This is a genomic window from Polaribacter sp., assembly GCF_036480315.1.
GTDB lineage: Bacteria > Bacteroidota > Bacteroidia > Flavobacteriales > Flavobacteriaceae > Polaribacter.
On sequence record NZ_JAZGGG010000060.1, the window covers coordinates 1 to 85,427 of the forward strand.

General features: G+C 29.1%; 71 protein-coding genes, 1 other RNA gene and 3 pseudogenes. 34 read left to right on the plus strand and 41 right to left on the minus strand.

The window, feature by feature from the left end; translation table 11 throughout:
• Positions 1-216: 216 nt before the first annotated feature.
• Complete coding sequence (locus V3V28_RS12595; protein ID WP_331365366.1) at positions 217-663, plus strand: hypothetical protein; 447 nt, start codon at positions 217-219, stop codon at positions 661-663.
• Between the two features lie 34 nt (positions 664-697).
• Here V3V28_RS12595 and V3V28_RS12600 read toward each other — a convergent pair whose 3' ends face one another.
• Genes V3V28_RS12600 through V3V28_RS12610 form a run of 3 tightly spaced genes read right to left on the minus strand, consistent with a single transcriptional unit; the run spans position 698 to position 2,601 of the window.
• Positions 698-1,054: a TfoX/Sxy family protein gene (locus V3V28_RS12600; protein WP_331365367.1), complete on the minus strand. Its 357-nt coding sequence runs from the start codon at positions 1,052-1,054 to the stop codon at positions 698-700.
• 1 nt (position 1,055) lies between these two features.
• On the minus strand, positions 1,056-1,577 hold the full coding sequence (locus V3V28_RS12605; protein ID WP_331365368.1) for a DUF4136 domain-containing protein: 522 nt from the start codon (positions 1,575-1,577) through the stop codon (positions 1,056-1,058).
• 4 nt (positions 1,578-1,581) lie between these two features.
• Positions 1,582-2,601: a M20/M25/M40 family metallo-hydrolase gene (locus V3V28_RS12610; protein ID WP_331365369.1), complete on the minus strand. Its 1,020-nt coding sequence runs from the start codon at positions 2,599-2,601 to the stop codon at positions 1,582-1,584.
• 170 nt (positions 2,602-2,771) lie between these two features.
• On the opposite strand from V3V28_RS12610, the gene kdsA reads away from it, so the two are divergent.
• Together kdsA and V3V28_RS12620 are read left to right on the plus strand one after the other, a co-directional pair.
• The gene (gene kdsA / locus V3V28_RS12615; RefSeq protein ID WP_331365370.1) at positions 2,772-3,590 is read left to right on the plus strand and encodes a 3-deoxy-8-phosphooctulonate synthase; all 819 of its coding nucleotides are present in this window, start codon (positions 2,772-2,774) and stop codon (positions 3,588-3,590) included.
• A 224-nt stretch (positions 3,591-3,814) separates the two neighbouring features.
• Positions 3,815-4,768 (plus strand): transglutaminase domain-containing protein, encoded by a 954-nt coding sequence (locus V3V28_RS12620; protein ID WP_331365371.1) that lies wholly within the window; start codon positions 3,815-3,817, stop codon positions 4,766-4,768.
• On the opposite strand, the gene V3V28_RS12625 is transcribed toward V3V28_RS12620, so the two are convergent.
• Complete coding sequence (locus V3V28_RS12625; protein ID WP_331365372.1) at positions 4,769-5,140, minus strand: DUF1801 domain-containing protein; 372 nt, start codon at positions 5,138-5,140, stop codon at positions 4,769-4,771.
• A 107-nt stretch (positions 5,141-5,247) separates the two neighbouring features.
• Between V3V28_RS12625 and V3V28_RS12630 the strand changes: the two genes are divergently transcribed.
• From V3V28_RS12630 to V3V28_RS12655, 6 genes are all read left to right on the plus strand, one after another.
• A complete protein-coding gene (locus tag V3V28_RS12630) occupies positions 5,248-5,856 on the plus strand; it encodes a hypothetical protein (protein ID WP_331365373.1) in 609 nt (202 codons plus the stop codon).
• Positions 5,857-5,885: 29 nt separating this feature from the next.
• On the plus strand, positions 5,886-6,182 hold the full coding sequence (locus tag V3V28_RS12635; RefSeq protein WP_331365374.1) for a winged helix-turn-helix domain-containing protein: 297 nt from the start codon (positions 5,886-5,888) through the stop codon (positions 6,180-6,182).
• A 97-nt stretch (positions 6,183-6,279) separates the two neighbouring features.
• Positions 6,280-6,714 (plus strand): Coq4 family protein, encoded by a 435-nt coding sequence (locus V3V28_RS12640; protein WP_331365375.1) that lies wholly within the window; start codon positions 6,280-6,282, stop codon positions 6,712-6,714.
• Positions 6,715-6,727: 13 nt separating this feature from the next.
• Positions 6,728-8,125 carry a DUF4153 domain-containing protein gene (locus V3V28_RS12645; RefSeq protein WP_331365376.1) on the plus strand — a complete coding sequence of 466 codons (1,398 nt, stop codon included), beginning with the start codon at positions 6,728-6,730 and terminating at the stop codon, positions 8,123-8,125.
• Positions 8,122-8,523: a hypothetical protein gene (locus V3V28_RS12650; RefSeq protein ID WP_331365377.1), complete on the plus strand. Its 402-nt coding sequence runs from the start codon at positions 8,122-8,124 to the stop codon at positions 8,521-8,523. Before V3V28_RS12645 ends, V3V28_RS12650 begins: the two co-directional genes overlap by 4 nt.
• A 136-nt stretch (positions 8,524-8,659) precedes the next feature.
• Positions 8,660-9,040, plus strand: coding sequence for a ribosomal maturation YjgA family protein (locus tag V3V28_RS12655; RefSeq protein ID WP_331365378.1), 381 nt, complete (start codon positions 8,660-8,662; stop codon positions 9,038-9,040).
• Here V3V28_RS12655 and V3V28_RS12660 read toward each other — a convergent pair.
• Positions 9,037-9,261, minus strand: coding sequence for a DUF3820 family protein (locus V3V28_RS12660; protein WP_331365379.1), 225 nt, complete (start codon positions 9,259-9,261; stop codon positions 9,037-9,039). The genes V3V28_RS12655 and V3V28_RS12660 overlap by 4 nt on opposite strands.
• Complete coding sequence (locus tag V3V28_RS12665; protein ID WP_331365380.1) at positions 9,261-10,466, minus strand: NAD(P)-dependent oxidoreductase; 1,206 nt, start codon at positions 10,464-10,466, stop codon at positions 9,261-9,263. The genes V3V28_RS12660 and V3V28_RS12665 overlap by 1 nt, the downstream gene beginning before the upstream one ends.
• A 223-nt stretch (positions 10,467-10,689) precedes the next feature.
• On the opposite strand from V3V28_RS12665, the gene ssrA reads away from it, so the two are divergent.
• Positions 10,690-11,083, plus strand: a transfer-messenger RNA (tmRNA) gene (gene ssrA, locus V3V28_RS12670).
• A 342-nt stretch (positions 11,084-11,425) separates the two neighbouring features.
• Here the strand turns inward: ssrA and V3V28_RS12675 are convergent.
• From V3V28_RS12675 to V3V28_RS12695, 5 genes are all read right to left on the minus strand, one after another.
• The gene (locus V3V28_RS12675; protein ID WP_331365381.1) at positions 11,426-12,076 is read right to left on the minus strand and encodes a hypothetical protein; all 651 of its coding nucleotides are present in this window, start codon (positions 12,074-12,076) and stop codon (positions 11,426-11,428) included.
• A complete protein-coding gene (locus V3V28_RS12680; protein ID WP_331365382.1) occupies positions 12,073-13,161 on the minus strand; it encodes a hypothetical protein in 1,089 nt (362 codons plus the stop codon). The genes V3V28_RS12675 and V3V28_RS12680 overlap by 4 nt, the downstream gene beginning before the upstream one ends.
• Positions 13,162-13,164: 3 nt before the next feature.
• Positions 13,165-14,262, minus strand: a complete 1,098-nt coding sequence (locus V3V28_RS12685) for a TaqI-like C-terminal specificity domain-containing protein (RefSeq protein ID WP_331365383.1) — start codon at positions 14,260-14,262, stop codon at positions 13,165-13,167.
• A 169-nt stretch (positions 14,263-14,431) separates the two neighbouring features.
• On the minus strand, positions 14,432-16,294 hold the full coding sequence (locus V3V28_RS12690) for an Eco57I restriction-modification methylase domain-containing protein (RefSeq protein ID WP_331365384.1): 1,863 nt from the start codon (positions 16,292-16,294) through the stop codon (positions 14,432-14,434).
• 66 nt (positions 16,295-16,360) lie between these two features.
• The gene (locus V3V28_RS12695; protein ID WP_331365385.1) at positions 16,361-17,410 is read right to left on the minus strand and encodes a protein rep; all 1,050 of its coding nucleotides are present in this window, start codon (positions 17,408-17,410) and stop codon (positions 16,361-16,363) included.
• A 43-nt stretch (positions 17,411-17,453) separates the two neighbouring features.
• Between V3V28_RS12695 and V3V28_RS12700 the strand changes: the two are divergent.
• Positions 17,454-17,996: pseudogene (locus tag V3V28_RS12700) on the plus strand (IS982 family transposase); the annotation flags it as partial.
• On the opposite strand, the pseudogene V3V28_RS12705 reads toward V3V28_RS12700, so the two are convergent.
• The 9 genes and pseudogenes from V3V28_RS12705 to V3V28_RS12745 form a co-directional block, all read right to left on the minus strand.
• Positions 17,993-18,382, minus strand: a pseudogene (locus V3V28_RS12705) (DUF1800 family protein); the annotation flags it as partial. The pseudogenes V3V28_RS12700 and V3V28_RS12705 sit on opposite strands and share 4 nt — an antisense overlap.
• 234 nt (positions 18,383-18,616) lie before the next feature.
• Positions 18,617-21,883, minus strand: coding sequence for a VCBS repeat-containing protein (locus V3V28_RS12710; RefSeq protein ID WP_331365386.1), 3,267 nt, complete (start codon positions 21,881-21,883; stop codon positions 18,617-18,619).
• 9 nt (positions 21,884-21,892) lie between these two features.
• Complete coding sequence (locus V3V28_RS12715) at positions 21,893-22,741, minus strand: BadF/BadG/BcrA/BcrD ATPase family protein (RefSeq protein ID WP_331365387.1); 849 nt, start codon at positions 22,739-22,741, stop codon at positions 21,893-21,895.
• Entirely contained in the window at positions 22,738-23,049 is a 312-nt protein-coding gene (locus tag V3V28_RS12720; protein WP_331365388.1) for a hypothetical protein, read from the minus strand. The genes V3V28_RS12715 and V3V28_RS12720 overlap by 4 nt, the downstream gene beginning before the upstream one ends.
• A 5-nt stretch (positions 23,050-23,054) precedes the next feature.
• Positions 23,055-25,094 carry a beta-N-acetylhexosaminidase gene (locus tag V3V28_RS12725; protein ID WP_331365389.1) on the minus strand — a complete coding sequence of 680 codons (2,040 nt, stop codon included), beginning with the start codon at positions 25,092-25,094 and terminating at the stop codon, positions 23,055-23,057.
• Positions 25,095-25,269: 175 nt separating this feature from the next.
• Positions 25,270-25,464, minus strand: coding sequence for a hypothetical protein (locus tag V3V28_RS12730; RefSeq protein WP_331365390.1), 195 nt, complete (start codon positions 25,462-25,464; stop codon positions 25,270-25,272).
• Between the two features lie 2 nt (positions 25,465-25,466).
• Positions 25,467-27,389, minus strand: coding sequence for a glucosamine-6-phosphate deaminase (gene nagB, locus V3V28_RS12735; protein WP_331365391.1), 1,923 nt, complete (start codon positions 27,387-27,389; stop codon positions 25,467-25,469).
• A 368-nt stretch (positions 27,390-27,757) separates the two neighbouring features.
• On the minus strand, positions 27,758-29,344 hold the full coding sequence (locus V3V28_RS12740; RefSeq protein ID WP_331365392.1) for a RagB/SusD family nutrient uptake outer membrane protein: 1,587 nt from the start codon (positions 29,342-29,344) through the stop codon (positions 27,758-27,760).
• 10 nt (positions 29,345-29,354) lie between these two features.
• Positions 29,355-32,366, minus strand: a complete 3,012-nt coding sequence (locus V3V28_RS12745) for a TonB-dependent receptor domain-containing protein (RefSeq protein WP_331365393.1) — start codon at positions 32,364-32,366, stop codon at positions 29,355-29,357.
• Between the two features lie 200 nt (positions 32,367-32,566).
• On the opposite strand from V3V28_RS12745, the gene V3V28_RS12750 reads away from it, so the two are divergent.
• The 4 genes from V3V28_RS12750 to V3V28_RS12765 all read left to right on the plus strand — a co-directional run bounded on the left by V3V28_RS12750 (position 32,567) and on the right by V3V28_RS12765 (position 36,901).
• On the plus strand, positions 32,567-33,610 hold the full coding sequence (locus tag V3V28_RS12750) for a sensor histidine kinase (RefSeq protein WP_331365394.1): 1,044 nt from the start codon (positions 32,567-32,569) through the stop codon (positions 33,608-33,610).
• Positions 33,611-33,627: 17 nt separating this feature from the next.
• Positions 33,628-34,335 carry a LytR/AlgR family response regulator transcription factor gene (locus V3V28_RS12755; protein WP_331365395.1) on the plus strand — a complete coding sequence of 236 codons (708 nt, stop codon included), beginning with the start codon at positions 33,628-33,630 and terminating at the stop codon, positions 34,333-34,335.
• Between the two features lie 141 nt (positions 34,336-34,476).
• Positions 34,477-35,808 (plus strand): sugar MFS transporter, encoded by a 1,332-nt coding sequence (locus V3V28_RS12760; RefSeq protein ID WP_331365396.1) that lies wholly within the window; start codon positions 34,477-34,479, stop codon positions 35,806-35,808.
• A gap of 7 nt (positions 35,809-35,815) precedes the next feature.
• Entirely contained in the window at positions 35,816-36,901 is a 1,086-nt protein-coding gene (locus V3V28_RS12765; RefSeq protein ID WP_331365397.1) for an acyltransferase family protein, read from the plus strand.
• 458 nt (positions 36,902-37,359) lie between these two features.
• Here V3V28_RS12765 and mdh read toward each other — a convergent pair whose 3' ends face one another.
• The 5 genes from mdh to V3V28_RS12790 form a co-directional block, all read right to left on the minus strand.
• Positions 37,360-38,286 carry a malate dehydrogenase gene (gene mdh, locus V3V28_RS12770; protein ID WP_331365398.1) on the minus strand — a complete coding sequence of 309 codons (927 nt, stop codon included), beginning with the start codon at positions 38,284-38,286 and terminating at the stop codon, positions 37,360-37,362.
• 128 nt (positions 38,287-38,414) lie between these two features.
• Positions 38,415-39,413, minus strand: a complete 999-nt coding sequence (locus V3V28_RS12775) for a DUF6588 family protein (protein ID WP_331365399.1) — start codon at positions 39,411-39,413, stop codon at positions 38,415-38,417.
• Positions 39,414-39,528: 115 nt separating this feature from the next.
• Positions 39,529-41,466 (minus strand): DNA topoisomerase (ATP-hydrolyzing) subunit B, encoded by a 1,938-nt coding sequence (gene gyrB, locus V3V28_RS12780; RefSeq protein WP_331365400.1) that lies wholly within the window; start codon positions 41,464-41,466, stop codon positions 39,529-39,531.
• 273 nt (positions 41,467-41,739) lie between these two features.
• Positions 41,740-42,354, minus strand: coding sequence for a CDP-alcohol phosphatidyltransferase family protein (locus V3V28_RS12785; protein WP_331365401.1), 615 nt, complete (start codon positions 42,352-42,354; stop codon positions 41,740-41,742).
• Positions 42,355-42,424: 70 nt separating this feature from the next.
• Positions 42,425-43,072, minus strand: a complete 648-nt coding sequence (locus tag V3V28_RS12790) for a hypothetical protein (protein WP_331365402.1) — start codon at positions 43,070-43,072, stop codon at positions 42,425-42,427.
• 517 nt (positions 43,073-43,589) lie between these two features.
• Between V3V28_RS12790 and V3V28_RS12795 the strand changes: the two genes are divergently transcribed.
• The 12 genes from V3V28_RS12795 to V3V28_RS12850 all read left to right on the plus strand — a co-directional run bounded on the left by V3V28_RS12795 (position 43,590) and on the right by V3V28_RS12850 (position 58,377).
• Positions 43,590-43,853, plus strand: a complete 264-nt coding sequence (locus V3V28_RS12795) for a hypothetical protein (protein WP_331365403.1) — start codon at positions 43,590-43,592, stop codon at positions 43,851-43,853.
• A gap of 1 nt (position 43,854) precedes the next feature.
• Entirely contained in the window at positions 43,855-45,249 is a 1,395-nt protein-coding gene (locus V3V28_RS12800) for an amidase family protein (protein ID WP_331365404.1), read from the plus strand.
• Positions 45,249-48,587, plus strand: coding sequence for a bifunctional amidotransferase subunit GatB/aspartate--tRNA ligase AspS (gatB/aspS, locus tag V3V28_RS12805; protein WP_331365405.1), 3,339 nt, complete (start codon positions 45,249-45,251; stop codon positions 48,585-48,587). The genes V3V28_RS12800 and gatB/aspS overlap by 1 nt, the downstream gene beginning before the upstream one ends.
• Before the next feature lie 275 nt (positions 48,588-48,862).
• Complete coding sequence (locus V3V28_RS12810; protein WP_331365406.1) at positions 48,863-50,254, plus strand: anthranilate synthase component I family protein; 1,392 nt, start codon at positions 48,863-48,865, stop codon at positions 50,252-50,254.
• An 85-nt stretch (positions 50,255-50,339) separates the two neighbouring features.
• Positions 50,340-50,921: an anthranilate synthase component II gene (locus tag V3V28_RS12815; RefSeq protein WP_331365407.1), complete on the plus strand. Its 582-nt coding sequence runs from the start codon at positions 50,340-50,342 to the stop codon at positions 50,919-50,921.
• 100 nt (positions 50,922-51,021) lie between these two features.
• Positions 51,022-52,011 carry an anthranilate phosphoribosyltransferase gene (gene trpD, locus V3V28_RS12820; RefSeq protein ID WP_331365408.1) on the plus strand — a complete coding sequence of 330 codons (990 nt, stop codon included), beginning with the start codon at positions 51,022-51,024 and terminating at the stop codon, positions 52,009-52,011.
• Between the two features lies 1 nt (position 52,012).
• A complete protein-coding gene (locus V3V28_RS12825) occupies positions 52,013-52,192 on the plus strand; it encodes a hypothetical protein (RefSeq protein WP_331365409.1) in 180 nt (59 codons plus the stop codon).
• 1 nt (position 52,193) lies between these two features.
• Entirely contained in the window at positions 52,194-52,982 is a 789-nt protein-coding gene (gene trpC, locus V3V28_RS12830) for an indole-3-glycerol phosphate synthase TrpC (RefSeq protein WP_331365410.1), read from the plus strand.
• A gap of 98 nt (positions 52,983-53,080) precedes the next feature.
• Positions 53,081-53,776, plus strand: coding sequence for a phosphoribosylanthranilate isomerase (locus V3V28_RS12835; protein ID WP_331365411.1), 696 nt, complete (start codon positions 53,081-53,083; stop codon positions 53,774-53,776).
• Between the two features lie 92 nt (positions 53,777-53,868).
• On the plus strand, positions 53,869-55,053 hold the full coding sequence (trpB, locus tag V3V28_RS12840) for a tryptophan synthase subunit beta (RefSeq protein WP_331365412.1): 1,185 nt from the start codon (positions 53,869-53,871) through the stop codon (positions 55,051-55,053).
• A gap of 3 nt (positions 55,054-55,056) precedes the next feature.
• On the plus strand, positions 55,057-55,824 hold the full coding sequence (gene trpA, locus V3V28_RS12845) for a tryptophan synthase subunit alpha (protein WP_331365413.1): 768 nt from the start codon (positions 55,057-55,059) through the stop codon (positions 55,822-55,824).
• Between the two features lie 66 nt (positions 55,825-55,890).
• Entirely contained in the window at positions 55,891-58,377 is a 2,487-nt protein-coding gene (locus V3V28_RS12850) for a T9SS type A sorting domain-containing protein (RefSeq protein WP_331365414.1), read from the plus strand.
• A 78-nt stretch (positions 58,378-58,455) separates the two neighbouring features.
• Here the strand turns inward: V3V28_RS12850 and V3V28_RS12855 are convergent, their stop codons facing one another.
• Genes V3V28_RS12855 through V3V28_RS12890 form a run of 8 tightly spaced genes read right to left on the minus strand, consistent with a single transcriptional unit; the run spans position 58,456 to position 68,820 of the window.
• On the minus strand, positions 58,456-58,902 hold the full coding sequence (locus V3V28_RS12855) for an FKBP-type peptidyl-prolyl cis-trans isomerase (protein WP_331365415.1): 447 nt from the start codon (positions 58,900-58,902) through the stop codon (positions 58,456-58,458).
• A gap of 42 nt (positions 58,903-58,944) precedes the next feature.
• The gene (locus tag V3V28_RS12860; RefSeq protein ID WP_331365416.1) at positions 58,945-60,558 is read right to left on the minus strand and encodes an amidohydrolase; all 1,614 of its coding nucleotides are present in this window, start codon (positions 60,556-60,558) and stop codon (positions 58,945-58,947) included.
• Between the two features lie 12 nt (positions 60,559-60,570).
• The gene (locus tag V3V28_RS12865; protein WP_331365417.1) at positions 60,571-60,933 is read right to left on the minus strand and encodes a DoxX family protein; all 363 of its coding nucleotides are present in this window, start codon (positions 60,931-60,933) and stop codon (positions 60,571-60,573) included.
• A gap of 4 nt (positions 60,934-60,937) precedes the next feature.
• Positions 60,938-62,371, minus strand: a complete 1,434-nt coding sequence (locus V3V28_RS12870; protein ID WP_331365418.1) for a M20/M25/M40 family metallo-hydrolase — start codon at positions 62,369-62,371, stop codon at positions 60,938-60,940.
• 50 nt (positions 62,372-62,421) lie between these two features.
• Positions 62,422-63,231 carry a hypothetical protein gene (locus V3V28_RS12875; RefSeq protein WP_331365419.1) on the minus strand — a complete coding sequence of 270 codons (810 nt, stop codon included), beginning with the start codon at positions 63,229-63,231 and terminating at the stop codon, positions 62,422-62,424.
• Positions 63,221-63,937, minus strand: coding sequence for a CDC27 family protein (locus V3V28_RS12880; RefSeq protein ID WP_331365420.1), 717 nt, complete (start codon positions 63,935-63,937; stop codon positions 63,221-63,223). The genes V3V28_RS12875 and V3V28_RS12880 overlap by 11 nt, the downstream gene beginning before the upstream one ends.
• A 58-nt stretch (positions 63,938-63,995) precedes the next feature.
• Complete coding sequence (locus V3V28_RS12885) at positions 63,996-65,765, minus strand: hypothetical protein (RefSeq protein WP_331365421.1); 1,770 nt, start codon at positions 65,763-65,765, stop codon at positions 63,996-63,998.
• A 1-nt stretch (position 65,766) separates the two neighbouring features.
• The gene (locus V3V28_RS12890; protein WP_331365422.1) at positions 65,767-68,820 is read right to left on the minus strand and encodes a tetratricopeptide repeat protein; all 3,054 of its coding nucleotides are present in this window, start codon (positions 68,818-68,820) and stop codon (positions 65,767-65,769) included.
• 163 nt (positions 68,821-68,983) lie between these two features.
• Between V3V28_RS12890 and V3V28_RS12895 the strand changes: the two genes are divergently transcribed.
• A complete protein-coding gene (locus V3V28_RS12895; RefSeq protein ID WP_331365423.1) occupies positions 68,984-69,670 on the plus strand; it encodes a cell division ATP-binding protein FtsE in 687 nt (228 codons plus the stop codon).
• Between the two features lie 3 nt (positions 69,671-69,673).
• Here V3V28_RS12895 and V3V28_RS12900 read toward each other — a convergent pair whose 3' ends face one another.
• Positions 69,674-70,786 (minus strand): hypothetical protein, encoded by a 1,113-nt coding sequence (locus tag V3V28_RS12900; RefSeq protein WP_331365424.1) that lies wholly within the window; start codon positions 70,784-70,786, stop codon positions 69,674-69,676.
• Positions 70,787-70,843: 57 nt separating this feature from the next.
• Here V3V28_RS12900 and V3V28_RS12905 point away from each other — a divergent pair, with 57 nt between their 5' ends.
• On the plus strand, positions 70,844-71,662 hold the full coding sequence (locus tag V3V28_RS12905; protein WP_331365425.1) for a 2OG-Fe(II) oxygenase: 819 nt from the start codon (positions 70,844-70,846) through the stop codon (positions 71,660-71,662).
• On the opposite strand, the gene V3V28_RS12910 is transcribed toward V3V28_RS12905, so the two are convergent.
• Both V3V28_RS12910 and V3V28_RS12915 read right to left on the minus strand, forming a co-directional pair.
• A complete protein-coding gene (locus V3V28_RS12910) occupies positions 71,663-72,748 on the minus strand; it encodes a glycosyltransferase (RefSeq protein WP_331365426.1) in 1,086 nt (361 codons plus the stop codon).
• A gap of 12 nt (positions 72,749-72,760) precedes the next feature.
• Entirely contained in the window at positions 72,761-74,437 is a 1,677-nt protein-coding gene (locus V3V28_RS12915) for a formate--tetrahydrofolate ligase (protein WP_331365427.1), read from the minus strand.
• A 190-nt stretch (positions 74,438-74,627) separates the two neighbouring features.
• On the opposite strand from V3V28_RS12915, the gene V3V28_RS12920 reads away from it, so the two are divergent.
• The 4 genes from V3V28_RS12920 (at position 74,628) to obgE (ending at position 80,665) form a co-directional block, all read left to right on the plus strand.
• Positions 74,628-75,230 carry a hypothetical protein gene (locus V3V28_RS12920; RefSeq protein WP_331365428.1) on the plus strand — a complete coding sequence of 201 codons (603 nt, stop codon included), beginning with the start codon at positions 74,628-74,630 and terminating at the stop codon, positions 75,228-75,230.
• 155 nt (positions 75,231-75,385) lie between these two features.
• Positions 75,386-78,370: a protein translocase subunit SecDF gene (gene secDF, locus V3V28_RS12925; protein ID WP_331365429.1), complete on the plus strand. Its 2,985-nt coding sequence runs from the start codon at positions 75,386-75,388 to the stop codon at positions 78,368-78,370.
• Between the two features lie 110 nt (positions 78,371-78,480).
• Positions 78,481-79,599, plus strand: a complete 1,119-nt coding sequence (locus V3V28_RS12930) for an adenylate kinase (RefSeq protein WP_331365430.1) — start codon at positions 78,481-78,483, stop codon at positions 79,597-79,599.
• Between the two features lie 76 nt (positions 79,600-79,675).
• Positions 79,676-80,665 carry a GTPase ObgE gene (gene obgE, locus V3V28_RS12935; protein ID WP_331365431.1) on the plus strand — a complete coding sequence of 330 codons (990 nt, stop codon included), beginning with the start codon at positions 79,676-79,678 and terminating at the stop codon, positions 80,663-80,665.
• A 53-nt stretch (positions 80,666-80,718) separates the two neighbouring features.
• Here the strand turns inward: obgE and V3V28_RS12940 are convergent, their stop codons facing one another.
• The 4 genes from V3V28_RS12940 to V3V28_RS12955 form a co-directional block, all read right to left on the minus strand.
• Positions 80,719-81,168, minus strand: coding sequence for a hypothetical protein (locus V3V28_RS12940; RefSeq protein ID WP_331365432.1), 450 nt, complete (start codon positions 81,166-81,168; stop codon positions 80,719-80,721).
• Positions 81,169-81,239: 71 nt separating this feature from the next.
• Entirely contained in the window at positions 81,240-82,493 is a 1,254-nt protein-coding gene (locus V3V28_RS12945) for a tetratricopeptide repeat protein (protein ID WP_331365433.1), read from the minus strand.
• Between the two features lie 6 nt (positions 82,494-82,499).
• The gene (locus tag V3V28_RS12950; RefSeq protein ID WP_331365434.1) at positions 82,500-83,924 is read right to left on the minus strand and encodes a M56 family metallopeptidase; all 1,425 of its coding nucleotides are present in this window, start codon (positions 83,922-83,924) and stop codon (positions 82,500-82,502) included.
• A gap of 231 nt (positions 83,925-84,155) precedes the next feature.
• Positions 84,156-84,518, minus strand: a complete 363-nt coding sequence (locus tag V3V28_RS12955) for a BlaI/MecI/CopY family transcriptional regulator (RefSeq protein WP_331365435.1) — start codon at positions 84,516-84,518, stop codon at positions 84,156-84,158.
• A gap of 165 nt (positions 84,519-84,683) precedes the next feature.
• Here V3V28_RS12955 and V3V28_RS12960 point away from each other — a divergent pair, with 165 nt between their 5' ends.
• Positions 84,684-85,184, plus strand: a complete 501-nt coding sequence (locus V3V28_RS12960) for a DUF456 domain-containing protein (RefSeq protein ID WP_331365436.1) — start codon at positions 84,684-84,686, stop codon at positions 85,182-85,184.
• A 133-nt stretch (positions 85,185-85,317) separates the two neighbouring features.
• On the opposite strand, the pseudogene V3V28_RS12965 reads toward V3V28_RS12960, so the two are convergent.
• A pseudogene (locus tag V3V28_RS12965) lies at positions 85,318-85,427 on the minus strand (IS982 family transposase); the annotation flags it as partial.

The following is an 85,427-nucleotide window of genomic DNA, read 5'->3' on the forward strand; positions in this document are numbered from 1 at the left end:
AGTTAATCTTGAAACAGTATGACCATTTGTTCTTTGTTTTGACATAAGACAAAGGTAAACATTTTTAGAAGCTAAAGCGAGATGCACTAAAGTGCATAGTTTTAACTATATTTGAGACCAATAAAAAAAAAGCATTAACAAATATTACGGGATTTATTCTGATAAAGAAATTGATTAATTGTATTTTTGTTACTTAATTTAAAAAAAGGAAAAATTATGAAGAAAGTGTTATTAGTATTTGGTTTATTATTAACTGCAAGTTTATCAATAAATGCACAAGAAATTTCAGACAATGCCATTGGTTTACGTTTTAGTGGTGGAAATGGAGTTGGTGGAGAAATTTCTTATCAAAAATCTTTAGGAGATAGTAATCGTTTAGAAATTGATTTAGGTTTAGCTAATAAGTTCACCAACTTTAAAGCGACAGGTTTATATGAATGGGTTTGGAATTTAGAAAACCAATTTAATTGGTATGCTGGTGTAGGTGGTGGAATTGTTTCTGCTAACGGAACGGGAATATACGGTGCAGGAGTTATTGGTATTGAATATAACTTTGATGCGCCAATTTTACTATCTATAGACTACAGACCAGAAATTGGAATCTCTGGAGGTTTAAGTGGATTAAATTCTGATGTCGCTTTAGCTATTAGGTATCAGTTCTAAATAATTTTTAATAATAAAATAAAAATCCTCTGAATTAATTTTTAGAGGATTTTTTCTTTTTACTCGCTTTTGCTAACGGATTAAAATCTAATGCTAATTGCAACCAATAATATAAATCACTCTCTAAATCTACGGCTTCATCAGAAAGGTACACAAAACCTTTCATTTTTTTCCCTGTGAAATCCATACTTCTACAACCTTCCTTTAATAAAGATTCTTTATAAATATAGGGGTTTAGTCTTGCCATAATTTGGTCTTTTATTACACCAACACACATTTTATTATCAACCATAAAAACAAAACCACCAAACATTTTTTTGGATTCAAAATAAATACCCTTTTCCCTAAAAAATTGAGAAACTCTGTCTACCAAATATTCTGAATATGCCATTCTATTCACTTTTTGGTGGATATTTTTGTAAAATTTCAGCGATAACTTCTTTTATATATAATTTACGTTCTTCTGGTGTTCTCTTCTTTTTTATGGTTGAACTTAAAGAACCTTCCCAAAATAACTCATTAGAAATTGCTTCTATAAAACGAATACTAATATCTTCAATTAGTTTTTTACCGCCAATCGGTATTCCTCCAGAAATTCCAATTCCGCCATTTCTACCACCACTTCCTATACCAATTCCTATAGTATTGTTATTTTGTTTTTCAGAAGTTTTGGTATCAAAGTAGATAAAAAAAAGAGGTTTAGAATTTTGCTTCAATCCATCTGTTTCTAATTCTTTTTGAATTGCAGCAGTTATTCTTTTAACATCAAATTCATTAAGACTTTCACCATTATCTTCATAAAAATCAAAAGTTTTATATTTTTTGAAATCTGTTTTAGAATCGAAATCAGTAATTACTTTAGAGGCCCCACAACTCATCAAAAACAATAAAAAAACGTACTTTAAACATCTCATAAATTTATTTTTTCTTCTTACGTCTTCCAGTCATTTCTTCTACAGTTAACACCACTCTTGTTGGTGTATCTTCACCTTTAATAATACTTTCTGTGCCAATTGCAATGGCTCTAATAGTTTCTGTAATATTAGAAACGTTTAAGGTTTCTGGTTCATCTGAAGCTTTGTGATAATGAATATCTACATCTATTGGTCCTGTAGAAAAAGTGTGTGCAGGAATCCCTAAACGTGCTAGAGATGCATTGTCTGATCTAAAAAACAAGTTAAATTTCTGAAACGGATCTGGGTGTAAAACATACCCAGAACCTTCTAAGTTCTTTTGAATAATTGTTCCAAAATCAGAACGGTTAAAACCAGTTAACCAGGCCGTTTTAGGCCCATAATTAGATTCTTTACCAATCATTTCTATATTTATTCCTGCGACAAATTTTGTTGAATCAATACCTTTTCCAAAGTGATTAGAACCAATTAACCCCATTTCTTCTCCTGTAAAAGCTATAAATAAAATGGTTCTTTCATTTATCTTCTTTTTACTAAAATATTCCGCTAAAGCTAAAACTGCTGTTGTACCAGAAGCATCATCATCTGCACCATTATAAATACTATCCAATTGTCCTTCTTTATTCCTTATTCCTAAATGATCATAATGTGCAGAAACTACAACATATTCATCTTTTTTACTTTTCCCTTCTAAGACACCAATTATATTACTTGCAGTAATTTCTTTTTTTGTTTGTCTATTTGTAAATGTAAAAGTTTGCCTATAATTGTTTAAAGTATCATACGTTTTTAAACCAAATTTTTTAAATTTACTTTCTATATATTGAGCCGCTTTTTCAATTCCTTGAGTCCCTGTACCTCTACCTTCCATTTCATCTGAAGCCAAAGTATACAAGTGTTTTCTTACAGTTGTAGTATCTATATCTGCAATAGTTACTTCTTTTACTGTTGTTTGTTTGGTGTTTTCTTTACAAGAAAAAATAATTGCAAAAAACAGTACGTAGATAAGATTGATTTTTTTCATTGTTTTTAGATTTTTAAAAGCATAAATATAGCAAATATAATTAAATAGAAGACTTTAAAACATTGTTTAGAAAACAGAAAATATTGTCATTCTTAACTTGATTCAGAATCTAAAAATCTAGCGTTTTATTACGCTTAATTTTTACGTATTTTTGTGCAAAATTTTTACAAATGATTTTATCTGAAATTCCGAATATTAAACATACAAATTCTAACAACTTTTTTTTACTTGCTGGGCCTTGTGCTATTGAAGGTGAAGAAATGGCAATGCGTATTGCTGAAAAAGTAATTACAATTACCGATAAATTAGAGATTCCATATATTTTTAAAGGAAGTTTTAAAAAAGCAAACAGAAGTAGAATAGACAGTTTTACAGGAATTGGAGACGAAAAAGCACTAAAGATTTTACGCAAAGTTTCCGAAACTTTTGGCGTGCCAACAGTTACAGATATTCATGAAGTTTCAGATGCTGCAAAAGCTGCGGAATATGTAGATGTTTTACAGATTCCTGCTTTTTTGGTTCGTCAAACAGATTTAGTGGTTGCTGCAGCAAAAACAGGTAAGGTAGTTAATTTAAAAAAAGGGCAATTTATGAGTCCTGCCGCAATGAAACACGCAGTACAAAAAGTAAAAGATGCAGGTTCAAATAAAGCTTGGATTACCGATAGAGGAACCATGTTTGGCTACCAGGATATGATTGTCGATTTTAGAGGAATTCCTGAAATGCGCGAATTTGCACCAACAATTTTAGACGTTACGCATTCTTTACAACAGCCAAATCAAGTTGCTGGAGTAACTGGTGGAAGACCAGATATGATTGAAACAATTGCCAGAGCCGGAATTGTAAACAATGTGGATGGTTTATTTATTGAAACTCATTTTGATCCTGCAAATGCAAAATCTGATGGTGCAAATATGTTGCATTTAGACAACCTAGAAGCTCTTTTAACAAACTTGGTTGCAATTAGAAAAACCATTAATAATTTATAAAAGGTTCATTTTAATATTTTTTGGGCGTTTTAACGGGCTTTCCATTATATCTTTTTTTCGTGCCTCAAAAAAGGATGTCATTACAATCCCTAACGCATTTACTCAAAATCTTAAAAAAAATATTATCAAACCTTTCCTGTTATAAAAAACTGGAAAGGTTTTCTTTTTTTGATTATAAAGTTGGGCACAATTTTTGAATCATAAAATTGTTTATCTTTTATAATATGAAACAACTTCTATTTTTCTTTTTACTAATTTCAATATCAATACAAAGTCAAGACTTCTCAAATGTTGATAATCTTGTTACTGATTATCCAAGATTTTCTAATGCTCAAGATTTAGCATCTAAAATTAGTACAGACTTTATTTCTGATGAAGAAAAGGCGCGAGCTGCTTTTTTCTGGTTGGCTAAAAATATTCGTTATAATTTAGAGGAATATTATAATCCTACACAAAGAAGTTATAATTTAAGTTATGCTACAGAAGAAGAGAAATTACAAAAACTACAAGCAATAAAAGACAAAGTTGTAAGTGATGCTTTCAAAAACAAAACAGGTGTTTGTGAAGAATATGCACAATCTTTTAAAAAAATCTGCGACTTATTAGGCCTAGAATCAGAAGTAATAAAAGGAAATGTTAGAAATTTACCTCAAGAAATTGGCAAACCTGTAAACACATCAAATCATGCTTGGAATGCTATAAAACTGAATAATAAATGGATTATTCTAGACGCAACTTGGGCTGCTGGTTATGAATATAATGGACGTTGGATTCGTAAATTTGATCCTTATTTTTATAATATTCCTAAAGAAAAAATATTTAAAACTCATTTTCCTGAAGACACTCTTTGGGTTTTACGTTTTGGTAGAATTAGCTTGCAAGAGTTTTACAATCAACCAATTTACGGACATTCTTTTTTAAGTTCTAAAGCGACATTAATTTCTCCAAAAAAAGGGATTATCAGAATTAATGCATCAAAAAAAATAGAATTAAAATTTAAGCATTTAGCTCCGAACACCTTAATTTATTATACTTTTAAAGGAATGAAGTTTGCACAAAATCCTATTATTACACTTGAAAATGAGATTACTACTTTAACTATTAATGATGTTTCTAGAAATTCTGAATTTGTGCTTTACATTAATAATGAGGCTGCATTACAGTTTAAAACTAAATAGTTATTTTCTTTTATAAAAACCTTTATCTTTTAATTGATGTGCTTCCTCTAAAACGGATAATAATATTTTCTCATTTATATCTTCAAGATTTTTGTACCGTAAAGATTTTACAACTTTTCGATTTTCAGAAACTAAAAACTCATTGTATTTTGTTAAATGTGCAGAAACCCAAAAAACAACATCTACATACCCTTTCTTTTTAGAAGCGTTTAAGTAACAAAATGGTTTATCAGCTAAATAATAAAAAGGAATTTTCCATTTAAATTGCAAATCAACTTCAGGAAAACTACCTTCAATTAAAATCTGTAAATGCAATAAAATAGATTTAAACGGCTCTGGTTGATTTAAAATATATGCTTCAGCTGGTTTCATTTCTTTAGTTATAGTAGTGAAAGTTAAAAAAAAATAAAGAAACTATTCACTTTTTGTTGCGTAAATGAAAAATTATCTTTTACTTTGTATTTCAAAGTTCTTTAAAAATGAGTCAAGAAGATTATTTAAGAGACATATCGGAAATTAAAATTTTAATGAGTAAATCATCAAAATTCATTTCATTGAGTGGGTTGTCTGGTATTTTAGCAGGTATTTACGCCTTAATTGGTGCAGGTTATGCGTATTGGTTGGTTTCACAAAGTGAAAATGGATATTTAATTTTAGACGGAGAAGTTTTTCGTTTGGTTATATTCGATTTACTTTTAGTAGGTGCTTTTAGTGTTGGAACCGCTATTTATTTAACTACAAGAAAAGCCAACAAGAACGCTGAAAAAATTTGGGATCCTTTAACTAGAAGATTGCTCTTAAATTTTATCATTCCACTTGCAGCTGGAGGAATATATGTGATTATCATTTTAAATCAACAACTTTACGGACAAACAAGTGCTTTAATGTTGTTATTTTATGGTTTAGCACTATTTAATGCTTCTAAATATACTTTGGGTGATGTAAAATATTTAGGTCTTACACAGATAGTTTTAGGATTGTTAGCTGCCATTTTTCCTGGTTACGGGTTTTGGTTTTGGGTACTTGGTTTTGGAATTATGCACATTTTTTATGGTTCAGTTATGTATTTTAAATATGATAGAAAATAACCTGTTTTTATAATCTAAATTATATCCATTTGAAAAACATTATTCTAAATATAAACAAAGCTTTCGATCATAGAATAAGACTTGGTATAATGTCTATTTTAATGGTAAATGAGTATGCAGATTTTAATACTTTAAAAGAATTATTAGGCGCAACAGATGGTAATTTAGCAAGTCATACAAAAGCATTAGAAAAAGTTGATTTTATAAAGGTTGAAAAACAATTTATTGGAAGAAAACCAAACACAAAATATATTGCCACAGCATTGGGAAAAATAGAATTTAAAAAGCATATTAACGCCCTAGAAAAATTAATTAAAAACAAATAGAATATTTTTTTGTTTCAACACTTTGAAATACAAAGTACTTTTAATAAATATTGTGAGAAAGAGATTGATTTTTTGGTTGTTTGGACATTCACAAAAAATGTACATTAAATTTAAAGACAAGAAACCTTGGGAAATAACAACTAATGAACTTTTGAAATATAAAAAAGAAACCTTTGGCTATCACCTTGGTAATTTTCTGCATACAAATAATTTTGAATTGTTACCAAAAGTTGAACGTCATGATTGTTATCATTTACTTACTGGTTACGGTACAAAAGTAGAAGATGAAATTGCGTTACAATATGTTTGTTTTGGAAACGGAAAAAGAAGTTTGTACTTGTTTGGTGTGCTTTTGGTTGGCACTTTTATACTTCCAGAATATTATAAATACTACATAAAATCTTATCAACTTGGAAAAAACTGTAATCAATTTCATCACTTTAAATACGAAAGACTTTTACTTTTTTCTTTTTTAGAAATACGAGAAATGATTTTTAACAGACAACAAATAAAACAATTAAATAATTACTGAAACAACAAAACAAATGAAAAAATTAACAACATTAATCGGCGCATTGCTATTTAGCATCCTATTTTATTCACAGAACATTGGTGTAAACTTATTACTATTTACAATACTAACAATTGTAATATTAGCAATAAAAAACCCAAAACCTTTTAAAAACAAAGGTAATAATCTAAAAGTTTTAGGGTATCTAATTACTGGAATAACTGTTTTTATTTACAAATCTGATTTATCAATAATTGCAAATATAATTGCATTTTTCACTTTCATAGGAAGTCTTTCTGAACAAAAGTCTTCTATTTACATTCAATGGATAAACGGAATTTATACAACCGTTGTTTCTTACTTTTCTATATATTTTGACACTTTAAATTCTGAAGTTGAAAAAGTAAAAAAAGAAAAAAAAGAAAAAATAAATTATGGTTATTGGCTAAAAATAGTAGGTATTCCAGCAATTGTCATCATCATATTTATCAATTTATATAGAGTTGGAAATCCTGTTTTTGATGAATTAATTACAAACATAGATTTAAGTTTTATAAATTTTCAATGGTTACTTTTTACGGCTTTAGGATATTATTTATTTTATAACATTTCAAATCCAATTCAAATTGAACCTGTAACTTCTATTGATATAAATACCGGAAATAATTTAGAAAAAAGTTCTTTAGAATATATTTCTCCTAAAAAACTTAAAAGCGAAAAACAATTAGCTATTGTGTTAATGATTTTACTGAATACACTTATTGTTTTGTTTTTAATTACAGATATAGTTCATTTATCTGAATTACATAATATGGTTGCATCTCAACTTTCAGCACAAGTTCATAATGGTGTAAATGCTTTAATTTTTTCTAACCTATTAGCTATTGTAATTATTCTTTATTTTTTTAGAGGAAATCTTAACTTTTTTGAGGAAAATAAAGATTTGAAAATTATAACTTTTGTTTGGATTTTTCTAAACTTAAGTGTTGTAATAATTACCGTTATAAAAAATATAGAATATATTGTTTCATTTGGTTTAACTTATAAAAGAGTTGGTGTAATCTTCTTTTTAATAGCAACTTCTATAGGATTAATTACAACTTTTATAAAAGTATCTAAAATTAAAAATTTATGGTTTCTATTTCGAAAAAACACACAAATTGCATTTGTAATTTTAATTATGTCGTCAACAATAAATTGGGATAAAATAATTACTTACTACAACGTTAATAATGCAGATCAAATGGATTTGAATTATCTAATAAACCTTTCTGATAATAATACGTTTATTTTAAAAGACTATGCTGAAAAGAATGAAATTAACGTTACTAACAAACGCAAAATTGATGTTAAACACAGAGATTATTTAGATCATTTACAAGAAAATTCTTGGCAAGAAACCGTTTATAACAACTTAAAAATTAAGAAATGAATTCTTCCAATAATTTAGGCGCAACATTATTAAAAGCATCGACTTTGGCTACAATGATATTTTGGATACTTATGATTTCTGACAGTTTAGATAATTTAACGTTCTTTTTTTTCTTGCTATCAATAATACCAATATCTGTTATTTGCTCTTTGACAATTTTAATAACAATAACGCCTTTTTTCTGGTTGGAAAATGATACAATAAGTGATAAGGAAATTTTTAAAAAGTACTTTCCTTATTACGCAATTATTGTTTTTGTTATATCATGTTATTTCATTATTATTACTGATTTTGAAAGCGGAATATGTACCTTTTTTATTACAGCATTTATGACATTAATGCAATCTTGGACTTGGATTTGTAAAACGCCAGTTATTCAAAAAAACAAATTAAAATGATTTTATTTACACTTATGATATTTGTGTTTATCATTATTATATAATTCACTAGTTACTCAATTTCAAAAGTGATAGTATCATTTACGAAAATTAAAAATATTGAAAAAGCAATAACAATTCTCTTAACACTAATCAAATGATAAAATTCAATAAAATATACTTCCTGTTATTTGTAGCAATATTTCTTTTAGAAGTTTACATAGCTAAATACACAAGAGGCTTTATAAGACATACTGTTGGAGATTATTTTGCAGTAATGTTTGTTTATACACTTTTAAAAAGCGTCTTTAAAATTTCTATAGAAAAAGCGGTTTTAATAACTTTTGTAGTTTCTTTTATAATTGAATTTTTACAACTTTCTAATTTGCAAAATAATTTCCCTCAAGCCTATGAAAAAACGCTAAAAATTATTCTTGGTACTTCCTTTAGTATTGGCGATTTAATAGCTTATACTTTAGGAATAATATCCATTATTATAATTGAAAAATTAATAAGAAAAAATAATACTAAAACTTAAGTATAATCTTGCCTAATTTTTCTAACTATATCTTCTAAACCATTTAGCTGAAATTCATAAACCAATTCCATTTGTTTCCCTAATTTTCCGTTAGGGAAACCTTTATTTTTGTACCAAACAATATAGTGTTCGGGTAAATCGATTAGATATCTGCCTTTAAATTTTCCAAAAGGCATTTTCATTTTTGCTAAATCGATAAGAAACTGTCTATCATTTACCATTATTCTTTGCCATCTACATAATCCTGTAAATATGAAAAACGTTCTGTTAATTTTCCGTTTTCAGTCATTTTAGCACGCTGTAAAACGCCATCTGTATCATTATTGAAAAAAGCAGGAATAACACTTTTCAAAAACATTTCACCAAAACCTTCACTTGCATCTTTTGGTAATTCACAAGGTAAATTATCTACTGCCATTACAACAATAGCATCTTTATCCTTATAATTAACTTCAGTTTCTGTTTGCGGGTTATAACCATAAATAGGATCTGCAATTGTTGAAGCTCTTAATGTACTTGCAACAGGTCCATCTATGTCACAAGAAATATCGGCTACAAATTTTATTTTGAAATCTTTAGATTTTGCATCTTCTCTGGTAAATAAATACGGTGCATTATTTCCATAAAAATGACCAGCTATAAAGAAATCTGTTACTTTTGCAAAACGCATAAAATTAGAAACATACTCTTTAGGATTCTTATAAAGATCTCTATTATTGATAATTTTACCATCTTTACGTTGATTATAATCTAAAACATCTGTTAAACAATATACAGGTTTATCAAAAGAGTTATTTAAATATTCATCTACAGAAACCTTTTTAATGTTCATTGCATCTAGCATTTCTTTAGCACCGTAAGCAACTTTACCGTTTCCTGTTAAAAGAATTTTAATATTTGGTAAATTGATTTTATTTAATTCTTGAATTAATTCTTTTTGGCTATCTAAAGTTTCAGCTTTTGGTAAATTAAATGCATCCTTTTTTAAACCAATAGCTCTAAAACCATTATAAGCACCAACAATACCCGCATAGCGACCAAAACCAATTAAACGTGCTCCGTTTTCTTTAACAATCGTTTCATGATCGTACAATTCTATGTTTTTAGCTAAAACTGCATTTAACAAATCTCTGTTATAAGGTTGTTTTTTGATTGTATGACTAAAGAAAAAGTATTTTTTATTATTGAATAAAGCATCAATTGGTACTTCTTTTACACCAAATAAGACATCACAGTCAGAAACATCTTTAGAAACATCTAAACCTGCTTCTGTATATTGATTGTCCGAAAAAACTCTAATATCTGAACTTTCTACAACTATTTCTGCCTCGGAAAATTTAGATTTGAATTGAGTTAATTTTTCGGGTGAAAAAACAACTCTTCTATCTGGTGGATTTTTGCGCTCTTTTATAATGCCAAACTTCATACTTTAATGATTTATTAGGTACTGAAACGTGTTCAGTAAAAATTGGTATAAATATTGCTCGAAGATATTAGAATTTATAATGATAAGCAACTGTATTTTTTATACTTTTGCAGACCGCGTTAAGGATTGAAGTGACATCCTTTTTTAACTTTTTCAGTTAAAAAAGATATAACGGAAAGCCTGACCACACTTTTTTGTGTGGTGACGCCCAAACTTTTAAAACGGGGACGACTGGTTTTGACAGCGAGGACAGTGGATTTGTAAGCATACCGAGTTATGAAATAACACTCGTAAAACCTAATTTCAACTTTTTAAACGGCGAAGATAACTACGCTTTAGCTGCATAATCCGAATTATAGTAGGATTGGCCTCGGCACACTAGGTGTGCAAGCTTTATGTCCACGAACAGCCTTGGTTTACGGCGTTTCACTTTTGGATATCGTAAAAGTAAACATAGAAAACTTGGTACTTTGACGGGTTTTTGAAACTAAAGAAGTTAAGCTAAAAGCAGATTGTTCTTAATCAGCTTTTGGTCGAAAATTAAGAAAGAACTATGTATGTAGAAAGCTTTTTGGCTGCTCGTTTGGACCCGAGTTCGATTCTCGGCGTCTCCACAATTAACCCTGTAAATTATTGATTTACAGGGTTTTGTTTTTAAGGGTGTAAATTTAGATGTAAGTGTGCGCTATTTTAACACTACTTTTTTAGTTTCTTTTTAGATTGTAAATCTTGTATTATTTAGCATATCTTTATTTTATAAGACACAAAGAATATAAAAAAAACCTCAACTTTTATAATTAGGTTGAGGTTTTTAATTTTAGTCTCTAAATACTCAAAAGAATGGTCTTTAGGAATTATAATATTTGAAACTGCATATAAGTTTATTGCAATAATTTACTAAACTGTAGCTATAATTTTTTTATTAAAAAATCAACTAAATAATAAAATTTAGTTTTACATTATTCAACTTTTAGAAATACCCTATTAAGAATACCATTTTTTTCTATATGCTGTACAGATACTTTAAACTCTTTATTGCTTCTATGAAAAATACGATTATGTATTATTTTAATATATCCTAAACAGAGTCCGTCTTTAAAAACTTTAACAGCGTATTTATCAAATGAATTGTTAGAATCTTCTTTATAGGATAGAATATCTCCTTTTTTTAAAACATCTGAACTAATTTTATATTTTGATAAACCAGAAATTTCTGTAATGAATTTTAAACCTTTAGATGAATTAAATTCCGCTAAAAACTCATAGTTATCAGTAGGTAATATTCCTTGAGTATGCGCGAGCATATAATAAACATCATTAAGGTGTTTTTTGTCAATCAACCAAAAATCGTAAAAATCTTTAATGTCGTTTCTTTCACTCCTCATTATTCTTTGCCCAAAAATTTCAATAACGTTTTTAGAATATGTTGTTGTTGTATCTGGAAAACCCTCATAAATTGAAAATCCAAACCTTTTAGCATCTTCAATACCTTTTTCAAGATAATGAAAACGTGTGCCTAAAGTTTTATTGCGTTTAATAATGCCAATAGGAATTCTCCTTTCGCCCTTGCCTTTTCGCCAAGTTAGATATATGTTTCCTATTGATTTCATATTAATTTTATAAGTTTATTAAAGCGCAAATTTATTAATTTAAACATCAATTCTTTTCTTTCTTTTGGTAAATTATGCTTTTTTAAATTAATAGGTAAATTCTTATCTATATTTTCAATTATAATTTTAATGTTTTCAGTTTTAAAATTATCTTTAATTTGGTTTATTACTTGCTTTATTTCTTCTGGATATTCTTCTTGCAGTTTTTTAATAAGGTCAAAATGATTCAACTTCTTGTCATTTCCTTTCCAATGAATTTCAGAAACCCCTTTTCTTATATACTTATCTTGCATTTGTTTATCAGTAAGTATTTTTTTTACTTTATCAATATTGAATTCACGACCTAAACAACAACCACTATCATAAATTGAGGCAAAGTAACTTTTGGTGATTTCTGACTCTATTAATAAATCTGCTCTTTTATTAAATCCTATACTATTTTTAAAATTTTCAGATTGTGCAATTGCTAAAATTCTTTTTAGTTTTAAATACCAATTCTTATACCACTTATCACCACTGCTTCTTATTTTTTCGTTAAAATCTTCAATGGTTTGCTCAAAGTTGGTAATAATGCCCCAATTTTCTTGATGCCTATCAGAGTTACCAATCAAAGCATCAAAAACTATAATTTCCAATAAGTTTAAAATGTAACTCTTATAATTAAAAAAAGACAAAGTATCTCTAATAAATTGAAAAGTATAGTCTTTCTTATCTTTTTCTGGATTGTAAGAAGATTTATAACCAGTTAAATAAACTTTTCCTTCAGTAAGTTTGTTTTTAGAATTTAAAACCATAGATTTAGAAAGACAACCAATTTTTTGAATACCATCTTTGTTATATCCTATATTATAATCTAGGATATTAAATTTTAGAGATTGTCCTATTTTAGAAGATACTATTTCTGACCAAAACTCACTAGGATACCTAATTTCTCCATCAGCTAATTCTTTAGAGCCTTTGAAAAAATACTCATCTTCTGTTTCAGGTTCTCTAATTATTTTTTTACTTCTGCTACCAGTAGTGTTTTGATAAACAATAACATCCCAATCTGTAACATCTGTATAAGTAGCTTTAAATTTATCCATAGTTTAACTATTCTCTACAATTTTTATTTCATCATCAGTTAAACCATACAACTCATACACCATAGCATCTATTTCTTTGTCTGTTTGGTCTATTTGTGTTTTTATGGTTTGTGCTTCTGCTTTTTTAACCTCAAAAACTTCCATCCACTCCATTTCTTGTAGTTTGGTAAGCTTTTCTTGTTTGTTGTTTTTTATGGCTTTGTTAATTTCTTTTATAAAGTCTGAAAATTCTAATGAATACCAATTTTGAAGTTTTTTTGATAGTTTTTCTAATTGGAATTGAGAAATTATATAGTCACTGAAGTTATCTGATTTGGTATTTAAATAATTGGTTTCATTTAAAATTATATTTGACATTTTTTGAAATAAATCACTTTTTAAAACTTTAGCAATTGGTATTTTTTTTAGATATTCAACTGTAACTTGTGTTGTTAAATTCATCCCTAAATTAAATACTAATTCATAATAAAAACTTATAAGCTTTGAGTTAAGAATTAGCATTAAAGATTCTTTTGTATTAATTTTTAAATCATAAATTGAGTATAAAGTATTAAATGTATAACATAAATGATTCACTAATGTTGCTTCTGGTTTTGTAGCTATTCTTTTAACATATAGGTTTTTATTAGAATATATATCTTCTTTATAATCTATACTTATTAAGTTTGGAATAATGTAATAATAGCTGTTGACTGTGTATCTATTTATTTCTCGACCACTTAAACAGGGAAGAGAATAATTAACATTTTTTTTACGACTGCTAATGGTGAATTTTGAATTAAAATCAATTTTACTTTCACAATATTTACATTTGTTAGCATCTCGTTTTGAGTAATATTTTGTTGATATTTCTGAATATTTCCCACAATTATTGCATTCTATCAATTCTGTTACTTGCCCTAATTCAATCCCTCTTTTTATTTTTGAAATACCACCTAACAAAGTATGTTTTGAAACTTTATTTAATACATTTTGTTTTTCATTATCTATTTCGAAAGAAAATGCTTTAATTGGGTTTTGATTGTAAATATTGGTATTTATTACTTTTTCAAAATTTAAACTAGCTTTATGTTTTCTTATAACTGTTTTGCCATCTGGCATATTAATTTGATAGCATATTGCAACTGTATTAGAAGCAACTCCAGGGAATTGTCCGTAATCAGTTATTGAAATAAAGTTAAATTTATTAATTATTAAATCTCTTAAATTTAAATATGAAGAATTTTTAATAACAACTTCAGGTACTAATAAATTTACGTAACCTTGTTTTTTAGTTATTAAATGAGCTAAATAAAAAAATACCGCAAATATAATTTAGATTTTTTAATTCTAAATTATATTTTAAAGCAATTTCTTTTGAATCGTTTGGAGATATTTTGCTATTCCAAGGCGGATTCCCAATAACCACATCAAAACCACCTTTTTCAAAAACTTGTTTAAATTCAGTTTCCCAAGTAAACGCTTTGTCTCCTGCAACTGCTTTACTATCAATTAAAGAATTACCACATTTAATATTGTTATTTAAGCTGTTTAGTTTTCTTCTGGGTTGTGCTGTACGTAACCACAAAGATAATTTTGCAATTTCTACAGATTCTTCATTTAAATCAACTCCAAAAATATTATTTTCTAAAACGGTGTTTTCTATATTAGGGAACACAAAACCTCCACCTAATAATTTGGTTTGCAATTCATCTATAAACGTATGTTCTTTTATTAAGAAGTCTAAAGCTTGGTTTAAGAAAGCACCAGAACCACAAGCAGGGTCGCAAATAGTAATTTGCAGTAACCATTCTCTATAGTTTTCTAAACTGCTTAAAAGCTTTCTTTTTGTTGCTGTTTGTCTGTTGGGTGTAAAGTCTTTTTCTATAATAGTAAATTCAGCTTTCTTTTCATTACACAATTTACCAATGGTATTGTCTACAATGTATTTTGTAATGTATTTGGGAGTGTAGAAAACACCATCTTTTTTACGTTTGGTTTTCTGTTTATCGAAATCTGCACCTTCAATTTCTGCATTTACGCTTTCTATTTCGTTTAATGAGTTTTCGAAAATATGTCCTAAAATATTAACATCTACTTGGCTTTCAAAATCGTATTCAGAAAGTGCTTTTGTATGTTTATAGAGTAAAGAATCATCTAAAATTATAGAATCTAAAATTGGGTCTGGTTTAAACAAACCACCATTATAAGCAAAGATTTCAGCCTTTTTATTTGTACCTGCTCTACCTTGGTCTAAATATTTAAAATATAGCTTAAAACGATTGTATAAAGGCACTTCTGCATCCAATTCCGCTAACTTATTCCAATCTTTTAGAATTTTAATTGTTGAGTTTGGTGGTAACAAACCCCTATCTTCTGCAAAGAAGATGAATAGAAATCTATCTATTAATTTTTGTGATTTTTTAAATAAGCTTAATTTAATTTTCTTTTTTGCGGTGTCTGTATCTTCTTTTTGTAGTTCTGTTCTAAAAACTTCATTTTTTAGATTCTGTTTTACCAAATCTCTAAACAACTCTCTTTTAAATAAAGAATAATCATTATAGAATTTTTTAGTAATACTTTCTTCTACAACTATAGAATCTTTTTTAATTGATAGCGGAATATTGTTTAGTAAATTATCTTTATGAATGCATAAATAAAGTAGTTCAAATTCCTTTTTGGTTAAGGTAAACAAGTTGAACTCTTCTAATTCATCTGATGTTTCTATATAAAAACGAATTTTTTCGAAATTAGATGTGATGATATACTTACAAGTAGGATGATTAGATTTGTAGTCAAAAGCTTGTTGTCTTATGCTTTCCAAATCCTTTGTATTCGTTCCTTTTAGCTCTATAACACATAGGGCTTTACCATCAACTAAAATAGCACCATCTGCTTTTTTTGCACCTCTTAAATTCTTAAATTCTGTAGTGATGTTATACTTTTCATCTGGAAAAATAGTGTAGTCAAAAACCTTTTCAAATAGTTCTATTAAAAACTTTTGTTGAAACTGTTCTTCTTTACTTACTAATATGTTTTGTTGAATTTTAGGATTGTGAAAATACTTACAAAACTTTTTATATGCTTTATCTATAAGAGTAGCATCTTGTAATTTTAAGTATTTGTTTAATACTGATTTTTGAAATAAAGCCATAGCGTTTTTTGGAATGCCTAAATTTACTTTTTATAAAAACTATAGCCAATTATTTAATGCTAAAAATTAATGTGCTTCTGTATTTATACATTCATTTAGTAAATGACTTAATTCTATAGGCTGTAAATACCCTGTTAAGCATTCGCCTGTAGTTTTGTTTATCCAATCTGTAGAAGAGGTTGAAAAGATATATTCATCAAAATTTGTGATTAATTGCTGTGGTATTTTTTTAGTTCCAATTTTAGGTAAATTGAAGCCGAAACGATCGAAAATTCTTTTGCCTTTCATAGCGCAAAGTATATTGTCTAAAGCGTATGCGTAAACCATTGGAGCAGTTGCTTTTTTACCTTTCTTTTTTAGGTCGGTTTCTGTGAAAATTTTACTACCATATTTGATAGTTTCTATTAAGTCTCTTTCTAAATTTTCTACTTTTCTTATATGCTGTGCTTTTGGTGATGAATGAATATCAGCAGTTTTATTCCATTGAAACATCCATTCTTTTTTTAGTAATAAAGCAATCTCTTTATTAGGTACTATAAGATGAAAATGAGGGTTGTAAGTTTTGCGAATAGGGTTAAAGTTGCATTCTAAAGATTTGATTCCTATAAGTTGTATTCCTGTACCTCTTTGATGTCTTTTTTTACATCTGCTCTTTATTAGGTTAAAGGCTCTATTCATTCCGTAAACCCACTTATTAAGATTATTTTCTTCTACAGATTTTACAGTTAATGTTACAAAATGCGGTTCATCCCAATTCTTTAGAGTAGGATAGTACTTATTTATATTTTCTGCTTTTCTAATAGCACAACAAATAGTGCAAAATCTATTCTTACAATAATTGCCATATAGTTTATTATTAGCACTTATAATTTTAGATTGACAATGATATGCATTCCAATACATTTGTTGTCTTTCTGGTTCTCCTTTCGCTTTGGTTATATCTATAAGACTCAAAATCATTTTACGAGTTATCGTTTTTCTTTTGGCTCTATTTAATAATGCTGGATTGTCTTTTATATCTGTGCCTTTACCTGATACAATAGTAAAGTTGTTATTAATAACCTCTTTTTGTGTCCCACTTTCTGCTAATGTATTGAAAAAAATAAAATTATGCACCAAAAAAATGATGCAACAAATTAATTTTCAGAATGATTAAAGACGTTTGTCAAGAGCATCTAGAAGTAAAGTTTGTAGAGAATCTGTTGAGAATAGTCACAATAGAGGATATTGTGCGAGTCAATCTATGAGTTATTTTGGGTACAAATTACATGCTGTTTGTTCGGTTAACGGAGTTATTGGGGATTTTGACTTATCTAAAGCTTCTGTTCATGATATTCATTACTTAAAAGATATTAAAAACCAAATGAAAGACTGTGTATTACTTGCTGACAAAGGCTATTTATCTTCTAAATATCAATTCGATTTATTTACACATAGTAATATCAAAATTGAAGTACCAATGAGAAAAAATTAGCATAATTATAAAAAGCAACCTTATGTTTTTAGAAAGTCTAGAAAAAGAATTGAAACCTTATTTTCACAACTCTGTGATCAATTTATGATTCGTAGAAATTATGCAAAATCCTTTCAAGGTTTTAAAACTAAAACACTGTCTAAAATTACAGCATTAACTGTTATTCAATACATCTACAAATTCATTTTTGATAGAAATATCAACAATCTAAAAATTAATATTGTCTAAATGCACAACGGGTTATATGTAATATCATTTCCATTAAAATTCCCTATTTTTCCAAAGAACGTTTTTTCTTCATAATCATGCTGTTCTTTTCTTAACTTAAAGTCTCCATTCTTTTTAAAAGACCAACCAGTAAAAACTCTTGCAGATTTTTTAATATCTTGCTCTGTATAATTGTCAATACCCAAAGTAAAAAGCTCCATCAATTCTCTAGCAAAATTTTCATTGGGTTCTCTTTTTATATTTTGCTTATTGTTTAGGTATTTACTCATAGAGGCGCTTTTAGCAATTTCTTTTACAAAATTTCTAAAATCTCTTAAAGCATGTTCTCTTAATATATTATAATCTTCAAGATGAAAAATATTATTGTCTCTACAAACAAAAATATTTGCCCAAAAAAAATGTCATTTCCTCTCTTAATGCTGTATTTTAATTACTTAATCTATCAACACAAGCATAATTTAATTCTCTAACTTTTTGACGTTGTTGTTTTAATTTATTTGTATTACACCTAAAGTATTGAAGCTTATTATTAGTTTCTATACGCTTAATCCTCTATGATATACTTGTAAAAAATAAATATATAAATAGGAAAAAAAGAACCTCTCAAGAATCTTCAGAATTTATTTATTTTTTGTTTTTAAAATTGTTAACTTATTATTCTTATTTAAGATGATAAAATGTAAAATATTATCAATGGTAATTTGCTTAAAAGCTTTGGCGCTTTTATTATTAGAATAACTAACATCATTTAAAAAAGAGAAGTTTCCATTTTTGTTCCCTAATAAAACATAACCTTTAGAAGCATCATATTTAATGGTTTCTACTTCAGCTTCTGGTATATTACCAACACCAAAAACATCTAGAAATCCATCATTATTTATATCTGCTATTTCAATGCTTAATGTTGGTGAAAATTGTGCTTCATTTGGCAATTCTTGAATTTCAAACTGCCCATTTCCTTTGTTTTTTAAAATTATGGTCGTAAAACTTTCAGTAACATAATGAGTTGCTTTTTCTAATTTTTCTGAACCATAAATTTCTGGCATTGTAGATGAAGCAAATACTGCAAATGTTTTTACTTTTTCATTTAAAAAAGGTGTTTGTTGTGTAGAACATTCTTTACCACGAACGGGTAATAAATCACCTGTTTTAGAAACTTTACTCAAGGCAATATCAAAACTCAAGTTATCATCAAAATAATCTGCGTATATGTGTAATGGCTTTTCTTTTGTAGGGTGAAACTTATTGTTCTTACCCCAATTACCAATAATATAATCTACGTTTCCATCTTTGTCTAAATCGGCAGCTGTTATCGTTTGAAACCAGCCATTTAAATTAGTTATACCTTCAATTTCTTTAATATGGAATTTGTTCTCTTTGTTTTCATAAAAAATAATTGACATCCATTCTCCTACTACTATTAAGTCTAAATCTCCATCATTGTCAAAATCAGAAAAAATTACATCATTTATTAATCTTAAATTTGAAATGTCATCAAACTTTTCATCAATTACATTTGTATACTTCCCGTTTTTATTTTCTAAAAAATAAGGTTTATCAGACAATGGATATTTGCCATATTTAACATTAGCGCCAACAAAAACATCAACACCACCATCTTTGTCAAAATCCGCAAAAGCAATTCCTTTAGAATTAACTAATGGACTTCTTAAAAGTAATTTTTTAAAGATTCCCTTCCCATTATTTATGTACAACCTGTCTTGAAGAAATTTATTGTCTTTTTCAACTTCATAACCTCCAGAAGTTACATATAAATCTAAATCTCCATCAGAATCAATATCAATAAATTTGGCATCAGTATCTTCAAATTCTTTTTCTGAACCTAATAATTTTTTGTTGGTTTCAATAAACTTCCCTGTTTTTGTTTGAATGTAGATTGACCCATTTTCTCCTTTAGCATTTCCAACAAAAAAATCATCTAAACCATCATTGTTTATATCTGCAACTGCTAATGGAGAACTCTTTTCAGATTGTTTTTGAGGCAATAATAATTGGAGTTTAAAATCATCAAAACTATTTTCTTTTTGCTGATAATTAACACCAATATCTGAAGGATTTACATTTTCAAACATACCACTGTTAGTTTTTTGAGAAGTACTCTTTTTAACAGAATTTATATAATCTAATGTTAAGTTTGTATTGATTTTTAACTCAACTAATTTTTGTTGTTTTCCATTTTTCCAATCAACTAAAACACTATCAACTTTGGTGCTATTTCCTAATCCAAAATTCAATTTATTACTAACGGAAGACTGAAAACCTCTACTTACATAGTGTTCTTTAGATTGCTGTAATCCTTCAGAAAAAACAGTGATTTTTGCTCCAATTCCTAATTTATTTTTCCCTGAACCTTTTAACGAAAAAGAGATGTAATTTTTTGTAGAATTATTCTGATAAACTGAAGCTTCTTCTGCTTGATTATTTACAATTAAATCTAAATCTCCATCATTATCTAAATCTGCATAAACTGCTCCGTTAGAATTTATTTTAGCATCAAACCCCCAGTTTTTAGTTTCATTTTTAAAAGTTAAATCTTGTTGGTTTTGAAAAATATAATTACTTAATTTATGAGAAGGCATCATATCAATTGCCTGCTCTAAAGAAACTTTTTTACGGTTTCTTATATTATTTCTCATCTGGTTTCTAAAATCTTGATTCGACAAATCATGCTGAATTCCATTGGTAACAAAAACATCATTAAAACCATCATTATCAAAATCTGCAATTAAAGGTGCCCAACTCCAATCTGTTTTTGCAATTCCAGATAATTGCCCAATTTCAGAAAACGTACCATTTGCATTATTCAACTGCAACATATTAGACATATATTGATGATGAAAGCCCATATTTACCAATTGATTAAAATTAGAAACACTCATAGTTGCCATGTTTTCTTTGCCTCGAATATGATCTTCAGCCATCATGTCTAAAACGATTAAATCTGGTTTTAAATCGTTATTAATGTCTGCAAAATCAGACCCCATACTATTGGCGGAAATATGATTAAAATGTTTTAATGCTTCATCTTTAAAAGTTCCATTTCCTTGGTTAATGTATAAAAAATCAGGTTCTAAAAAATCGTTGGCTACAAAAATATCTAGTAAATTGTCATTATTAAAATCTCCAATTGAAGCACTTAATCCCCAAGCTTTATTTAATATTCCTGCTTCTTTAGTAATGTTTGTAAAAGAACTGCCATCATTTCTAAATAATTGATCAGAATTATAATCTTCTTTTGTTTCTTGAATTCTAGGATCTATGTTTATGTTATTTCTAAAATCTTGACGATGATTTACCAAATACATATCTAAATCTCCATCTTTATCAAAATCGAAAAAATAAGATTGAGTAGAAAACCCAAAGTGATCTATACCATAACGAGCAGCACTTTCTTTAAATGTATTGTCTTTTTGATTTATAAAAAGCTTGTTCTTTCTATTTTCATGATTTTTTAATGAACCCGATTTACAAACGTAGATATCTAACCAACCATCATTATTAATATCAATCATTGTAACACCAGTTGTCCAACCAATTTCATCAGAAACTTTTGCTTTTAATGTGATATCTTTAAATTCAAAATCGCCATTATTTAAGTATAATTTGTTCGATTCTTGGTTAGAAGTAAAGTAAACATCTTCTAAACCATCATTATTAATATCGCCTACCGCAATACCACCTCCATTATAAATATATGCGTAATTCAGAAAATTGAAGTAGAGATTTTCTTTTACAGAGTTTTTAAAATGAATGTTTGTGTCTTCTGCTGATAAAAGAGTAAACTGTTTCGTTGGTTTTTTTTCCGTAGAACAAGAAAAAATTAAAACCAAAATTAAGAATAGAAAAATATTTTTATTTGGTTTCATTTATACGTGTTATTTTAATCTTAAAAAGTGGCTTATTAAATTATCAATTGGTCTTCTAATAAAACTTCCTGCAATAATATTATGTTTAGACAGTTCTTTAATAATATATTTTTTGCTAAAAAAAGCTATGGAACCAACAAAATGAATCGAATTTTCTTCGAGTTCATTTTTGTAATGTAAGATATGGTTTTCTACAAATTCTTTAATACCTTTTTCAATAATTTTTTGAATAAAAATGTCTTCTTGGTTTTCAAATAAAAAAGGTGCAAAATTGGCTAAATATTTATTAGGAGTTTTAGATTGGTATATTTTCTTTATAACTCTTTCTTCAGATAAATTATATTTACCCTCTAATGATAAAGAAAGCTTTTCTGGTAGTTTTTTATAATAATATGCCTTTAAAAGTTCTTTACCGAAGTAATTACCGCTACCTTCATCCATTAAAATATATCCTAAAGCAGGTGTTTTTTGCATTATTTTATTTCCATCAAAGAAACAACAATTAGAACCTGTTCCTAAAATACAAACTACAGCTGGCTTTGTGGTTGTAGCATAAACCGCAGCCATCATATCTTCTGCAACTAATACTTTATTTGCATTAAAAAGAGAAGAAAAAACATTTTTTAAAACCTGGTTGTTACTTTCGGTATTACAACCTGCTCCAAAAAAATAAATTTCTTTTATCTTTTCTTTACTCTTTGCAAGTACAACTTCGTTACCAATAATTTTATGTAACTTTTTTTCTTTTAGAATTGCGGGGTTTAGTCCTTTTGTTCTAAAACGAGTAACTTTTTTGTTCAATTTTTCGATAAGAACCCAATCGCACTTTGTTGAACCACTTTCTGCTATTAAAATCATTTACTTGAATTTAATAAGTGGCTATAAACTGACATAATCTTATCAAAAACATATTGCCCTTTTTCAAGAATTCTACTCTCTAAATTAATTTCTGCTACAATTTTTCCGTTTTCAATTTCATTTTTAATGTGAAAATTTCCTTCCGGAAAAAAAACATGCAAACCATTTGTTTCATCTTGTAGATACAAATCGAATTCACCACTCACCCAATTAATAAATGTATAATAACTATTAGAAGAACTAAAATTAGTTTTCTTATTTAGTTGATGATATGGGGCGTCAAAAGATGTTTCAAAATAAGAATTCATAAATTTTAATAGTTTGTATTGCAAAAATTAAATAATTGCTTTAGAGAACTTAAAATAGCTAGTTCTACATCTTCACAAGGTTCTGAAAGTTTTTTAATTAGATTGTTACCTAATGATAAATCTTCTGTTGAAAACTGTTTGTTTTGAATAGAAGTCTCTAATAATTCAGAAATAAGAGAAACGTTTTTAGATAACAACTCTAACTTTTCTAGTTTAGGATTTGAATTCATCTTAGAGAATTCGGTATAATTACTTGCCCAATTTTTCAAATACTGTTGTATCACTTTTAGGTGTTTGTCTTCTTTATTTTTTAAATAAGAAGTTACTTCATTATTAAAAACAATTGCATCTTCTGCATCTGCAGAACAAGCATCTGCAAACAATGTAAAAGGAGAAAATGTTTTGTATTCTGTTCCGCCTTTGTTTCTAGAATACACTTTTAGGGGTTCGAAGATTTTAGATAAAGTTTTTAAGACTTCATTATTTTGATGATTACTAATATTTCTTAAAATAAAATCTTTATTTCTAATATGTGTAATCCCTAATTCTTCCAATTGAAAATTGATGACTTTCAATCTTTTCTGCATATTATCTACATTATTTACTTCTTTTCTAGACCAAAACCGTTCTGCAATTGCTGCTGTTCTAGGCCAGATTCTAGAATCAATTGTAAGTGGAGTAACAAGTTCGCTCCACATAGTTGCTTCTGCTCCTAAAATTCTTTTTCTCTCATCTTTTGTTAAAATGGCATTCCCTATTGGATCTACATTGTAATGTTCTTTTACAGACAATAATCTGTCTATATAATAACCCGCAGACAGTACAGTTTGATAACCTTTTTTTGCAGCTTCTATTAAAGTACTTTGTTTTAACCCTTCATGTTTTCCTCGCCAAGAATGAATAACAGCTGTTGTTGGAGTCGAAGGTGTTAAAATTTCATCCCAACCCATTAATTTTTTATCTAACTTTTTTAATATTTTTTCTAATCTAATATTAAAATAGGTTTGTAAATCGTGATTCGTTTTTAAGTTATGTTGTTTTTTAAAAGCTTGAATTCCTTCATTCTCATCCCAATGTTTTCCTTCATTTTCATCACCACCAATATGAAAATATTCATCTGGAAATAATGGGGCAATTTCTTTAAATAAAGTTTCTAAAAATAAATATGTTACTTCTTTTGATGGATTTAATGTTGGATCAAAAACACCCGAAAAACGTTCAACTTTGTAATCATAATCATCTTTACTTCCTAATTCTGGATATGCCGATAATATTGCAGAAGCATGTCCAGGAACATCGAATTCTGGTATAACTCTAATTCCTAAATTTGAAGCATATTTTACAATATCTTTAATTTGTTCTTGTGTATAATACAATCCATCTGCCGCAATTTCTTGCAATTTAGGAAACACTTTAGATTCTACTCTAAAACCCTGATCATCTGTTAAATGCCAATGAAAAACATTTAGTTTTACAGAAGCCATTGCATCTAAATTTCTCTTTAAAACGTCAATTGGATGAAAATGACGTGAGACGTCGATCATTAATCCTCGCCACACAAATCTTGGAAAATCTTTAATAGAAACACCTTCAAAATAATAACCAGTTTTATTAAAATTAACTAATTGTAAAAGTGTTTCTAACCCTCTTAAAGCACCAACATCTGTTTTGGCATTAATGATAACTTTATCTTTATTAATTGATAGGTTGTAAGATTCATTATCATGTACAGTTAATTTAGAAATACTTTCAAAATTAATTTCAATAGACGCATTTTTAGTTTTTATAGGAAAACCAGTATCGATAAAAACACCTGTTCTATTTGCTAGTCGTCTTAAAAAATTTACAGAATATTTTGCAACTCTTTCTTTTAAATCTTTACCAAGAATGGTTATTGTTAAATTTTTATCAATAGAAAAAGACGTGTTATTTTCTATTAATTCTTGTGGCCAAGGCATTAAATTATATTTTTCTGATAATGCTATTTGAGAAAAAATAGGTTGACTAAAAATACCCAAGATGATAATTAAAAGAATTCTTTTCATTAGTTAAGTTTTAAGTGTTTTTCTATAATTAGTCTATTTATTCCTGCAGCTTCTACTTTTTCTATTCCAGATTGAATTAATGTATCTCCTTTAACTATAATATTAAATGAAAATTGATGCTTTTTAATTGCTTCTACAGAAGTGAAATTTAATGCCTCCTTATAACTATTTCCTTCTAAGAGATAAGAACCAGCTCCACTATAAAAGTTGTATTCGATAAATCTTTAAGCTTTAAAGAATCGTTTTCTATTACTTCTGCATAAATCATTTTCCAAGTCCCCTCAATAAGATTTGAACTATTTATAGGTTCCTTTTTGTTACAACTAAAAATGCCAACAAGAAAGATTAAAAGTGAAATTGTTTTTTTCATTTTTAAAAATGATACCTTTTAAAAGCTTCAATTGCAGCATAATCTGTTAACCCTAAATCGTTGTACTTCTTTGCTGTTAACCTGTTTCTATCCTCTACTCTTACCCAAAACTCTCTAGAATCATCACCCTGAAACATTACACCATCTTTTTGAGATTGATGATAAAATATAGCATGCCTTTTTCTTAATACTTGATCTGGACTCATAGGTACAGCCATTTCAATTTCATGAGAATCCCACTCATGCCAAGCACCTCTATATAACCAAACCCAACAATCTTTCATGTACTCTTTTTCAACTTTCATTTCTTCTAAGGCTGCAAAAAGAGCATCTAAACATACTTTATGTGTTCCATGTGGGTCTGCTAAATCTCCAGCGGCATAAATTTGATGTGGTTTTACAGCATCAATAACGCTCTTCATAACATCTACATCATCTTTAGATAAATTTCCTTTCTTTATAGTTCCTGTTTCATAAAAAGGAAGGTTTAAAAAATGTACATTCTCATCGGGTAAATTAAAATATCTTGTGGCTGCAAGCGATTCACTTTTACGAATAGATCCTTTTAGTTTTCTAACATCTATAGCATCTATAACATCATTTCCTTTTTTATTCTTGATAAACTCTATAATGTTATTAATTTTTTTAGAATCACTATTAAATTCTTTAGAAATTTCTGCAAATTTTAGAGCCTCTTCATCAGAAACTGCAATATTTCCTGAAGTTTGATATGCAATATGTACTTCATGACCTTGTTGTACTAATCTATCAAAAGTTCCTCCCATTGAAATTACATCATCATCTGGGTGAGGACTAAAAATAATAACTCTTTTTCTACTCGGGCTGGCTCTTTCTGGTCTATTAGAATCGTCTGCAAAAGGCTTTCCTCCCGGCCAACCGGTAATTGTATGTTGCAATTTATTAAACATTTTTATGTTTAAGTCATACGCAGTTCCTTCTTCTGTTAAAAGCCCAGACATACCATTATCATTATATTCTTTATCCGTTAATTTTAAAATTGGTTTCCCTAAAAGGTTGCTCAACCAAGTAACCGCTTTTAGTTTTAAATTATCATCCCATACACAAGACTTAACCAACCAAGGTGTTTTTACACGTGTTAATTCAGAAGAAGCTTCTTCATCAATAACAAATGTGGTATTATTATGTTGTTGTAAGTAGGTTGCTGGAACAGCTGCACTAATTTGGCCTTCTATAGTGTCTTTTATAATTGTATTTTTATTTGCTCCCCAAGCTAAAAGCACAATTCTTTTTGCATCTCTTACAGTACCAATTCCCATTGTAATTGCTTTTCTAGGTACGTTTTCAATTCCTAAAAAAGAAGGAGCTGCATCAACTCTTGTTATGTGATTTAGAGTAATTATTCTTGTACCAGAATTAAGATGAGAACCAGGTTCATTAAAACCAATATGACCAGTTCTACCAATTCCTAAAAGCTGAAAATCTAAACCTCCAACAGCTTTTATTTTCATTTCATAATCAATACAATATTGATATAAATCATCTATAGAAACAGTACCATCTGGAATATTAATATTTTCTGGTAAAATATTTACATGGTTAAAAAGGTGTTCATGCATAAAATAAAAATAACTTTGAATGTTACTTTTATCCATTGGAAAGTATTCATCTAAATTGAAGGTAATAACATTTTCGAAACTTAAACCTTCCTCTCTATGCATTCTAACTAACTCTTCATACACCTTTATTGGTGATGACCCAGTCGCTAGTCCTAAAACACAATGTTTATTCTCTTTCTGCTTTTCTTTTATTAAATCTGCAATTTCTTGCGCTACTAAATTAGAAGCTTCTAATGCTGAATTGTAAGTTACATTATGAATTTTCTCAAATCTAGTGTCTTCAAATTGACCTACAATTTGATGTGTTGTTTGTGTATTCTGAAGCATATTACTTTTGTTTTAGTAGTTTGTTTTTTAGAACTATAAAAGTAGTGATGCTTTAGTATTTAGTATAATTTATTCGACCAAAAACAGAAAAATGAGTATAAAAAACAACTGGAAATGTTTACACATTTCCAGCTGGATTTATTAATCAAATAACATATTACAATTCAAATAATATTAATTTTAAAAAAAGTTCAAACAAGTATTTTTTTTTACTATTTGTTTAACATGTAATAAATATAAGGTAACTTTTAATTCATTAAAACATTTTTTCGACGAATCACGTCAAATTACATATAAAAAACAACCGAAAATACATAAAGTATTTCCGGTTGAATAGTTATAAAATAGCATACTACAATTCTATAAGACTAGAAATTAGATAATCCTGTATCCCACCATAATCTTGTACCTGCATTATCTGCTCCTCCTAAAAGAGAAGTAGCTGCTGTTACTCCAGCTGCATTTGTAGAATTTTCACTATCTACAAAAGGGATTCTTCTAATTTGAATATCTGTATCAACAACTCCACCACTTTGGTTACTCACCACAGGGAAAATTTTAGGATACCCAGTTCTTCTATATTCAGACCATGCTTCCTGTCCTTCTGGAAACATAGCAATCCATTTTTGAGTAATAATTTTTTCTAATTTCTCTTCATTTGTTCCAGCGGCATCCCAAGCTACAGTAATAGTACTCATAGCTGCAATGTTATTAGAAGCATTAACTGGATCTACATAATCTGCAGGTTTAGAAGTGTTGTCTGCAATATAAGCAGCTGCTCCACTTGCACCATGTTGCTGAAAAGATAACATAATCCCTGCTTCATAATTTACTTTTGCATCTCCTGCTCCAGACCAACCTCTTAATCCTGCTTCTGCTTTTAAGAAAGCAACTTCTGCAGTTGTCATTAGCTGAACTTTAGGTGTATGAATGTTATCATTTATTGCTGAAAAACCAATATAAGCTGCTTTTTGTGCCAATTCATCTGAATACCCAGATTCTAAAGGCATACCTCCACGAACACCTTTTACAGCACCACCAACACTTGTTGGCGCATCAAAATAACTACCAGCTCTAGCATCGCTATAACCTGTTAAAATAGATTCCATTGAAGCATTCATTCTAATGTCTCCCCAACCATTATCAATCGTATTTAAAGGGTGTGGTAGAGTACTGTTTACATAGAATCCATCTTCATTAGCAACCATTAAACCTAAAGATTGGCTTAACGCTTTTTCGCCTTCAACTTTTGCTTTTGCAGGATCTACTTTAGATATTCTAATAGCTAAACGTAATCTTAAAGAGTTTGCTAATTTTACCCATTGTTTATAATCACCACCATAAGATAAATCGAATGCTGCAAATTTTTGACTATCAATATCTGCTGTTAAATTACCAACTGCTGTGTCTAAATCATCAAAGAATGCATTATAAGCTTCTTTTTGAGAATCGTAAACACCCGGGTTTGTTAAGTCACCAAAATTTGAATAAACAATTGGTCCAAAAACATCGGTTACTCTATGCATAGCAGAAACTTTTAATATTAAAGCAGTTGCATTAAGTGTAGGGAAATCATTTTTAGTTAAGTCACTAATTGACTTAACGTTATTCATTACATTAGAGTAAGGTACAGACCAAATAAAGTTGTTCCAACCACTTACTAAACTGTAAGTAGTATTATTAGCTCCAGCAACAAAAGGTCTAGGTGGTGTTAAATACCCTGAATACACATCAGCATTTAAATTTTGCTGTAACTGGAACGACCAAGCTGGTGAATATTGGTAAATACTTTCAAAAACAGGTTTGTATTTAGAACCTACATGTTGAAAATCTACTTCTAATTGCTCTTGTGTTATATTCTTGTCGTTAACATTATATTGTTCTAAATCACTACAAGAAGTTACAAATAGCCCTAATATAATTACACAAGTAAATAATTTATTTATATTTTTCATCTTGTTATTTTTAGAATGTTAAATTAATATTTAAACCGATACTTCTAGAAGAAGGCAAACCTAAAACATCTACACCTTGTAATGCATTACCTGTACTTAAAGATATGTTAGGATCATGTGGCGCTTCTTTATGAAAGAAGAAAAGGTTGTTACCTACTAAAGAAGCTTTTACTCTTTTAAAGAAAGAGTTTTCAGCTAATTGAAAGTTATATCCAATAGCAAGTTCTGCTAATCTAACATTTGTTGCACTGTATACATATTCTCCTGTAAAACCATTTCTACCACCAATTTTACCATAGTATTCTTGAGCGGTTAATGTAGATGTTACACCTGCTAAATCTACTACAGTTACATTACCATTTGTAGTTTCTCTAGAAGAATTATTACTAAATCCTTCTACAATTGCTTCTGTCATACTCACTGTTTCTCCACCAAACTTTCCATCGATTAAGAAATCTAATGTGAAGTTTTTATATTCAAAAGAATTGTTCCATCCTAAATTAAAGTCTGGATTTGCATTACCTACTTTAGATAGACCATCTACTAAATTAGTATCTTCAGCAATAACAGCACCACCATCTACAATTGGTAATCCGTTTGCATCTCTTTTTACAACTTGTGCATAAATATCTCCAAAAGAACCACCTTCAACTAAATAAGAACCAAAAGTATTAACTCCTTTTGCAGAAATTGTAAAGAAGTCTGTTGGAATTAAACCCTGAACATTAGCGTCTGTAATAGATAATATTTCATTTTTATTTGAAGAAAAATTAACTGTAGTAGTCCATTTAAAGTCTTCATTTCTTACAGGAATTGCAAAAACAGAAGCTTCAATACCTTTGTTAACAATATCTCCGGCATTTAAACCTGCTACACCAGATGCAACAATAGTAGTTGATACTGGGACTCTAAAGTATTGATTAACGGTACTTGTATTATAATATCCAATATCAAACCCAAAACTATTATCGTAAAACTTCCATTCTGTACCAATTTCATAAGAACGTTGTCTTTCTGGTTTAGGCGTTGTTCCTGGAAAAGGTCTTAAAGGATCTGTATTACTAATACCACCACCAAAGTTAATTGATCTGTTTGGGCTAATTTGATCAGCAGTAAAACCACTACCTACTTCTGCATAAGAAACTCTTGCTTTTGCGAAAGAAACTTTATCTCCTAAATCAAATAAATCACTTAAAATTCCTGTTACACCTATTGAAGGGTAAAAGAATGAATTGTTTTCTTCAGGCAATGTAGAAGTCCAGTCATTTCTTGCTGTTACATCTACAAAAATATTTTCATTAAAACCAAAAGTTGCACTTGCAAATATAGAACTACCTCTTGTTTCTAAAGAATTTTCAGTAAAAGCTACAGATGGATTTGCATTAAAGTTTTGAAAAGCAAAAACATTTGCAAACTGTAATCCACCATTTGTTCCAGAATCTCCAGTAAAAGATTCTGTTGTAGATCTTGTAGTACTTAAACCAACAACACCTGTTAAAGATATTTTATCATTAATTTTAGTATTAATATTTGCAAGAACATCTCCATAAACTTGTGTATAATCATTTTTAGCAACAATATATCTTCCATTAGCTGGTGCTAAAGTCGCTTCTGTAGTTGCATAAATCTTTTTACTAAAATCTAATAAAGATTGATCATAAGTCCCTCTAGTTTGAAGAGATAACCATTCATTTATTTTAAAATTTAAATTTAAAGAAGCTACAATTTTCTTGTTGTTATCTTCTGAAGCATTTCTATTAATCACCCAATAAGGATTTTGCTCAATATCTGATGTTCCTCTAAACCAACGTTGCGCCATAATATTTCTTGCAACATTAAATTCTTCGAAATTAGAATAGTCAGATAAAGATTCAGTAGCAGACTCAAAACCATAAGCACCAACTAAAGGATTAAAGTACAAACCAGAAACTGGTCTGTTTTTAATATTTTGAGTAGAAGCCATAACACTAGCATTTAATGTAACTTTATCATCTAAAAACTTTGCAGTTTCTCTTACATTAAAAGTATGTTGCTTTAATTTGTTTGTTGGCATAATTCCTGAAGCAATTGTATTACTATAAGAAAAATATGTTTGCGCATTCTCTGTACCTCCAGAAACAGCTAACGAATTAATACTTGTAACTCCTGTTCCTAAAAAAGAATCTACATTACTTTGTGCTGTTGGATTAAAATCCATCATATAAGCTGCATTCTCTACCGTTAAATTTGTAGAAAAATTTACTTTAAAAGCACCATTTTTACCTTTTTTGGTAGTAATTAATATTACACCATTTAAACCTGCACTACCGTATAATGCAGAAGCAGAAGCTCCCTTTAACACTGTTAATGATTCAACATCGTCTGGGTTGATTAGAGATAAAGCATCTCCACCATCTCTGTTTCCTCCATTAATATCACCAATTGTATCTCCAGGCTGCCCAGATGTTGGATTCGATAATGGAATACCATCTACAACATAAAGAGGTTGGTTGTTTCCTATTGAAGAGTTACCTCTTAAAACAACTTTAACAGACCCTCCAGCTCCAGATGCACTCCTAGTAATAGCTACACCAGAAACTTTACCAGATAAACTATTCATTGGGTTTGTCTGCTTTACTCTATTTAACTCATCTGCATCAATATCTTGTGCAGCATACGTTAATGATTTTCTTGATTTTTTTATTCCAAGTGCAGTAACAACAATCTCATCTAATTGATCGGCATCTTCTTCTAATACAATATTTAATGTTTTAGAGCTACTTATTACTGTTACTGTTTTTGTTTTCATTCCAAGAAATGAAAAGCTTAAAACATCTCCTACAGAAGCTTTAATAGTATAAATACCATCAAAATCTGTTTCTGCTCCTTTTGTTGTACCCTGTACAACTACGCTAACTCCTGGTAATGTTGCTCCATCTAATTTAGATGTTACTGTACCAGAAATGCTTTTTTCTTGTGCCTGTACATTCGATGTAAAAACAAAAGAAAATACGACAATCAGTATTGTGTAAATTTTTTTCATAAAAATGAATTAAGTTAATTGAATTATTCTCGATAAAAATAGTTTTGTATTGGTGGTAAAAAAAAAAATATATACAAACAACAGTAAAATAACAATGAATGACATTTATTTACATATAAGTTGATAATAGAAAAAATGCTATTACTCTTTGTTTTTTATAATGTCTTATATTTACGAAATTTAGTTCTAAATTATATTTTTTGAAGAATACATTTAAAAACATAAACTATAAGATACCAATTAAGTATCATTTAATCTTTTGGATCAGTTATTTTATTCTAAACGTTGTTAGATGGGGAAGTTATTACGAAGATTATTGGTATTCTTTTAAGTCTAATATAGTTACTGTTACATTAGGAATGCTCTTGGCATATTTTCATGTATATTTTTTGCTTCCTAAATTACTTTTTAAAAAAAAAACAATAAGCTATGTACTATTCTTTCTAATTGCTTTAATTGTTTTTTATATAGTTAGAACAGAACTAATATTTATATTTATAAATGATAATGTTTGGCCAGAATCTCAAACTCCACAAAGAGCTTATGCTTTTAATCATATTTTAGTTGTTTGTTTAATTGGTATTTATGATGTTGGTTTAGCTACAACACTTAAATTAACAACAGATTGGATCTTTGACCGAAAGAGAATAGAAACCCTACAAGCTACTCAATTAAAAACAGAACTTCAGTTTTTAAAAGCTCAAATACAGCCACATTTTTTTTTTAATACATTAAATAATCTATACGCACTTACTCTAGAAAACTCTAAACAAGCGCCTGAAGTTGTTCTTAAACTTTCAGAAATTATGGAGTATATTTTGTATCGTGCAAAAGAGCCGAAAATTAGACTTTTAAATGAGATAAATTATGTCCAAAATTACATAGATTTAGAAAGATTAAGGTATGGAAAAAAAGTACATGTAGAAATAAATATGATTGGAAACATTGAAGGTCAAAATATACCTCCTTTGCTATTTTTACCTTTTATAGAAAACTGTTTTAAACATGGAACGGTAGATAATAATAAACTAAATGTTTTAATCGAATTTGAAGTTACAGAAGAAAACTTATTGAAATTTACTGTTAAAAACAATTATAACTTGTTTTCTCAAAACACAAAAGATCATGGTATTGGAAATCAAAACGTATTAAGAAGACTAGAGTTATTATATATGGATAAGTTTACACTAAATACTAGAACAGAAAAACAAAATTATATTGTTGAATTAACAATACAGTTATAATTTACTATATTTAAAACATGAAAATAAAATGCGTAATTATTGATGATGAACCTTTAGCAATTAAAGTTGTAGAAAATCATTTGAAAGAATTTCAAAATTTTGAAGTTATTGAAACATTTAATAATCCTATAGAAGCTTTACCTTTATTAGAAAGTGGGGAAATAGACGCGCTCTTTTTAGATATTAATATGCCTAAAATGAACGGTTTAGATTTTGCTAAATCACTTAACTCAAAAACAAATGTCATTATCACTACAGCTTATAGAGAATATGCCGTAGAAAGTTACGATTTAAATGTTTTAGACTATTTAGTAAAACCAATACCATTTAATCGATTCTTAAAAACAATTAATAAAATAACGCAACAAGTATATTTACAAAAAGGAGAACAAAAAGAAGAAGATTTAAACGAATCTTTCATTTTTTTAAAAGTTGATAAAAAATTAGTAAAAATTAAGTTTGAAGACATTTTATATATTGAAAGCTTAAAAGATTACATAAAGGTTTTTACAACTACAGACAATTACCTTGTACATAAATCTCTAACAAGCATAACAGAAGAGTTACCGGATAGCAACTTTATCCGAATTCATAGATCGTATACCATTGCAATTGATAAAGTTAAAAGTATTGAAGGTAATTTGGTCGAAATTGGTATTACAAGAATCCCTATTGGTAGAAAATATGTAAACCATGCAAAACGTATTATTTTAAATATAGATTAACTTCATAGATAAAATCATTTAGATTTTAAAATAATTCTGTTCGACATTAATTATGTGTCATTGGTAGAATTAATTATTAATTTAAATTACCTAATACGTATATTTCATTTGTCTTAAAAAATTATAAAACATATTAATATTATGTCTGATACTACTCAACAAGCAACCGTAACAAAAAACAATACACTTGTACCAATACTTATTATAGCGGGTTTGTTCTCAATATTCGGATTTGTAACCTGGATAAACGGAGCTTTAATTCCGTTTATGAAGACTTTAAACCAGCTAACTGAAGCACAATCTTATTGGGTAGCTTCTGCGTCATATATTTCATTTGTTGTAATGGCATTACCGTCATCTTATATTATAACTAAAATAGGATACAAAAAAGGGATGTCTTTAGGGCTAGCAATTATGGCTGTTGGGGCCTTGCTTTTTATACCTGCTGCCGAAGCTCAAACATATTGGTTGTTTTTAACAGCTATTTTTATTCAAGGAACAGGAATGACTTTATGTCAAACAGCTGCAAATCCATATATAACAATTATTGGTCCGATAGAAAGTGGAGCAAAACGTATGGCACTTATGGGTATTGCAAATAAAAGTGCAGGTGCTTTAGGTTCTTTAGTATTTGGAGCTCTTTTATTATCAGGAATTGATGAAGTAAAAGAAAAAATAGGAGCTGTTTCAGCTGCAGAAAAAGAGCAATTATTAGCTACGATGGCAGATAGTGTTTTTACGCCTTATATTGTAATGGCTGTTGTGCTATTTATCTTTGCGTTTTTAATAAGAAAAGCACCATTACCAGAAGTTGAAACAACACAAGAGGATGAGGGTAAAGATGATGAAACTACAAAAACTAGTGTCTTTCAATTTCCTCATCTTTGGTTAGGGGTACTTACATTGTTTGTTTATGTAGGTGCAGAAGTTATTGCAGGAGATTCAATTATTGCTTACGGTTTATCTTTAGGGATACCAGCAGCAGATGCTAAATTTTTTACATTGTTTACATTATCAGCAATGGTAGTAACGTATGCATTAGGAGTATATCTTATTCCTAAATACCTTAAACAAGACACCGCATTAAAAATAAGTGCTCTTCTTGGTATTATCTTTAGTATTTGCATCTTATCTACAACTGGTTTTACATCCGTATTATTTGTTGCATCTCTTGGTATTGCAAACGCATTAGTTTGGCCAGCAATTTGGCCTTTAACATTAGATGGTTTAGGTAAATTTACCAAAACAGGATCAGCTTTATTAATTATGGCTATTGCCGGTGGAGCAGTTATTCTTCCATTATATGGGAAATTAGTAGATGCAGGAAAAGAAGAATTAATTGCTAATGGTGTAGGAGAAGTTGAGGCTTTATCAACAAGTGCAACAGCAAGTTATTGGATATTAATTCCTTGTTATGCTATGGTATTGTTTTTTGCAATTTGGGGACATAAAATAGGAAAGAATAAGGCATAGTTTCATTATGAAGAAAAGAATAGAATCTGTTGATGTTTTAAGAGGTTTTACAATTGCATTAATGATTCTGGTGAACACACCAGGAACTTGGAGTAATGTTTACACTCCATTATTACATGCAGACTGGCATGGTTTAACACCAACAGATTTAATATTTCCTTTCTTTTTATTTATTGTGGGTATCTCTATTTATTTTGCCTACAAAAATAAAAACAACGATTTATCAACCTATAAAAAAGTAGCAACAAGAAGTTTAAAATTAATTGGACTAGGATTGTTCTTAAATATATTTCTACCTTACTTACCTTTTGTAAATGATTTTGTAACACTTCGTTTCCCTGGAGTTCTTCAAAGAATCGGAATTGTTTTTTTTATATCATCCGTTTTATATTTGAATTTTAAATGGAAAACATTACTCGGAATTGGAATTATTATCTTAATTGGTTATTGGCTAATTTTAGGTTTCCTTCCTTTTTCTGACGGAACTTTACCTTCATTCAATAGAGTAGCTAATAATTGGTCTAATTATATAGATTTAAAAATTTTAGGAAACCATATGTGGCAAGCGGATTATGATCCTGAAGGATTATTTAGCACCTTACCATCTATTGTTACTTGTCTTTCAGGAATATTAATAGGAAGACTTTTAGACAACTTAAAAGAAATTAAATACTTGTTTCTAACCGCTGTTGTATTATTAGCTTCTGGGTATATTTTTGATATTTGGTTTCCAATAAACAAAGCAATTTGGAGTAGTAGTTTTGTTTTAGCAACAAGTGGTTGGGCAACATTAATTCTAGCTGTTATTTATTATTTAAGAGATATTAAACAACTTAAGTTTGGAAACATTTTTAAGTATATTGGTATGAATGCTATTACAATTTATTTTTTATCAAGTTTTATTTCTAAAAGCATGTATTTAATTAAAGTTGGTGAGAACAATAATATTCATAATTATTTATATGAAACTATTTTTGTACAATCTTTCCTTTCAAATAACTTATCATCCTTATTATATGGATTAAGTGTCGTCTTATTTTATATAGGATTAGGTTATTTTATGTACAAAAAAAAAATATTTATTAAAGTTTAAAAAACTCAACCAATTAACTAATAATTGATTGAGTTATTTTTTACATATAAATTAAATTTCAATTTGCCTTAAGGTACTCTTTTGTGTAACATACTTTACGTTTAAAAAAGAAACTGACAAATACTTTGTTCTACAATTAAAACACTTGTAGAATTTTGAATTAGGTATTAACTTAAATAAAAAATTTCTGGAAATCCTTTTTTGCTCTGCAGAGTTGCAGGTTGGACATGTTTTCATTTTTAGGGGGGGTTAGGGGTGAATACATTGTATGAGGTAAATCTATATTATTTTTTCATTAAAACAAAGAAAAGAGCAAAAAAAATAAATTTTTATTACGATTAATAAAAATTATCGTCTTTAAAATTAAATATGTGCTAATAATAAATCTAAAAATTTGTTCCATTTTAACCAAAAAAACCAGCTGTAAAGCTGGTTTTTCGTATAGTATACTTATAATATTACAATTCTAACAATCCGTTAGTTTTAGAAACACCTTCAGCAGATTCTTTTATATGTGCTTTTTCTGCATCACTTAAATTGATCTCTACAATACTTTCAATTCCGTTTTTACCTAAAACAACAGGAACTCCAATACATAAATCATTTAAACCATATTCTCCTTCTAATAAAGTAGAACAAGGAAATATTTTTTTAGTATCACAAGCAATTGCTTGTACCATACCCGAAACTGCAGCTCCAGGAGCATACCAAGCAGAAGTACCTAATAAACCTGTTAATGTTGCTCCACCAACTTTAGTATCTTGTAATACTTGCTCTAATCTTTCTTCAGAAATAAATTCTGAAACTGGCACAGAGTTACGAGTTGCCAAACGTGTTAAAGGAACCATTCCTTTATCTGAATGACCTCCAATAACCATTCCATCAACATCAGAAATTGGCGCACCTAAAGCTTCTGCTAATCTGTATTTAAAACGAGCTGAATCTAAAGCTCCACCCATACCAATAATTCTATTCTTTGGTAAACCAGTAGTTTTATGTACTAAATAAGTCATTGTATCCATAGGATTAGAAACAACAATAATAATTGTATTTGGAGAATGCTCAATTAAACTAGCAGAAACCATTTTTACAATTCCTGCATTAATTCCAATTAATTCTTCACGAGTCATTCCTGGTTTTCTAGGAATACCTGAAGTAATTACACAAACATCAGAGTTTGCTGTTTTAGAATAATCGTTTGTGCTACCTGTAATTTTAGTATCAAAACTATTTAAAGACGCAGTTTGCATTAAATCCATTGCTTTACCTTCTGCAAAACCTTCTTTAATGTCTAAAATAACAACTTCAGAAGCAAAATCTTTTATTGCAATATATTCTGCACAACTTGCACCTACTGCTCCTGCTCCAACTACTGTAACTTTCATATCTATTATATTTAATTATTTTGTATATATAGTGCTAAAATACAATTTTTTAGGCAAGATTTCTGTTAATTTAAAGCAAAAAAGACATCTAAACTAGATGTCTTTTTTTGTTCTATTTTTAACTATTTTTATCTAATACCGATAGCTATTCCTAGATTTACTGTATTATATTCTTGTAAAGTATAGCTTCCAAATATTTTAAAGAACCCTAAACTTAATCTTGTACCAATAGTTGTACTAAAACCACCAGCATCAAATTTAGAATCGATAGGGTTTGTTATTGTTCTTGTAAGAGCCCCATAACTTAAATCATAGTTTCCAGTCATTTTAAGTGTAGAACTTCCTGAACCATAACCAATTCCCCCATATAAATTTATAATCGGAAAATTTAAAGAAGCAATTGCTTGAACTGTATAAGAATTCAATTTAAATTCTGCCAAACCATTATTCACAGAAATATTTCCAGAACTATTTATATTATAATCAACAGTCATTGTTGTGTAAGCAGCTAATAAAGAAACATGTAAAGGAGTTTTATCCATAGGTCCAAACCAATCTGTTATTTCTTTTTTTATTCCAAGACCAAATAGACTTCCTTTTACGTCTTTATCGCCAACCTTTGGTACTAATCTTAAGCTAACTTCAAATTTAGCTGGTAAACCCAAACTGAATTGAACTGCTGGTGCCGGAACTGCACTTAAAGGTAAACTTTCTTTCACTCCTCCAGGCGCATTAAAACTTGTACTATAATTTACGCCTCCTTCTGTAAAATTAACAGTTGTAAGTGGTGTAGTATCTTCTGAACCCGCAACAGTAGCTACAGTAATTGAACCTGTGTTAACTGAAGTTAAACCAGATAATGTAAACATTTCATCTTTTCCTGGTACTAAAGATGCATTTAAGCCAATTGAAACATCAAAACCAAAAGGCTTATGAACCTTTGCTGTATGATACCAGCCGTTATTCATACCATAAATTAAACCTTTCATTACAGGACTAACATATGCGTCAATTAATTTACTTCGGTCGCTATTATCTACTAAAAGATAACCTTCGAAACCATCTTGTGCTTTTGTGTTAAATGTTAAGGCGAAAATGCCTAAAAAAATTAAAATTGATTTTTTCATTTTAATAAAGTTTGGTTAATACTTGTTAAATTTTTAGGGATTTACTGTAGCTAATATATAAAAAAATACACACTCCTGTATAGAAGTGTGTATGAAACAGGTATTATTACGTATACTATGCGTCTATATTTGCATACTTTGCATTTCTTTCTATAAAATCTCTACGTGGTGGAACTTCATCTCCCATTAGCATAGAGAAAACTCTATCTGCTTCTGCTGGGCTATCTATTACAACTTGACGTAAAGTTCTAAATTCTGGATTCATAGTAGTATCCCAAAGTTGGTCTGCGTTCATCTCTCCAAGACCTTTATAACGTTGTATACTTACAGAACCTCCCATTTGTTGTGCAATTAAATCACGTTGATTGTCATCCCAAGCATATTCTCTTTTCTGTCCTTTTTTTACTAAATATAAAGGAGGAGTTGCAATGTAAATATAACCTTGCTCGACCATTTCTTTCATATATCTAAAAAAGAACGTTAATATTAAGGTAGCAATATGCGATCCATCTACATCGGCATCACACATAATAACTACTTTATGGTAACGAACTTTAGATAAGTTTAAAGCTCTTGGATCTTCTTCTGTGCCAATAGAAACACCTAAAGCTGTAAACATATTTTTGATTTCTTCGTTTTCAAAAACCTTATGCTGCATTGCTTTTTCAACATTCAATATTTTTCCACGAAGAGGAAGAATTGCTTGAAAATTTCTATCTCTACCTTGTTTTGCTGTTCCACCTGCCGAATCTCCCTCAACTAAAAATATTTCACATAATGCTGGGTCAGTTTCCGAGCAATCAGATAATTTACCAGGTAAACCACCAATAGACATTACAGTTTTACGCTGCACCATTTCTCTGGCTTTACTTGCTGCGTGTCTTGCTGTTGCTGCTAAAATTACTTTTTGAACAATTATTTTAGCATCGTTAGGGTTTTCCTCTAAATAGTTAGTCAACATTTCTGAAACTGATTGCGATACTGCAGCAGAAACTTCTCTATTTCCTAATTTTGTTTTTGTTTGTCCTTCAAACTGTGGTTCTGCAACTTTTACAGAAACAATGGCTGTTAATCCTTCACGGAAATCATCACCTGCAATTTCGAACTTTACATTTTTTAATAAACCAGAATTTTCGGCATATTTCTTTAATGTTCCTGTTAAACCTCTACGGAAACCAGATAAATGTGTTCCCCCTTCATGTGTATTAATATTATTTACATAAGAATGTAAATTTTCTGAATATGAAGTATTGTATACCATGGCAACTTCAACCGGAATTCCGTTTTTCTCACCTTCCATAGAAATTACACTCGAAGTTAATTGCTCACGAGTAGAATCTAAATATTTAATAAATTCTGGTAAACCTTCAGTACTATGAAATATTTCAGAAAAAAAGTTTCCTTCATCGTCTGTATTACGTCTATCTGTTAGCGTAATTGTAATTCCTTTATTCAAATATGATAACTCACGCATACGTGTTGCCAAAGTTTCATAATTAAATTCTGTAGTTTGTTTAAAGATAGATTTGTCTGGTGAAAAAGTAACAATTGTACCCGTAAAATCAGTTTCTCCAATCGTTTTAACTGGGTATAATGGTTTTCCTTGAGAATATTCTTGTCTCCAAACTTTTCCTTCTTTATGAACCGTTGCCACTAAAAGATCTGAAAGTGCATTTACACAAGAAACACCAACACCATGTAAACCACCAGAAACTTTATAAGAATCTTTATCGAATTTACCACCAGCACCAATTTTTGTCATTACAACTTCTAATGCAGAAACTCCTTCTTTTTTATGAATTCCAACAGGAATTCCACGTCCGTTATCTTTAGTTGTAACAGAATTATCTTCGTTAATAGTAACACCTATTGTATCACAATAACCACCCATTGCTTCATCAATAGAGTTATCTACAACTTCATACACTAAATGGTGTAAACCACGTACACCAACGTCTCCAATATACATTGAAGGACGCATTCTTACGTGTTCCATTCCTTCTAATGCTTGAATACTGGAAGCATCATAAGTATTTTTTTTCTCTTCGCTCATTATAAAAGTGAATTATTAAGTTTAATGTTGATGAAATTCGTTTTCGAGAAACGAATTTCAGTAAACTCAAATTTACAATTTTAAAAGCCTATTTAAAAGCTTTTTACTGATTTAGGCTCAAAATTATCAACATTTGTTCATTTCTTAAAAGTGTCTTAAATCGCTTGAAAAAGGTTTTAAAAGTATTTTTGTTTATTTTTGATTTCGTTTGAAAATAAAAATAATTTATAAAGCTTTAGACGTTTTATTTTGAATTATTATAAAGTTGATGAATTAGCTATTTAGGAAGATATTCTTCTTAAAATTTTTATTTTTTCTGATTAAATAGGCATGATATGCACTTGGAATATCATGCGCCCATCTAGGTAAGATTAAAATAATTAGGATAACATCTATATGAGAAATTAAACCCCAAATAATTGCTATATAAAATGGAATTCCTGCATAATTGAATCCAATTAAAGAAGTGAAAGCAATTAATAGCGTCAATCCCCAAATTTTTGATAAAAAAGCATGTGTACAAGTTTCTTTGCCAAACTTTAAAAAGCTAATTACATAACAAGCAATTTCCATGATTAGAATAGACCAAATTGCAATAGAATTGTCTTTTATTAAATTCGGAAATAATATAAAAGTTGCAAAACCAATTGAGAGCCAAAAAATCATATCTGTCTGACTGTCTAATCTTCTTAATTTCTCTGTTGATATTTCTTGTTTTCTTGCAACTATTCCGTCTAAAATATCTGAAATCAAGCCTAAATACATCAGAATTAAAATAATTGGTTTCGATTCTTCTCCAACAAAATAGGCTAAACATAAAATAATTGGAGCTAATAAAAAACGAAATAAAATTAGTTTTTGTGGTGTGTTTAATTTTTGAATTTTCATGATTTTATTTTAAAATAATTTTGACTTCGAATTTATTTATTTATTGGTATTTTAAATAAGATAAATATATTTAAAACCGATAGGATAACCCAGTACTTATGCTACTGTTTCCAAAATCGTTGCTAACGTTTTTAAAGATTGTATATGGAGTGAAATTGTACTCTATAAATATACCAATAGATCTTTTTATAAATGCTATTTTTCTAATTTCTAAACCAAAGTTGAAGTTTACGCTTTCGACTCCATACCATTGGTCATTTTCGTTTTTGGAGTTTATTTTTTTTTCGTCAGTTTGGATGAACCCAACGCCAATACCAAAATACTTATCAAGAAAATATTTTTCATTGAATATATTCTCGTGTTTAAGCCATACACCTAAAGTTCCATTAACTGTATTTTTTGATTTTGTAAAAAAGGATTTGTCTTTGTCAAAATACTCAAAAACTTCAGATTTTAAAGGGACGTTGATAATTGTGCCGCCTTCAATTCTTAAATTTTTAGCAATTGGCACGCCAATCTTAAAGCCTATACTTGGGTTTAAATTGAAGGTTTTTTTTAAATTACCAAGAGGTATCCAAACACCTACTTGAACTGAAAAAGTCATGCCATAATTCCAATAATCATATTTTGAAATTGTGTCAAGTTTAGCTTTATTATTTTGTCCAGTAATATTATAAAACATCAAAAAAGTTAAGACAATTAAAAAGACTCTTTTCATAATTAATAGGATTTAATTTTCATCAAAACTAACTGCAATTCAATTTTTAAGAGTCCAGAATTCTTTAAAAACAAGAAATTCTGGACTCATTTATAAAATTCTGGACATATTTTTATTACTTATTTTTAAAGTATAGGAATTTGCGTTAGGGATTGAAACGACATCCTTTTTACTTTTTGTAAAAAGATATAGTGTAAAGCCCGACCTTTAGGTAACGCCCAAAAGAATATGTATGTAAGATATTTTAATAAAATTCATGTGATTTTTATCGTATCAATAATTAAGTATCAATATTTTACTAATACTTCAATAGCTAGATAAAATTATAAAAAAGAGGTTTTTGTACCGTTTATTCTATATATATTTGTTGCAACACATAAAATAATGACAAATAATAATAATAATAATAACAATCGTAATTTCAATAATCCTAATATTTAGGACGGAAGGTTGTTGTTTAGAAATATATAAAACCTTCCAATTTGGAAGGTTTTTTTTTGAACTAAAAATTAAAGAAATGAGTAAAATAATGACAGTAGACATTTTGTCTAGTATTAAAGGAGCGAAACCATCGGAATCGGTGAATCAATTATTTGATGTAATTAAGAATGCAAATCAGAATAATGCTGTAAAAACTGTCAATAATAATGTGGTTTCTTTAAGTGATTTAAGGGAAGATGTGGTGATTGAGAGTTCATCAATAGAAAAAGAAATTATTAAAGAAAACTTTCCGAAAGAAAAAGATGGTTTTTTAGTGGTTGCTAAAGTGATAGAAGATTAATATGGAGTCGCAGATAAAAAAGATTCATCAGCAATTGGTGAACAAAGAAATTACGTGTACGGAATTAGTACAAGAAAAATTAGGGTTGTTAAAAGCAAACACGCACAATACTGTAAATTTTTTATTGGAGGAAACTGCTTTGAATTTGGCTAAAAAAGTAGATGCTAAAATAGAAAACGGACAGAAAATTGGTTTGTTAGAAGGAATTCCTTTCGGTATTAAAGATGTATATATGTTACAAGGAACGTATACAACTGCTAGTTCAGACTTGTTAAAGAAATACAAAGCTGCATATACCGCAACTTCTATTCAGAAATTATTAGATGCTGGTGCAATACCTTTGGTAAAAGAAAATTGCGATTCTTTTGGACACGGTTCTTCTTCTGAAAACACCATTTTTGGTGCAGTTAAAAATGCGATTAATCCAAATTTAGTTGGTGGAGGTTCTAGTGGAGGTTCAGCAGTAAATGTTGCAAAAGATTTTACTACTTTTTCAATTGGTGGAGATACAGGAGGTTCTATTCGTCAACCAGCAGGTTATAATAAAGTATATGGCTTAAAACCAACGTATGGTAGAATTTCTCGTTACGGATTAATGGCATATGCATCTTCTACAGATTGTGTGGGACCAATTGCTAAATCTATTGAAGACATAAGAATTGTCTTAAATATAATGAGTGGTAAGGACGTAAGAGATCAAACAAGTTATGTTTCTGAAAATGTATCTGAAAATTTAAATTCATCAGATATAAAAAGTGTTGGTTATTACAAAAACTTTATTGAAAGCGCAGCAATTAACAAAGAAATAAAAGATGATTTTTTAGCAACTTTAGAAAAAATAAAAGCAAAAGGAATTGAAGTAAAAGCGTTAGATTTCTTTAATTCGGATGTATTAGTTTCTACCTATTATACTTTAGCAATGGCAGAAACAGCTTCTAATTTATCTCGTTTAGACGGTACAAATTACGGAGATAGAATAGAAGGAAAGAACTTAAAAGATACGTATTCAATTACACGATCAGAAAAATTTTCTAAAGAAACAAAAAGAAGAATAGTTGGTGGAAATCAAGTTTTATCTCAAGGTTTTTCTGATGAAATTTACTTAAAAGCGCAAAATTTAAGAAATCAAATTTCTGAAAGATTTAGTGAAGATTTCAAAGAAGTTGATATTGTTTTATCTCCTGTTACACCTCAAAATCCGCCAAAAATTGGTAAAAGCTTAAATGATCCTTTGGCAATGTATTTGTCAGATGCTTATACAGTTGGTTTTAGTTTAGGTGAATTACCTACGTTAACGATTCCTAAAGGAACTGAAACAGGATTACAAATTACAGCAGACAAGAAAAAAGATGCAGAAGTTTTACAATTTGGGATCTTCTTAAACGATATTTTATAATGGAATTAGCGCAATTAAATGAAGCTTTAAAAGCACACGATTTAGAATTGATTATCGGTCTAGAAACGCATGTTCGTTTAAATACCAAATCGAAATTATTTTGTTCATGTCCTAATGAAGAAGTAGAAACTCCGAACACAAATATTTGCTCGGTTTGTACAGGGCAAATGGGCGTTTTACCAGCGATAAATAAGAAAGCGATTTCAAAAGCTATTTATTTTGGAAAAGCTGTAAAATCTTCTTTTTCTAATGAGGTTATTTCTTGGGATCGTAAACATTACGAATATCCAGATAATCCAAAGAATATTCAAATTACACAGTTTCATAACCCTGTAATTCCAGACGGACAAGTTTCTTGTTATAGAAATGATGGTTCTCAATTTACAGTGAGTTTAACGCAAACGCATATTGAAGAAGATGCTGCAAAATTAATGCACGAGAAGGAAATTTCTTTGGTAGATTTTAATAAAGCAGGTGTTCCATTAATTGAAATTGTTACCGATCCTTGTATTCGTAATATTGATGATGCATCTACATATGCACAATATATTCAGAGAATTGTTCAGAATTTAGGCATTTCTGAAGCGAATCTAGAAAAAGGAGAGTTTAAGTCTGATGTTTCTGTTTCACTTCGAAAAAAACATACCTATAATTTAAACCCAAGAACAGAAATCAAAAACTTAAATTCTTTTAAGTTTATGGTAGAAGCTTTAAAGGAAGAAATTGAAAAGCAATTAAATTATTATACAGAACATAAAGAATTTAGACCAGAACAAACTACGGTTTTATGGGATGCAGATTTAAAGCAAACCAAAACAATGCGTACAAAAGAATTTGAAGCAGATTATCGTTTTATTTCTGAACCAGATTTACCTTTTGTTTCAATAAAAGATGTTGTTAAAGCTACAAAGATTGATGCAAGTGCTTTGCCTTATGCAGTAGAAACTGTATTAATTAAAGGTGGTGTTTTACCACAAGATGCAAAGTTCTTTACTGCAGATGCAATTCGTTCTAAAACATTTATGATCATTAATGATGCTATTCAAGATCCGTCTTTTGTTGCAAAAACGTTAGTAAATAATATTGGTGCAGATGAATATGAAAACATACATAGTGTAGAACATTTAATAGATATTTTTCAGTTATTTAAGGCTGATAAAATCACGTCTGTTTTAGTTCAAAACGGAATTACAGCATACTTAAAAGACAGAAACTTCGATTACAAAAAGTATTTTGATGACAATACAATTTCCGAAGAAAAAATACAAGATGCAATCGCAAAAGTAGTTTCAGAAAATGAAGCTATTGCAACTGATATTAAAAACGGAAATCAAGGTAAAGCAGGTATTCTTGTAGGAAAAGTAATTGCAATTATTGGTAAAGGTGCTTCAGGAAAAGTAATTCGTGAAGGCATCATAGATGCATTAAGTGTTAAAAATGAAGTTGAAACTGTTGGCATTAAAACAGAAGGTAATACTGAAAATAGCAAAAATCAATCAGAAACCAATAACCAAGAAGAAGAATTACCACAAGTTCCAATCATTATAAAAGAAGAATATAGAACTCATAAAATTTCAGAAATTTCAGAAACATCAATTACAGAAAAAGTAACATTATCTGGTTGGGTTTCGAGTGTTAGAGATCATGGTGAATTAATGTTTATCGATTTAAGAGATTCTAGCAATCAAATTTTTCAAATTCGTTTAAGTAGAGAATCATTTCCTAATTTAGATGAATTGGTAAAGTTAAAACCAGAATCTGTAATTTCTGTTACAGGTATTGTTTTACAAAGAAATGAAGATGATTACAATGCAGGTTTAAGAACGGGTAAATTAGAATTAGAAACGTCTGATTTAGAAATATTAAACCTTTCTAAAACATTGCCATTTGAAATTAAAAGAGCTTTTAAAAGTAATGAGAAAGTCCGTTTTGAATACAAGTTTTTAGATCATAGAAATGATGCCGTTCGAAAAGCAATTGTAAATCGTCATAAAGTAATCAAGCTTATGCGTGATATTTTAGACGAAGAAGAATTTTTAGAAATTGAAACTCCTATTTTAACTGCGGGTACAGATGAAGGCGCAAGAGAGTTTATTGTGCCAACAAGAAAACAAGCTGGTTCTTTTTATACATTACCACAAGCACCACAACAGTTTAAACAAATGTTAATGGTTGGTGGTTTTGAGAAATATTTTCAGATTGCGCGTTGCTTTAGAGATGAAGATTCTCGTGGAGACAGACAACCAGAATTTACACAATTAGATATTGAAATGGCATATGTAAGTATGCAGCAGATTATAGATTTAAACACAAAAATGTTTAATGAAATAGTACATAAAATCTATGGTAAAAAATGGATTTTACATCCTTTTGAAGTAATTACCTATAAAAACGCAATGGATAAATATGGTTGCGATAGACCAGATTTACGTTATGGTTTACAGATGCAAGACATTACAGATATTGTAAAAGATACAACTTTTCAAGTTTTTAGTAAACCAATTGAAGAAGGCGGAATTGTAAAGTGTATTAAAGTTTCTGCGAAAGAACAAGGAAACAAAAGAATGTCTAAAGGACAAATTGAAAACTTAACTGCCATTGCACAACAAAACGGCTTGGGTGGTTTGGCTTATATTATTGTAAATGAAAACGATTTGCAATCGCCAATTATTAAGTTTTTAGGTGAAGAAATTGCAGCTAATATTATAAAAGTAACAGAAGCACAAATTGGTGATATTGTCTTTTTCTCTGCAGCTGATTATGCAACTGCTAATAAAGCGTTAGATGCTGTTCGCCAAGAAATGGGACGTATTTTAAAGTTGATAAATCCGAAGGAATTAAGACCAGCTTGGGTTGTAGATTTCCCTATGTTTGAAAAAACGGATGAAGGAAGATGGACCTTTACACACAATCCTTTTTCTATGCCAGCAATTTATGATTTAGAAAAACATATGAATGGTGAAGGAGAAGAAATTGGAACTATCATTGCCCAACAATACGATTTAATCTTAAATGGTTATGAAATTGGTGGAGGTTCAGTGCGTGCACACAAAGCAGAGATTTTAGAAGCAACCTATAAAAATATGGGTTATGACAAAGAAGGAATGATGAAAAGTGTAGGTACAATGTATAAAGCGTTTCAATATGGTGCACCACCTCATGGAGGAATTGCTTGGGGAGTTGACCGTTTAATGATGATTTTAGAAAAGAAAGCTTCAATTAGAGAAGTTATGGCTTTCCCAAAAACTGGTTCGTCAGAAGATTTATTATTTAACGCACCTTCTATTTTGAGTGATAAGAAAGTGGAAGAGATGAATGTTAGGATTATTAGAAAATAAAATCATTTTAAAGGTTGCTCAATTTAAAAATCTACCTTACTTTTGTTTTAGAAATGAATAATAGACAAAACATATCTTGGTGGTGGAGCTCTCTTAATAAATAAGTGAGAACTAAACCTATATGTAATAAATAAAAAAAAAGGCTTATCTCACGATAAGCCTTTTTGCTTTTTAATAAACGTCATTACGATGAGTTTACCAAAAAGTAATCTCTTTATCAACAAACAGATTGCAAAGCAAATTTTTTATTTGCTTTGCAATGACATAATAGAATAATGAAAAAATTACAGTTCAAAACAATTCATAAAACTAAAATAGCAGATACAGTTACACCTGTTGGTCTGTATTTACGTTTTAGAGATAAATTCGCTAACACATTGTTGTTAGAGAGTTCAGATTATCACAGTAAAGAAGAAAGTTTTTCTTTTATTGCAATTGAGCCAATTGTTACCATGAAAGTAGATGATTATCAATTTTCTGTTTCACATAAAGGAACACAAATTGATGAACAACCAATCGATAAGAACTTTTATGAGTTATATGATAATTTCAAGAACTCTATAACATTAGATTGTCCTGCAGAATTAAAATCATTTAATGGTTTATACGGTTATACAACTTTCGATGCTGTTCAGTATTTCGAAAATATTAAATTTACAAACAAGAAAGCACCTTCTGCAATTCCAGAAATGCAATACAGTTTTTATAGATTTATTATTGCTATCAATCATTTTAATGATGAAATGACGTTGATAGAAAATATTGAAGAAGGCACAGAGTCTCACATAAATGAAATTGAAACAATTATTGATGCACAAGCATTCAATACTCAAAAATTTGAAATTGTAGGAGAGGAAACTTCAAACATTACAGGAGAAGAATTTATTGATTACGTTAGAAAAGCAAAATCGCATTGTAAAAGAGGCGACGTTTTTCAACTGGTATTATCACGTCAATTTCAACAAAAATTTACAGGAGACGAATTCAATGTGTATAGAGCATTGCGCTCTATAAATCCATCACCATATTTATTTTATTTCGATTACGGTTCTTTCAAATTAATGGGTTCTTCACCAGAAGCACAAATTAAAATTTCAGGAGGAAAAGCGGCTATTAATCCAATTGCTGGTACTTTTAGAAGAACGGGTGATATGGCAGAAGATCTTAAATTAGGTAAAAAGTTATCCGAAGATAAAAAGGAAACTGCAGAACACGTAATGTTGGTAGATTTAGCGCGTAACGATTTAAGCAAACATGCCAATAATGTTACGGTTGAGGTTTTTAAAGAAGTACAATATTTTAGCCATGTTATTCATTTAGTTTCTACTGTTAGAGGACAAATTAAAGGAAACCCAATTGAAATTGTTGGAGATACTTTTCCTGCAGGAACTTTAAGTGGGGCGCCAAAATATAAGGCAATGGAATTGATAGACAAATACGAAAACCAAACACGTGGGTTTTACGGTGGCGCAGTCGGAATTATCGGTTTAGACGGTTCCGTGAATTTGGCGATTGCCATTCGTTCTTTTGTCAGTAAAAACAACGTTTTGTACTCGCAAGCCGGTGCAGGAATTGTTATACATTCCGACGAAGAAAAAGAATTACAAGAAGTAAATAATAAGTTAGCAGCGTTAAAGAAAGCGTTGATTTTAGCAGAGAATATTTAGGGCGTTTTAACAGGCTTTTCACTATATCTTTTTTCCGAAAAAGAAAAAAGGATGCCGTTTCAATCCTTAACGCAAATTGAGAAATATGAAAATATTAATTTTAGATAATTACGATTCGTTTACCTACAACTTGGTTCACATGGTAGAAAAAATTACAGGAAAGTTTCCTGCAGTTTTCAGAAACGATGAAATCAGTATTGAAGATGTAGGATACTACGATATGATTATGTTGTCTCCAGGACCAGGAATCCCTGATGAAGCAGGAATCTTAAAAGACGTAATTAAAACCTACGCAGGTGTAAAACCAATTTTCGGAGTTTGTTTAGGTTTACAAGCAATTACAGAAGTTTTTGGAGGAACAATTATCAATCTAGACGAAGTTTTTCACGGAGTTGCAACAGAAATGAGGGTTGTAAATAAGGAAGCAGAAATTTTTAAAGATGTTCCAGAAACCTTTTTAGCAGCACGTTATCATTCTTGGGCTGCAACTGATAAAGATTTTCCGTCTGAATTAGTAGTAACTGCAAGAGATGAAGATGGATTAATTCAAGCAATTGAGCATAAGCGTTTTAATATTTCTGCAGTTCAGTTTCATCCAGAATCTATTCTAACAGATGTTGGTGAGCAATTGGTGACTAATTTTATCAAAGCGAATAGCCCATCCTAACCTTCCTAAAGGGAAGGAATGAGTAAGTTTGCAAAAATAAAGAGAAGAGTAAGAAAACAAGAGTATTCTCCCCTTCGGTGAAATTAAAAGGGGCTTTTTTATGAAACAGGTATTAAACAAATTATATAATCACGAAAGATTGTCTAAATCTGAAGCAAAACAAATCTTAAAAGATATTGCTGCAGAGAAATACAATGATGCACATTTAGCGTCATTTATGACCGTTTTTATGATGCGTCCAATTACTGCAGATGAGCTTTCTGGTTTTAGAGATGCGTTAAAAGAACTTTCTATAAAAGTAGATTTATCAGATTATAATACTATTGATATTGTAGGAACTGGTGGCGATGGAAAAGATACATTCAATATATCAACCTTAACCTCATTTATCGTTGCAGGAACAGGACAAAAAGTAGCAAAACACGGTAATTATTCTGTGTCTTCTCAATCTGGTTCTTCAGATATGTTAGAAAGTTTCGGGTATCAATTTACAAATGATGAAGCTGTTTTAAAATCACATTTAGAAAAAGCAAATATTTGTTTTTTACACGCTCCAAAATTTCATCCAGCAATGAAAGCTGTTAGCCCAACAAGAAAAGCGTTGGCATTAAAAACGTTTTTTAATATGTTAGGTCCTTTAGTAAATCCAAGCTCGCCACAAAATCAATTATTAGGGACTTTTAATTTAGAAATTGCTCGTTTGTACAATTATATTTTACAAGAAGAAGGAAGTAATTACGGAATTGTACACGCGTTAGATGGTTATGATGAAATCTCTTTAACAAGCGGATTTAAATTTTTCACGAAAAAGGGAGAACAAATTATAAACCCAGAAGATTTAGGTCAGAAAAGAATTCAACAATCAGAAATTTTTGGAGGAAGTTCTGTTACAGATGCAGCTAAAATTTTCAAATCTATTTTAGAAGGAAAAGGAACAGAAGCACAAAACAATGTAGTGTTAACAAATGCTGCGTTTGCTTTAACAATTGTTGATGAAACAAAAAAATTTGAGAATGCTTTTTCGGAAGCAAAAGATTCGCTTTTTGGATTGAAAGCAAAACAAACATTAGAAAAATTAGTAAGTCTTTAAGATGGCAAAAAAGAAAAAGAATTTAATACTAATTATTCCGGCTTTCCTTTTAATGGGAACTGCAATAGGAATTCAAACTAAAGGTGTTATTAAGCAGACAATAATTGGTTTGACTGTTGGAATAATAGTTTACTTTTTTTTAAGATATAGAAATAAAAACATTAATAAAACAAAGTCGTAGAATGACAATATTAGATAAAATAATCGCATTTAAGAAGAAGGAAATTGCTAAAATAAAAGCAGAAGTTCCTGTTCAAAAATTAGTTCAAAGTCCGAGTTTTGGAAGAACTGTTTTTTCATTAAAAAAATCTTTACTAGAAGTTGGTTCTACTGGGATTATCGCAGAATATAAGCGTCAATCACCTTCTAAAGGAATTATCAACGACAAAGCAACTATTGCTGATGTTACTAATGGATATTTAGATGCCAATGTTGCAGCACAATCAATCTTAACAGATACTTCTTTTTTTGGAGGAACTATGGCAGATTTGATGGAAGCAAGAGTAATCAATCAACAAAAACCAATTTTAAGAAAAGATTTTATTGTTGATGGTTTTCAAATTGTTGAAGCAAAAGCAATTGGAGCAGATGCTATCTTGTTAATTGCTTCATGTTTAACTTCCGAAGAATTGAAAAACTACGGAAACTTGGCAGCAGATTTAGGAATGGAAGTTTTATATGAAATTCATACAGAACAAGAATTAGACAAGATTAACGATTTAGACAATAAAATTATCGGTATTAATAATAGAAATTTAAAGACTTTTGAAGTTGATTTAGAACATTCTATAAAGTTAGCAAGTCTAATTCCTGATACTTGTTTAAAAGTTTCAGAAAGTGGAATTTCCGATCCAAAAATTATTACAGGATTAAAAGAATTTGGATTTCAAGGTTTCTTAATTGGTGAGAATTTTATGAAAACGGACAATCCAGGAGAAGCTTGTTTGGACTTTATCAATCAAATACGTTAAGAAAAAGTATAACTGTGTAATTGTGTAAAAGGCAGTTTATAAAGATTGAGTAAAAAAGTTAAACGCATAAACAAATAAACGATTAAACCATTTTCAGTATGAAATTAAAGGTTTGTGGAATGAAATATGTAGAAAATATCCAACAAGTTGCAGAGTTGCAGCCAGATTATTTGGGCTTCATTTTCTACGAACAATCAAAAAGAAATTTTGAAGGGATTATTCCAGAATTTTCTAATTCGATAAAAAAAACAGGCATTTTTGTAAATGAATATATTGAGATAGTTATTTCTTTGGTTGAAGAATATAGGTTAGATGCTATTCAATTACATGGTGATGAATCTGTTGATTATGTTATCAAATTAAAAAAACAACTAGCAGAAAATAGAGCTTTGTTTATTGAAGAAAACAAGACGATAAAAAAGAAGAAAAATCAACATTACATTTCTAAAAGCGAAGTTGAAATCATTAAAGTTTTCGGAATTAAAGACGAATTTAATTTTGATGTTTTAAATCCATACTTAGATGTTGTAGATTTCTTTTTGTTTGATACAAAAGGAAAGGAAAGAGGCGGAAATGGAACAAAATTCGATTGGTCTGTTTTAGAAAAATATCCTTTTGATAAACCATTCTTTTTAAGTGGAGGAATAGGATTGTCAGCTATTGAAGAAGTTCAAAAAATAATAAAATCTAATTTGCCTATTTACGCATTAGACGTAAATAGTAAGTTTGAAAGTAAGCCAGGAGTTAAGAAAATAGACGAATTAGAAAAATTTAAGAAAGAATTTTTTGTGTAATTGTGTAACTGTTATTTGTTTAATCGTGTAAAACGATGCGCAAACTAACAATTACACGATTAAACAAATACACGATTACACAATATAAAAACATGAAATCAAAATTTTACCCAGATAAAAACGGATATTATGGACAGTTTGGAGGCGCATTCATTCCTGAATTGCTATATCCTAATGTGAAAGAATTAGAAGATAATTATATTCAAATTTTAGAATCTGATGAATTTCAGGAAGAATACAAATCTTTATTAAAAGATTATGTTGGTCGCCCAAGTCCTTTGTATTTGGCAAAACGTTTGTCTGAAAAATACGGAGCTTTTATTTATTTAAAACGAGAAGATTTAAATCATACAGGAGCACATAAAGTAAACAATACAATTGGTCAGATTTTAGTTGCAAAAAAATTAGGAAAGACTAAAATTATTGCAGAAACAGGCGCTGGACAACATGGAGTTGCAACAGCTACAGTTTGTGCTTTAATGGGTTTAGAGTGTACTGTTTTTATGGGAGAAAAAGACATTGAGCGTCAAGCGCCAAATGTTGCTCGTATGAAAATGTTGGGAGCAAAAGTTATTCCTGCTTTAAGTGGAAGTAAAACCTTAAAAGATGCTACAAATGAAGCGATACGTTATTGGATTCAACATCCAGAAACCTTTTATTTAATTGGTTCTGTTGTTGGTCCTCATCCATATCCTGATATGGTTGCACGTTTACAAGCGGTAATTTCAGAAGAAATTAAATGGCAATTAAAAGAAAAAACGGGTAAAGAAAATCCTGATACAATTATTGCTTGTGTTGGTGGAGGTAGTAATGCTGCTGGTGCTTTTTATCATTATTTAGATGATGATGATGTAGAGTTAATTGCAGTTGAAGCTTCTGGTTTAGGAGTGAATTCTGGAGAAAGTGCAGCAACTTCTCAATTAGGAGAAGTAGGAATTATTCATGGTTCTAAAACCATATTAATGCAAGATGAATATGGGCAAATTGTGGAGCCTTATTCTATCTCTGCTGGTTTAGATTATCCTGGAGTTGGGCCTTTACACGCTTATTTATTTGAATCTAAAAGAGCAAGATTCATGGATGCAACAGATAAGGAAGCATTAACAGCTGCTTATGAATTAACAAAAATTGAAGGAATTATTCCTGCTTTAGAAAGTGCTCATGCATTGGCTGTTTTACCTAAAATAGATTTCAAAAAAGATCAAGTGGTGGTAGTGAATTTATCAGGTAGAGGCGATAAAGATTTAAGTACATATATCAAACATTTAGAGGATTAACCTATGAATTCAATTCAAGAATTATTTCAGAAAAAAGATAAAAACTTATTATCGATATATTTTACTTGTGGTTATCCAAAATTGGATGATACAACTAAAGTAATTTCAGAATTAGAAAAAAGTGGTGTAGATTTTATTGAAGTTGGTTTGCCGTATTCAGATCCTTTGGCAGATGGACCAACCATACAAGATAGTAGTCAGAAAGCATTAGAAAACGGAATTAATTTAGATATTATCTTCGATCAATTGATGACGATAAAAAGTACCAATAAAACACCTTTAGTTTTAATGGGATATTTAAACCAAATGCTAAAATATGGTGAAGATAAATTTTGCCAGAAAGTAGTAGATTGTGGAATTGATACTGTTATTCTTCCAGATTTACCAATGGTAGAATTTGAAAACCATTACAAAGACTTATTTGAAAAATACGGACTTACAAATGTGTTTTTAATTACGCCTCATACTTCAGAAGAAAGAATTAGAAAGATAGATTCTTATTCTAAAGCATTTATTTATGTAGTGGCTTCAGCTTCTATTACTGGTGCAAAAGGAGATATTTCTAACAATCAAGTTGCTTATTTCGAAAGAATAAAAAACATAAATTTAGAAAGTAAATTAATTATAGGTTTTGGTATTTCTGACAAACAAACTTTTAATACCGCTTGTAAATATGCAAGTGGAACTATAATTGGTTCAGCTTTTATAAAGAGTTTAGGTTTAAATGGAGTTGACAAAATAGAAACCTTTATAAAACCAATAGTATGTTAAACTTTTAACAAACTCTACTTCAATAATTATTATTTCTTAATTTAGTACCCTAAAATTTTATTAAAAATGAAAAAAACATTACTCCTACTATCATTTTTTACATGTTTGTCTATGTATTCGCAAGAATATAAAAAAATGATGCAAGATGGTACTTACACTGTAAAACAAGTTCAAGAAGTTGCAGAAACATACTTTAACGGTAAAGATAAAGGTAGAGGTTCTGGGTATAAACAATTTATGCGTTGGGAATACTTTGCTTTAAAGCAACAAGACCAAAACGGTTTACTTAAAGACCCAAGCTATTTATATGAAGAATGGAATAAATATACTAAAATTCAGAATGTAAAAAACGAGAATTCAGCAAGGGGTTTTAATGATAACTGGTCTGAAGTTGGCCCAACTTATTGGAATGAAACAAGTGGTTGGAATTCTGGTGTAGGACGTATTTCTGGTTTTGCTGTAGAGAAAACAAATCAGAATCATATTATAGTTGGTTCTATTGGTGGTGGTATCTGGAAAACTACAAATGCGGGTACTAACTGGCAACCGTTAACAGACAACCATGGTAACATGTATACCTACTCTTTAGCTATAGACCCAAACAATATAGCAACATATTATTGGGGTTCTAGCCAAGGTAGAATTTATAAATCTACAAATGCAGGTGCTGTTTGGACTCCAATAGCGAGTGCGGGAAGTAGTAATGTTTTAAAAATAATAGTACACCCAACAGACTCTAATATAATTTTTGCTGTAGTAGAAAATAATGGTCTTTATAAATCTACAGATGCTGGAGTTAGCTGGTCTAACATTATTTCTGGAAGTTCTTATGATGTTGAATTTGACCCTAATGATAGTTCAATAATGTTTGCTTCAGGAAGCAGTGTGCACAGATCTATTGATAGCGGAGATTCATTTACAGAGATTACAGGTTTAGGAACTGGCGTTAAAATGATTGGTGTAACAAAAGCAGATTCTAATAAAGTATATGTTGTTGAAGCTGCTTCTAATCGTACTTTTGCTAACTTCTATTTTTCATTAGATAATGGCGTTAGCTTTTTTAAAGTTCCCGGACATACTGGTAAAAATTATTTTGGTTATGCATCTGATGCATCTGACACTAATGGTCAAGCACCTAGAGATATGGGAATTACAGTTTCTCAAACAAATGCAGACGAAGTACATATTGCTGGAATTAACACATGGAAATCTACAGATGGAGGTGTAAATTTTTCTATTACTTCTCAATGGCAACCTTCTGTATCAGCATCCGAAAACATTGGTTATTGCCATGCGGATGTAGATGATATTGAATTTATTGGAGATAATTTATATGCAATTACAGATGGTGGAATTTATATTTGCGAAAATTCTGCAACGGTAACAAAAGATTATTACAGAGATTTAACTACTGGTTTAGGAATTAAACAATTTTACTTTTTAGGTGTTTCACAAACTGACCCTGTAATAATTTCAGCAGGAGCGCAAGATAATGGTTCTTCTGTTTATAGAAGTGATGGAACTTGGGCTGATTGGCTTGGCGCTGATGGATTTGAATCTTTAGTAGATGTGAATGATTCAAATACACTATACGGTAGTACACAACAAGGTGGTATGTATAAATCAATTGACCAAGGAACCACTAGAACTTCTTTGCCAAGTATAGAACAAACTAATTTTGTAACAATATTTGAACAAGATAATACAGGAACCTTATATTTTGCAGGAAGAAAAATTCATAGATCTGAAGATGCAGGAAGTACATGGACAGCAGATGATTTTGATTTTGATAATAGTTTCGTTAATCAAATTAAGATAGCTCCTTCTGATAAAGATTATATATATGCTTCTACTGAAGGTGGAAAAATGTATCATTATAAAAAATTTGCTGTTGGAAGTTTTTGGACTGAAATAACTGGTTTTACAGGAACAATAAATAGTATTGCTGTTCACCCAACAAATCCTTTAAAAGTGGCTATTGCAGTTACAGGCTCTGCAGAAAAAGTATATATAACTTCAGATGCTGGAGATACTTGGTCTGGTTATAGTAACAATTTACCAAACTTTACAGCTTTTGCTTTAGTTTGGGATAACAACGGAAGAGACGGCTTGTATTTAGGAATGGATTATGGAGTATACTATATAGACAATCAGTTTACAGAATGGAACCTTTTCAATACTGGCTTACCTAATGTTAGGGTTACAGAACTAGAAATAAATTATGCAGATAATAATTTATATGTTTCAACTTATGGTAGAGGTATTTGGAAATCACCTAGATCTAATGGTGTTTTAAATATTGACAGTCATATTCTAGAATCTTTGAATGTTTATCCTAACCCTGCGAGCTCTAAATTAAATATCTCTTGGGATAAATCTAATAATGTAGCTATTAGGTTATTTAACACAAACGGACAATTATTATATTACAACAAAGAAACAAGCTTAACAAAGCCTTTAGAGATTAATACTTCTCAATTTTCTAGCGGAATTTATTATTTAAAAGTAAGTTCTGATAAAGGAAATTACACAAAAAAGGTAATTATAAAATAACCTATTTAAAAGGTTTTAAACAACAAAAAAGCGAAACTAATAAGTTTCGCTTTTTTGTTGTTTAATAAAATAAGAAGTTTAATTTATACTAATTAGTTTAATATCAAAAACTAAAACAGATCCACCAGGAATAGCTGCATTTCCATTACTTCCGTAACCTAAATTATAAGGAACTAGCAAAACCCCCTCTCCACCTTCTTTAAAAAGCTGAATCCCTTCTGTCCAACCCGGAATAACTTGCCTCAAACTAGTTGTATAACCACTTGAGTTTTGATCAAAAACTCTTCCATTTAAAAAATAACCTTTATACGCAACAGTAACATTAGAATTTGCTGTTGGGTTTTGCCCTGAACCTTCTTTTTCAATTACATAATACAAACCCGAACTTGTTTTTTTTGCTTCTAAATTATTATCTGCAATATATTTAATAATATCCGCTTCTGTTTGAGGCTCAAATAATGTTTCTTCTTTAGAACAAGAAACAAAAAGTAATGCTATAAAAAATATAGATAAATATGGTTTCATTTTTTTAATTTTTAATTTGATGACAAATATAATTTGAAATTATTAATAAACCTTTTCACCATTCACAAAAGTTGAAATTACTTTCGTATTAGGGATTTTAGTTCCATTAACTTCCATAATATTATGGTTTAATATTACAAAATCTGCAAACTTACCAACTTCAATAGAACCTTTTTCTTCTTCTTCAAAATTAGAAAAAGCTGCCCAAATAGTCATTCCTTTTAATGTTTCTTCTCTGGTTAAAGCATTTTCCATTTGAAATCCATTTTCAGGATAATTATGAATATCTTTTCTAATAGTAGCTGCATAAAATGTTAAAAACGGATTTACTTGTTCTACCGGAAAATCTGTTCCTAAAGCTATTTTTCCATATTGCATTAATAAATCTTTAAAAGCATATGCGCCTTGTACTCTTTCTGCTCCTACTCTATCTTTTGCCCAATACATATCTGAAGTTGCATGTGTTGGCTGGACAGAAGGTAAAATATTATCAAAATTTTTGAAATCTTCTTTTGATATTATTTGCGCATGTTCAATTCTCCAACGTCTATTTTTAGCGTTTTTAAGAACTTCTTTATATGTTTTAAGCATCCAAGTGTTTGCAGAATCCCCAATTGCATGTGTATTCATCTGAAATTCTGAAGCTGCAATTTGTTTTGCAATTTCTTTATACCTCTCTGGTGCATAAATTAAGGCTCCAAAATGATTTTCTCTATCTGAATAAGACTTTCTCATTGCTGCACCTCTAGAACCTAAAGCGCCATCTCCATATATCTTAAAAGAACGCACGTTTAATTTTTCCGTTTTTATAATTCCTTTATCAATATAATAATCTATTTGTTTTTGATTATCACCAGAAACCATTGCGTAAATACGCATTTTTAAGCTTCCTACTTGTTGCAAACTATCTATTAATTCAATTATATTTCTATCTAAACCAGCATCATCTACTGTTGTTAAGCCATAAGAAAAAGCTCTTTTTTGAGCATCTAATAAACCTTGAATTGTTTCTTTTTTTGTAGCGCTAGGTACATTTATAAAACCCATAGCAGCATCTATTAAAACACCTGTCATTTTTCCATCTTTTAGGATGATTTCTCCTCCAGAAACTTTTGTATCTTTAGTAATTCCTGATAGATCTATTGCCGCTTGATTTACCAATAATGCATGTCCGTCAACTCTTCTTACTGCAACAGGAATTGTAGGAAACAATTTATCTAATTTTTCTTTTGTTGGAAATTCTTTTACTTCCCAATCATTTTGATCCCAACCTCTACCTGTAATAAATCTAGTGTTTTTTTCTTTTTGAAAAGCTACAAGTTTCTGCAAAACTTCATCGTAACTTTTTGTTCCTTCTAACGAGACTTTTTGTTGCTGCATTCCCATTCCAAAAAAATGACAATGGGCATCAATTAAACCAGGAACAATTGTTTGGTTTTTTGCATCAATAACTTTTGTTGATTGATATTCTTTCTGAATTTTATCATTGGTACCAACTGCAATAAATTTTCCGTCTTTAATGGCAAAAGCTTGCGCTTTATCAAAATTAGAATTTACAGTATATGCATTAGCATTTATAACAATTAAATTAACTTGTTCTTTCTTACAAGAAAATATTAAAATTGAGAAAACTAAAATTGAGAAGATATTTTTCACTTAGAAATAGATTTAAGAATTCATATAAATTAAATATACTAAATACATCAATAGAAACTGTAATGGTATTCTAACAATGGCAACTTTTTTAGAACCAATTGCAGGTCTAATTTTGGTAAAATCCCAAATATGAATGGGAAGAAATAGAATTAACAAGATAAAAATCCCTCCTGCTGCATTTTTAGATGTTGAAGAAAAAAACAAACCCAATCCTAAACCAACCTCAACAATTCCTGCAAGGTAATTCACCAATAATTTAGGTAAAAATTCAGGAATAAAATGTTTAAAAAACTTTGGTTTTACAATGTGCATAATTCCTGCAAAGCAGAAAAAGATACCTAAAATGATTTTAAGAATGAGGATGAAGATTTCCATAAAATTATGGTTTTACAGGTGTATTATTATATAAGTATTTATCCATTAAATACACAATACTTGCCATAGATGCGCTTCCTAATTCTAGTTCTCGTTTGTTCACTTTATCAAACGTATCTGTGCTTGTATGATGATAATCAAAATATCTTTGAGAATCTGGTCTGTAACCCACTAAAGTTACATGATCGTCTTTTAACGGACCAATATCTGCACCACTTCCACCTTTGTCAATATCGTGTAAACCATAAGGAGACAGTAATTTTTTCCAACTTTTTAGAAGTTTTGTATTTGATAAATTTGCATCAATTGAAAAACCTCTTGGAGTATGACCTCCAGCATCTGATTCTAAACCACCAATATGGTTTTCTTTATTCAGTTTTGCCAATTCAGCATATTTTTTAGCACCTCTTGTACCGTTTTCTTCATTCATAAAAAACACAATTCTTAAGGTGTTTTTTGGCTTAATATTATTCTTTTTGAATAAGTAAGCAACTTCTAAAGATTGTACAATTCCGGTTCCGTCATCATGAGCGCCTTCACCTAAATCCCAAGAGTCTAAATGCCCTCCAACAACCATAACATTTTCTGGCGTTTCAGAGCCTCTAATTTCTCCAACAACATTAAAAGATGGTGCATTGGGTAAAGTTTTACAGCTTTGTTTAAAGTAGAATTTTAAATTAGGCGTCTTCTTTAAATCTGCACTTAAAATCTCTGCTGCTCTAGAACTAATTGCAGCTGTAGGTGTGTATTGATCTTTAGGAATATCACCATAACTCATGGTTCCTGTGTGCGGATAATCATCGATAGCATTTGTCATAGAACGTACAATTACTGCTTTTGCACCAAATTGACCACAAATTCTTGCGCCAGAATAACGCTGACCAACACAACCTCCATAAGCTTTAAATGTATTTATTAAGGTATTATCAAAAGCCCCATTGAAAAACACAATTTTACCTCGTAATTGTTCTCCCATTTCTTCAGCTTCTTTCAGGCTTTTTACTTCTATAACTTCCGCTAAAATTCCTGACTTTGGAGTTGCAATAGAAAATCCTAAAGCACAAATTGGCACATCTTTTTGCGTTCCGTTTGTTGTATAAGTTGCAACTTCTTTTTCACCACGAACCCAATGTGGAACCATTACTGGCTGTAACCAAACTGAATCTAAACCAACTTCTTTCATTAGTCTTTCTCCCCAAACAACAGCTTTTGCTGCTTCTGGTGAACCAGATAATCTACTACCTATATTTTGAGTTAAATCTCTTAACCATTCGTAAGATTCTCCTTCGGTTAATGCACTATTAAAAAGTGTTTTAATGTTTGTAGAGTCAATTTTCTCTTCTGAAGATAAAGAAATAGTATCTATTACTTTATCTGTTTGTTGATTACAAGAAGAAATGAATAGTGATATTAAAAATAAGAAAGTAATTTTTTTCATTTTGTAGATAGTTATTTGAGTTGCTAAAGCTACAAAAATGAAATGAGAAATTATTTTATTTGAAAATGAATATGATCATCATGTCTAACTGCTCTACAACCGTGAAATCTTATTTTATTATGATTAAGGTTTAACCTGTTTTTTAAGTGAGGCTCAATAAATAATTTACTTACGTTATTGTTATTTATAATCTTCTGAATGAGTATTTTTGTTGCTTTTCCTGACAGTTTTAAGTCTTTATTTAAATTACCAAATGTAAAATACTTTGTAAAATCGTATTGCCAATAACCTTTTTCTTTGCAGTTCTTGGGTAGATTAATTTCTCCTTTTTTTGGATTCGAAAAAACACCATAACCGCTATTAGCAGGTTTTAAATTTGTTACTTTACCCTTTTCATCTTCATAAATAAAAGAAATGTCTATTTTTTTTCCATCATTATGACTTAAATGCGGAAGTAATGGAAATCCATCAAAAAAAGGAAAACTAGCATCTAAATAAATAATTTTTATTTCTGGAAATTCTTTATTTACCCTCAAAGAAACATCCGTTAAAACACTATGTAGTTTGGGTCTTACATAATTTCTATTACACAATTTGGTGATAAAACTATGCCCTTTAACTCTATGATTATCTTTAATTTTGATTCTTCCAAAAAAAGGAGCCGTATTGGGAACTATTAAAAAAGTAGTAAAAAAATATAGTATTGTAAAAAAAACAAACCTCTTAATCTTGTGACTCGTTTTTTTCTTACTGATTACAAATAATGAAATTAGGTAAACAATCCCTCCAGTTTGTGTAACAATTGTTAAAATTAAAATAATAAAAAGATGAAAAAAAAATGTAAACAAGTTAGATTTCATTCATAATTTTTTCTGCTTCAGAAACTATATATCTGTGTTTTCTGGCATTCTGTTTTATCATCGATTTTATTTCTAAAAGAATTTCTTCTAAAACTTCTTTAGCATCTAAACTTTTATCTCTTCTAATTAAAAACTTTGCAAACTCAATTCTTTCATCATAATTAGAATACCTTGTATCTATCTTTTTTAATTGAATTTCGGCAGCTTCTATATTACCTTTTTCTTCTAAAGCTAATCCATAATAATAAATAGATTCTTTAAAATCTTTATCTAAATTAATTTTGTTAGTAATCTCAATAACCTTATCAAAATCACTAGTTTCAAAATAACATTTAATCAACTTATTTAAAGTAAAAGGATCATTTTTAAAGTTACTCTTTAGAGATTTTTCATAATGAAACATTGCATTAGGATAATCTCTAATTTCTAAAAAAGCGTCACCCAAATTAACTCTATTTTCAAAAGTATTAGAAAATTTTAACTTTTGTTCTAAATCCTTAATTTTTTTGGTTGGGTTTATAATTGTTACAATTTCATCAGTGATGTTTGCAACTTCTCTTTTATTGATAACATGTGTTAAAAGATAAACAACACAGCCAATTAAAGGAATAAAAAAAATGATAAAGTACCAATAATAATTACTACTATTTTTGTAAGCATGATAGACACAGAAAATTTGAAGTCCAATAATTAAATAATAATACATAAAGTAAATATAGTAAATATAGTAAAAAGGTGATTTACAAGTTACTATTTTTCACAATTTAAAAATCGAATTTATAAGTAATTCCTCCTAATACTTGAAAACCTTGCGTGTCAAAATTCACAAAACGCTGATATTCTGTATTTAAAATATTATTCATTTTTAAGAAAGCAGAAAATTTATCATTAAAATGGTATCCTCCATTTAAATTAACATCAATAAAAGAATCAATGGTTTGTATTCCACTAAAGCTTGAAGGAAATTCTCCATTATATAATCCGTCTTGTCTTTCACTTACATAAAAAGCATTTGCAGTAGCATACCATTTATCTTTTTTATACTCGGCTTTAAATGACGCTTGTAGTGTTGGTAAATTCCATGCTGTTAAAGCATTGTCTACTGTATAATTATCAAATTGAACTTGTGTACTAAAAGTAATTCTCCTTGAAAAATCATACTGTAATTCAGCAAACAAAGATGTTGTTTTAACATCGTCATAAAAGACACTAAATGAGTTTCCAAATTCGTATCCTTTTAAAAGTGAATTATTTACAATTGCTGTTAAACCGTCTGATTTAGAAGCGTTTCTTAAAAGCAAAGGTTTATCTTCTTCATTTTTAGCACTCGCTTTTAAATTAAAGCTTATATCATTTGTGATTTTTCCATTAAGGCCTATAAACCAACTGGTTTCTTCTGCAGTTTGAGTTATGAATAATGTAGGAGAAACAAACGGATTTTCTTCTGTAAAATCTTTATAAGTATTGGTATGTAGATTTCCTGTTAAACCACCATAAATATTAAGATAACCAAGTATAATTGGTCTTTGAAGTAGTAAATCTGGAAACAAAAAGATATTATTAGCTGCATTCTCTGAATCTAAAGAAACATAGGTTTTAAAACCAGCTTTAAATGCAAAACCTATATAAGATACTTTATATTCTGGATTAATTTTTGCTGTAATAGTACCATATTTAAGAGGGTTTTCATCTTTATAACTATTCTTAAACTCACCTTTTAAATATTCTACACTAGAAATTATAGAAATATCATTTAAGTTTGGTCCTAAAAAATCTAACGGAAAATCTAATTTTGCATCAAATTTTGCTAAAACCTCTGTGCTTTTATAATCGTCTGTAAAATATGATACAGAAAGTTTACCAAAATCTATGTAAGAATCTTTAAACTTGAATTCTCCAATAGCATTAAAATAATTAAACGTTTGTTTTTCATTTATTGAATTTACAGTAGTTTCTGCAAATACTTTGTCTGGCAATCCATACCAATTGTATTGATTCTTTTCAGAATTTAAACTTACTTTCCAATCGAAATAACGGTCTTCTTGTTTGTAAAAAACACCTACATTTAGATTAGAAAAATTACTATTTAAAACAGACTGTCTAACCTTATCTTCAGATCCTAAATATTTAGCAGACAAACCAAATTCGCTTTCGAAACGTGTACTATGGTGTAAAAATGCCTCAACAAAAGTAGTTCCATAATTCCCATAACCCGCTGCTAAATAATTTTTATAAATACGCTCTTTTACACCAACATCAATTCCTTTAACAACACCACTTTTGGGAACAAAAGTTGAAGCTACTGGTGCAGAAAAAATAGTATATTTTAATTTCTTTTTTTCACTTTTCTCAACTAACTTAACTCTAGGATTCTTTTTAATTTTGTTTGCATCTGCAATTTTTGGATTGTATTTAGTTACAACCTCTACAACCTCTGTTTTAACTGTATCTTTAACTTTCTCTACAGGTGTTTCTTGTGCCTTAATAGAAATAATGCCCAATAAAATTAGTAGTATAGTGAAGCCTTTTTTCATTTTAATTTTCTTTTTTTGTAGTTTCTGTCTTAATTGATTTAACAGAATTATTTGTTTTGGCTTCGTTTTCTTTTATAAGGTCTAATTCCTTTTGTGCATCTGCAACAATATCTTCAAAATTATCAAAGTTTTTAATCACGTTTTCTAACACAAAAGTAGCTTGATACACATCTTTTAATCCATAATAATTTTTACCCATTATTACATAACTCTTTACTGCCCAATATTTGTAAGCTGAATAATTGGCTATTAAATTTTGCACCACTTTATTGGAGTCTGTATAATCTTGCTGCTGATTTTTAAAAAACGAATTAAAATACAATGCTTCTGCCTTTAATTCTCCAGTAGCATTTCTTTCTACTTCTCTATAATATTCTTCAGCAGTTAAAAAGTCTTCAGTTTTAAAAGATGCACGAGCAATAATTGTTTTTGCATCGTATTCTAAATCTTTTTCCAATTTATTTCTCTGCAATATTTTTTTAGCATATTCAATGGCAAAATCATACGCTTCCGTTTCATAATATCCTTTCATTAAATTACTTTGGGCAAAGAGTACATTTTCTGTTGAATAGGCTTCTTGTTCTAATCTATCTAAAAGTGGAAGGGCATTATTAAAATCTCCCTTTTGTAAATATATCTGGGATAACTTACTCAAGGATTCTTCACTATATTCATTTTGCTCTTCTTCTAGAACAATTTCATAACTCGCTGCAGCTTTATCAAACTCTTTCACCTTAAATAAAATATCTGCCAAATAGTAATTTGCTTTTAATTTATGAATTCCGGTTGGAAAACTTCTTGTATACTTGAATAAGCTGTTTATAATATCATCTCCATTTTTAGAACCGAAATACAATTTTTCTGCAACGGCAAAAGTAGTATTGTCTATATCTGAATTTGTAATATTTATAAATTTTAGGTCTTTAATCCAATTTACATAATCTTCTAAATTACCATTATCAATGTAAATGTTTCTGGCATTTGCAACTGCCTCAAAAGCATCTTGAGAATTCGGAAACTGACTTGTTACTTGTTTAAATTTTAATAACGCCTCTTGATTCTGATTATCATTATAATACAACAATCCTTGACGAACCAAAGCTTTTGGTAAAAAGATACTTTTTTGGTGTTTGTCTAACAATCTATCAAAAGCTTGATGCGCTTTTTTATTATTTTTAAGCTTTGTATATGTAATTGCTAATTGATACAAAGCATCATCTTTTAAAGAAGAAACTTGATAATCGTTTACCACTTTTGTTAAAGCAACAATTTTTGCATCATTTTCATCTGTAAAACCATAACTCATTCCTATTTGATACTGCGCGTAATCTGCACCAGAACCATAAACATCTATCACTTTTTGATACGATTTTACAGCATTTTCATATTCTCTTATGGCAAAATAACTATCTCCTAAACGAACCAAAGCATCATCTCTTACATCATTTTCTATAGCATCTATTTTTAAAAAATTTTGAAAAGCGAATGTTGCTTCTTCATATTCTTTCAATTTAAAATGACTATAACCAATGTTATAATTCACCAATGAAAATTCATCTTTATCAGATTTTATAAACTTTTGAAGTACCACAAATTTTGTCAATGCATCTTTGTAATTTTCTAATCTATAAATAGTTTCCGCTTCCCAATATTGGGCTTTTTGGTTAATTTCTGAATCTAAAGAATTTTTACTGGTTGTAAAAAAAGGCAAAGCTTCTTTTAATTTTTTTTCATTAAATAACTGAATACCTCTATAAAAAGAAATTTCTAAAATCATAGCAATATTCTCTTTAGATTTCTTTTTTGATAAAAACGCTAAAGCACCTTCATAATCTTGCTGGTGTATAAACGATGAAACCACCAGCTTACTAAGCTCATCATAAGCTTTTGATTTTGGATAAGCTTTTAAGTAATCTTGTAAAACATCTGCTACACTTTTAAAAGGATTTCCTTCTTCATAACTTAATTTTGCATAATTTAAAGCTGCATCTTGTTGAACCACTTTATCGAAATTCATTTCAGAAGCAGATTTAAATGCATTTAAAGCTTCTGTTTTTTTATCTAAATTTAAATAACATTCGCCTAAATGATAGTAGGCATTTTGTGCAACATTGTTCTTCTGATCTATAATTTTATTAAAATAGTTAAGGGCATTTTCAAAATCATTTTGTTTATAATACGCATATCCTAATTGATAAAAATCTGTATTATTCCATTTTCCTTTTTTGCCTTTGTATTCCTTTAAAAATGGAATTGCCTCGTTGTATTGTTTTAAGTTGAAATAACTTTCGCCTACTATTTTAGAAATTTCTGAACGCTCTTTTCTTTTTACTATTTTTAAAAGTTCTTCTCCAACAATTGTACAGCGCTCAAATTTACCTGCTTTAAAAGTGATGTCTAATAAATAATAAGAAATCTCTAAACGATACGTATCATTATCTGCAATTTCCTTTAATGTAGATTCTGCAATTCCGTAATCTTCTAATTTGTATGCGATGTATCCATAATAGTATCTAGAATCGTTACCGTATTTTGGGTCGTTTATCAATTCTAAAAAATGATCTTTTGCTAAAGTGTACTTTTTAGTTACCAATAAACCGTAACCCATTTTAAAATTTAATTCTTTTCTGTTTTCTACAGAAAGTAAATCTATATTTACTTTTTTGTGCCATTTTAGAGCATACGCGGCTTTTTTATTCGCAAAATAATAGTTAGCGACATTAAAATAGGCTTTATTTTTTTTACTACTATTAGGGTTTTTGTCAACAAAAGCCAATACTTTCTTATCTGCATCTGGCTGATTTAACTTTACAGCACACATTGCTTCATAATAAGCAGCATCAGATTTTAAATTAGAACTATTGGTAGCCGCTTTATTAACTTCCGAAAAAGTTTTTTGAGCAGCAGCATATGCTTTGTTAGAAAACAATTGCAACGCATTATTATAATCTGTTAAAATATTTGTTTCGCCAACAGATTGCTGACTATAACCAGATACAGATAGTAATAAAATAAAAAAGAATAGAAACTGTTTTCTATTAAAACCAAACTTCATACAATTATTTTTGATACTCAAAATGAATAACGAACATTTTTTAGTTTTGTTTGATGGAGGAAGAAAAAAAATGTTATAATTTTAACTCAAAAATAAGAATAGTTTGTAATTATTGATAGAAAATCATCAGAAACTTATAAGTTTGTAAAAAACTATTCATCTTATGGAAAAACCAGTTTTACATTTAGAAAATGCAGAAATTTATCAAAGAGATAATTTGGTCTTATCTAAAGTGAATTTATCTATTAATAAAGGTGATTTTTATTATTTAATAGGAAAAACTGGTAGTGGAAAAAGTAGCTTAATGAAAACCTTATATGGAGATTTACAACTTCAAAAAGGAATTGGAAATATTGTAGATTTTGATTTAAAAAACTTAAAAGACAAAGATATTCCGTTTTTAAGAAGAAAAATAGGAATTGTTTTTCAAGATTTTAAATTATTAAGCGACAGAACTGTCTTCGGAAATTTAGAATTTGTTTTAAAAGCGACAGGCTGGAAAAACAAAGAAGAAATAAAATCTAAAATAAATGAAGTTTTAGACAAAGTTGGTATGAAAGCGCAGTATTACAAAAAAACCTACGAGCTTTCTGGTGGAGAACAACAACGTGTAGCTATTGCAAGAGCGTTATTAAATGACCCTGAATTAATTTTGGCGGATGAACCAACAGGAAATTTAGATCCAAAAACATCTTTAGAGGTAATGGAGCTTTTAAATGAAATTCATAAAAGTGGAAAAACCATTTTAATGGCAACTCACGATTATCAACTTATTGTAAAGTTTAAGCAAAAAACACTAAAATGTGAAGGTGGAGAATTGTTTGAAGTTGCCCAACAAGCTACTACATAATCTTTAGCGGAAAATAATATTTATCATTTTTTGTGCATTTTCTGTTGGATTAAAATCCTTTAATGTTTCTTGGCGCAAAACAATTTGTTGATTAGAAAAGTCTTTAGAAAATAATTTTGTAGTTTTTTCTAAAATTTCATTTTTGGTATTTGCCAATTCACAAAAATCTTCTAAACCGGTATCTTCAATCATTTTTGAATTTACAATAATATGTTTTCCTTGATATAAGGTATTTAGTAACTTTAATTTTATTCCCGTTTTTTGAAAAGTTAGTAATGTGTTTACATGTGCTTTTTCAAATAATTTAGCCAAACTTTCTTGAGTTGGAATATCTTCAAAGTAAAGATTCTTATATTTTTCTATTTCGGCTAAAACATATTTATTCTTACAGCTACTTGCAACAATAAATTCAAATGAAGTTTCTTTATAAACATCTATTAAAAACAATGCTGCTCTAACATTATCTGCAACTCTTAAATCTCCGTGGTATAAAACAAAAGTTCCTTTTTTAAGGTTGCTCTCAATTTTTTTAGCTTGATGAAAAACAGGAATATAATTCGTTTTTTCGCCATATACTTCAGAAAAATAGTTTTGTTCAAAAGGAGAAATCGTAAAAATCCCAGTTACTCTTTTTAGAATACTTTCAAACTTTTTTAACTTCATTGCTTCAAGATAAAAAAATGCTTTTTTTAGTAGATTTTTTTCACTTTTATACAATCCAAAAAAATAATTGTGTTCTATATTATGTGTTCTTACATAAGTTTTTTTATAATTAAATTTTACAAGTGGATAAGCTGAATGTAAGCCTTCAATAATAATTGGTATTTCAAATGACTTTAAATTAATAACTAACTCTTTGCTACTTCTACTCTTTACTCTAAATGGTAATCTGGAAAACAACGATAAAAAACTGTTTTTTCGTTTGTAATAAAACACTTTTTTACAATACTTTTCTAGAGTTGATTGTTTGGTTTTATCATCAGAAATATAGGTATGTAAATAAATAGCGACACCTAGCTTGTTAAGTTCTTTTATTTTGAAGAAAACATCTATGATTCCTCCATAATTTGGTGGATAAGGAATATCAAAAGAAACAAGATGAATACTTTTTTTCATTAAATACAAATGTAAAATTTAAAAAATGAATACATTTATACTTTCTTAAAAAGAATTATGGTTTTCACCCGAAAAGAAATAGCAACACTTATTTTAACTAATTTAGAAAGCAATAATGCTGTTTTAAAAAAACAATTTGCTGCACATAAAAATGAGATAGGTTTCTTTTATTTAGATGATTTACTACCTAATAATTTAGCATTAGAAATCCATAATAATTTCCCAAAAACTAAAGACACAGTTCAACGAAAAAGCATTAGAGAAAAGAAATATACTGCTTTTCAAATGGATAAATACAATTCTCTTTTAGAAGAAGTTACATATGCTTTTCAAGATAAAAGAGTCGTGAAATTAGTTTCAGAAATTTGTAATATTGATGCTGTTTTTCCTGATAAAAACTTATATGCTGGTGGTTTATCATTAATGGCAAAAGACAATTTTTTAAATCCTCATTTAGACAATTCTCATGATAAGGATAGAAATAGATGGCGCGTTTTAAATTTATTGTATTACACAACGCCAGATTGGGAGCAGGAAAATGGCGGTAATTTAGAAGTTTGGCCAAAAGGTTTACAAGAAAAACAAATTACAATTACAAGTAAGTTTAATAGATTAGTTGTTATGACAACTCATAATAAATCTTGGCATTCTGTTAGTAAAGTTACAGTAGACAAAGTAAGATGTTGCGTTTCTAATTATTATTTTTCTGACAACCCATTATTGGATTCAGATTCTTTTCATGTAACTACTTTTAGAGGAAGACCAACAGAAAAACTGAAAGATTTTATCTTACAAATTGATAATAATTTGCGTTCTTTTGTAAGAAAGCTATTCAAAAAAGGAATTCGTGAAAATCCACATCAATACAAAAAATAGTTATTTACAATTAGTAAAAATATCTATTAATTTTTCTTCTTGATGCTCCCAAATTAATTCTTGTTTTGCAATTTTTAATGCTGAAGAAAAGTCTTTTCCTACAAGGTTTAAAATTTGTTTTGCTAACATTTCAGGATTTCTGTCTGATACAATTTCGCCTACTTTATGTTTTAAAACAACGTTTCTCATTTCTGGCAAATCAGAAACCAGAATAGGAACTTCTGCTTGAATATAATCGAAAATTTTGTTTGGCAATGCAAATCTATAATTCAAGCCTAAATCTTCTTCTATACTTATTCCTAAATCTGCTAAAGGCGTTAATTGATGTAATTCTGAAGGCAACATTTTACCAAGAAAAAAAATATTTTCTACTTTATTATTACCTACTACTTGCTTTTGCAAATCTTCATAGATATCTCCATTTCCAATAATTACTAAAAGATGATTTGGTAAAAACAGCATCGTATCAATCATCAATTCTAAACCACGCCCAATATTAATAGCTCCTTGATATAAAATTATTTTTTTACTATCAGTTTTAAAAGGAAGTTTTCCTTTTAAAACTGATTTTTTAGTTGGTAAATTTAAAATTGTTTTAAAATTTGTTTGATATTTCTCATTGTAATAATCGGCAATACTTTGGCAAACTGTATAAGAATTTTTAAGATTTGGTAAGATCCATTTTTCTAGAAAAGTCCAACATTTATTTACAAAAGGGCGTTCTACTAATTCTGGAATTTCAGAAAATAATTCATGACTATCATAAACGATTTTTTTACGTTGTAATTTGCTAATTAAATAGTTTGGTAAAAGTGTATCTAAATCATTAGAAAGTAACAAATCTTTCTTCAAAAATAGTAACACAAAAAATAATCGAATGTTAAATTCTGCATAAAACAAAAATCCTTTATTAAAAAAAAGTGATATTCTTTCCGTTTTGTAGATTCTAGAAATCAGTTTGTATTTTGGTAATTTTCTACCAATTAAAAGCACATCAAAACCAGCATTAAACAAAGTCATACAAACTTTATCTACTCGTTGGTCTGTTACTAAATCATTAGAAACTGTAACAATAATTCTTTTCAAAATAAATCTTTTTTAAGACAAACCAGAAATGACGCCGTTATTATCTATTGTCATATTTTCTGAAGCAGGAACTGATGGTAAACCTGGCATGCGCATCATTTTTCCTAAAATAGGAATGATGAATTGTGCACCCGCTGCTATTTCAATTTCTCTTACAGTAACTGTAAATCCTTCTGGTCTTCCTATTAAAGTTTCATTATCTGAAAACGATTTTTGTGTTTTTGCCATACAAATAGCAAAATCATTAAAGCCAAGTCTATTAATTCTTCTTAAGTTTAATTGTGCCTGCTTACTATACTCAACGTTTTTTGCGCCGTAAATTTCTTTAGCAATAATTTCAATCTTATCTGTTACTGGAGATTTCCAATCATACAAAGGTTTGTATTGTGTTGCTTTATTTTCAACAACATTTACAACTGCTTTTGCTAAATCTTTTGTCCCTTCACCTCCTTTTGCCCAACCTTCAGACAAAACTGCTTCAACACCTAAACTAGCACATTTTTCAATTACAAAATTCACTTCTTCTATAGAATCGGAAATAAAAGAATTAATGGCCACAACAGGTTCAATATTATATTTTCTAATATTTTCAATGTGCTTTTCTAAATTTTTAAATCCTTCTGTAACTTTCTCTAAATCTGGAGTATTATATGCATCTGGTTTTGCGCCTCCATGATGACGCAAAGCTCTAATGGTTGCCACTAAAACCACACATTTAGGGTTCAATTTGGCAAATTGTGATTTAATATTCAAAAATTTTTCTGCTCCTAAATCTGCTCCAAAACCAGCTTCCGTAACTACATAATTAGATAATGAAAGCCCCATTTTAGTAGCAATAATCGTATTTGTTCCTTGCGCAATATTTGCAAAAGGTCCACCATGAATAATTGCAGGGTTTTCTTCTAAAGTTTGTACTAAATTTGGTTTAATTGCATCTTTTAACAAAATAGCCATTGCATTTTCTGCGTTTAAATCTCGTGCAAAAATTGGTTCTTTTTTATAAGTAAAACCAATAAAAATATCTCCTAAACGTTTTTTAAGGTTTTCTAAATCGGACGCCATACATAGAATTGCCATCACTTCAGATGCCGCAGTAATATTAAATCCTTCTTGTCTTGGGATTCCATTTGCTGTGCCGCCCAAACCAATTGTAATATCACGCAAAGCTCTATCATTCATATCAATCACTCGTTTCCAAAGAATCGTTCTTGGATCAATATTTAAGTTTTTGGTTTTGCTTTGTATGTTATTATCAATTAATGCAGAAAGTAGGTTATTCGCTTTTTCTACTGCGCTAAAATCGCCTGTAAAATGCAAATTGATATCTTCCATTGGTACTACTTGAGAATATCCACCACCAGCAGCACCTCCTTTTATTCCAAAAACAGGCCCCAAAGAAGGCTCTCTTAAAACAACAGTTGCTTGTTTTCCTATTTTATTTAAACCTTCTGTTAAACCAATAGAAACTGTTGTTTTACCTTCACCTGCTGGAGTTGGTGTAAGTGCAGTTACTAAAACTAAATTGTTCTTTTCTATTTTTTTATCATCAATTAAAGATAATGGCAACTTTGCTTTGTACTTTCCGTACATTTCTATACTGTCTTCTTCAACTTTTAGCTTTGCAGCTATATTTTTTATGTGCTCTAGTTTTTTGGCTTGTGCAATTGCAATATCAGATAAATGTGTCATATATATTATTTTCGAAATGTAATTTTATCAATTAAAAAACTAAAGATAATTAATTTTAAGGGTTGAAACTGTTTTTTTATTATGATATAAAAAATGCCAAAGAAATATTTAGAGTTTTACTACACATTCAGTAACTTTAAAGATTACATTTTATCTATATAAAAGCAATCTTTTTTTATATATTTGAGGCATGAAAATAAAATTGTACTTCGGTGCACTATTTTTAATGCTGATCTACTTAGGTACGTTTCAAGAACAAGTTTCTAGAACGAATCAAGAAATTGTTTTGGAATTTGTTGATACTAAAATAAACAAACAAGAAATAAGTGCTACAATTACTTCGATTAAAGAGAAACTTTTAAAAGTCGGAGTTTCTAATATTAAGGTTCAAGAAACACAAAAAGGAACTCTAAAAATCTCTTATTACAGTTTCGTTCATACTACTGATATTAAAGAGGCTCTTGTATTAGAAAATCAACTTACTTTAAATAAAAAATCAGAGAACAAAGAAAAAGAAAAAGCTACTTCTACTTATAATATTGATATTTATGAGGTAACAAATCAAACTAATATTTCTAATCTAAATGATGAATATATATTTGAAATTAAAGTTAATTCAGACAGGTTTACAACAAATTACAATTATATTTCCATAAGAAATTTAGAAACGTATAAAGCAGATCAACTTTTTACTTCTGCTTATAAAGCTAATAAAAACGATCCATTTACAAAGGATTATACTTCACACCAAGAACCAGAAGTTAGAGCTGGACCTTACAAAAGCTATCTTTAGAAATTTATTTGTTTACATATTTTTTAAAACCCTTTAAATTAATGTGTATCAATATCATAATTAGAAAAAACAATACATAAAAAAATTGTCAGTTTTACGAGAAGCTATATATTTGCTCGTTTTTCAAGAAAACTAGACTTTAAAATAATACAACAATGCAAAACAAAGGACTTATTAAAGTATTCGCAATCCTTTTCGGATTAGTGAGTTTATACCAATTATCATTCACATTTTTAGCCAATAAAGTTGAAGATGATGCAAAAGTATATGCAAAAGCAAAAGTGACTGATAACAACGCCAGACAAAAGGCTGCTTTCGAAAGAACGTATTTAGATAGTGTCGGTAACAAAAACACGATTGATCTAGGTATAGCTCAATATAGCTACAATGACGTTAGAGACAAAGAAATGAATCTTGGTCTTGACTTAAAAGGGGGTATTAATGCTATTTTACAAGTTTCTGTAAAAGAAGTTTTAAAGAGTTTAACTAACGATTCTAAAAACGAAGCTTTTAACAATGCTTTAAATGCAGCTGATGAGGCTCAAAAAAGTGATAATGCTAATTATTTAGACTTATTCTTTGAGGAGTTTGAAAAAGTTGCAGGAACTACTAAATTAAGTGATCCTTCAATTTTTGGAACAAAAGCTTTAAGCGAAAAAATATCTTTTAACGAAGAAAACATTACCGTTAAAGAAACTTTACAAGAAGAAATCAATAGTTCTATTGGTACTGCTTTTGAAGTTTTAAGAAGTAGAATAGATAAATTTGGTGTTACTTCACCAAACATTCAAAGAATTGGTAACTCTGGTAGAATTCAAATTGAATTACCAGGAGCTAAAGATATTGAACGTGTAACAAAGTTAATTACTAGTAAAGCAGAATTACAATTTTGGGAAGTATACTCAAATGCAGAAGTTCAAAATTACTTCTTTACTGCAAATGCTAAAGTTGCGGAACTTTTAAAAGTTGATACAGCTACAGAGCAAGTAAAAGACACTACTAAAACAGATGACCTTGATGATTTATTAGGTGAATCTGCAGATTCTACTAAAGTTGTTCAGAAAAACTTATTTACATATTTGTTTCCAAATGTAGCACAATCTCAACAACAATTAAGCTCTTTAGTTGCACAAGCTAAAGTTTTAGATACAGCTATGGTTAATAGCTTATTAAGAAACAAAGAAGTAAAAGCATTATTACCAAATGAATTAAAACATGTTAAATTCTTATGGGATTATAAATCTAATAAAGGTTCAGACAATTCTGAATTAATTGGTTTATACGCAATAAAAAGTAATAGAAATGACAAACCAGCTATTGAAGGTGATGTTATTTTAGACGCTTCTCAAGTATTCAGTCAGATGAATAAACCAGAAGTAAGCATGACAATGAATAGTTATGGTACTAAAGAATGGGGGAAATTAACCACAGACCTATCATCTCAACCTAACAAATTTATTGCAGTTGTTTTAGATGATTATGTATATACAGCACCAACGGTAAGTGTTGCAATTACTTCAGGTAGAACTTCTATTTCTGGTGGAACTATGACAGTTGCAGAAGCTGAAGATATTTCTACAGTTTTAAAGGCTGGTAAATTACCTGCTGCTGCAAGAATTATTCAAGCAGAAGTTGTTGGACCCTCTTTAGGACAAGAAGCAATTGATGCAAGTTTTATTTCTTTTGGTTTAGCTATTCTTTTAGTTTTAATTTGGATGATTCTTTACTATGGTAAAGCTGGTTTATATGCAGATATTGCATTAATTGTAAACATCTTATTCTTATTCGGAATTTTAGCTTCTTTCAACGCTGTGTTAACATTACCAGGTATTGCTGGTATTATCTTAACAATTGGTATGTCTGTTGATGCAAACGTAATTATCTTCGAAAGAATTAAAGAAGGACTATTCAAAAAGAAAGGATTAAAACAATCTGTAGAAGAAGGATTCTCTATAAAAGGGGCTTTATCTGCAATTATAGATGCAAACATTACTACTTTATTAACAGGTATTATTTTATTTGTTTTTGGAACAGGTCCAATTAAAGGTTTCGCCTTAACATTAATGATTGGTATAGCAACTTCATTATTTACAGCTGTGTTTATTACACGTATTTTAATTGATGGAGCAGTTAACAAAGGTTCTAATTTAACTTTCAATACTTCTATCTCAAAAGGATGGTTTCAAAATATTAATGTAGAGTTCTTGAAAAAACGTAAAATTGCTTACATCATTTCTGGAGCAATTATTATTGCAGGAATCGTTTCTATATTCTCAATTGGATTAAAACAAGGTGTAGACTTTAAAGGTGGACGTTCTTATGTTGTTCGTTTTGATCAAACAATGAATGCTACTGATGTTGCAGGTACTTTAAAGGATGCTTTTGGTACTTCTCCAGAAGTAAAAACATACGGTCCTGATAATCAATTAAAAATAACAACAGTTTTTAGAATTGATGAAGAAGGACAAAATGTAGATGAAGAGGTTCAAAAATCTTTATTCACAGGATTAAAATCTTATTTAGGTGATACTTCTTATGAAAACTTTAAACCAGGTTTCGAGAAAGAAAGCGCTGGTGTAATGAGTTACATGAAAGTAGAACCAACTATTGCAGATGATATTAAAACATCAGCATTATACGCAGTATTAGGTTCTTTATTAGTAGTTTTCTTATACATATTATTACGTTTTAGAAAAGTATCTTTTTCTATTGGAGCTGTAGTTGCAGTTTTCCATGATGTATTAATTGTATTAGGTGTATTCTCTATATTTTATAAGTTTATGCCTTTTGATATGGAAATCGGACAATCATTTATTGCAGCAATTCTAACCGTAGTTGGTTACTCACTGAATGATACCGTGGTTATTTTCGATAGAATTAGAGAATTTACAGGATCATATCCAAACTGGAAATATAGTGATGTTGTAAACAAAGCATTAAGCTCTACTTTAGGAAGAACAGTAAATACATCTTTAACAACATTATTAGTTATGATCGTAATCTTCTTATTTGGTGGAGATTCTATTAAAGGATTTATGTTTGCATTAATTATTGGTGTAGCAGTTGGTACCTATTCATCATTATTTGTGGCAACACCAATAATGTACGATACAACTAAAAAAGAAGAGAAGAATAAATAATTCTCAATTAACATAATAAAAAACCCGTTTTCTTATGTGACACTGAAATCAGTTCAACACAGGAAAACGGTTTTTTTCATTTAATTACTAGCAACTATATTTGCAATCTTATGAGTATTATTAAACTTCAAGATTTATACTTTAGGCCTTATATTAATAAAGGCGAAATAGCGGCTATAGTAAAACATTTAGCAACACAAGTAAAAGCAGATTTACCAAAAGATGAAGTCCCTATTTTTGTAGGTATTTTAAATGGATGCTTCTTATTTGCTGCAGATTTTATTAGAGAATTTAATGGAAATTGTGAGGTTTCATTTGTAAAACTAGCTTCTTATCAAGGAACTTCTTCTACAGAAAACGTAAAACAATTAGTAGGTATTAATGAAGATTTAACTGATAGAACTGTTATAATTTTAGAAGATATAATTGATACAGGAAATACACTCCAAGAAATTTATAATATCTTTAGAGACAAAAATGTAAAGCAACTAAAAGTTGCTACATTATTTTTTAAACCAGACGTATTTAGAAAAGAATTACCAATAGATTATATCGGAAAAAGTATTGAAGATAAATTTATTGTTGGTTACGGATTAGATTACAATGGACTAGGAAGAAACTATCCAGCAATATATCAACTATCAACACAACCAAAAATGAAAAACATTGTATTATTTGGCCCTCCAGGTGCAGGAAAAGGAACACAGGCAGAATTCTTAAAAAACATGTACAATTTAGTACATATTTCTACAGGAGATGTTTTTCGTTTCAACATTAAAAACCAAACTGAATTAGGTTTATTGGCAAAAAAATATATGGATGAAGGAGATTTAGTTCCGGATGAAGTTACTATTAACATGCTAAAAGCTGAAGTTGAGAAAAATACAAATGCTAACGGTTTTATTTTTGATGGTTTTCCTAGAACTGAATCTCAAGCAGAAGCTTTAGATGCTTTTTTAGCCGATAAAGGAGAGCAAATTAACGGAATGGTTGCTTTAGAAGTTCCAGAAGACATTTTGGTTACACGTTTATTAGATCGTGGAAAAACAAGCGGAAGAACAGACGATACTAACGAAGGTAAAATTAGAAATCGTTTTAACGAATATAACACAAAAACTGCCATTTTACAACATTATTTTGAAGCTCAAAATAAATATTATGGAATTAATGGTGTTGGTTCTATAGAAGATATTACAACAAGAATAGCAGAAGTATTTGATACTTTATAAATTGTTTATCTGTGTATTTGTTTATTCGTAAAAATGCGTATAAACAATTAAACAAATAAACGCATAAACAGAAATAATGACAGAAGGTAACTTCGTTGACTACATAAAAATATACGCTTCTTCTGGTAAAGGAGGACAAGGTTCTATGCATTTACATAGAGAGAAATTCATTACCAAAGGTGGCCCTGATGGTGGAGATGGTGGACGTGGCGGACACATAATTTTACGTGGAGACAAAAACATGTGGACACTGTTTCACCTAAAATTTAAAAGACATTTTAGAGCAGATGGTGGTGGTGGTGGAAGCGCAAGTAGAAGTACTGGTGCAGATGGTTCTGATATATATGTAGATGTACCTTTAGGTACAATTATACGTGATGCAGATACAGACGAAATCATTTTAGAAATTACAGAAGACAAAAAAGAAGTTGTTCTTTTACGTGGTGGAAAAGGTGGACTTGGAAACTGGCATTTTAAATCTTCTACAAATCAAACACCAAGATATTCGCAACCAGGAATGGACGGAATTGATGGTTGGTTTCGTATGGAATTAAAATTATTAGCAGATGTAGGTTTGGTTGGTTTCCCAAATGCGGGTAAATCTACTTTACTATCTGTTTTAACCTCTGCAAAGCCAAAAATTGCAGATTATGCTTTTACTACTTTAAAACCTAATTTAGGTATTGTAGAACATAGAAATCATCAAACATTTGTAATTGCAGATATTCCAGGAATTATTGAAGGTGCTGCAGAAGGAAAAGGTTTAGGACATCGATTTTTACGTCATATAGAACGTAATTCTGCTTTGTTATTCTTAATTCCAGCAGATAGTGACGATATTAATAAAGAGTACGACATTCTACTTAATGAGCTTAAAAAACACAATCCTGAATTGTTAGATAAAGACCGTTTATTGGCTATTTCTAAATCGGATATGTTAGATGATGAATTACAAGCAGAAATAAAAGCAGAATTACCAAAAGGTGTAGAAGCATTGTTTATTTCTTCTGTTGCCCAAAAAGGGTTGCAAGAATTAAAAGACAAACTTTGGAAGATGTTGAATTAAGGAATTAAACATAAAAATATAAAAGTTCAAACATTAACTTGTTTGAGCTTTTTTTATTCAGTTAATTCAATTTTTATTGGTAAAGTATATTTTGTAGTTACAGGAATTCCTCTCTTAATAGCTGGATAAATATTTGGCAAGCTATTTACACTTACTTTTAATAAGCTATCTAACTCTGGTAATGCTATTTTAATATTTTCTGGAGATTTAATTTTATCTAATACAATCTCTCCTTTAGAATTAATAATTAAATCTACATATATAATTTCAGAAATTGAATCTTTTACAGAAAATGAAAACTGACTTAACTCTACTCCTATTTCTTGGTGTATTGAAGTTCTAAAGCAATCTGTTTTTTTATTTTTATCAATAATTGAATCACAAATTTTGAAAGAAGGTGATGTATCTACAGAAGAAAAAATGACAATTGTATCTACAGTTTGTTGATTATTCTTGTTTTTTGAAAATGAAAACTTATCACATGAAGTGAATAAAATAATCAAAATTAAAAAAGTAAAAATACGCAAAAACATAAATATATTTATTTCGTGAATTTACTAAATTTTGTTGACTTTTATTCTAAATTTTCTCCTTTCAAAAAATAATCCTTTTTTATCTCTTTAATTCTATTTTTTACAAAATCAGTCATAACCTTATCTTTAGACTCAAACCTTTCTATGTATTTTAAATAATGCGTGTATCCTATTTTTTTATCTTTATAATAATCATCAGAAATTTTTGCTAATTGAAACAAAGCTTTGTAATTCTTATAATTTTCTTTGTATGCTTTATCAAAATTGAAAATAGCTAGTTTTGGTTTTTTAGTTTCAAAATAAGTGGTTGCCAAACCATAATATTCTTCATCTCTTCTATCTTTACCGATAAAAGTTGCCATACTATAATTTATACTTGCAGTTTTATAATTCTTTTCTTTTAATGCAATGTGGCCTAAATAAGTATAAGGTTTGTAGTCTTCTCTATCTTTATACTTTAATTTCACAAACTGCTTCTTTGCTAGTTTTAAACTATCTATATTATAATAAACTCTCCCTAACATAGAAATAGCATACGTGCTTTTTTTATCGATGCTGTCTAAATTTAAAAGTAACGGAATTGCTTCAGAATATTTTTTATCTCTATAAAACTGATTGATTTTTAATTTATTTAAGTTGATGTTATTCTTATCTATCATCAAACCTTTATCAACAAAAATTGTGGTAGAATCTAGTTCCTTTAATTTATTAAAACTAGTTGCCAATCTTATAATTACTTTTAAATGTGTAGCATCTTTACTATGTGTATCTAAAAAACTATTAATCATTCTATTTCTATCATTTTTTAAAGAATAACCTAAACCCAATTGATAAGAATAATTAGCATTTAAAGAATCTTTTTGAACCAAGTCTTTAAAAACCTGAATGGCTTTTTTAGGCTTTCTTTTTAACAAATACAACTTACCTAATTGATATTTCAATACCAAATTCAAAGAATCTTTGGCTAAAATTTCTTCATAGATTTCTATTGATTTATTTGTTTTTTTTAAGCGTTGATAATTTTTAGCTAACTTTAAGCTTGCTTTTTTATCCTCCTTAAAAACCAATACTCTCTCTAAATATTCAACGGTTCTTTTATAATTATCTATGGATTCATAAATAATGGCTGTTTTATAATTTGATAAAAATGAAGGTGTCTTTATCTTTTCTAATTCCATTAGTGCTAATTGATATCTACCTTTTTCAAACAAACTATCTATAACAGTAAAAGTTGAAGACTGGGCTTCAACTTTTACAATTACAAATAGTAATAAAACTAAAATTTTCTTTTTCATAGTATGTTATTTCGTTTTATCTACATTTAATGTAAACGGAATTGAGTATTTAACGGACACTACTTCTCCATTATTTTCTCCAGGAACCATTCTAGGCAAAGAACTCATAACCTTTATTACTTCTGCTTTAATTTTAGGGTGCGGTGCTCTTGCTTTTATATCAACAACATCTCCTTCTTTATCTATCATAAACCCAATAAACACTCTTTTCTTTCCTGCTTCTAGACCAAGTGTATTTACCATTCTTGAGTCAAATTCTCTTGAAAAATGTTTCTGAACCATTTTAGAGAAGCATACTTTATCTCCAGACTCGCAACCAGGAAAAGTGGGTACTTTATCAATAGTCATAAATGAAACAGCTTCTCCTTTTTTATTTTTCTTTATCTTTTTTGAAATTTCAGCATAAACCTTACTCTTAAAAAACTTCACTTGTTTTAATTGATATTCTCTGTCTGCATTTAATTTATTAATTGAATCTTTCAAAATCTTATTTTCTAAAGCAATATTTTGCAGTTCTAATTCTTTGACTTTTTGCTTTTCAATTAATAAATTTTCAGGTGCTGAAATTTCTTTTTTTACTTGTTTTGAAGCACAAGAAGTATAAAAAACCATACTTGCTAATACTGGGATTAACAATAAATATTTAAGTTGATTCATTCTTTTTGATTTGTTTTTCGTCATCATAATAATTCTTTTTTTAATAAATGTTTGTTTGTAAAATTGGTTGATAAATGCAACATTTTCAACTTGAAAAAAGTTAGATAATAGTTGATTTATATAGTTTTCTTTTGGACCCGATTTTATGGCAACTTCATCAGAAATATATTCATGCACCAAGGTTATTCTTTTCTGATATAAAAATATCATAGGATTAAACCACATTACAATTTTTAAAAACTCGAAGAATAATAAATCCAACGAATGCTTTTGTTTACTGTGAACTAATTCGTGCTCAATAATTTGAGCTTGTTGAGAATCTGGAATTTCTTTTCCCAAGAAAATATAATTAAAAAACGAAAATGCTTTTGTTTCATTTGGCAATAAAATTAAGGTGTAACTTGGCTTTTTAACGACTTCATACTTTCTTTTTAAGTTGGCTATTTTAAATAATTTTGTAAAGAAAAGTGCTGTAAAAAAAACAACTCCAACCCAAAATAAAAGATCTATGTAGTTTATAGATTGATACCAATTTGCTTCCTGAATCACTTTTTCTGGCGATAAAAAAATCTCTGGTAAGTAGATCATTAATTCTTGAGGAACCGCTTTTTGAAACGTTGGTATTTTTACAAATGGTAATAAAAAAGATAAAACAGGTGTACTTATTAAATACCATCTGTTTTTATTAAAAAAAGTTTCTTTACTTAAAAAAAAATCATAAATAGCCAAGAATAATACTTGAAACAAAACGATTTGTAATATGTAATTTATCATAGATTTTTCTTTTTTTATTTACACAGTCACTTCTAGTAATTCTGCTTTTGGGCAGAATTGTATCGAGAAGTCTTTATTATTAAATATGAACACTTAAAGTTCTTGGTACAAATTTTTCGTTCCTCAAAATTCACTCAAACTGTTAAACTCTGATTACTGCGAACTGAACACTGCAAATGAATATTTATTTCACACAACAGTAAAAACTGCAAACTGCCACTAAATTATTGCTTACTTTTTCTTATTCACTTCCTTTAAAATAGATTCTAATTCTTTAACATCCATTTTATTTTCTTTTACAAAAAAGGAAACCATACTTTTAAATGAACCATCGAAATAACCGTTCATTAGTTTATGTAAACTTTGGTTGCTATAGGTTTCTTTATCTAAAATTATATGATAGATAAACCCTCTACCTAAAGGTTTATGACCTACAAACCCTTTACTTTCTAAAATTCTAATAATTGTAGAAACTGTATTGTATGCAGGTTTAGGTTCTGGTAATTTTTCGATAACTTCTTTTACAGAAGCTTCATCTAAAGTCCATAAAACTTGCATTATTTGCTCTTCTGCTTTTGTTAATTGCTTATTCATATTTATAACTAAACTTTTAGTTCAACACAACAAATATAACTAAATATTTAGTTTAAACTAATTTTATAGTTAAAAACTATTGTAACAATGTTTTGTTACTAACGTCTTATTATTAGAAAACTGGCTTGGTTATTGAACTATAGCTAGTAAATTATTAAAATTAATATGGATATATTTTTATTACTACTAGGCTTCGTTTTCGTTTGCCTGGGCATTATTGGCTCATTTTTACCTGTTTTACCAGGACCTTTAACTGCTTGGTTTGGCTTATTATTATTACACACAACCAAAATTATTCCTATGGATTGGACTTTTCTTGGTATTACTTTAGGTTTAGCAATACTCATATGGATTCTCGATTACTTTATACCAGCAATGGGTACAAAACGTTTTGGTGGAACTAAATACGGAGTTTACGGAACTACAATTGGTTTAATTGTTGGTTTACTCTCTCCTATTCCTTTTGGAATGTTGTTGGGCGCTTTCTTTGGAGCATTTATTGGAGAAATGATGTACGATAGTAAAGACACAAACCGAGCATTAAAAGCTTCTTTTGGTGCTTTTATTGGTTTTTTAGCTTCAGCTACTATAAAGTTCTCTATAGCTTCTGTCTATTTTGTTTTATTCCTAATTCAGTTTTGGGAATTTAAAGGAGAATTCTTTTAATTCTTCACTACATAGAAACATAGTTTTAACGCATTTCATTGAGAGTAAATATGACGGACAATTTCTTTTAAAGGAAAATAACGTGTCATTCCTGCGTAGGCAGGAATCTATACTTGGTTAACCCGTTGTGCATTTAAATAATACTAATTTTTAAGTTGTTAATATTTCTATCAAAAGTAAACTTATTAATGAATTGAATAATTGTTAATGAGGTTAATTTTGAGAGTATTCTAGTCTTAAAAC

What these genes read in the sequence shown, in the direction of transcription:
- V3V28_RS12715 (WP_331365387.1), bottom strand. Translation starts at nt 22,741, where the DNA reads ATGATTTTAATAGCAGAAAGTGGTTCAACAAAGTGCGATTGGGTTCTT.
- V3V28_RS12955 (WP_331365435.1), bottom strand. Translation starts at nt 84,518, where the DNA reads ATGAATAAGCAATTAACAAAAGCAGAAGAGCAAATAATGCAAGTTTTA.
- V3V28_RS12855 (WP_331365415.1), bottom strand. Translation starts at nt 58,902, where the DNA reads ATGAAACCATATTTATCTATATTTTTTATAGCATTACTTTTTGTTTCT.
- V3V28_RS12605 (WP_331365368.1), bottom strand. Translation starts at nt 1,577, where the DNA reads ATGAGATGTTTAAAGTACGTTTTTTTATTGTTTTTGATGAGTTGTGGG.
- V3V28_RS12775 (WP_331365399.1), bottom strand. Translation starts at nt 39,413, where the DNA reads ATGAAAAAATCAATTTTAATTTTTTTAGGCATTTTCGCCTTAACATTT.
- V3V28_RS12600 (WP_331365367.1), bottom strand. Translation starts at nt 1,054, where the DNA reads ATGGCATATTCAGAATATTTGGTAGACAGAGTTTCTCAATTTTTTAGG.
- trpC (WP_331365410.1), top strand. Translation starts at nt 52,194, where the DNA reads ATGACAATATTAGATAAAATAATCGCATTTAAGAAGAAGGAAATTGCT.
- V3V28_RS12915 (WP_331365427.1), bottom strand. Translation starts at nt 74,437, where the DNA reads ATGACACATTTATCTGATATTGCAATTGCACAAGCCAAAAAACTAGAG.
- V3V28_RS12890 (WP_331365422.1), bottom strand. Translation starts at nt 68,820, where the DNA reads ATGAAGTTTGGTTTTAATAGAAAACAGTTTCTATTCTTTTTTATTTTA.
- V3V28_RS12795 (WP_331365403.1), top strand. Translation starts at nt 43,590, where the DNA reads ATGAGTAAAATAATGACAGTAGACATTTTGTCTAGTATTAAAGGAGCG.
- V3V28_RS12610 (WP_331365369.1), bottom strand. Translation starts at nt 2,601, where the DNA reads ATGAAAAAAATCAATCTTATCTACGTACTGTTTTTTGCAATTATTTTT.
- V3V28_RS12595 (WP_331365366.1), top strand. Translation starts at nt 217, where the DNA reads ATGAAGAAAGTGTTATTAGTATTTGGTTTATTATTAACTGCAAGTTTA.
- V3V28_RS12745 (WP_331365393.1), bottom strand. Translation starts at nt 32,366, where the DNA reads ATGAAAAAAATTTACACAATACTGATTGTCGTATTTTCTTTTGTTTTT.
- V3V28_RS12730 (WP_331365390.1), bottom strand. Translation starts at nt 25,464, where the DNA reads ATGAAAAAAACAATTTCACTTTTAATCTTTCTTGTTGGCATTTTTAGT.
- V3V28_RS12620 (WP_331365371.1), top strand. Translation starts at nt 3,815, where the DNA reads ATGAAACAACTTCTATTTTTCTTTTTACTAATTTCAATATCAATACAA.
- V3V28_RS12675 (WP_331365381.1), bottom strand. Translation starts at nt 12,076, where the DNA reads ATGAAATCAATAGGAAACATATATCTAACTTGGCGAAAAGGCAAGGGC.
- V3V28_RS12725 (WP_331365389.1), bottom strand. Translation starts at nt 25,094, where the DNA reads ATGAAAAGAATTCTTTTAATTATCATCTTGGGTATTTTTAGTCAACCT.
- V3V28_RS12660 (WP_331365379.1), bottom strand. Translation starts at nt 9,261, where the DNA reads ATGGTAAATGATAGACAGTTTCTTATCGATTTAGCAAAAATGAAAATG.
- V3V28_RS12760 (WP_331365396.1), top strand. Translation starts at nt 34,477, where the DNA reads ATGTCTGATACTACTCAACAAGCAACCGTAACAAAAAACAATACACTT.
- V3V28_RS12885 (WP_331365421.1), bottom strand. Translation starts at nt 65,765, where the DNA reads ATGAAAAAAGGCTTCACTATACTACTAATTTTATTGGGCATTATTTCT.
- V3V28_RS12815 (WP_331365407.1), top strand. Translation starts at nt 50,340, where the DNA reads ATGAAAATATTAATTTTAGATAATTACGATTCGTTTACCTACAACTTG.
- V3V28_RS12625 (WP_331365372.1), bottom strand. Translation starts at nt 5,140, where the DNA reads ATGAAACCAGCTGAAGCATATATTTTAAATCAACCAGAGCCGTTTAAA.
- V3V28_RS12630 (WP_331365373.1), top strand. Translation starts at nt 5,248, where the DNA reads ATGAGTCAAGAAGATTATTTAAGAGACATATCGGAAATTAAAATTTTA.
- V3V28_RS12765 (WP_331365397.1), top strand. Translation starts at nt 35,816, where the DNA reads ATGAAGAAAAGAATAGAATCTGTTGATGTTTTAAGAGGTTTTACAATT.
- V3V28_RS12945 (WP_331365433.1), bottom strand. Translation starts at nt 82,493, where the DNA reads ATGAAAAAGAAAATTTTAGTTTTATTACTATTTGTAATTGTAAAAGTT.
- V3V28_RS12720 (WP_331365388.1), bottom strand. Translation starts at nt 23,049, where the DNA reads ATGAATTCTTATTTTGAAACATCTTTTGACGCCCCATATCATCAACTA.
- V3V28_RS12895 (WP_331365423.1), top strand. Translation starts at nt 68,984, where the DNA reads ATGGAAAAACCAGTTTTACATTTAGAAAATGCAGAAATTTATCAAAGA.
- kdsA (WP_331365370.1), top strand. Translation starts at nt 2,772, where the DNA reads ATGATTTTATCTGAAATTCCGAATATTAAACATACAAATTCTAACAAC.
- V3V28_RS12810 (WP_331365406.1), top strand. Translation starts at nt 48,863, where the DNA reads ATGAAAAAATTACAGTTCAAAACAATTCATAAAACTAAAATAGCAGAT.
- V3V28_RS12875 (WP_331365419.1), bottom strand. Translation starts at nt 63,231, where the DNA reads ATGAAATCTAACTTGTTTACATTTTTTTTTCATCTTTTTATTATTTTA.
- trpB (WP_331365412.1), top strand. Translation starts at nt 53,869, where the DNA reads ATGAAATCAAAATTTTACCCAGATAAAAACGGATATTATGGACAGTTT.
- V3V28_RS12835 (WP_331365411.1), top strand. Translation starts at nt 53,081, where the DNA reads ATGAAATTAAAGGTTTGTGGAATGAAATATGTAGAAAATATCCAACAA.
- V3V28_RS12960 (WP_331365436.1), top strand. Translation starts at nt 84,684, where the DNA reads ATGGATATATTTTTATTACTACTAGGCTTCGTTTTCGTTTGCCTGGGC.
- gatB/aspS (WP_331365405.1), top strand. Translation starts at nt 45,249, where the DNA reads ATGGAATTAGCGCAATTAAATGAAGCTTTAAAAGCACACGATTTAGAA.
- nagB (WP_331365391.1), bottom strand. Translation starts at nt 27,389, where the DNA reads ATGCTTCAGAATACACAAACAACACATCAAATTGTAGGTCAATTTGAA.
- V3V28_RS12645 (WP_331365376.1), top strand. Translation starts at nt 6,728, where the DNA reads ATGAAAAAATTAACAACATTAATCGGCGCATTGCTATTTAGCATCCTA.
- gyrB (WP_331365400.1), bottom strand. Translation starts at nt 41,466, where the DNA reads ATGAGCGAAGAGAAAAAAAATACTTATGATGCTTCCAGTATTCAAGCA.
- V3V28_RS12655 (WP_331365378.1), top strand. Translation starts at nt 8,660, where the DNA reads ATGATAAAATTCAATAAAATATACTTCCTGTTATTTGTAGCAATATTT.
- V3V28_RS12950 (WP_331365434.1), bottom strand. Translation starts at nt 83,924, where the DNA reads ATGATAAATTACATATTACAAATCGTTTTGTTTCAAGTATTATTCTTG.
- V3V28_RS12790 (WP_331365402.1), bottom strand. Translation starts at nt 43,072, where the DNA reads ATGAAAAGAGTCTTTTTAATTGTCTTAACTTTTTTGATGTTTTATAAT.
- V3V28_RS12825 (WP_331365409.1), top strand. Translation starts at nt 52,013, where the DNA reads ATGGCAAAAAAGAAAAAGAATTTAATACTAATTATTCCGGCTTTCCTT.
- V3V28_RS12650 (WP_331365377.1), top strand. Translation starts at nt 8,122, where the DNA reads ATGAATTCTTCCAATAATTTAGGCGCAACATTATTAAAAGCATCGACT.
- V3V28_RS12755 (WP_331365395.1), top strand. Translation starts at nt 33,628, where the DNA reads ATGAAAATAAAATGCGTAATTATTGATGATGAACCTTTAGCAATTAAA.
- V3V28_RS12880 (WP_331365420.1), bottom strand. Translation starts at nt 63,937, where the DNA reads ATGTATTATTATTTAATTATTGGACTTCAAATTTTCTGTGTCTATCAT.
- V3V28_RS12785 (WP_331365401.1), bottom strand. Translation starts at nt 42,354, where the DNA reads ATGAAAATTCAAAAATTAAACACACCACAAAAACTAATTTTATTTCGT.
- V3V28_RS12900 (WP_331365424.1), bottom strand. Translation starts at nt 70,786, where the DNA reads ATGAAAAAAAGTATTCATCTTGTTTCTTTTGATATTCCTTATCCACCA.
- V3V28_RS12740 (WP_331365392.1), bottom strand. Translation starts at nt 29,344, where the DNA reads ATGAAAAATATAAATAAATTATTTACTTGTGTAATTATATTAGGGCTA.
- V3V28_RS12800 (WP_331365404.1), top strand. Translation starts at nt 43,855, where the DNA reads ATGGAGTCGCAGATAAAAAAGATTCATCAGCAATTGGTGAACAAAGAA.
- mdh (WP_331365398.1), bottom strand. Translation starts at nt 38,286, where the DNA reads ATGAAAGTTACAGTAGTTGGAGCAGGAGCAGTAGGTGCAAGTTGTGCA.
- V3V28_RS12870 (WP_331365418.1), bottom strand. Translation starts at nt 62,371, where the DNA reads ATGAAAAAAATTACTTTCTTATTTTTAATATCACTATTCATTTCTTCT.
- secDF (WP_331365429.1), top strand. Translation starts at nt 75,386, where the DNA reads ATGCAAAACAAAGGACTTATTAAAGTATTCGCAATCCTTTTCGGATTA.
- V3V28_RS12640 (WP_331365375.1), top strand. Translation starts at nt 6,280, where the DNA reads ATGTACATTAAATTTAAAGACAAGAAACCTTGGGAAATAACAACTAAT.
- V3V28_RS12665 (WP_331365380.1), bottom strand. Translation starts at nt 10,466, where the DNA reads ATGAAGTTTGGCATTATAAAAGAGCGCAAAAATCCACCAGATAGAAGA.
- trpD (WP_331365408.1), top strand. Translation starts at nt 51,022, where the DNA reads ATGAAACAGGTATTAAACAAATTATATAATCACGAAAGATTGTCTAAA.
- V3V28_RS12865 (WP_331365417.1), bottom strand. Translation starts at nt 60,933, where the DNA reads ATGGAAATCTTCATCCTCATTCTTAAAATCATTTTAGGTATCTTTTTC.
- obgE (WP_331365431.1), top strand. Translation starts at nt 79,676, where the DNA reads ATGACAGAAGGTAACTTCGTTGACTACATAAAAATATACGCTTCTTCT.
- V3V28_RS12685 (WP_331365383.1), bottom strand. Translation starts at nt 14,262, where the DNA reads ATGCCAGATGGCAAAACAGTTATAAGAAAACATAAAGCTAGTTTAAAT.
- V3V28_RS12680 (WP_331365382.1), bottom strand. Translation starts at nt 13,161, where the DNA reads ATGGATAAATTTAAAGCTACTTATACAGATGTTACAGATTGGGATGTT.
- V3V28_RS12930 (WP_331365430.1), top strand. Translation starts at nt 78,481, where the DNA reads ATGAGTATTATTAAACTTCAAGATTTATACTTTAGGCCTTATATTAAT.
- trpA (WP_331365413.1), top strand. Translation starts at nt 55,057, where the DNA reads ATGAATTCAATTCAAGAATTATTTCAGAAAAAAGATAAAAACTTATTA.
- V3V28_RS12710 (WP_331365386.1), bottom strand. Translation starts at nt 21,883, where the DNA reads ATGAAACCAAATAAAAATATTTTTCTATTCTTAATTTTGGTTTTAATT.
- V3V28_RS12850 (WP_331365414.1), top strand. Translation starts at nt 55,891, where the DNA reads ATGAAAAAAACATTACTCCTACTATCATTTTTTACATGTTTGTCTATG.
- V3V28_RS12905 (WP_331365425.1), top strand. Translation starts at nt 70,844, where the DNA reads ATGGTTTTCACCCGAAAAGAAATAGCAACACTTATTTTAACTAATTTA.
- V3V28_RS12690 (WP_331365384.1), bottom strand. Translation starts at nt 16,294, where the DNA reads ATGGCTTTATTTCAAAAATCAGTATTAAACAAATACTTAAAATTACAA.
- V3V28_RS12920 (WP_331365428.1), top strand. Translation starts at nt 74,628, where the DNA reads ATGAAAATAAAATTGTACTTCGGTGCACTATTTTTAATGCTGATCTAC.